Consider the following 99,425-nt stretch of genomic DNA (forward strand, 5'->3'; position numbering starts at 1 on the left):
ATTAATCCACGCTCATATGGTATTTCAATGCCTCCAATAATTAGCGGACGCCCTTCTGCAAATTCATGTACGTCAAAACCTTGTCCTACTCGAAACATATGCTATTGCTACTTCAACATGTCTATTGAAGCAGCATTCACCTTCTTTCACTATAAATATTTTTCTGAATCATTACTTTACATTTTAGCATATTTCCTAGGAAATGGAGTTGTTAGCATCTACGGTGAACTCTATACTGGAATACAGTATATTCCGTCTATACGTAGAGCGTCCCACAGCTCCATATTATATAACCTAAAAAAGGCAATTCACTCAATGTTGTCGAATGAATTGCCTTAATAAATGGAGTTTCTTAAAGTTTCGATTAACCGCGCTGTCGCAAGATCGCTTCACCAAACACTAAGTCTTCTTTAGTCGTCATTTTTACATTCTCGTAACTACTTTCCACGATATGTACCGCATGACCAAGACGTTCGACTAACATCGCCTCATCCGTGCCAAGGAATCCAACTTTTTCTGCAACATCTTCTGCTTCATAAATAAGTTTAAATCGGAAAGCTTGGGGTGTTTGGATCATCCATAAGCTTTCACGATCAACCGTTTCCTCAATAATCCCATCACGTACTTTTTTCATCGTATCCTTTGCGCGAACACCCGCAATCGCTGCACCATGATCATGCGCACTTTGCACAAGATTGGCAATAATATCATGCGTAATAAACGGACGCGCCGCATCATGCACAAGTACTATATCGACTTGCTCCATTTCCTTCATGCAGGAATGCACTGAATGTTGCCGTTCTTCGCCCCCTGCCGGCAACCCTTTTACTTTTGTAATACCGTACTGAGTAAGCATCTCTTCAATCAACGGGCGCTCCTCTGGTCTTACTGCAAGCCAAATGCCTGTGCAGTTCGTATCCTGCTCAAATACCTCAAGTGTGTGTATTAGAATCGGTTTCTCTAATAGCTTTAAGAATAATTTATTTTGCCCTGCGCCCATACGCTTACCGCTTCCCGCTGCAGGTAAAACTACTTCATATCGCAATTACTTACTCACTTCCTACTCCTCTTTTGGCTTCGCGAAAATCATGCGACCTGCTGACGTTTGCAAGACACTTGTTACCGTCACTGTAATCGCCTGACCAATATAACCACGACCACCTTCTACAACTATCATTGTGCCATCATCCAAATATGCAACGCCTTGATTATGCTCTTTTCCATCTTTAATGACAACAACTTGCATATCTTCACCTGGAATAACGACCGGTTTGACCGCATTTGCAAGATCATTAATGTTGAGCACTTGTACATGGTGTAAGTCACATACTTTATTTAAATTAAAATCATTCGTTAATATTTGTGCGTTGCGCTTTTTCGCTAAACGAACAAGCTTTAAATCTACTTCATGTATATCGTCAAAATCATCATCTACAATTAATACTTGTGATTTGCGCTCATCTTGTAATCTCTTTAGGATATCTAAGCCACGACGCCCCCGTGTACGTTTTAACGTATCCGACGAATCGGCAATATGCTGTAGCTCCGTTAATACGAATTGCGGAACGATGAGAGCTCCTTCGATAAAGCCTGTTTCTGAAATATCAGCTATACGCCCATCAATAATTACGCTCGTATCCAGTAATTTAGAAAATGCGGCATCATCCTGCACAGAAGCTTTCTTTTTTTGGGCACTACCTTTAGATGAAAACATTAATAGCAGTTCCTCACGCTTTTTAAAGCCTAAACGGAAGCCTAAATAACCAAGCACAATAGATAGTAAAATAGGGACTGCTTCCGTCACAATCGATAATTGAATGCTCTCCACTGCAAAGCCAATAAAGTATGCAATAATTAAACCTACTATAAGCCCTAGCGTACCGAATAATAAATCTCCGGCAGGTAGCTTAAATAAAACGTCTTCCATCCACATAATAAAACGGACACAATAATCAGATAATAAAAATGATAGGACAAATAACAAGCTTGCGCCTAAAGCTACTGAAACAAAAGGATTGTCGAGCCAAGGATTAGATGATAAATGCATAAGTTCGTATAATGGCGGTAAAAAAATAAGACCTAACGCTCCCCCAATAAATAAAAATGCAACTTGAATTATTCTTTTCAGCATACACTTCACCTCCTACTAGTAATTATACATAGTTCTTTCATTCATTGCGACGCACAACCCCTTGTACTAAAAACAAAATTTATTCTAAATTAAAACAAAATACTCTATTTTAAAAGTATTTTTACTAAAAACAATACAAACTACTTATTGAAAATACAGTCGTCAATATTACGACATGCTACTCAAAAAAAAGTTCGTTTACGCACGAATTAATATACAACTATTATTCTTTATTAAGTAGCCCTATATCACGCTAATATAGGGCTTTTTTTTACAATTCGTTAAAACATGCTCGTAAAGAGTCGCCAATTGTTTCCACACCGACAACTTGAATACCAGACGGGAAATCCCAACCCCCAATATTGGATGCCGGAATAAAGGCGCGCTGGAAGCCAAGTTTTGCCGCTTCTTGCACACGTTGTTCAATACGTGATACACGGCGTACTTCTCCGGTTAACCCAACCTCACCAATAAAACAATCAGTTGCTCTTACTGCTTGATCTTTAAAGCTCGATACTATAGATGTTAAAACCGCTAAATCAATCGCTGGTTCATCTAGCTTTACACCACCAGCTACTTTAATATACGCATCTTGCGCTTGCAACATCATCCCCATACGTTTTTCAAGAACCGCCATTAATAATTGCACTCGGTTTTGGTCCACTCCGTTTGCCATACGCTTCGGATAATTAAAGCTTGTCGGCGTTATTAGCGATTGGATTTCTACTAAAATCGGACGGGTTCCTTCCATTGACGCAACAATCGTCGAACCCGCGGCCCCTTGTGAACGCTCTTGTAAAAATAGCTCTGAAGGATTTAATACTTCTTTTAAGCCCGCCTGTAGCATTTCAAAAATAGCAATTTCATTTGTCGAGCCAAAACGGTTTTTTTGACTACGTAAAATACGGTGATTATGATGGCGCTCTCCTTCAAAATATAGCACTGTATCGACCATATGCTCAAGTAAGCGCGGCCCCGCAATTTGCCCTTCTTTCGTAACATGCCCAACTAAAAAGATCGCGATATTTTTTGTTTTAGCAATACGCATTAACTCCGCTGTACATTCACGCACTTGCGAGACGCTCCCCGGCGCGCTTGTCACTTCTGGATGATGTACCGTTTGAATAGAGTCAACAACAACAAACTTCGGCTGTACCTCTTCAATCGTTTGATGTAAAAATTCTAGATTGGTCTCCGAGTATATGTACAGCTCTTGAGATTTTACACCGAGGCGCTCTGCACGCAATTTCGTCTGACGAATTGATTCTTCACCAGAAATATAGAGCACACGCTGACCTCTATTAGAAAGGAGCGCGGAAACTTGTAATAATAGCGTCGATTTCCCGATACCTGGATCACCACCAATAAGCACGAGTGAGCCAGCCACTATCCCTCCACCGAGCACACGATTTAGTTCACTCATTTCTGTGACAATACGTGCTTCTTCTGCCGTTTCAACATTCATAATTGGCACGGCCTTTTGCGTAGTAGCATTCGAGTGCTGAAACGCCCCTCGAGGACCTTTCGCGATGACTTCTGTTTCTTCGACCATCGTATTCCACTCGCCACAGCCCGGACAGCGCCCCATCCATTTTGCAGATTCGTAGCCACATGAGTTACAAGTAAATTTCGTTTTTTTCTTTGCCATATGTCCTCCAACGTTTTTCTTACCATTATAGCAAACGGCATATATGTTTCACACAGACACAAAAATGCCTGAGCATACAGCCCAGGCATTTCTTTTATACGTTTGCTTCTTGTTGCTGTTTTCCTCGAACTACAAACTCACCATCAACATAATCAAAGACAACAACTTCACCTGTTAATACTGTGCCTTTTAATAACTCTTCTGACAGGCGGTCTTCCACATGTTTTTGTAATGCGCGGCGAATTGGACGTGCGCCGTACTGTGGATCGTAACCTTCATCCGCAATTTTTTCTAGTGCAGCATCCGTTAGCTCTAATTCGATATTCTGCTCTTTTAGACGTTTCGTTAAAGAATTCGCCATCAATGTTACGATTTCTTTTAAGTGATCCTTTTCAAGAGAGTGGAACACAATCATTTCATCGATACGGTTTAAGAACTCTGGACGGAATGCCTTTTTCAGCTCTTCTAGCATTGTACCTTTCATATCTTTATGCTTTGAAGCTGCATCTCCCATACTGAAGCCTAGGTTCTTTTGATATTTTAGTGCATCTGCACCAACGTTTGATGTCATAATGACAACCGTGTTACGGAAATCTACAACACGACCTTTTGAATCTGTTAAACGCCCGTCTTCAAGTACCTGTAGTAAGATGTTAAACACATCTGGGTGCGCTTTTTCTATTTCATCTAGTAAAACAACAGAGTAAGGCTTGCGACGTACTTTTTCTGTAAGCTGACCACCTTCATCAAAACCTACATAACCTGGAGGGGCACCAACAAGTCGAGAAGTTGAGTGTTTTTCCATGTACTCAGACATATCGACACGAATCATTGCGTCCTCATCGCCAAACATCACTTCTGCTAACGCTCTTGCAAGTTCTGTTTTACCAACACCTGTAGGACCAAGGAAAATGAATGAGCCAATTGGACGTTTCGGATCCTTTAGCCCCGCACGCGCACGTCGAATGGCACGTGAAATTGCTTCTACCGCCTCACTTTGACCAACAACACGGTTATGCAATTGTTCTTCAAGGTTTAACAGCTTTGCAGATTCCTCTTGGGCAATTTTCGATACTGGAATTCCAGTCCACATCGACACGACTTTCGCAATATCATCGACTGTTACTTTTGATTCTGCTTTGCCTTGTGCCTCTTTCCATGCCTTTTTCGTTTGCTCTAGCTCTTCTTTTAGCTTTTGCTCAGAATCGCGTAGTGCTGCTGCTTTTTCAAATTCTTGACCTGATACAGCTGCGTTTTTCTCGGAACGAACGCCTTCTAAACGTACTTCTAATTCCTTTAAATTTGGTGGTATTGTAAATGATCGCAAGCGTACTTTTGAGCCTGCTTCATCGATTAAATCAATCGCTTTATCTGGTAAGAAACGGTCTGAAATGTAGCGGTCTGATAATTTCGCCGCTGCTTCAACTGCCTCGTCAGTAATTTTCACGCGATGATGTGCTTCGTAACGATCACGTAAACCATAAATAATTTGGATTGTTTCATCAATTGTCGGCTCATCTACTTGAATTGGTTGGAAGCGGCGCTCTAACGCAGCATCTTTCTCGATATATTTACGGTACTCATCTAACGTTGTCGCACCGATACATTGTAATTCACCTCGAGCGAGTGATGGTTTTAAAATATTGGAAGCATCAATCGCACCTTCCGCTCCACCTGCACCGATTAATGTATGCAATTCATCAATGAATAAAATAATATTACCTGCTTGACGAATTTCATCCATTACTTTTTTCAGGCGGTCCTCGAACTCACCACGATATTTTGTACCGGCTACAACAGTCCCCATATCGAGTGTCATTACACGTTTATCTCGTAGCGTTTCCGGCACTTCGTTGTTGACGATTTGCTGTGCTAAGCCTTCTGCAATCGCTGTCTTACCAACACCAGGCTCACCGATTAATACTGGGTTGTTTTTCGTACGGCGCGATAATACTTCTACAACGCGTGTAATTTCCTTAGAACGGCCAATAACTGGATCAAGTGTACCTTCACGAGCAATTGCTGTTAAATCACGAGCTAGACCGTCCAATGTAGGTGTATTTGCCGCTTGACTTGCCGCGCTACCGTTTTGGTTCGCATCATTATTACCGAGTAGTAACAAAACTTGTTGGCGTGCTTTATTTAAACTTACACCTGTATTCGCTAATACACGAGCAGCTACTCCTTCACCTTCACGAATAAGCGCTAATAAAATATGCTCTGTTCCAATATAAGAATGCCCTAGTTTGCGGGACTCGTCGACAGATAGCTCAATCACCTTTTTAGCACGTGGTGTATAATGAACAATCGGGCCAACATTTTCTGTTCCTTTGCCGACTAATTCCTCTACACCCGATTCAATCATTTGCGGGCTAATGTCGATTGCTTCTAAAGCCTTTGCTGCAATACCGCCCCCTTCACGAACGAGACCGAGTAAAATATGCTCTGTTCCGATTGAATCATGCTTCCAACGAATTGCTTCTTCTTGTGCTAGTTGTAACACCTTTTGCGCGCGTTGAGTAAATCGATTAAACATCATACGGTTTCTCTCCTTTTTCCCTTATAGTTAAACCTGCATTATGCAGTTTCTCTTGTAAGTATTTTGCACGGAAAATATCACGTTCCGTCGCATCTAACGGAATACCTGCGTACTGTTGAATAAAACCAGGCTGAATAAATACCATGCATTCATTTAAACAGTTTTGCGAGATATTATTAATTAAACCTAAATCGACTCCTAAACGGACATTGGATAAACAAGTGGCAGCCTCCTCACTCGTCAAAATACGGGCGTAAAGAAGTGTCCCCAGTGCCCTGTTTACCCTGTCATCTAATGTAACTTGTGCACGCTCCAATAGTTTTTTTCGGGAAGCGCGTTCTTTTTCAATAATTTGCTCAACGACCTTTTGCAGTTCATCTAAAATTTCCCGTTCTGACTTACCGAGTGTCACTTGATTGGATATTTGATATATATTACCTAAATTTTCGCTACCTTCTCCGTATATCCCTCTCACAACCATGCCTAGTCGTGTCATCATCTGAATGAGAACATTCATTTGCTTAGACATCGTAAGGGCTGGTAAGTGCATCATAATGGAAGCACGTAAGCCTGTTCCGACATTCGTTGGACAGCTTGTTAAATATCCGAATAGTTCATCGTAGGCATAGCTTAATTTCCCACCTAATAAATCATCAATTTTGCATGCCCGGTTGTATGTTTCAGCTATTTGTAAGCCAGGTGCTAAACATTGAATACGTATATGGTCTTCTTCATTTACCATCACACTTACGGATTCATCAGCTGACAAAAACACAGCAGCCGTTTGTTCATTTTTCGCTAAATACGGGCTAATCAAATGCTTTTCAACAAGTACTTGGCGCTCAAGTAATGAGATATCCTTCATTGGAAAATAGGAAAAGTTTGTTTGCTCCTGAACAGCAAGCAGCGTGTTCATTAGCTTTTCTTGTATTTTATTCGCTTCCTCTTCTGAAAAGCTAAGCGGAAAACGCATTCCAGTTAAATTTCTCGCTAATCTAACACGCGTTGTCATTACAATATCCGACGCGTCACCATGTTGTTCCATCCACCTTGCCGTTGAATGCTGCAGGAAGTGCTCGATATTCATACATCAACACTCCCAACATTTAATTTTTGCTGTAGCGCTTTAATATCATCACGCATTTTTGCCGCCTCTTCAAAGCGTTCTTCAGCAATCACATGCTGCATTTGTTGTCTAATCGTTTCAATTTGTGCTTGTAACTGCTCGGTACTTACGGCAGCTGATTTCCCTTTATGCGTTGTCCCTGCTTGTAAGCGACTTAGTACAGGTGGCAGTTGATCACGGAATGTGTTGTAGCAATCTGCACAGCCAAACTTTCCTTGCTTTAAGAAATGACGGTACGTGAAGCCACATGTTGGGCAAGTGCTTTGCGTCGTCTTTTTTTCTCCTGTTTGTGCAGCTTTCCACATTGGAACACCGAACCAGTTGGAAATAAGCTGATGTAATGCAACGGGCTCCTCTTGTATATCGGTCTGGAATGGATGGTATTTTGATGCACAAACTTCACAATAGTGATTTGCTATTGTCTGCCCGTTTTGAACTTTTGTTACTGTGACAGATGCATGCCTCTGCTTACAATGCTCACAAATCATGCGAATCACCCCACCTTACTTTTTGTCATATTTCAGCGTTAGTAACATTGCTTTTATTATATATGCACGAACTTCATCACGTAGAGGCAAGGGTAGTGCAAGGGTCGATCTACTAAAAGCGGCTAACATAAGCTTCGCCTCGCGTTTTGTAATGACCTCTTCATCAATTAATCGATATACCATATGCTCGGCTGCCTGCTGCGTTACTTCATCTCCCACTAGTTCGATCATGTCGTCAATCAACGCCGTTTTCGAATGGGCAGACACACGTAATATACGAATATAACCACCACCGCCGCGCTTACTCTCCACTAAATAACCACGTTCTGCAGTAAATCGTGTATTTATGACATAATTTATTTGAGAAGGAACGCATTGAAATTTATCTGCAAGTTCGCTACGTTTTATTTCAATATGCCCTTGTCCACCTAATTCGATAACTTGTTTCAAATAACCTTCAATGATGTCAGATATATTCCTCACTTTTGTCCTTCACCCCAATCTAACCACTGACTTTGACTATCTTTGACTTAATTATATAAAATGGTAAAAAAGAAATGCAATTAAAAACCCTCATAAAAGAAATGCGCAAGCGCCCTGCTTAGCCCTGACAGCTGCTTGCTGACCTGAATCGAAAGCATTTTTCCGGCTTTCAACCGAGGGGCAGAAGCGACCTCAAGGCGCCGGGCGCTTGAGCTAGACACTGCTCAAACTCCAGAAATTTATAATACTCTTCAAAAAAAAGCAAAACTCTCCACGCGGAAAGTTTTGCCGTTATTTTACATTTTTAAACTACATCCAGCGACCAACGATTGGATAATTCCAAGATGTCCCGTTTAATGCTTTGACAATACCGATAATCGGAACTACTAACAACATAATCGAGAACACGATTAAGAATGGAATGCCGATTAAAAAAATTGAGAAGAATGTTGAAATAACAACTAATAACCACATTACAAACTGGAATAGCAATGCCTGAATGGATAATCGTTTTACTTCATCCTCAGAGCTCATTAAAAAAAATAAAATGGGCACAAGCATAGGCGCAAAAAATGCACTTGCATGGATTATTACTTTTGACCATTTTGTATCCATATATCAACCTCTCCCGTTTTGTTTTTTATCTATACCACATATACGAAGTGCTCTAAAAAAAGATTCACTTAAAGAAAAAAATGCACCGATTTACCGGTACATTAGAATATAACAAAATAAATTATCTATACGGTCCTACATCATCCGGGTTATCACCCTCTTGTGGAAATAGGAAATACGAAATAATCGCGGCTAAAGCAGATGCGCCTAAAATAATTAAAAATTTATGCAATGACGGTACATCTTGATGAAAGTTAAATAGCATATACCCAGCTGATACCCCTACAATAACAGAAAGTGGAATAACAAATTTTAAACGACCTTTATAAAATTTCATCTTAAACTTCCTTTTCATAGTTTAATTGCTCTATTAATTCTAACATGGTTTAAAAATAAAACACAGACATAAACCTGACATTTACAATGGAAACATAATTAAACAAATATATTTAGAAAATACATGTAAATAAGATGAAAAAATAGTAAAATAGCAGTTGGACATATATAAGATTAAATAAACGGATGTGCTAGATAAGCTACGACAGAATGGAGAAAATAATGGTAAATTGGTTCACGAAGAAAGAGACGCATCAATCTAGTTTTTTTGAGACATCAAAGTATATTAACGATGTTCAGCTCGACGTATCAGAATATCCAAATATTACAAAACAACTTCAATTACTACAGCTAACAACAGAAGATTTAGCAATTCTTAAGCAACTACAGCCACTGACAGAAGACTTGATACCTCATATGGTAGATCAATTTTACGCGGCGATTAGTTTAAGTGAAACATTAATGGACATTATTCAAAGTACATCCCGCATTGATAAGTTGAAAATTACACTACATAAGCATTTAAGCGATCTTTTCATCGGCCATATAAACAATGCTTATATTGAGGAACGCAAAATGATCGCCCATACGCATGTACGTATTGGATTACAATCAAAATGGTATTTAGCATCCTTCCAATCGCTGATGACAACATTTATTTCATTCGTCAACGAGCTGGATTTATCGAAAAAAGACGCTACCAAAGCAATTAATGCCTTCTCAAAAGTCATTAACTTTGAACAGCAACTAGTAATTGAGGCTTATGAAAAAGAAGAGGACCGTATCCGTTTTGAGTCAGAAAAGGTTAAATCAACATTAGTTAGTACGATTCAAAGTACAGCGCAAGAATTAACAGCAATTAGCGAAGAAACATCTGCTTCTCTACAAGCCATATCCTTACAAACAGATGACATCGCTTCCGCAACCGATCAAGGATTATCATTTGTTGCCGAAACAGAAAACAAATCAACTGTAGGGAAAGAACATTTAGAAACACAAACTCACTTAATGAATACCATTTTAAATAGCGTCAATGTGCTTGAAACATCCATGTCAGCACTACGCGTATCTTCACAAAAAATATCAGATATCGTTGGACTTGTAACAGGCATTGCCGATCAAACAAATCTACTTGCACTCAATGCTTCAATCGAGGCAGCGCGTGCTGGCGAACATGGTAAAGGCTTTGCTGTTGTAGCAGATGAAGTACGAAAACTAGCAGAAGAAACTAAATCGGCCGTACAAAATGTTTCATATTTAATAAAAGAAACAGAAAATAATATTATGAGCATGGCTACCTCTGTTACTAGCGTTGATTCTCAAGTACAAATGACGGTCGAAACACAACACAACCTAGAAGAATCGTTTAACTCTATCGCAGAAGCGGTATTAGGAATTAAAGGTCAGTATATGAGTACTGCTGAAGATATTCACATGATTTCCAATTTAATAACTGAATTAACAGAGGGTGCTACAGTCGTTGCCTCATCTTCTGATTCATTATTAAATGTTGTTATTGAATTAACAGATTAATAAGGTTTATACCCGACAGGATACTTTTCACCTCGGCAAGAAAGTAGTTATACACTTTCGCCTATTGAATCGATGTGTCTTCCGGGGACGGATAATGCTTTGACACTTTTCCAACTCAAAAGCTTATATTTTCATAGCATTTAAAAAAGCTGAAGTTCGCAAATGAACTTCAGCTTTTCTTAATGAGACAACGCTCTCTTTGCTTTACGGTGCTCGCGGCGTTTCGGTCCTGTTTCAAATAATCGTTTTTCTGTTTCCGTTTCCGGATAGACGCCCGGAACTTCTACTGGTTTGCCTTCATCATCAATAGCAACCATTGTGACAAAGGATTCCGTAGTTAAACGTTCTTCCCCTGTTTTTAAATTACGTGACACGACGCGTACATACACTTCCATCGATGTACGTCCTGTGCAAGTCACAATCCCTTCAAGTTCTAGTACATCACCTGCATAAGCAGGGGATACAAAATCTACAGAATCAATTGAAGCAGTGACAACTTCGCCCTTTGCATGCTTCATTGAAGTAATAGCAGCAACCTCATCAATATATGCTAATACCCGCCCACCAAAAATAGAGCTATGGTGATTTGTATCGGGTGGTAACACAAGTCGTGTTTGAATTGTACGCGACTGACTCATTGGCACGGAATGGCCCATAATTACATACACTCCTTAAAAACTATCTTCCATTCATGTTACATTTCGGGACATGTAATTTCAAATGTTTTGCTAAAATAGTAGTTGCATACGTTATAGTGAAGTTTTTATTGTGATTAATTTCAAATCCGTCATTTCTTCAATCGCGTATTTTATACCTTCACGTCCGTAACCACTCATTTTCACTCCGCCATACGGCATATTATCTGTACGGAAAGTCGGTATATCATTAATAATAACCGCTCCCGCCTCTAACTCATCTGCCGCTCGCATCGCATCTGTTAGTATATTTGTATAAATTCCTGCATTTAACCCAAGCTCTGATTCATTCACAAGAGCGATCGCTTCATCAAGTGATTTGTACGGAACAAGGGATACGATTGGAGCAAATGTTTCTTGGCATACGACTTTCATATGTGCTCCCACATTTGTCATAACAGTCGGTGTACAAGTACGTTCAGTAAACTCAGCCCCCGTTGCAACAACGGCTCCTTGTGCTTTAGCTTCATCAATCCATTGCTTAATTCGTTCCACTTCATTAGGATGAATCATTGCACTAACATCCGTTGTGTTTTTTAACGGATCTCCGACTATTAACTTTTTCGTTTCCGTTACAAAGCTTTCGGCAAATTGCTCATAAATGGATTCATGTATATATATACGTTGCAATGATATACATACTTGTCCTGCAAAGCCAAACGCACCACTTACTGTACGACTAATAATCTTGTCAATTGGCGCTGATGGTTCTACGATGACGGCTGCATTTGAACCTAGCTCTAGCGTAATTTTTCGAAGCCCAATCTTTTCTTTAATTTTCAGCCCGACTGCACCACTTCCTGTAAATGTAACTTTTTTCACAAGTGGATGCGTTGTTAATGTATCGCTCAATTCCCCGCCTGAGCCCGTTACAATTTGCAGTGCGCCATCTGGCAATCCTGCTTCTTTAAAAATTTCAGCCATCACTAGCGCACTTAGAGGTGTTTGTGTTGCCGGCTTTAGCACGACGGTATTACCAACAGCAAAAGCAGGTCCAAGTTTATGTGCCACTAGATTAAACGGGAAATTGAAAGGCGTAATTGCACATACTACACCGAGTGGTACCCGCTTAGTAAAGCCGATTCGGTCTGTCGTTCCTGGTGCCGCATCCATTGGCACTGTTTCGCCCATCGATTGCTTCGCTGCCTCTGCTGAAAATTGATATGTAGCAATCGTACGGTCTATTTCAGCTAGTCCAGCTACTAATGGCTTTCCTGCTTCAAGCGCTAAAATTTCCGCAAATTCCTGTTTGCGCTCGCGCATAATCGCTACAACTTTATATAAAATTTCCGCGCGGTCATACGCAGTCGTTTTCTTAAACGTTTGAAATGCCGCGTGAGCTCCTTCAATTGCACGCTCCACGTCATTTATACTTGCCTTTGCTATTTGTGCAATGATTTCACCTGTATAAGGAGATGCTAAATTATACGTCCTCTCTACACTCTCCCATTTACCGTTGATCCATAATTTCGCATGTTGCATAAAAATAGCCTCCTTTTATATTTGATAAACTTATTATACGCTTCCTTTTTATACAAGTTTTAATATATGCTATATTTTAAGAATCCTATTAACGTACTAACGATTGTAATCGCGCTAAGTTTTTTTGCGCTTCGAGTAATGCGAGGGTCTACACGAACCCCTCAATAATTCGTCACACTTGTAAAATCATCTTAAAGATTATGAACAAAATATGTAAACATTACACCACTTCTCTTCGTAATATAGAAAGCAAAAGTATCATTTTTCACATAAAAAAACCCGCCCGCAAATTGCAGGCAGATTCATTACTAACTATTTAATTCTTTCTGTTCATCATCCGTAAATATACGTGACCTCGTTAAAAACCGTTTTCCTTCGACTCCTTCTAGAGAAAACATACCACCGCGCCCATCTACTACATCAATAATAAGCTGTGTATGCTTCCAGTAATCGAACTGATTTTTATGCATATAAAACGGTGCGCCACCAATTTCACCGAGCAGCACGTCTTGATTGCCTATAATGAGATCCCCTTCTGGGTAACACATCGGCGAAGATCCATCACAGCACCCGCCAGATTGATGGAACATAACGGGACCGTGACGCGCAACAAGTACGGCAATTAACTCTAATGCTGACTCCGTTGCTGTAACACGTTCAGCCATCCCCTGCACCTCCTAATGATTAGAAGAAGCCTAATTTATTTGGATTATAGCTCACGAGTAAGTTTTTCGTTTGCTGATAATGACTTAACATCATTTTATGATTTTCGCGTCCGACACCAGACATTTTATAGCCGCCGAATGCTGCATGTGCAGGATACGCATGGTAGCAATTTGTCCAAACACGTCCAGCTTGAATGCCTCGGCCAAAGCGATACGCCGTATTCATATCGCGCGTCCAAATACCTGACCCTAATCCATATAATGTGTCGTTCGCGATTTCTAATGCTTCCTCTTTCGTTTTAAATGTTGTTACCGCTACAACCGGACCAAAAATTTCCTCTTGGAAGATGCGCATTTTATTATGGCCTTTGAAAACAGTTGGTTTAATATAATAACCTTCTGCAAAATCGCCTTCTAATGCATTACGCTCTCCTCCTATTAAACATTCTGCCCCTTCTTGCTTACCGATATCTAAATAAGATAGAATTTTTTCCATTTGTTCTGTCGAAGCCTGTGCACCCATCATCGTATTCGGATCAAGTGGGTTACCCGTCGTAATCGCTTCAATCCGCTGTAATACACGTTCCATAAACGGCTCATAAATGGACTCTTGGATTAACGCACGGGAAGGACATGTACATACTTCCCCTTGATTCAATGCGAATAATACAAAACCTTCAACTGCTTTATCTAAAAGTTCATCATCTGCATCCATAATATCTTCAAAGAAAATATTTGGTGATTTTCCGCCTAATTCCAGCGTTACTGGAATTAAATTTTGTGAAGCGTATTGCATAATTAAGCGCCCCGTCGTTGTTTCACCAGTGAAGGCGATTTTTCCGATGCGCGGATTTGATGCAAGGGGTTTACCTGCTTCTAGACCGAAACCGTTTACAATATTAAGCACACCTGGTGGTAATAAATCCGCGATCAGCTCGACAAGTACCATAATTGATACAGGAGTCTGCTCTGCTGGCTTTAATACAACGCAGTTGCCTGCTGCTAAAGCCGGTGCTAGCTTCCATACCGCCATTAGGATCGGGAAGTTCCACGGGATAATTTGCCCAACAACACCAATCGGCTCATGGAAATGATACGCTACTGTATCATCATCAATTTGGCTTAATGCCCCTTCTTGTGCTCTAAGCGCTCCTGCAAAATAACGGAAATGATCAATTGCTAAAGGAATATCTGCATTTAATGTTTCACGTACTGCCTTACCATTCTCCCACGTTTCAGCTACCGCTAACATTTCAAGGTTCGCTTCCATACGGTCTGCAATTTTCAATAAAATATTGCTGCGTTCTGTAGCAGATGTATGACCCCATGCATCTTTTGCTGCATGCGCGGCATCAAGTGCTAGTTCAATATCTTCTTCGGTAGAACGGGCTGCTTGCGTAAATACTTGTCCTGTTACCGGCGTTACATTGTCAAAATACTGACCTTTTACTGGCGGTGTCCATTTACCACCAATGTAGTTGTCATAACGCTCCTTAAACTCTACTACTGCCCCTGCTGTGTTTGGAAATGCATAAACCATTAATATTCTCCCCCTTGCATGAAATGTGTGTTGATCATACCCATACACAAAGCTGCCACTGCTACTAGAAGAAAGGTATTTCTATTATTATATTGTCAGAAAACAAGATTTATTTCAAATTATATAATTCAGTTTTCTAAATTTACTGAATTTATTTAATTTCCGCTTATTGCACGGAGTTTCGGGTAAAATTATGAAATGAGCGTTATTTAAGGAGGCTGTTGTTTTGAAGAGGATATTATTAACGGCTTTATGCGCGTTTTCTTTCTTTTTATTTGTAGGAAAAACCGCTGAGGCCAAGCAAACGACCATTGAGATTTCACAAGATACTGTAGCTCGCTTACATTTACAGCATGAACCAATAAAATATATTACGCTTTATAAAGGGCAGCATTTTGTAGCTACAAAAGGTGAGGATATATGGGAAATACAGATCGGTAATGGTATGGTATCAATTGCATCTCACTTTGCAGTTGCTTCAAATGCAGCGATTTCAAATGCACGAATACTTAATAAAGTAGAAATTAATACGGTGAATTTTGCGAATGTTTACCCGAAGCATGAAAAGAAAGGCAAGCCGATTGCGACAATCGCTAAAGATATGCGCATTAGCTCTAATGGGCGTAAAGGCGATTTTTATGAGGTGATTATCGGTGGTAGAAAAGGGTATATCCATTTCAAGGATGTTGAACTCGACAAAGGTGTGCCGGTATTAATTTATCACCATTTTGTTAAAGATCAAAAAAAGACAGCTTTTCATAATAATTTATCAGTGTATGATATCGATTTATTTGAACAGCAAATGCAGTATTTAAAACAAAATGGCTTCACGACAATTACTCTCCAAGATTTCGACTTATGGACACAGCGCAAGCAAAACTTACCTGCAAAAGCTGTCGTGCTAACATTTGATGATGGTAATTTATCTATACCGCATCTTGTGTATCCTATATTAAAACAATATAATATGCGCGGTGCTTCATTCATTATTGGCGATCGTGTAAAAGAAGACGCACCCGAATTTGAAATGCTAAAAGTTCAATTTGCTGGCTTAAAAGAATTAGCAATGATTTCAGATATTATCGATTTAGAGCATCACACATATGCATTGCACCGATTCAATTACGACACTGGTCGAGGCTATTTACAAGATACGAAGTTAAATGATTTGCGTCGAGATTTCCAACATACAACGGAAATTATTCAACGAGCAAATCCAGCAGCAAATCCAAAATATTTAGCTTATCCGTATGGAAAGTATTCTAAAAATCAAGAAATCGCGATAATCGATAGTGGTGTATCACTCGCCTTTTTAAATAAAGGCGGAAAAGCGAAAATTAATAGCCCGCGCCTTTACGTTCCGCGCGTGCCTATTCAAGCGACTACAACATTGGCCCAGTTTAAACAGCTCGTCAATAACTAAACAACTGTGTATGATCACACAATTGAATGATTCGAAATGAAGGTGAAAAATATGCGCATAAATAAATATTTAGCAGAAGCAGGCATCGTATCACGTCGCGGTGCTGATAAATGGATTGAAGAAGGAAAAATAACGATTAACGGCGAGCCGGCAACAATCGGCAGCCGCGTAGAAGAAGGCGACGTCGTTTGTGTAGACGGCAAGCCTGTCACAAAAGAAGAACAGCTCGTGTATATCGTACTGAACAAACCAGTCGGCATTACTAGCACAACAGAAAGACATATTAAAGGGAATGTTGTGGATTTCATCAATCATCCACTACGCATTTTTCACATTGGTCGTTTAGATAAAGACTCTGAAGGATTATTACTACTAACTAATGACGGTGATATCGTCAACGAAATATTACGTGCTGAGAACCATCACGAAAAAGAATATGTAGTACAAGTCGATAAACCGATTACAGATCAATTTTTGCGTGATATGAGTGCAGGTGTAGAAATTTTAGATACGAAAACACTCCCTTGCCGCGTCGAAAAAGTATCAAATACTGTCTTCAAAATTATTTTAGAGCAAGGGCTTAATCGCCAAATTCGCCGGATGTGTTCAGCATTAGGCTACTCAGTAAAACGCCTACAACGTATTCGCATTATGAATATCCATATAGGCAATTTAAAAGTAGGTCAATGGCGAGACTTAACAGATAAAGAACGCAACGACCTATTTAAGCTTTTAAACTACAAACAACACTAAATAGCATTTATTCTTCCCGCGCGACAACAGAAAAACGAACCGCAAAGAAAGATAGCGGTTCGTTTTTCATATGCTTATAGCCAGATTGTCGCCTTAATCTAATGTCTCGTACGCCATTTTGCGAATAACTGCCTCATGCTGCGGATAATCCTTCAGTAGCTCATCCTGCGTAAACAGCTCAAAATCAGCAAAATCAAAACCAGGTGCTACCATGCAGCCTACTAAACTAAACGTGTTAGCCTCATCAACAGAAGAACCGAAAATTGTATGCTTCGGTACTAATATTTGAGGCATTTCTCCATTATCTATATTAAGACCTAATTTTTTCGCTTCATATGTCCCATCCGGATAAATCATATGTACCGTTAAGGGACTGCCACCGTGATAATACCAAAGCTCATCTGATTGTAGACGGTGGAGATGCGAAATGTCTTCTGAACGTAGTAAGAAATAAATACTTGTATACAACGGTCTTAACACATTACGTGTTGTCATTTCCTCTGTTCCAGCAAACGTTGATTTATAGTACCCTCCTTCCGGATGTGCTTCCAAATTCATTTTTTCAATATAAAACTCAGCGGTATGCGCCATAGTAAATCACTCCTCACGTTCCACCTTATCGAAAAAAAAGCTACATCGCAAGGTCTACAAGTTAACTCATATACATTATAATCCACCAAGATATGCCGCTTTTACTTCATCACGTTCCTGTAATTCTTTCGCTGTGCCCGACAGAACGATTTTCCCCGTTTCGAGTACGTACGCACGATGCGCAACAGATAGTGCCATATTCGCATTTTGCTCAACTAACAGAACCGTTGCGCCCTCTTTGTTAACCATTTCGATAATATTGAATATATTTTTGACCATAAGTGGTGCAAGGCCCATTGACGGCTCATCCATTAATAGCAACTTCGGTTTCGCCATTAATGCACGCCCCATCGCTAACATCTGTTGCTCACCGCCAGATAGTGTACCTGATTGTTGCTTGCGGCGTTCAAACAGCCGTGGAAACAATTCATACACGTGCTCCATATCCTTTTTAATCCCGTCATGATCTTTGCGCAAATACGCCCCAAGCTGTAAATTTTCCTCAGCGCTCATATTAGCAAATACGCGCCGTCCTTCTGGCACATGCGAAATACCTGCTTTTACGATAGATTGAGCAGCCTTGCCATCAATATTAGAGCCTAAATATTCAATGGACCCTTTTTTCGGTTTAAGTAGACCCGATAACGTTTTAAGTAATGTACTTTTTCCTGCACCATTTGCTCCTATTAAAGTAACAATCTCACCTTCATTTACTTCTAAGGAGATCCCTTTTAAAACTTGAATATGCCCGTAGTATACGTCGATATCATTTACTTTTAGCATATTAATCCGCCACCTCCTCCCCTAAATACGCTTCAATTACTTTCGGGTTTGCCCGGATTTCTGCTGGCGTACCATCCGCAATTAGTTGCCCGTGGTCTAGCACATAAATACGTTCACAGATCCCCATAACTAGCTGCATATCATGCTCAATTAATAAAATGGTTAAGTTGAATTCCTTTCGAATAAATGCAATTAACCGCATTAATTCATGTGTTTCTTGAGGGTTCATTCCCGCTGCTGGTTCATCTAGTAACAGCAATTTTGGCCCCGCAGCAAGTGCACGCGCAATTTCTAGACGACGCTGCATGCCGTACGGTAAATTTTTCGCAAGCTCATCTTTATAAATGTCTAAGCCGAAAATTTTCAAGAACGCTAAAGATTGCTGTTCCATTTTCTCTTCACCGTTGAAATGCTTTCGTAAGCGAAGGATGGAAGTTAGAATATTATGATTCGCTAGTGAGTGGTTTGCTACTTTTACGTTATCTAAAACCGATAACTCTTTAAATAAACGTATATTTTGAAACGTGCGACTAATACCGCCGCGCGTTACTTTATATGGACTAAGGCCTTGTATTTGTTTCCCGTTGAACGTAATTGTCCCCTCAGTCGGCGCGTATACACCCGTTAACATATTAAACGCCGTCGTTTTCCCGGCACCATTTGGACCGATTAAGCCAATCAATTCTCCTCGATTCATATACATATTGACGTTTTGTACCGCTTTTAAGCCGCCAAATTGAATCCCTAAGTTTTCAACATTAAGAAGAGTACTCATGCTTTCGTAACTCCTTTTTTACTGAACTTGAATAAATCCGTCATTTCTTTCGTACCCATTAAACCGGTAGGACGGTAAAGCATTACTAAAATTAAAACAAGCGAATATATAATCATTCGTGTTTCAGGGAAGCCTTGTAAATACGTTGAAACGATTGTTAAGAAAATCGCCGCAATGACAGAACCTGAAAGACTTCCTAAGCCACCAAGTACAACGATTATTAAAATATCAAATGATTTTAGAAAACCGAAAGTTGTAGGTTGAATAAAATAAAAGTTATGCGCGTAAATTGCACCTGCAAGCCCAGCAAAGAACGAACCAATCGCAAACGCCACAACTTTATAGTAAGTTGTGTTAATCCCCATCGAATCAGCGGCAATTTCGTCTTCTCGAATCGAAATACACGCACGACCGTGGCGAGAATTCGTAAAGTTTGAGATGACTAAAATAGTGATCGCTACGCCAACGAACGCATATGTCCAGTTTGTTTGGTAATCCACTAGCATCCCAGCTGCACCGCCAACATAATCAATATTCAAGAAAATAATACGGATAATTTCAGCAAAACCAAGTGTCGCAATGGCTAAATAGTCTCCTTTTAGACGCAGCGTTGGAATCCCTACGAGTAAACCCGCAAGCATTGCTACAGCTGAACCTGCTAAAATGGCTATTGGAAACGGCATGCCTAGATTCATTGTAAATATTCCAGAAATGTACGCCCCTACTGCTAAGAAACCCGCGTGACCAATTGAGAACTGACCCGTAATTCCGATAACGATATGCAGGCTGACCGCAAGCATAATGTTAATACACATCGTAATTAGCATGTTTTGATAGTATAAATTAAGCGCACCGGTAGAAATCAAAACTTGCACAACTACATAGAGTACAAGCGCTATAACTGCATAGCCCCAAAAAACTTTAGACTTTTTCATACAGCCCACCTACACTTTCTCACGGGTGTTTTTACCAAAAATACCCGCTGGTCGTAAAATTAAAATGAAGATTAATATGACAAACGCTGCTGCGTCACGCCACAAAGAATAACCGAGCGCACTTACTACTGTTTCAACCACCCCAAGTACTAAACCACCGACCATCGCACCTGGAATAATACCAATCCCCCCAAGTACGGCTGCTACGAAAGCCTTTAAGCCTGGTAAAATCCCCATTAACGGGTCAATGCGCGTATAGTAAATACCAAATATGACACCAGCTGCCCCTGCTAATGCTGAACCGATTGCGAATGTTGCTGAAATTGTGTTATCTACGTTGATCCCCATTAGACGTGCGGCATCCGCATCATGTGATACGGCACGCATCGCCTTACCGATTTTCGTTTGGTGTACAATAAATTGTAATAAAACCATTAAAACGATTGAAACTGTTAAAATAAAAATCGATTGCGTACTAATTTGCACACCCAAAATATCGATTGTCTTATTTTTTAACACTTCCGGATATGCTTCCGGAGATGCACCGCGAACACGGAAGAAAATAACCGTATATTCAATTAATAATGAAACTCCAATTGCTGTAATTAAGGCCGCTATTCTTGTTGCATTTCGTAAACGCTTGTAAGCAACTCGCTCTATAATTACACCAATGACTGCACATAAAACCATTGCTAATAAAAGCGCTAAGATAAAATGCATATCCCATCTTACTATTGCGTAAAAACCAATAAATGCACCGAGCATAAACACATCACCGTGAGCGAAGTTGATAAGCTTGATGATTCCGTACACCATTGTGTACCCTAGAGCAATTAATGCATAAATACTTCCTAGTGAAATTCCGTTCACTAATTGTTGTATCCACTCCATGTTTATTCACCCCTTATCCAGTAAAGTTATGTTAACAACAAAACGGTAAAAAGGGAGGCATAGCTCGCCTCCCTTTTTAACTGCACTGAAGATTTAAGGATTAACTTTAGAATTGAACACTTGACTACCGTTTTTAAATTCAAGAACTGTCGCTGACTTAACTGGGTTATGCTTTTTATCTACTGTGAATGTACCTGTAATTAGGCTTAAATCTTTAGTTTCTGCTAAAGCATTTTTTATACCTACACTAGTAATAGTATCTCCCGAACGCTCAATAGCATCTTTTAAGAAATACACTGTATCATAACCTAATGCGTGGAATGCGTTTGGCGCTTCGTTATATTTCGCTTTGAAAGCTTTTACGAATTCTTGAATTGTTGCATCTGGATCTTCAGAGGAATAGTGGTTTGTAATATATGTGTTGTTTAGTGCATCCCCTCCAGCTAAGTCCACTAAAGTTGGAGAGTCCCAACCATCTGCACCCATTAGAGGTACAGTAATGCCTAATTCACGTGCTTGTTTGACGATTAGACCCACTTCCTCATAATAACCAGGTATGAAAACGAAATCGGGGTTTGCTGATTTGATTTTAGTTAATGTAGCTTTGAAGTCTACATCTTTCGCTACATATGCTTCCTCTGCTACTACTTTACCGCCGTTTGCTAAGATCGTTTCTTTAAATGATGCTGCTAAACCCTTTGCATAATCAGATGCATTGTCGGCATAGATAGCTACGTTTTTCGCTCCGAGCTCACCTGTTGCAAAATTTGCTGCTACTGTCCCTTGGAATGGGTCAATAAAGCATGTTCGGAATGCGTAATCATTAATTTTACCATCCTTATTTTCTGTTACGTTTGGAGCTGTACCTGAAGCCGTTACTACCGGTACTTTATATTTTTCCGCAATTGATACAGTAGCTACTGTATTACCAGATGTCGCCGGTCCAATCATTGCTACTACTTTTTCTTTCTCTGCTAAACGAATTGCAGCAGATGTCGCCTCTGAGTTTTCGGATTTATTATCTACTTTAATTAACTCAATTTTCTTACCGTTAATACCGCCTTTAGCGTTAATCTCCTCTACCGCTAAAGTAGCGCCATCTCCAATAGATGAACCGTACGATGCTACGTTTCCAGATAACTCAAGATTTGCACCAATTTTTATCGTATCACTATCATCGCTTACAGAATTACCTCCGCTCGTTGAAGTGCCACAACCCGCAAGCGCACCTACCAAAACTGAAGACGCTAAAAATATTGAAGCTAATTTCTTTAATTTACGTTGTTTCATCCGAACTTCCCCCTCAATGTTTTTTTAACATGTTTTGTACTTTCAAATAGTTATTGAGTATATATGCAGCTTACTTAACTTTTATATCAGAATGTTCAGAATTTTGAATACATACAAACATCACCAAAATCTTCAACTATTGAACTTTTATCTATTCATTTAATAACTTTTTATTAATTAGTTCATTAATATTTCTACCTCTAAACCACGTGCTACATGCCACATGACTTATATCAATAAAGATAAAGCTAATAGTACGTATACAAATAGGCGGTACCATAAGTTTTTCCTACTCATAGTACCGCCTAACTTTATACATTTAATTGTAGTTGAAAAGATTGCTGCCAATCGAGGAGCTCATCAGGATTCATTGGCTTCGCAAAATAATAACCTTGGATATGTGGTGCATCGCATTCGCGAATTAAAAAATCTACTTGTTCTTTCGTTTCCACACCTTCTACAACGACTTTCATTTTTAATGATTGCCCAAGCTGTATCATTGATTTGATAATTGAGGTATCTTTTGCTGACATTGGTACATCATCGATAAATGATTTATCAATTTTCAATGTTGTAATAGGGATTTTCTTTAAATAAGAAAAAGACGAAGCACCTGTACCAAAATCATCCAGCGCTACAGAAAAACCAGCTGTTCGAAATTCACGCACTACTTTTTCGGCGCTTGCGATTGTTTTCACAAAACTTGTTTCCGTAATTTCTAACTCAATCGCATCGGCATTTATATTATACAAATCGATTGTCGTTTTTAGAACTTTCATTAATCTGCTAGATGTCAAGTAATGCCCTGGAATATTTATCGCCACCTGCTTAGGCATACCACTCATATTTTCCCATATTTTTAATTGCTGGCATACTTTGTCGATAATCCAGTCTGTTAAATCTTCCATCCGATTATTTGCCTCAAAAATAGGTAAGAACACGGCCGGAGATAAAAAGCCATACTTAGTGTGCTGCCAACGTATGAGTGCTTCAACACTTTTTACAGTATTCGTTTTTGGATCGACTTTCGGTTGGTACACGAGAAATAAATGATTAAGACTTATTGCACAGTCTATATCCGCTACAATTTCCTCCGTGAAGTTACGCGTATGTAGCTTCGGATTGTACTGCACAATATTTAATTTATTGTCGGTACCAGGGTATTTGATAACCGACAAACTATTTGAATATAATTTTTTCAATGTATTTACGTGTTCATTTTCTGAAGGGACATATACACATACACCTTGTAATATTATTTCGTTCCCTTCAAAAATAATGCCTTCTTTTAGATGCTCCGATAAAACATGTAATTTTGCATATAATTCCTTTGCTGCCGCCTCATCATTTGCTACATAGGCAAATCGATTTCCTTGTGTACGATATAAATCTGTTAACGGTGGTAAATATAAAAGGAGCAATTTCGATAAATGGCTAATAAGTCGATCGACAAATAAATAGCCATGCTCTTGATTATACGACTCCAAATCTCGGAAATTCCAAACGGCAATTGCACTTACTTCCGACATTTTCTCTATCCTTTCCTGGAATATACGACGATTCGGTAATTTCGTTAATGGATCAAAATAATGAATTCGATTTTCTATATATCGATCGATAAAAGTTGTCGCTAATAATAGCACCAAAATTAAAACGATGCTAACCGTTACTCCACTTGTTAACACGACCATGTCTACCTCATTCATTCCCACGTGTGCCATCGTTTGTAATGGTGCGACGTAAAGCTTCATCGCATACATACCACAATAGTGTGTACTTGAAATTGCTAATGCTAGTCCTAGAGATGTGACAACACGAGAGGAAATGAAGAGTATATATGTATGAACGTTAGAAAAAAAATATAGTGCTATAAAAGAAACTATAATTGATATTATTATAGACAAACTCAATATCCATGGATTGTAGTAATGACTTACATTTTCTAATTTCATCGCATAGATGCCTAAATAATGCATGCTTGATATGCCTATGCCCATTAATGCACCAGCTAAAATATGTAAACGCAACCTTTTTCGAGGCTGATTAACAAAATAGAATGCAAGAAAAGTAGCGATCATGACGGGTAATAACGACAGTATCGTAATCCATAAATTATGAGATACCATCACCGGTAAATCGAGCGCGGCCATACCTATAAAGTGCATCGACCATACGCCTAAAGTCATCGAAATAGATGCAAATAACAGCCATATATTTTTACTTATTAAGCTATTTTGCCCGATTCGAATCGTACAAGATAGCGCAGTAAAAGAACCAATCCATGCTGTAGCTACTGATAAAATAACAATCCACGGTGAAAAATTCATTGCCATATGAACTATTGATGAATCATTTGGTATAGAAAACATCTCATCTCACCTCTTCTTTCCTTTATGCTACAACTTTTACGCTCCATGCTTTAAAAAAATTGAATTTATTATAAATTTACAAGTGGAAATTCCTTATATATGTAAATTGAAGCTATTACTTTATAGTATTTGAACCTAAATACCCATTAAAAAGGTCATATTTCCTTAAAAAGGAATATACACCTTTTTGTATATTTAAGCTAATTCTTTCACAATCGCCTCAGACAACGAAGCGACTAACGACTCCACTGTTTGCGGTACAAAGCTTTCTAGTACTGGATTAACCCCAAATCTTAAAAAGAACTGAAAATATTCACCCTTTTATATCAATAAATTCAGAGAGATGCGAGCATGTCCAAACTGTACTCCAAATAGATGTTTTAATACATGCCAATTGTAATAAGCAGAGACTTCAAAAACACGTGTTTTTTCTTAGATTTTGAATTCTTTTATATTTTTCGTAAATTATACTTTGACAATTGGCCGAAAATCAGTTAAATTACCAAATGGCGAATGTTTTTAAAAAATATACGGATAATATTCGTATTTAGGAGTGTTTATTAATGGATAATGTATTTGACTATGAAGATATTCAATTAATTCCGGCGAAGTGTATTGTAGAAAGCCGTTCAGAATGTGATACATCTGTTACTTTAGGTGGACACACGTTTAAACTACCTGTTGTTCCAGCAAATATGCAGACTATTATCGACGAGAATATTGCACTGAAGTTAGCTGAAAGCGGTTACTTTTACATTATGCACCGCTTTAATCCAGAAAAACGTGTAGAGTTCATTCAAAATATGCAAGGCCGTAGTTTAATTGCTTCAATAAGTGTTGGGGTTAAACAGGAAGAATATACTTTCATTGAAGAGTTAGCTGCAGCTAATCTAGTACCTGAATTCATAACAATCGATATTGCACACGGTCATTCAAATGCCGTTATTCGTATGATTCAGCATATTAAGAAGCACTTGCCTGCTAGCTTTGTTATTGCGGGTAATGTTGGTACACCTGAAGCTGTTCGTGAGCTTGAAAATGCTGGTGCCGATGCAACTAAAGTTGGTATTGGACCAGGAAAAGTTTGTATTACAAAAATTAAAACAGGTTTCGGTACTGGTGGATGGCAATTAGCTGCTCTACGTTGGTGTTCTAAAGCTGCAACGAAGCCAATTATTGCAGACGGTGGTATCCGTACAAACGGCGACATCGCTAAATCAGTACGCTTCGGTGCATCTATGGTAATGATTGGTTCATTATTTGCTGGTCACGAAGAGTCTCCAGGCGAAACAATAGAAATCGACGGCAAGCTAGTGAAAGAATACTTCGGCTCAGCATCTGAATTCCAAAAAGGCGAAAAGAAAAACGTCGAAGGTAAAAAAATGTACGTGGAGCATAAAGGTAGCTTAAAAGATACATTAACTGAAATGGAACAGGATCTTCAGTCATCTATTTCTTATGCTGGCGGCACGAAGCTAGATGCTATCCGTAACGTTGATTATGTTATCGTGAAAAACTCTATCTTTAATGGCGATAAAGTATATTAATATGACACAACGCAATAATGATTAAATTGCGTAACTAGCACATAAAATACGAAAGGTTCTTGCCCAGCACAATGGCGAGCAAGAACCTTTTTAACTGTTACTACTTAATGTACGTAACTCATTACTTAAATGATTTAATTGTTGTGATGACTCCGTAATCGACTGAATTAATTCATTTTCCGATCTTAACGTGCTCACAATTTGCTCTGTGGAAGCCGAGTTTTCTTCTGAAATTTGAGCGATTTGTTGAATTTGTATTTGCGCTTGTTGGAACTCATGTGTTGCGCCTTGAATTGTCGCTGTATTTAGGCGTAGTTGTTCATTCGTTTTAGCAAAGGATTGTGTTACTTCTTGTACAGCAATTGCAATCTCTTGTAATAAAGCCTGACCCTCGCTAATCGCCTGTTTCCCTTCATGTGAGTACTGTTGTGCGATACTTGATTTATTAAACAGGTTTTGTGTCACTGTAGTAATTTCAGAAACGGTACTCGCACTTTGCTCTGCCAATTTACGTACTTCATCAGCTACTACAGCAAAGCCTTTCCCGTGCTCTCCTGCTCTTGCCGCTTCAATCGCTGCATTTAAAGCAAGTAAGTTTGTTTGATCAGCGATATCCGTAATACCGTTTAATAAAGTATTAACCGTCTGCAAGCTAACTTGTAAATCATCGACTGTTTCCGTTGTTGTCGAAATTGTACGTTCCATCGTTTGCATTTGTATAGTCACTGCATTTACTTTATTCCAGCTATTTTGCATTTGTTTATTCATATGCTCTGATTGTTGTGCGACCTCTTCAGAAACAATCACGGTTTCATCCATTTTTATAGCAGACTGGTGCATGACTTCATTGACTTGTCCAACCATTTTTGCCTCATCATTAATCGCTGTAGCTATGTGCTGTACTGAATCGAGTACAGAAGCACTTGAAGTATACATTGTTTGCACATTCGTATCTACATCTTTTACATGCTCATTTAATTGCACCGCCCCAACTTCTACTGTTGAGAGTGTAGAAGCAAGTTGTTTTAAAAGCTCTTCTGTTTCTAGTTCTTTCTGTTTGGCATCCGCAATAAGCTTGCTACCCCAATCTGTCACAAAGTATAAACTCGTAATAACACCTACGTACACCGCATATACACTGAAAAACTGTGGCAATGATGAACCCACACCTAAAAAACTTGTACCATTATATACATAGACTACTATTACATAGGCCATTACGATTGCACCAAAAACGCCTAAAATTTTCTTATCAAAATAAAGAGCGGCCATAATAATTGTAAATAATAAAATATAATGCTTATTTAAGGCGTAACCGTCTAATATAAATAGTACGAAAATTACTGTCGCAGGGAGTAGCGCGAAGAAAATACCCTTTATTTTGTACGGTATAGGTAGAAAATAGTTAATAGTCGAAAGAATAAGTACGCTAACTCCGGCTGCAATATAAATAAGCGCCCCGCTTAGTCCATCTTTCAAAACTAATGGTGTCACAATTAAAAAAACAAGCACCGTTGTTAAAAATAAATTTAAATTATGTACACGTTGAACATTGTAAGCATTCTGTTCCATATAATTCCCCTTATAAGCATTTAGTTATATCCTTTTCGATTTTTCCGAATATATATTTTTCACTATATAATAGATGATATAACTATTTTATACAATACATTTTCTATATAATGGTATATATTTAACAACATATTTTTCCATATAAGAACATTTATTGAAGAAATAACTGATTGTAACGACAGAAAAAGGGCTTATAAATAGCCCCTTATCCCGCCTACTCTAAGAAGAATTAATTGTGGTTTTTTTCTTTAGAAATAAACGTTTTACAACATGTGTCTGATGAACGACTGGCTTCTTCAGACATAGTGTGGAGATTAAAATCAGAAGCAAACTCTGTATTATTTTTGTCTTTTGAGTGGTAATCCATATCTATCACAATTTTATCGGCCCCACAAATATTTCCTTTTGCATGGAAAACACAATTTGATACAGTACAGTTCACTTCTACATTTGGCATAGTTCTCCCCCTTTTTGATTTGTAATACCATGAAAAATATAGAACAAGAAACATCTTCTTATCCATACTCCTCAAAGTATATCTTGTCCATTTCAGCGTTTTTTATTTTTTCTTAAAGCGCATCATTTTTTATACATCATTTGCTTCGAGGAATTTCCACAATAGCTGTAGTTTCTATTTCATTAGTTGATTTTATTGAGATTTTCCCCTTATACTTACTCACTATTTCCTTCACAATAAATAAACCCTGTCCTCTTACCTTTCCCTGCTCGGCTTTTTTTGTCGTATAACCTTGTTTAAAAATAGATTCATTTTCTATTATTACAGGTCCTGTATTCGTAATTTTAAATACATATTTCTTGTCATCTGCATTACAACTAATCGAAATTTTTCGTTCTCCCTCAGGTAACTCTTTAGCTGCATCAATAGCATTATCAATTAAATTCGATAATATTTTGATTAAATCTGTTGTTTTTAAATTATCAAATGAATTACAAGAAATTGTAAAACCCATTTCGATTTGATGATTCTGTGCAGCAAGCTTCTTTGTTTGTAACAAAACAGAAAGACCAGGATGATCTATATTAAATTTGAGAGATTGAATTGCTTGTACTTCTTTAGACAGAGACGATAAATAATTCTTTGCAAGATCTACTTCTTCTAATTGTAGAAACCCATGTAAAACTTGAATATGATTCGTAAAATCATGCCTTAAAGACGAGACAGAGGTGATTAATGATTTAATTTCTGTTTGGTATGTATCCTCTGTATATCCTACTTCCTTCATTACTTCTCTTTGATACCATCTTTGTAAAAACCAGAAAGATATGATTACGACAAAAATAACTACGCCATTAAACACAAAGAGAAGAATATTATTTTCGAGAACTTTCGATTTGATATCATTAATTGTATTGGCGCCAATATCGATACCTATATAGCCGATTATTTTCCCTACTTCATCTTTTATTGGTACCCCAACCGAAACATAGGTGCCATAAATGGGATCCTCAATAACACCTGTTACATATGTATTACCTTCATAGGCTTTCTTAACCTGAGCTTCGGGTACTGTACAAACCTCTCCAATAGGAAAACTCTTTTTTATTTCCTCTGGCTCTCCTACTATCATTGCTCTGGATACTTTTGGATTATCAATTTCCAATGTATACACATTTAACGCGCTAAGTTTTTCTCGTACATCATTTAAGTAACTTCTTATTTCCCAATAATATTCATTTCTCACGGGATTTTTTAAAAATTGCTTATAGGCTTCTATATTTATCGATATAGCTATGGATTTTGCTGCTTCAAGAGTTTGATTAGTAATTGCCTCTTCAACGGTCTTTTTCATCTTCGCATAAGAGGTATAAACGTTTAAACTAGTAAACAACAATAATAAGACAGCCGATAACATTAAAATTAGTTTTATTTTACGATTTTTCATACAGACTGGTACTTCCTCATCTTTTTATTAAAAAGGTAGATAACTCATAAATCCCCTTAATTGCACGTACAAGCAAAAACTTTCTTTTCAACAATAGCATTATACTATAGTAATTTTAAAAATATTGGTTTGTAATATAATAAATTTCCGAAGACATGCTCTGCGCATCTCACATAGATAAAATGATGTTGCAATATTGCCTTTCAAATAAATATAAAAAGGAGAAAGACATTTTAATATTATGCCCTTCTCCTTATTCTAAATTAATTTTTTTGTTCTTATTACATGGCTAAACATATTGTTATTTCCTTATAAACTGACCCTACTACTTTATGCAAAATTGATACTTTCAAATAGGTCAATACTTTGCTAAATTTAATAGAACTTAATAAATAAGGAAGAAAAGGGTAATGACAATGGAGACTACAAAAAGCTATTCAAATATACAAATTTTCAATTTAATTCTAACCGCGATGTTAATTGCACTCGTTTTCATTGCAACTCTCTTTATTAATATTAAATTACCTATTACAGCAAAGGGTGGTTTAGTTCATCTTGGAACAGCAATGCTATTTATCGCATCCATCTTATTTGGCCCTAAAAAGGGGGCAATTGCAGGTGCCTTTGGTATGGGCTTATTCGATTTAATATCTGGTTGGACATTGTGGGCACCTTTTACTTTTTTAACTCGTGGTTTGCAAGGATACATAGTTGGAAAAATTGCCTGGTCGAGTGGTCACAAAGGAGGTAGTTTTACTTTCAATCTATTAGCTACCATTAGTTCTATTCCCTTTATGATAGCGGGTTATTACATTTGTGAACTAGTCCTATTTAATAGCTGGATTATACCCTCATTATCTATTCCTGGAAACCTCCTTCAAAATGTTGTAGGAATTTGTGTAGCCATTCCAGTTTGTGCTGTACTAAAAAAAGTTCCTCTATTTAAATAATATAAAAGCCGATTTTCTATTTATATAGAATATCGGCCTTTACTTTTATATAAAATTTTCAGAAAATGGTTTTACTTTAATTATGCTTACGAAACTTTATAATTACTTCGCTAATCACGATATAGCTAATCTAAAGTATTAAATGTAAATTAATTTTCACAGTTAAGATTAACATACTACTCTATGTTAATATAATCTCACAGAAAAATTATTTCCATAAACCTGCTTTTTCTAATTTCTTTTTACCTTTAAATGCTAACAATACTAAAACTGCATTTATAATAAACATACCAGCAAGTCCATACAGTACAAATGTATAGCTACCAGTAATATCTTTAATAAAGCCATATCCAGGTAACGCAACGATCCCTGCTAATGCTAAACCAATTGCAGCTGTTGAATAAATTTGACTGTAATCTTTAGTACCAAATAGGGCTGTTGTTAATAGTGGTCCTAATGTTCCTAATGATGAAATAACAAATCCAAAGATTCCAATAGCAACTGTAAATAACGTTGGGTTTTCAGGCACTGTTAGGAAAATACCAACTGGCACTAAACCTAATAACATTGCAAATACAGCAGTACTTTTCGCACCAATTTTATCGCTTAATACACCAAAAGATAAGGCTCCAATTAATACACCGATTTGCATTGCACCTAGAGCGCTACCAGCAAATTTAATATCATAACCAATACCCATTGCAAACGGAGCAATATGTTGGGCAAAACTTGCGATTGACGTAATGATAAAGAAGAACGCCAATAACGAGAAAAATGCGCTAGATTTTTTTGCTACTGAAGCCGCAATACCAGTTAATGTTTCTTGTTGAGCAGATGCATTTTGACTAGCACCAGCTTCTTCCATACCTAATGGTTGTAAACCTTTTTGTTGTGGAGCCATGCGAATAACTAATAATACAATTGGAATAATTATTGCTGTTACACCGATACCTAAAGCAATATACGTAAATCTCCAACCTTGAGTTGCAATTAAATTAGCTACTAATGGCTGAATAACTGCACCAAGTACACCACCAATCGCTACCATAATACCGATCGCTAAACCATTATGTTTTTTAAACCAGTTATTGATTAAAACAGGACCTGCCATTTGTGTAATGAAAATTGAACCGATTGCCATTGGAATACTGAATAAATACCAGCCCCACACCGAGCTCATGAAGCCAAACATTGCGAATGAACCAGCCATTAAAATAATAGAAACAATTAATATTAATCTAATATCATATTTAGCCATTAATTTACCTGCGATAGGTAAGAAAATCATAGTAACAATAGAAGCAATACTAAAGTATAATGTTAAGCTCCCCATACCAATTCCTAAGTCTTGAGTAACAGGTGTTAGGAATAAGCCACCTGCAGTTGAAATTCCGTTTTTACCTACACCGACCATAATAGATAAAGCTATTAATAATATCCACGCATAGTGGATTTTTTTCTTTTGTTGTTGATTCATGATGTAATCCTCATATTCTAATTTATTTTATTGCCATGTCGTAATAAAAACGTGGCCTCATTTATGTGATTTAAACGTAAAGCACTATACTAAAATTTAACGTAATTTAATAGATCCGCCGTCAACCATAATAGTTTGTCCAGTAATATAAGAAGAATCTTCACTTGCTAAAAATACTGCTACACGGCCGATGTCATCCTCAATTTCACCAAGTCTTCTTAGAGGAATTTTAGCTAGCATGCCTTGGTAATACTCTGGGTTTTCTTCAGCCCATTGAATCATACCAGGTGATTTAGCAATCGGTGCAATGATGTTAACATTGATGCCGAATGGACCAAACTCATTCGCTGCTACACGAGTTATAGCGCGGATCGCTTCTTTTGCAACAGCATAAGAACCTTGATTAACATCTCCGTTAATTCCCGCCCCAGATGCAAAGTTGATGATATTCCCTTTTGTTTCTTTTAAATATGGTAGTGCAGCTTGCATTAAGTAGAATGTTGGATAAAATCCTGTATTAAATGATAAATCGAAATCTGCTTGAGTCGTATCTGCAATCGAATTCATTCTTGATGCATGTGCATTGTTTACTAAAATATCTAGCTTGCCATATCTCTCAACAACTTGCGTCACAATATTTGCTAGTTTGTCATGTTCTGCAAGATTCGCTTGAATAAACATTGCTTCTGGTTGGTATTCTTGTAATTCCTTAATTGTTTGGTTTCCAATTTCCTCGTTTAAATCGACGATTACAACTTTTGCACCTTCTTTTACAAATGCAGTTGCCATGCCTCTACCGATGCCGCCTGCGCCACCAGTGATAATTGCAACTTTTCCATCAAGTTTTTTCATGATTATTTCTCCTTAATGACTACATTTCTGACAAGTACCTAACATTACTTGAAACTGTAGGGCGATTACTTCTCATAATCTAGCTTTTCCTTTAAACTGAATATCAATCTCTAAAATTCCCAAAACCATTTAGAGAATACAAACAAATAAAGTACGTTGATTTCAAATTTTGGCGCCAGTAATTTGAAATCTCAAGGCAACTAATAATAACCGAGTAACTTTATGTAACCCATAATAACTGTATTAATAGAATGTGTCAATAATATGAACAAATTTGTTTTCCATCTTCAAATTGTCATAATATAGTGATAAACTTAAAAAATAGTTACTTAGTTATTAATTACTACCTAAAAATGAAGTATTTGTATTTTAAGGAGATGTTAATATTGAATGAACAACAGCTAGATGACAGGGTTTACAACAAAATTGAAGTGGCTTACTCAATTATAGGTAAAAAGTGGATGTGTTTAATTATCAATTCTTTAATGGATGTTCCAAAAAGATTTAGTGAAATAAACTCTATAATTCCTGAATTAAGTAAGCGGATGCTTACCGAACGGTTGAAAGAACTCGAAGATTATGACATTATTTTGCGGAACGTCATTACAGATCGCCCCCTACGTTCTGAATATTCCTTAACTAATAAAGGGGAAGATTTAGGAGTTGCTCTTCAAACTGTCGAATCTTGGGCTAAAAAGTGGTTATAAATTGGATTATTATTTAAGAGTTTATATTTAAAAAAGTAATTTTAGCCCTATTTTGCATGGAAGAGCTGGATAGTGGATATTATTTACTCCCGTCTTATGGTGAATATTTGTGTACAATAATGTCTCAGTTCTCTTACTAATCATAAGGTGTTTAGTATTATTTTTTTGTCTTAATATTCACCTCATTAAGACGTGGAATTTTTTAAAGATACTGCTGGCTATACGTATTCTATAACGAGTGAAATAACCTTTTCATAATGAAAACAGAGACCATTTACGTATAATGGTCTCTGCTAGTACTGTTTTTTCATGCCAAATGGAATTATATATGAACGGAGTTAGATTATTAGGTAATATTTCGATTAACACAAACTTGATTTTTCCCGCTTTTCTTTGCTCTATAGAGGGCTATATCTGCAAAATGAAATAAATCTGCAAAAGACGTTACGATACTATTAGAGTTATCTGCTATCCCAATACTGACTTGTACGGAGACAGATTTTTCATCTTTAATAATCTTTAGCGTTCTTATCGTATCTTTTATTTTTCCGGCTTTTTTCTTACCTTCTTCAAGCGAAACATCTTTTAAGAAAACAATGAATTCATCCCCGCCATACCGGCCCATTAATTCACCTTCGTTGAGAATACTTGAGCAAGCCTTGCTTACTTGTCTTATTACTTCATCTCCGAATAAGTGCCCGAATTCATCATTGAAATATTTAAAATTATCGATATCAAATACTATACATACGATGCTCTCATTATTGACAGTAGCTTGTTCTAACCATTCATTTATCGTATTTTCTAAGTAATCTCGATTGTAAGTACCTGTCAAATAATCTATATTAGCTTTCTTTTCTATCGCTGATATTCTATGCTTCATTTCCAATTTAAGCGCTGCTAATGATAATTCACGGTCGCTAATTTCTTTAAGTACTGCTATATATTCTTTTTGAACATGATATCCTAAATGAATATCGTTCATTAACTCGCATAATTTACATCTTTCTTCGTGAATCGTCTTTAATAAACTTACATCATTATATTCTTCAACTAATTGTTTTGCATAAGTATACGATTCATATGCCTCTACATATAATTTTTTCTTAGAGTACCAGGCTCCTTGTAAATCGTAACATTGGGCTTTTTCTCTTGTAAATGATTCTAAAAAAGGCTCATTAATCATTTCATCTATTAATAATTTGGAAGAATATAGATCATTAAGACCAATATATGCTTTTGCAATATTTAATTTAACACGTAGCTCTAAAACTTCACTTTCAGGTTTATGTAGTTTAGCCATTTCAAGTCCTATTTTAGCGAGTTTTAAAGCTTTCCCAAAATCTTCTTCAAGTATATATACATGACTTAAATTGCTATATGCATTGCTAATAATATTATACTTTTTTATTTTATTCCCTAAATCAATAGTTTGTTTAAGTGTTTCTTTTGCTTTTTCAAAATCATTTTTATATTCATAAAGGATGAATCGGATATTGTATAAGTTTAACCAATCCGAATCGTCTCCATATTTATTACAAATTTCGAGGTAAGCATCAATACTGTTAAATGCTTCTTCTAAATCACCGATACAATAGAAAGAAGCAGCATTATTAATATGTGCAATTAAAATGGATTTATAGTCTTTTACTTCTAGTCCTCGTTCAAGAAGAGTATAGCTAGCTTCAATTGTTTCTTTGTATTTCCCTGCAGCTCTAAGGGAAGTTACCTTTTCTTGCAATAGTTTTAACCCTTCGTTAACCATACTTAACTCCCAATTCTCATATTAAAAGTAATATTTTTATAACAATATCATTATTATACTACTTTATGGAATGACATTTATACAGAAATAACAATATAAATTAATTTCTTCATCTCCTTGAATTTCCCATTTATTTTGCTGTGCCTATTTAATTTACTTAATCATAAAAAAAAGAACCTTCAATCCAAAAATGGATTAAAGGTCCTATGTTTTAATTTCATTAATACTCTATTAATCACTAATACTTCTTCATAAAAGAAAGGATATCCCATTAAAGAAAAAGGATTACTAAACTTTTAATTAATGATCCTACTATTTTTTGTTTAATTCTAGCGCCTGAGCTGTTGTAGTATGAATCTCGTTAATAAGCTCTGGATTTTCTACTAATTTCACGCCATAAGAAGGAATCATTTCCTTAATTTTCGGTTCCCATTCTTTCATTTGTTGTGGGAAGCATTTGTTAATAACTTCAAGCATTACAGATACCGCCGTTGAAGCACCTGGAGAGGCACCAAGTAATGCAGCAATTGAACCATCAGCAGCACTTACCACTTCCGTACCAAATTGAAGTGTTCCTTTGCCCGCTGCAGTATCTTTAATAACTTGTACACGTTGACCAGCTACGATAATATCCCAATCTTCACTCTTCGCTGTCGGGATAAAGTCACGTAGCTCTTCCATACGTTGTTCTTTTGATAACAACAGTTGTTGAATCAGATATTTTGTTAAAGCCATTTCTTTTACTCCAGCCGCCAATAATGTTGTAATATTATGCGGTTTGATTGAAGCAAATAAATCCATATATGATCCCGTTTTTAAGAACTTAGGTGAGAAGCCTGCAAACGGTCCGAATAATAATGATTTCTTGTTATCGATGTAACGTGTGTCAAGGTGCGGAACAGACATCGGAGGCGCGCCAACTGCGGCTTTTCCGTATACTTTACCATTATGTTGTTCTACAATTTCTTGATTATTACATACCATAAATAATCCACTAATTGGGAATCCACCGATGTGTTTCCCTTCAGGAATACCTGATTTTTGTAACAACTCAAGGCTTCCTCCGCCAGCTCCAAGGAAGACGAATTTTGCTTTATGGTATTCCATTTTACAGCCTTCTAAATCATGGACTTTAATCTCCCATGTACCATCTTTCATACGTTTAATGCTTTCAACACTATGTTTATAGTTAACATCGACTTCATTATTTTTTAAGTGGTCGACTAACATACGTGTTAAAGCACCAAAGTTAACATCCGTACCAGAATCGATTTTTGTTGCTGCAATCGGTTCTTTTGATTTACGGTCATTCATAATAAGAGGGATCCATTCCTTTAGTGTTTCTGTATTATCAGAAAACTCCATACCTTGGAATAGAGGATTGTTTGACATTGTTTCAAAACGTCTTTTTAGAAACTCTACATTTTTTTCCCCTTGAACCATACTCATATGAGGTAGTGGCATAATAAAGTTTTGTGGGTTGCTAATTAGGTTTCTATTTACTAGATATGACCAAAATTGCAATGAATCTTGGAACTGTTCATTAACTTTAATAGCTTTCGAAATATCGATAGATCCATCTGTTTTTTCACTTGTGTAGTTTAGTTCGCACAATGCAGCATGTCCTGTTCCTGCGTTGTTCAATTCTTGAGAGCTTTCCTCCCCTGCTTTTTCAAGCTTCTCAAAAACTGTAATCTTCCAATCTGGTGCTAATTCTTTAAGCATTGTCCCTAAAGTTGCACTCATGATTCCGGCACCAATTAAGATAACATCTGATTTAATATGTCTGTTACTCATTATTACCTTCCCTTTATATGTTAAGATTTGCAGAAAAAATGTAAGCGCTCCCGCTCAAAACGTCACAAAAAGACATAGCGTGACTAAGAAGCAACACTTTTTCTGTATCAATTATTGCCTTATTATAGTGTAACATAATAGTGAAACGAATAAAATATCAACTATTTTGTTACAGTTTTTTCAAAACAAAACACTAGCATTTACCAAGAGATTGATTGATTAATGTAGCATTTTTAGGGTTTATATAGAATTAACTGAATTCGCAAAAAAGTTAAACCAACTTACCATTTATAAGTGAAATTTAAGTTTTCTCTAATTTATTAAGGTTTAAGTATGTCACATTACAAAAATTATGAGGAATATTTAATAAGCCCTCTACCAACTATATTAGAGGCAGGATTAAATTCGTTCTTCCATTAAGCACTCGTGCTGCTACTCAAATTTACGACCACTTTTTCCACCTTGCATTTCCCACCCTTTCTACAATTATCCAATACATTTTGGAAATACTTTCATAATAAAGTGCTAGGAGGACCCTTTTTCCAACTCGCATTTTGAATGCTTGATAAATTATTGATATTTCATTGAAACACATTTAGATAACAGTAATTCATACGCAATAAAGCAGGCGTTGTCATTGTAGTTATTGGATATATTTTCATTTTTTACATATTTTTCAATGTTTCAGAAAATTAATATAGTTAAATAGTAATACGATTAAATGTATTTCTTAGAGATAAGTCCTTATATCGATTTACAGAATAAAATAATTTAGAAAATAATTGAATTTTTTATTATTAAAGTAATATTTACTAGGGAAAAGTCAGTCCATTATAAAATTAATAGGATCCTATACTACTATTGATATTAAATATCATTTAAATAATACTTGTAATTGGAATATTGATACAATAAATCATAACTTTTCTTGTAATTTACTATACGGAATTTTTATATTAATCAGTTATCGAGTGTTACTTACAAGAGAAAAGTAAGGAGTTCCTAAATTATTTATGAAAAAAGTAGCTGAAATTATTGCAGAAAATTTAAAAAACATGGGCGTCCGACACGTCTTTGGTGTACCTGGAAAAGCTGTAGTGCCTTTAATGCTCAACTTAGAAGATGCAGGCATTAAGTTTAATTTAGCTAGGCATGAAGGTGGGGCTGGCTATATAGCTTCAGGTTATTCATTAATGAACAATTCTATCGGAGTTGCGATAGGTACTTCTGGTCCAGGTGGTACAAACTTATTAACAGCTGCGGCCCAAGCTAAAGCGTGGCATTTACCTGTTGTTTTTATTACTGGACAGCCTTCCGTTAAAGGCATCGGCAATCCTTTTGGACAAGACTCTACACCTTTTGGTACAGACTTGGTCAAAATGTTTGAACCCGTAACAAAGTATAGTGCTCGCATTGATCGAGCAGAGTCTTTTAAGAATCACTTTACACACGCTATTAAAACAGCATTATTTGGTGTAAAAGGTCCTGTTCATCTTTCAATTCCTGCGGATGTACTTTTAGAAGAAACTGAATCATTTATTTTAGAAATTCCAAACGAATTACCACATGTAGTCGCAACGCCAAATATGTTACAAAAAGCTTTGGACTGTATTTTAAGTGCAAAACGACCTGTCATCATTTTAGGTAAAGGTGTACATTCTTCTAAAGCTTATGAAGAAGTAATTCGTTTTGCAGAAACTTTCCATATTCCAGTTATGACAACCCCTGGTGGTAAAGGAACGTTTCCAACTACACACCCTCTTTCATTAGATGGTTTTGGATTAGGTGGTTCAACTAAATCAACTGAATTTTTAAAAAAGCAATGTGACTTAATGATTGTCTTAGGTTCGAAGTTATCGGATATGTCTTTTGTTGGTATTGACCCTTCTTTATATCCAAATAAAGTAATTCACTTCGACTATGATCACACATTTATCGGCAAATCTATTCCTGTAGAAACTCACTATGTTCTTGGAGATTTGAAGAATAATCTTGATTGTTTACTTGCATCATTTAAGGGCAATTTGAAACACGATACTACGCTACTACATGAGCATGTTGAAATGGATGCGTTGAATACAAGTTCATCAGATCGATTATTAGCTAAAGAAGTAATCGGTGCTATAAGAAAGGCTCTTCCAGAAGATACTGTATTCTTCGGAGATGATGGTAGTCATTCCTTCTTTGCTATACAAAACCTACAATTACCAAAGCCAGCAACCTTTTATTTTGACGATGTTTTTGGCGCAATGGGACATGCTATTGGATTTAGTATCGGTGCTAAAATAGGCAACCCTGATAAAAATATTGTTTGTTTAACAGGCGATGGTTGTTTCTTTATGCATGGAAATGAAATCTCAACAGCAGCTGATAATCATGTTGCTACAAAATTCATCGTTTTAAATAATGGAAGACTTGATATGGTTGATAAAGGGATGTCCAAAAATGTCGGAAAAGCAGTTGGTACACTATTTAAAAACGAATTAAATGTTAAACAGTTCAGTGAAGCAATGGGTGCTTTAGCATTTAGATGTTGGACAATTGATGAACTTCAGACAGCTCTTCAAGAAGCTTTAAACCATTCAACAGGTCCTACTGTTATTGAGGTAATGGTTGATCAAGAAGAAATTCCTCCTACATTAATGCGAGGATAACTTACAGCAGAGGTGAATATAAGTGGCTCAAATAGAAGAAAAATATAAAAGTTTAGAAAAGCTTTCTGGTAAAGAAGGCGTTTCGATCATGAAAGATTTACAAAGTGTGTTTCCAGACTTGAGTGATTTATCTACCAAATTACACGAGGAAATATATGAGCGAGACATATTAGATTTAAAACAACAAGAGATCATAACATTATCTGTTTTACTTGCGCAAGGGAATATAGAGTCGGCTTTTAAATTTCATATTAATGCAGCTCTACACGCTGGTCTATCTAAAGAAGAAATTTTTGAAATTATTTACCATTGCGCACCATATGTAGGTTTTCCGCGCGCAATTAATGGTGCTTATGCAGCACATGACATTTTTGTTGAAAATGGGTTAACGTCAATTTAAATTACTTGGAGGAATATATTATGTCAATTACAACAAAATCTATTACAAAAGTACAAGATGGTGCTTATTATTATAGAGGAAATACTACTGACCTTTCTATTGAAGATGCAAAACAAATTTCTGAAACAGTAAAAAGAGAAGTAAGCAAACCTACAATTAAATACTTCATCGTAGACAACCGCGATTTAAATGGACCATATAAACAAGACGTTCAAGATATTTGGACAGATTTAATGAATTTTGTAGCTGGGCAAGTTGAAAAAAACGTTGTTATTTGCAAGGATTCTGTGACGTTAATGCAAATAAACCGTTTATCAAGAAACGCAGGTACTGCTAACACTGTTAAAGCGTTTATAGATGAAAAAGAAGCTTTAGCATTTATTAATTTAACATCATTTCCATTTTAATTCGTGAGATTCCAATATTAAATAAACCCATTTAGTGTACGCTTATTAAAAGTGTACCTAAATGGGTTTTTCTTATAGGATTGTCCAAGCTAATTGCGTGCCTGGCACTATTCAATTCATTGTTTTTATGAGCTCAAATAGTTTTAAAATACTCTTTGGAAATGTGCGATCTTTCATTGTGCTTAAGTATACATTACGATTTAAAAACTCACTGTGTACTGGGCGTGTTAGTAAGCATTCTGATAAATGTTGTGTGACATAGTGTTGAGGTAAAAGGGCAATTCCTAACCCTTCCTCTACTAATACTTTGATCATTTCAAATCGCTCTATTTTATATTGAATATGGGGTGTGACATTTTCCTGTTCAAATGCTTTTAATATTTGTGCACTCGTTTGAAACTCTGGCATGCCAATTATTAACGCTTCTTCAGTAAAGTCTACTAACGTTATAATTTCCTTCGTGGCAAATGGATGCCCTTTTTTTAATAACACGACGTACGGTTCGTTATACAATAATTCACTCTTTATTTCAGTATCAACAATATGCTGGTTAGTAATTACCCCGTGCACATGTAAACCTAACAACGCTTGGCGCACAGTTTGATTATACAATGTGTCAATTAGTGTTATTTGATTATGTGGGTATTGTTTTTGATAGGCAATCATTACTTTTGAAAACCAGTAATTTGCTGACTCAATCATACCTAATCGAATTTCTAAATGTTCCCCTTTAGCTAACTCTTTTAGCTCCGTATCCATCACTTCATATTGGGCAATTAAATTTTTCGATCGTTCATAAAATTGCTGCCCTAATTCCGTTAATTGAAATTGCTTCGTTGTTCTTTCTATTAGTGGTGCATTGATTTCTTGTTCTAGTGTTTTTATCGCATTGCTTAAGGAAGGCTGTGAAATATGCAACACTTTTGCAGCCCTTGAAAAGCTTCGATATTTTACTATCGCATCAAAATAATACATCTTCCGTAAATCCATTTAACTATCTCTCCTATAGTTTTAAACTATTATAAGATAAAAACTTAATACTTGTTATTATAAATGTTTGAAAATATAATAATAATATGAATTTTTATAGTTTTCAAGAAGGTGGATGCAATGTATAAAATAACAGATTCCGATGTTTGGCAAGGTCGTATCGATCACGATACGGATCACACTTACTTTCGTTATCATCAAATTATTCAATTAGCGACTACAGCTAAACAAGGTTCGATTGGGTTAATAGGCTTTGTTTGCGATGAAGGTGTACGTCGTAACAATGGTCGTGTTGGTGCAAAAAATGCCCCTTTTGCCTTGCGCAAGCAGTTAGCACCATTACCATGGCGTAATGATGTTCATGAAAATTCCCTAATTGATTTTGGGGATATCATTTGTGAAGGCCATGAATTAGAGCGTGCTCAACAGGAACTAGGAGATAAAGTTGCTGACATTTTAACGAACGGAAAGGCCATTGTACTAGGAGGCGGCCATGAAACATTATATGGACAATATTTAGGGGTACGAAAAGCAGCAGGCCCGGATGCTTCGATCGGTTTGCTTAATATTGATGCTCACTTTGATATGCGTTCGTATGACATTCAAACTTCATCAGGTACTATGTTTAAACAAATTTTAGACGAGGATCCGAATGCACACTATTTCGTATGTGGCATCCAGCAATATGGTAATACGACTGCATTATTCAATACAGCTGATCAATATAGTGTGCAATATTTTTTAGATGAACAGTTGGATTCGGCTTCATTCTCTACACAATTAAATGATTTTATGGATACACATGACGTTTTACTGGTTACACTCTGTATGGATGTCTTAAATGCCGCTGAAGCACCTGGTGTCAGCGCGCCATCACCATTTGGTTTATCTGCTTTAAAGGTTCGTGAAATTTTACGCCAAATGGTTTCACACAAAAAAACAGTCAGCTTTAGCATTTGTGAAGTCAACCCTTCACTTGACGTTAATAATCAAACTGCAAAATTAGGTGCTTATTTTATTAACGAAGTCATTATGAGCAGTTTTGAATAAATAAAGGGGGATTTATATGGCATTTAACCAAATTACAACACTTTGCCTAGCAGTAACATTATTTTTAATTGGTTCATTTTTAATTAAAAAGATTAGTTTTTTAAATCGATTTTGTATTCCCGCGCCTGTAGTTGGAGGCTTGTTATTTGCTATTTTAGCAACGGTTTTAAAAAGTTTCGACATCCTTGAAATTACATTAGACACTTCACTACAATCCATTTTCATGATTACATTCTTTACAACAATTGGACTAGGTGCAAGTTTCAAACTTGTTAAATTAGGCGGAAAACTACTCGTAATTTATTGGTTAGCTTGTGGATTCTTAGCTTTAATGCAAAATATCATTGGCGTTTCATTAGCGAAAGTAATGGATATTCACCCATTACTCGGTGTTATGGCTGGAGCTGTTTCAATGGAAGGTGGTCATGGTGGTGCTGCCGCTTATGGAGAAACAATTGAAGGCTTAGGCGTAGCTTCTGCTGTATCAATCGGGATGGCTGCTGCAACGTGTGGATTAGTAGCTGGTGGACTTGTAGGTGGTCCAGTTATTCAATACTTAATTCGCAAATTCGACTTAAAGCCATCTTCTGAAGAAACAGAAGAATACGTTGAAAAAGCACAACATCCTATTACAGAAAAATCTTTTATGGTACAAGTTTTCTTAATCACATTCAGTATGGCTGCTGGTACTTATGTTGGAGAATGGTTCTCTAGTATGACGGGATTCGTATTACCAGGTTATGTAGGTGCCATGTTCGTAGCTGTAATCGTTCGTAACATCGTGGATCGCATCAACCCTGATTTAATCAACATGAAGGAAATAAACTTAATCGGTGATATTTCTCTTGGTATTTTCTTATCCATGGCATTAATGAGCATTAAATTATGGGAAATCGCAGACTTAGCCTTACCATTATTTATTATCATTTTAGCTCAAGTAATCTTCATCGTATTATTCGCGGTGTTCGTTCTTTTCCGCTTACTTGGCAAAGACTACGATGCAGCGGTTATGGTATCTGGTTTCCTTGGACACGGTCTTGGTGCAACACCTAACGCAATGGCTAATATGTCAGCCATCGTTTCAAAATTTGGTCCATCACGAAAAGCATTCCTAATCGTGCCCATCGTAGGTGCCTTCTTAATCGACGTGTTTGGTATGCCGATTATTATTACTACAATCAATATGTTTAAATAAGAATATCTGGCATTCCATATTCCAAAAGCACAAACCCTTATAAAATCCAAGGTTTGTGTTTTTTTTGAATGCATGTCTGGCTAATAATTCACAACCTTAATACCTATATGTAATTTCAATATTGCCATACTAAGAAAAATAAAATACCCCCTTCGTTTTATGGAACCGACGGGGAGTATTGTCTAATGTTACTGCTATTTCAAGCTCTTTTTCACTTCGTGTAATTGCTGCTTAATCAGCTCTAACTGGTCTTTATTTTGTTGAACTATATCTAAATGCTCACCATATTGTTCTGCATTCAAGAGTGCATTTTCTGCATGCGTTATTTGATTGAAAACATGCTCAACTGCCATCTCTTCTGGATGTGACTTCGCTAACTTCAACAAACGCTCTGCCTTTTGAACAGAGTTGCTTGACAACGTGCTTGGATGATCCTGTTTCCAACTCATATGTGAATGCTTAGCCAATATTTCCTCTTCCCTTCTTGCCAAATAGTTAATTGATCTAGACATAGTATTGTAAAATGTCTAGAAAATATGCACAGATGGAATTAGGATTTACATTATGTTTACTTTTCTAATAACAGCATCTACTCTTTTTGGGTGTTTCCATGCCATAATTAATGATATTACAGTAATCCCTTTATATAGAATTGAAAAAAGAAGTATCAAGGACATTTAGTTGTTCTTGGATACTTCTCTAATAAAGTGACTATGTTCTTTCTATTAAGATATAGCTCGCATTACTTATACTAATTCTAAAGCTATTTCCACCATCTTTGTGAATGAAGTTTGTCTCTCTTCTTGTGTCGTTTGTTCATGTGTAATCATATGGTCACTTACTGTTAAAATTGTTAATGCTTTAGCTCCAGCACTAGCAGCATTTAAATATAAACTTGTCGTTTCCATTTCTTCCGCTAATATTCCCATCTTAGCCCACTTTTCTGTTGCAGTTACATCAGCATTATAGAAAACATCACTAGATAGTACATTCCCTACATGAGCCTTATAATTCTTTTCATCAGCTATTTTCTTAGCTTTCTCTAATAATTCATAAGATGCTGTAATTGGCAATTGACCTGGAAGATTAAATTGATGTGCAAAATTTGAATTTGTTGCTGCTCCCATAGCAAGAATAATATCATATAACTTAATATCATTTTGCATAGCCCCACATGAACCTATACGAATTAAATTTTTTACTCCAAAAATATTAATTAGTTCCCATGAATATATTGCCATGCTTGGTGCTCCCATACCGGTACCCATAACAGAAACTTTCTTTCCTTTATATTCGCCTGTGTACCCCAGCATGCCTCTAATTTCATTAAAAAGAACAGGTTTTTCTAAAAAGTTTTCAGCTATAAACTTTGCTCGAAGTGGATCTCCTGGTAAAAGTATAGTTTCTGCTATTTCTGCTCCATTTGGCTTAATATGTGGTGTTTCTTTTAACTCATTGTTTTTCATTTGATTGTCTCCTAAATATCTTAATTTTTTTGTTAAACTATATCTTTTGCAATTGAGGCATTTTTTATTATAAATGTGATCTCCCCAAAACATCCAATCCAATTTTAGAAAAAACCAAAATAACAGCGGACTTTTCATCCAAAAATAAAGAAACAAGCACCAATAGGAGTGCTTGTTTCTTTGTCTAAAAAGGTCTATTCTCTTTAAAAATCTTTCGAATTATCTTGCAGTAGCTCCACCGTCAATAACGAACTCTGTTCCCGTTGTGAAAGAAGATTCATCAGATGCAAGGAATACAACTGTATGTGCAACTTCTTCGGTATTACCCATTCTTCCAAGTGGATATGCGTTATTTAATTCTTCTGTTGTACGTCCAGTTGCTTCTGAAGCGTAATCTGTCATGGCAGTTTCAATGAATCCTGGGTGAATAGAGTTTACACGGATACCTTTTCCAGCGAATTCAATAGCAGCATCTTTTGTCATGATGCGTACAGCACCTTTACTTGCCCCATAAAGAGCATGTCCAGGAGCTCCAAATAAACCAGCAATTGATGAAGCATTAATAATAGAACCTTTATTTTGTTCTGCCATCACAGGTATTACGTGCTTCATACCAAGGAAGACTCCTGTTACATTAATAGACATTAAACGATTCCATTCATCTAATTCTATTTCAGTAAGAGGTTTGATGATATAGATTCCTGCATTATTAAATAATACATCGATTTTATCGAAATGGCTTTTTGTTTCACTAACAACCATTTTCCAATCGTCTTCGCTGCTTACGTTATGTTGTACGAAAATGGCTTCAGCACCCATTGCTTGAATCTCTTGAGCAGTGTTCATAGCTGCCTCTTTATTAATATCAGTTACGACTACCTTTGCGCCTTCTTTCGCAAATTTTAAGGCTGTTTCTTTACCGATTCCAGTTCCTCCACCAGTAATAATTGCAACTTTGTTTTGTAATCTCATAATAAACTCTTCCTCTCATAATTAGATGTTTTTATCAAAATATATTAAGCAATCTTTTTTACATCCGGTTTAACAAACAACAAGAACAATATTGAACATAATAGGATTGCACCTGACACCAATAAAACAGAATTATTATATCCTTGAATAATATTCTCTTTTGATAAACCAATAATAAATCCAGTAGCTACCGGGGCTATCATTCCGCCTACATTTTGGAATGACATTAAAATACTTGCCATAAGTCCGCTTCGCTCCGGTACTAACCTCATCATAATTTGTGGTCCAATCGCAAAGTTTGCACCCGTTAAACCATAAGCTAGACCGAATGCAATGACAGTCCAAATAGGATTTTGTATAAACACCACAGAAATAAGCAACAGACTGCCAATAGCGGCAGCAACGCCAGTCACTAATACACGGGATAAACGCCAATTTTGTGTTTTTGCTAGTACTTTGTCAGAAATCATCGACACTAGGAAAATTATTGCAGCAGAACTTATTCCAATTAATGAAACAGATATCCCCATTTGACTAGAAGTCAGACCTATTACTTTAGTTAAATAGTTCGGCATCCAGATTGCCGTCCATACGACAAATATAAATGAAGAGAAGGCTAGAAATAACGTGAAAAGTGAAGTTGGTGAAAAAATTGCCATTACTACTTCTTTACCACTTTTCTTTTGAATACTATTTTCGGCCGCTTTTTTTGTTGCTACATTTTGCTCTGTACTAGAAGGGCTTTCTTTTGTAGTAAATATAAATAGGAGAACCCAAATTACACTTATCCCTCCAAATACGGCAAAAGCAACTTTCCAGCCAAACGTTGTAAGCCCAATGATAATAGGCGCTAAAACTAACCCACCTGCTGTGGCTCCTAGAGTAAATAAAGAGCTTGCCACTCCGCGTTTTTCAGCAGGGAACCACTTATTGATGTGGCTCATTGCCACTGGACCAAATGGACCTTGGAAGATTCCTAATAGTACTCTATATAAAATCAGCGCACTAAATCCATTAATCGCTAGAGCTCCAAATTGTATGATGCCCCACGATAGTATGAGAATGGAAAGTACTTTTTTTGTTCCAAACCGATCCGAAAGTGCAGCACCGATAATTCCAGCTATTGGAAATAACCAATAGTAAGCACTTCCCACTAGACCCCATTGGCTAGCATTCAATCCAAGATCATTCATAATTAATTCCGCTGAAAGACCGATTATATTTTTTCCAGAGAAATTAATTAAATTTCCAAAGAACAAAAATGTAATAATGCCCCAAAGAACCCAGTTATATTTCCTGGTCGATTTCAATGTGTTGTCCATCTAGATGTTCATCTCCCCAAAAACATTATTCATGAATTTAACCCGATATCAGGAAAAAGTAACAAATCTTCCAATTATAGTTTGGATTCACTCCAATTTCTTCTATTAAGTCCGTTTGAAAAATTATTTCAATATTTTAATTGTAATTGATCCCCTATATTTCACATGTCAAAGCGTGTTGCGGTATAATAAAAGTAGGTCATCTATCCTACACACTAATGATTATGTGATATTTACCATACAATGAAGGGAATCTATAATTATTTTTTATGTTTATAAGCACTAATACCAACGTCTTTAATTGATGAAATTTTACTCAAGAGTGATTCCGTGAATTGAAAGTAGTCACAATTTGTTCACATTTATTATTTTACAATGTCACAGCAAGCTAGAACTATCCTATAAATTAAGGTTAATTGTTATTTCACCCCCTCAATATATAGGTAATTTTTTGTTAAAGGAGAGATAATAATAAATGCGCTCTGATTCATTTCCCTATAGTGATATATCATTTGAGGAGTTTAAAATCTTTCTAAAACAAAATAAAACCAAACTTCAAATGAATATTAATGTACAAATAAGATTAGAAACAAATATATCTAAAGAAGAACAATCTATTGTAGAATTTCTTGCAAGTTCATTTTTGGGGATTTTAACCGAAACAGACCAAATTAAAACCCAATCCGATTTAGATACCCTTTTAACTGCCTGGATACAAACGTATTCAATGACTTTGGATTATCATTATTTACACATACTACACCTTATTCTAGAAAAGTCTTTGGCAAATTTATTAAAAAATTCAACTGATGTAAAGGAATATTCGTATATATTTTACTTGCCTATTATTGCTTCAAAAATTTCTAACCTTTTTTCAAATTTGAAGAACACGATTATTACTTCCGATGATTTTCATTCCCATTCATCTCAGAGCTTGTTATCTTCATATTTGGAATTATTTCCGATTCAACAACTTTTCCTTGTTCAGCATCATAATAAAACTAGCCCTATCACATTTCGATGGGGAAGAACAGAACAAGAAACGATCCAAAAAATACCTTTTTATCCGTTTGCAGATATAAAAAGTGACCAATTAAATGAGATATATGAGCAATCGCTATTATTAAAAGTTGGTGAAACTAGCATTTATATCTATCCCAAAACAGCATTAGAAATGGAACAAGAAGAAACAATCAGAAATTATCTGTTACGTTTTAATGATTTTGCTAGTATTAATGCACAATTTGAAAAAACTTTACTAAAAAAACTTAAAGTTCTAGATCAACTTACTAAAGTTCTCATACGCTACTCGGGTAGAAATGACTTCATAAACATAATAAAGGGATGCGAGGAGCTCCTTAACTTTAAAAGATGTGTTTTCTATGCATATATTCCTTGGTCAAGTGAGTTTAAAGGCGTAATTGGTGCAGAATTATCGAAGGTTCAAAAAACACAAGGATACGTATATCCGAATCAGTTGTTTCATACCATGCTCATTACAAAAAAACCGGTATTTATCAAAAACCCTGTACACTCGGTAAAAAGTGAGACAATTGAGTTATTCAGCCTATCTTCACTAATTGTTGCTCCAATATGTTATAACGAAGAAGTTCTCGGTTGGATGACTTTAGATCAAGTAGGACAAGAGTTTGATTGTACGCAAGAGGATTTACAACTTATAGAGGAAGTTTGCAATAGAATAGGATTATTTTTAAAGAATTTCGATCATAATGTTTCACCAAGTAATAATTTCGAATTAACTGATCGCGAGTTAAGTGTTTTAACGCTTTTAGCAGATGGATACGATAATAAGAAAATGGGGGAGTTCCTCCATCTAAGCGAGCATACAATTAGAGATTACATAAGTAGTCTTATGTTAAAGTTAAAAGCTAAAAACCGTACCCAAGTTGTATCTGCTGGTTTCCGACTTGGATTATTGACCTAATTTCTAAGCCAATAGCTTTCTCATAATTAAGGGATTGGTTCTTCGAAGTCATTTATCGATTATTAAATTGAATAAGAAAAATATGGAGAACTAGTTCAATAAAAATACTTAATACAACAAATATTTATCTACACAAAACAGCACCTTCGACCAGTAGTGGAAAGGTGCTGCTTCTATTTATTAGGGAAAATGCACTTACTTATGGTACGGTTCTCTGCACTATCCTAAATGCGATTCCCCCTACTCTTCATTACCGTACCGATTTTGCTTACCCATCCATTCATTTGCCTCTCGCCATTTAACTTTTTTAGCAGAGATCCAGCTCACGCCACTTTCTATATTTTTTTCAGGGTGCCAATCAAATTCATTGGCCCAATAATAATTGTCTTCGTACTTTAATATATTTGCATCCTGTATTATTGAATCATAGTTTTCCGGACTTGGTATAATATGAATACCTGTCACACTTTCAAAAAAGATTTCAATGGCAGATGGATTTTTATACTGGCGTTGAAATAGCATTTTAACATTTGTATCTAATTCCCAGGGAACAGCCATTGCTAAACTTTCACCTACATAAGTACCTGTCCACATATGTAATTCCTTTAAGCAGCCATCATGAAAATAGCCAAAGTACTTTAATAAATAATCAATATCAGATTGCTTTTTTATTTCGAACCAATTCATATGCATCTTCCTCCAAAATGGATAATATCTCCAAAATAATTCGTTAAAACATGTAAAATACCTTTCAAAATCAACAAAAAACCACCTAAAACATCGTTGATACAATGTTCTAGATGGTTCTTTTCATATACTGCCTTTACTTATGGTACGGTTCTCCGTAATAGGCTTTAGTGCGATTTTTATACAACGCTTAAATATAAATCGAATGTGTCCTCAGTTTTATGTATCCTGTGTAATGTATACACAGAATACATACTTAATTATTATATCTCAGATTTCCATGCTATAATAATTAAGTAATAAACAACAATTGTTGACACTGAATAATGGTAATTACAAATTAATCAAATTAGCATTATTGGGTGCCAAACCCATTAGAGTTCTTCAGGAACAAAGAATTCTACCGCAGCATCTCCTTGTGAGATGTTGCCTTTTTTGTTTCCATGAATTTTTTGGGGCTACCAATTAAAATTATGAACAAAAGCGCTTTGCCATAAACGTAAACAATAGCATTTTCAATGTTGCCTTCTGCAAAAATTTATATTTTCATACTTATTAAATTAAAACCACCTAAGACGTTTCAAGTTCAACGTCCTAAATGGCCTTTTTTAAAACCGCACTTACTTATGGTACGGTTCACCTAATCCATTAATCCAAAAAGGTGTAGTCTTCTCCTAATGAGAAGACTACACCTTTTTAGTAAACTCTATAAATGAAAAAACATCTGCCTTAGGCTTCCATGTAAGAAGAAAAAAGCAGGCATTTTCCAAAACCTAATTGTAATACAGGTTTTCAGTCGGATATACTGGATCATTAGTGATGTCGATTCCAAGCTTCTTAAAGGTCTGTTCGTTTTCCCTATTCAATATAACCGTAGAATGAGCTTGTGTGTCTTTTAAATTCGGCAGTTGCTTATAAGCCAGCTCAGAAGTAGGGTTAGTGACCGCACTGATTGCCAGTGCAATCAGCACTTCATTGGCGCTTAGTGTCGGAACTCGGCTGTTCAAATCATCGGTTTTCAACCGTTGAATCGTCTGCAAAATCATCGGTGACAGTAAATCAATTTCATCGGCAATATTGGCCAATTTCTTCAACCCATTCAGAATCGCGGCTGCCGAAGCATCCATCAAAGTTGTCGTTCGACCGGTGATCATCTCGCCATTTGGCAGTTCTATCGCAATTACGGCTTGCAAATTCGTGCTGTCAATTCTCTCTTGGATTGCTTTCGCATAATTACGGGCCGGCAATACAGGTGCCCGATCCTCTTTCTTTAAGTCAGTCTCTTCCAAAATCACTTGCATATGGCGTACACTATCTTCATCGGCAAGCCCTTTTTTATAGTCGTTCTCTACGACAAAACTGCGCCGAATGATTTCCTGCCTGGCAGCTTCTTGCACGACCATATCGTCGGTGATACCCGATTTTAGACGATTAACACCCATATCGGTCGGTGAGCGGTAAACAGACTCTTTACCAGTAATCCTTTCAATAATCCGTTTGATGACAGGAAACGTCTCAATATCACGATTATAATTGATCGCTACTTTCCCGTATGCTTCATAGTGATAATTGTCAATCATATTCACGTCTTTCAAATCGACGGTAGCCGCTTCATAAGCGATGTTTACCGGGTGCTTTAACGGCAAGTTCCAAACCGGAAAAGTCTCAAACTTGGCATAGCCGACTTTATTCCCCAGTTTATTCTCATGGTAAATTTGGTTAAGGCAGGTTGCAAGCTTTCCGCTGGCCGGGCCAGGTGCCGTTACTACCACGATTGGCTTTGTCGTTTTAATATAGGGATTCATCGCAAATCCCCCCTCGCCAATGACCGCTTCCACATTTGTAGGATAACCTTTGATTTCACTGTGGGTGCAGACGCTAATTCCGCTTCTCTCAAGCTTGGTCATAAATACTTTGGCTGTTGGCTGTCCTTGATAACGAGTGAGCAAGACACTGTTGACAGAAATGCCATATGCCCGGTATTCATCAATTAAGCGCAAGACATCTTGGTCATAAGTGATACCGTAATCTTCACGGACTTTGTTCCGTTCGATGTCTCCAGCGTACACACAGATGATGATTTCCGCATTTTCTTTCAGCGTATTCAATAATTTGATCTTGGCATCTTCATCAAATCCAGGCAAGACACGCTTGGCATGTTTGTCGCCTATCAATTTTCCGCCAAATTCCAAGTAAAGTTTATCATACTGCTGCACCCGTTCTAGGATGTAGGCAGATTGTTCTTGCAAATATTTCTCCGAATCAAATCCAACTTTTTTCATTTAATTTCCGCCCGCCTTCTATATTTGAAGCTTTCTCTTAAATCGATAGATAAAAACGCCTTAAGAGAGAATACTAACTAAAATACATCTTTTATCATTATAAAGCTTTTAAAAAAATAGACAAAGGAAAACTGGCTCAATCATTTCAGTGATTGGGTCATTCTAATAGGTTCATTGACCTTATCATGAATGTATTCATCCAAAATAACTGAATTTGGGCATGAGGAGTTGCCCCGCTTAACCTATTTATAGTTTAGCATTCCGAAACTCAAACAGTTGATCAATTCTTTAACACTCCTAAATGGCAATCAGCCTTTGCGAATTGGTTACCATCTAAAAAAAGAAACCTTTTTGTCCTTACATAGTTATGAAATTTGAAACTGTGTATTATGAAGTTTGCTATATGTTCCTCCAACTTCAATCAGCTCATTATGTGTTCCTTGTTCTATCCTCAGATGGGCCAACAAGTACAATTGTTTCTCCCCCTCTTTACGTTAAAGTTAATATTACTGAGGACTGTTCCTTTTCCTTCATAACCGAATGTTACATATTTGTATTCAATGTCTCCATTTAAATGTTAACATCCATAGGATTTAGATTATCTTTCCCATCAGGTGCAGTGTTTAGCAAATCCAAATAACGACGAAAACCCGCTATTCCTTTTGGATAGGTTTCAATAACTGAATTAATTTGATTTATCGGCGTAAGGAAAACGTTATAATTTGGTTTAATAACTGTATTATCTTCAGCATTTGTACAAAACATGTATAAGTTAGAGTTTATTTAATATTATAAACCTCATTTACTTATGGTACGGTTCACCCTTAATAATCCTAAAGCTCCGATAAATTTGCTCGACTAAAACTAGCTTCATGAGCTGGTGAGGTAATGTCATTTTGCCAAAGCATAGCTTTTCATCAGCACGTCGCATTACATCGTCGTGTAGGCCGAGTGAGCCGCCGATGACGAAGGCGACTTTACTTTTGCCGTATGTCATGAGTGCGTCCAGATCCGCGGCCATTTCTTCGGATGTTTTCATTTTGCCATCAAGTGCAAGTGCAATGACGTGCGTGTTGTCGCTTAGCTTTGCTAAAATGCGCTCGCCTTCCTTCTTTTTCACGATTTCCATTTCCGCATCCGATAGTTGTTCGGGTGCTTTTTCGTCTGGGACTTCGACTAGCTCTACTTTTGCATAGCTACCGAGGCGCTTTACGTATTCATCAATTCCCATTTTTAAGTACTTTTCTTTTAGTTTTCCTACTGATATGATGGTAATATTCACAGCTTATCCACCTTTACATTTCATTTACAAACACGTTATCCACAAAAGTTATCCACATATCAACAAGAGAATTCAATATATTGTGTAAAGTTATTTACTTGATACTATATATGTAGCTTGCTCTTCACAGTAAGAACATTTTGTGGATAACTTTTCTTCTTCGGTTAATTTATCCATAATGGGGAACTCTTCCGTCTCTGCAACAAACATGTCTAACGCGTGATCTATATGTGTTTCACAACTAAATTTTTTCATTTTTTACGTCCTCCAATAATCTGAAATTTCCACAAACTTATACACATTTTCGCAAATGTTATCCACAACCTATTGTAACAAAGAAAAAACAAGTAGGAAAGAAAGTGCTTTCTTTCACTACTTGTTGTGTACAATTTAATATCTTCCGTTTTAGTTATCCACAAATTATAACGTTGTTTTATTTACTAAAACTAATTCTAACTCGACTAATTTACCTTGGCGATATACTTTCATTTTTAATTTATCGCCCACTTCTTTTTCATTATATAAATGTTTTCGTAGTTCGATGGAGTTTTCGATTTTTTTGCCATCCATTTCGACAATTACGTCATATTGTTTTGCGCCTGCTTTATCCGCTGCTGAACCTTTTACTACTTCCGTAATAACGACACCCGTTGTTACTTCTTCAGGTATGTTCAATGTTTGTTGCTGATAAAATGCTGGTACCTCTGTTAAGTCAAGTAATGAAATACCCATTGCTGGACGTTGTACTTCACCTTTTAACTCTAACTCCTCAATAATTGGAATAGCACTGTTAATTGGGATAGAGAAGCCTAAGCCTTCAACAGAAGACTCCGCAATTTTCATGGAGTTAATGCCGATTAATTCACCTGCGAGATTAATAAGTGCACCACCACTATTCCCTGGGTTGATTGCTGCGTCAGTTTGTAAAACTTCCATATTCCAATCTACATAACCATCTTCGTTTAAATCCATCGGAACTGAACGATCTTTACCTGATACGACACCTGCCGTTACGGAACCGTAAAATTCTAACCCTAATGGATTACCAATAGCGATAACTGCTTCTCCTTGCTTTAATACATCGGAGTCACCAAACTTGGCAACAGTCGTTACATTTTTACTGCTAATCGAAATGATTGCTAAATCTGTCCAAATATCACTACCGACTAATTCAGCATTTTCTTTAGAACCATCAGCAAGTGTTACTTCTACTTGTTGTGCATCACTAACTACGTGGTGGTTTGTAACAATATAAGCTTTGTCCCCAGCAATTTTATAAATAACCCCAGAGCCACTACCTGCTGCCTGTGTAGTAGATTGTTGATTCCAGAAGTTTGATACTTGCCTCATATTTGTAATACCAACTACTGCCTCTGATACTTCCTCAACAGCCTTAGTAATATCAGTTGTTACTGCAGTAGCTGTTTGTGTATTATGCTGGTTAGGCTGATTAATTGCTGTATTCGTACCTGGCAGTTGTCCAACGAGCGAAGGTAATAATAGCCACATTAATAAGGCACCGACTATTACTCCTGAAAGGCCGCTAACAAAATAGCCCGTTTTATTTCCCCCTTTATCCTTTTTTGCACGTTTTTTATTTAGCTCTTCTTCTTCTTCACGTTTTAGACGTTCTTGAAGAGGTGTTAATGGTTCCTGCTGTGTAGGTTGTTTTTCTTCATCATTATAATTCATCTAAATCTTCCTTTCGATTATTTCTTAGTATTAGCATACACATAAAACATTAAAATTAGATGAAAAATAATTAAAACTACATTAAAAAGAGTTTTATGCGATGTGCATAAAACTCTTTTTTATAAAATCAAACCGTTACGAGCTTTGTCGGTTGTTCTGCATCTGTATCATGAAGATGCACGAATTCCCCTGTAATAATACCGCAAGACTGCAATGTTTGCGATACACTCATACGTGCTAATTCTTTCATATTATTATCTTTACTTAAATGTGATAAATAAATTTGAGTTGGTTTTTCAAATACAACATCACTCATTGCAACTGCTGCATCCTCATTTGAAACATGCCCTACGTCACTTAAAATACGGCGCTTAATACTCCAAGGATATCGACCCATTTGAAGCATTCCGATATCATGATTACTTTCAAAAACAAAAGAATCCGCCCCGCGTATATGCCCTTTCATCCGGTCACTGACATAGCCTGTATCAGTAATAACCGCAAGCTTCCGGCCATTTTCATGAAATACATAAAACATTGGATCGACCGCGTCATGGGAAACAGCAAATGATTGAATGTCCATCGAACCAAATGTTTTCACTGTCTCCATATCAAACTGGAACCGCAAGTCTATTGGAATATTACCTATATGGGTTTCCATTGCATCCCACGTTTTTGCATTAGCAAATATCGGAACATTGTATTTACGCGCTACAACACCGAGCCCTTTTATATGGTCACTATGCTCATGCGTCACTAAAATACCTGAAAGCTTTTTCATATCACGATCAATTTTAGCGAAAAGCTGTTCCATTTTTTTACCACTCAGACCTACATCGACTAAAAATGCATGGTCATCATTTTCTACATATACTGCGTTTCCTGTACTACCACTAGCTAAAACACTAAATCGCATGTGTAAAACTCCCTATTCTTCTTCCTCTACATCTTTTACATCTAACTGCATATCGATTACTTTCCCTTCGACTGCATTAACAAAAAACTGTTCATTCATTCCATCCGCAGTTTCCACACGGACTTCCCATGTTGGTGCAAATACTTGTGTTTGCGTAAGCTGCACAAGTGTCGAGTAGCCTAATTCCATACTTGTTATATGTGAATCTGGCTTTAATAAGTTTTTCGCGTACAATGATTGAATGATTTGAATTGGTGTGAATATATTTTTTTTCCGATTTAATTCTTCTAAGTTTTCAAGCATCTTTTGCTCATACTTGTACACTTCGCCATCTTCATTGAAATACACTTTTACGAAACCGTTATATAGCGTGCTATCATTCATACGTTGGAAGCAAATCGCACTACCTTCATCTGCATCAATATTCCATACTTTATAGGAAGAACCTTCATAAACATACTGTTGTAAAAATTCTTGAAAACTTTCTACTTCATCTATGCTACGCAATTTAATTGGCTCTCTTAACGTTACAACTAGCGTATTATTATCGCTTTCTATATTATACGATTGTTTCGCACTTACCGGGAGCTCATCAATATTAAAGTTTTTTACCTTACCTGTAATATATGTTGCCGTTTCAATATTAGTTGGCAAAGCATCATAGGTTATATTATCTTCCTTTAAACGAACTTCAATATCTTTTTCCCCAGGTTCTTCAACTTTCTGTGCCTCATTATAGTTATTTAAATACTGCAAATACAAAAAGATATTTAATATTAAAAACACAAAGATGAATATAGATTTTGTTTTACTCCAATCCATATTCAATCCCCCCTAATCGTTCAGGCGTAATATGCGTCCAACCAGCATCTGTAATCATAAACCAGCTGGGCACTAACGTGAACCATTCTACGTTTTGATTTTGTACTAAATAATAGCCTACAACAATATCTTTTACATCCTGAAGCTGATAATCCGTATGATGTTTAATATACTCTAGTATTTCCGGACCAGAAGCTAGTTCTTTCACCGTTTTCTCTCCCGGAATATCCATAATAAGCGAATAGTAAGGACGACGATAACGGAAAATGCGATCATCACCCCAAGTTGTTGTAATTCGTGTTAGCGTGTCATTACTATAGACCGGGTAGCCTTGCAAGTACAATTGATATTCTGTCACATGCTTTTGTAAATTCATTGCTGAAAATCTATAATCTGCTGTAATCCCCCCGTGCTCGTTCAAAAAATCAAAGCTGTCTTCAAACAAACGGGAAGCTGGTATGAGTGATAGACTCTCCGCTGCAGGATATACATAGTTAATAATTTTGCTCTGCGTATCTACTGTCATGAGCGACATTCCATCATCATATTTTTCATATTGTACACTTTCAATATTTCTCTGCACGATATTTGGATCTGTAAATAAAATATTTTTAAATAAATTTGGTGAGATTTCATCAATATAATACGTGTATTGTGTCAATTCAATGCCATCACTTACTGTATAAAGTGATAATGCATCTGGTCGCTCAACCTCTACATATTCAGCAAAGTTTAATGCCGGCTTAATAAAACCACGTAAAAGTTTTGTTTCATCAAAGACTGTCACATATGAACGGTATGATGTTCGATTTTCAGTACTAATAAACAAAAACTGTAATTGACTGCTTGTAGCTAGGCGACTCCAGTCAACAATAATGCGGTTAAAAGTTGTTTCCGGCAAATCTTTATCACTGAATGGTAAAATTGTAGAAAATGCAGGCAACGGCACATCAGTTGGGAAAAATAACGTCATGCGGTCGTTTATACGTTGCATTTCGTTTATTTTTACATCTGATAGATTATTATTAATTAATGTAAAATCTTGTGCCTGCATTTTTGGTATCATGGACATAAAACTATCTATAACTGTACTTGATACACTACCTGTAAAAACGTCATCTTCTCTAAATAATATTCGGTAAGGTTTGATTACTTGCTCCGCTGTCTTTTTATTACCGATGTACACTTGTTCTACTTGCACATCTTCCATCGTTTTATAATTTGGCTGGTAGCTCCAAGCCATAAACGTCAGCAACAAGCTAAGAGACACAAGGAGAAATAGAACAACAGATTTTATATGTTCAATATATTTCATTCCCAATCCCCCGCTTCATCAAGTTCATAAGGCAATGTGAAGAAAATTGTTGTACCTGCACCTTCCTCACTTTCTGCCCAAATTTTACCGCCATGTGCTTCAATCATTTCACGCGCAATAGCAAGTCCTAAACCAGACCCTCCCATTGAACGTGCACGAGCTCGGTCTACACGGTAGAAACGGTCAAAAATACGGCCGACATTTTCTTTTGGAATACCCATCCCATCATCTGAGACCATTACTTTTAGCATCGTGTCATGCACCGTAAAGCCAAAGCGAATATTGCCGCCATCTGGTGAATATTTCAGTGCATTGGAAATTATATTATCAATAACTTGTGTTAATTTATCTGTATCAATATCCACAAAATAGCTAGTTTCTGGCAGCAAACGAATAAACTCTACATTTTGCGATTTTGACATTTCAAAACGGTCGATAATTCGATTGAAAAACTTATTAAATTCAACAAAGTCTTTATTTAGTTCGTAATCTTGACTATCCATTTTCGATAGTTGAAGTAAATCATTTACGAGGCGGATCATACGCTCGGTCTCTGTTTGTGTTACATTTAAAAACATCGGTGCAATTTTTTCGTCACGCCATGCGCCACCCTCTAGCGCTTCTAAATAGCTACGCATTGTCGTTAATGGTGTACGAAGCTCATGCGAAACATTAGCTACAAATTCACGTCGCTCCATATCGATTTTTTCTTGTTCCGTAATATCATGTAATACGGTAATTAAACCATTAACAAAGCCCGTTTCCTTTTGAATAACTGAGAAATTTGCACGTAATATATACGGCGCATCATACGTACTAAAATTTAAATTAACTGGATCCTTTAAATGAATTAAATCTTCAAAGCTATACTCCTGATCTAGTCCAAGAACTGAAGCAATCGGACGATTCATCATTGTTTCACGTGAAACATGTAATAAACTAAGTGCCGGCTCATTAATTAAAATTATTTTACCTTTACGATCCGTTGCAATAACTCCGTCTGTCATATTACTAAGAACTGATGCTAACTTTCGACGCTCCGCTTCAGCTGTTGATTGCGATTCTTGTAGACGATTTGTTAAATGATTAAAAGCAATAGCAAGTTGTCCAATTTCATCTGTCCCATAAACACGAACTTTTCGAGAGAAATTCCCTTTTGACATCGCCTGTGCTTGTTTACGCATATCCGATATTGGTCGTGTTATTGTACGCGCTACTAAAATCCCTAATATTATTGTAATAATAAGAGACATTGCCGTCCCCGCTGCAAAAATACGGTTAATTTCGCTCATTTGCTCAAATACTTTTTCAATATTCGATTCAATATATATGACTCCGATTACTTCACTGTTCGGACCAACTGTTTTAAAAATCGGCTTGGCTAATCCCCAAACACGCTTATTTGTATTTTTTTTATAAAATATTTTTTCTTTATAAATTTCCGCTTCCATAGACTTACGAACAAGTTCATCCGTTGAACGTTGCCCGACAATCGATTGGTTATTTCTGTCAGATGTAGCTAATATACGATAACGATTATCAATAACACGAATTTCATTTATATCGTCTGTAGTAAACTCCCGCAAAATGACACTTAAACTTTCTTCAAGCGATGGTGTCGTGTCATTTCGTTCTTTTAATATTTCCTCACGAATACTATATTGGACAAGATCAATACTTTGGGAAATAGATAATTGGAAATTTGTTTTTAAATTTTTCTCTAACTCTTTTGAGAAGTACATTCCAATTATTTGTAAAGCAATCATAATTAATAAAATATAAATTAACACAAGCTTTACATGAATTGACTTAAAAAAGCTAACTTTTTGCATTCATTTTACTCCTGCTCAGGATTTCGTAAATAATAGCCTACTCCTCGACGTGTCACAATCCATGTAGGATGACTAGGGTTGTCTTCAATTTTTTCACGTAAACGGCGAATCGTTACATCCACTGTACGAACATCACCAAAATAATCATAGCCCCATACCGTTTGTAGTAAGTGCTCGCGTGTCATTACTTGGCCAATATGTTTTGCCAAATAGTGTAACAATTCGAATTCACGATGTGTTAATTCTATTGCCTCATCCCGTTTTAATACTAAATACGCATCCGGTTGGATTGTTAATGAGCCAACGACGATATCATTCGTTTCTTCTACTACTTCCCCGACTTGTGTTGCGACATTAAGCCTGCGCATATTAGCTTTGACACGTGCAATTAGCTCACGCGTACTAAATGGTTTTGTTACATAATCATCTGCACCCATTTCCAGACCTAGCACTTTATCAATCTCAGACCCTTTAGCTGTAAGCATAATGATTGGGAAGTCATACTTTTTTCGAACTTCTCGACATACTTCCATACCATCACGCTTCGGCAGCATAATATCCAACAACATTAAATCCGGCTGCTCTTCCTCTATTTTTTCTAACGCCTCATCACCGTCATACGCACAAATTACACGATAACCTTCCTTTATTAAATTGAACTGCAAAATATCCGCGATTGGTTTCTCGTCATCTACAACTAAAATGGTTTTACTCATATCCATCTTCCTCTCACTAATTTATTTTTATATACATTTGTTTAATTTCAAATTCAGTCTACTTTAACTCTATCATGCTTTACAATTTGATGCATTAAACAGATATTTCATATAAGACTATTTCTCAGGAAATAATTATATAAAAAAAATGTATATGCTCCCCTCTCTACTTACAACGAACAAAATGGCATTTGAGGTTACTCGATGCAAAATGTTTACAGAATACTTTGGCCATACTTCAATGCAAAATGATTATACGTTATTATATTATGAAAAAAGACAGTCCATTTCTAGGACTGTCTTTGAATGCTTATGGTAAGTAAGATAAAGGATTCACTAATGCGCCGTTTTTATGGATTTCAAAATGTAAATGGGTACCTGTTGAATTACCAGTTGAACCCATCACTGCAATTGCTGATCCTTGTTCAACAACTTGTCCAACAGAAACATCAATTTGTGAAAGATGCGCATAAATTGTTTCGTAACCATTGTTATGATTTACAACAATTTTATTACCGTATGTGCCGTCCCAACCTGTAAATGTAACAACACCATTATCGGCTGATTTAATTGTGTAATTTGATGGTCGTGCGATATCAATACCGCGGTGGTAAGCTCCCCATCGTTCGCCTACATTACTTGAAATATAGCCCCCATTTGTTGGCCAAGAGAAACTGCCTGTACCACGAGAAGGAATCACTTTTGTTCCAACTTCCACAACTCGATTTTCAGGTTCTTGTGTTATTTCTTCATTTGTAACGACACGTTCTGTCCGTTCCCCATTTTCAAGAGTGATTAAATAAGACACTTCTTTTTTACCTTCAGCGCCCTCTGCTATAACTTTCTTCTCACCTTTTGGCATACGGGCATTTTCTTCTACAATATGTGCATAGTCAATTGTTTCAACTTTAGACTTTTCTTCTACAACTTTTACTGTTACTAATGGTTTATTTACTGTTACGTTTAACTCTTGTCCAATTTGTAAAACCGTTGTATCACTAATACTTGGGTTTAACTCAAGTAATTCAGATGTTTTCAGCTCATGCTCTTTTGCGATTGATCCAAGCACATCACCAGCTTGTACAGTATAAACTTCCTTCTCAAGCGTACCTGTTTGTAATAATTCTACAGCTTCTTCAGCATTTAAAATTTCTGTCGGTTTTGCCTTAGTCGCTTCGCCTTCAACTGGTTCTAATATAGAGACCTCTAAAATACGTGTTTCATTTTTCTTTAGTTCACGTAATTGAGTATTATCTTTGTTATTATTTAATGCATCTAATTCTTCTTGTGTAACATATTCAAGCTTTAGTAAATTAAGTGCTTTTTCATATTCAGCCTCGTCTTTTACGTATGCTACTGTTTCGCCGCTCACTTGTAGAGCATAAGCTTCCGCTTCAACAACGAGTGCCTGCTTTAATTTTGCTAATATGTCTGCATCATTTGTACTTGCTTGGAAAACCTGCTCCGGAACAACTTCGATATTTGAATGAGCATCAACAAATAACTCATCATATTTTTCACTTACTTGTTGCTCTTTTTCTGTAATTACCATTTCAACTGCTTCTAAATTTGATACTGCGCCAATATAAGCGTCATTGGCATAAATATGATAAATTTTGCTAAATGAATTTTTTCCTTCTACTTCTTTAGAAAAGCCTACATTTAACGTCAAACCAAGCAGTAAAAGTGCTGCAATTGAAGTCTTTTTTAATAGATTTGATTGCCGCTTCAATAAACTATGATATTGTATATTAGAGTCTTTCTTTATGTTCCATTTCGAACTCATGATAAAGCCCCTTCCAAAATCTGTCCAATAAATACGTATAGGATTTTTATGTGAAAAATCACACTCCTCTAATGTATCATATTACTTATTTCTATTGAACTATTTATAGTTTTTGTAATGAAACTGTATTATTATATAATAATTTGTCATAATTCAGGAATTACTTTAACTATTTATAACAACAATTGGTATGTTTTTCTATTAAATTTATATTCAACCAATAAGACTTTTATACATTTAAATACTATTTTGTCTTTTTCATAAATATAAAAACTCCTTAAAACAATACGTTTCAAGGAGTTTTTATATTAAAAGCTATTTGTCATTGTTCTATTATTCTTAAATAGTAGGGGCAATACTTTTCTATTCTCTCACTAAACTCACTGAGAAAAAACCTATTATTATTAATTCATTTAACATTACCTACCATATATTCTGATAGGTAAAAAAGTATTAGAATTAATATTCCGGTGGCGGCTGATGCTCCGACCAATCCACGTTAATAAACTTATTGAATTCTTTTTTGAAAGCAAGCGTTACTGTACCAGTTGGACCGTTACGTTGCTTTGCTATTATAATCTCAATCATATTTTTGCTCTCAGACTCTTTATCGTAATAGTCATCACGATATAAGAATGCAACGATATCAGCATCTTGCTCGATCGAACCAGATTCACGCAAGTCACTCATCATCGGGCGCTTATCTTGTCGCTGTTCAACACCACGAGAAAGCTGAGATAATGCAATTACAGGAACTTTTAATTCACGTGCAAGACCCTTTAATGAACGTGAGATTTCTGATACTTCTTGCTGACGGTTCTCACCAGGACGTCCACTACCTTGAATAAGCTGTAAATAGTCGATTAAAATCATGCCAAGACCGTGTTCCTGGGCTAAACGGCGGCATTTTGCACGAATTTCATTAATGCGAACACCTGGTGTATCATCAATAAAAATACCAGAATTCGATAAACTCCCCATCGCCATAGTTAGCTTTCCCCAGTCATCTGTAGTTAAGGCACCCGTACGTAATACTTGCGCATCAATATTTCCTTCCGCACAAAGCATACGCATAACAAGCTGTTCAGCACCCATCTCGAGTGAGAATATCGCTACGTTTTCGCGAGCCTGTACTGCTACACTTTGCGCTACATTAAGTGCAAATGCGGTTTTACCTACAGATGGACGAGCTGCAACAATAATTAAATCATTGCGCTGGAAACCAGCTGTAATACGATCTAAATCGCGGAATCCAGTTGGGATACCTGTGACATCACCTTGTCTTGATTGTAATTTTTCAATATTATCAAACGTTTCGACAAGTACATCTTTAACATGCTTGAAGTCGCCCGCATTTTTACGATTGGCGACTTCCATCATTTTCTTTTCTGCCTCAGATAGTAATGCTTCTACTTCATCCTCACGTGTATAACCATCTTGAACAATTTTTGTTGCAACATTGATTAAACGACGTAATAAAGCCTTCTCTTCTACAATTTTTGCGTAATGTGCAATATTAGCAGCTGTTGGTACTGCGTTCGCAAGCTCCGTAATATACGATAGCCCACCAACATCCTCGAGCTCTTTTTTTACTGAAAGTTCTTCTGTAACTGTGACAACATCTATCGCTTTTCCTTGATCACTTAGTGTAAGCATCGTTTGGAAAATTATTTGATGTGCACGACGATAAAAATCTTCCGGCATTAAAATTTCTGATGCTGTAATTAACGCTTGTGGCTCAAGAAATATAGCACCGATAACCGATTGCTCAGCTTCATGGTTATGCGGCGGAACGCGGTCCATCATGGATTCGTTCATAGTATGCTCTCCTTATTCAGCGATAACATGTACTTTTAATGTAGCTTTTACATCATGATGTAATTTTACCGGGATATTTGTATAGCCTAAAGAACGGATGCCTTCATTACAATCCATTTTACGTTTATCTATTTTAATATTATGTGTTTTTTGCAATTCATCTGCTACTTGCTTTGTTGAAACTGATCCGAATAGACGACCACCTTCACCAGATTTAGCTTTCACTACAACTTCTAACGCTTCAACTTTCTCTTTTAAATCTTTTGCCGCTTGTAACTCAGCTGCTGCATTTTTTTCTTCTAATTTCTTTTGACCTTCTAATTGGCTAATCGCTTGGTTATTTGCTTCAACTGCATAACCGTTTTTAATTAAAAAGTTTTGTGCGTAACCATCCGCTACATTTTTAATTTCACCTTTTTTACCTTTACCTTTTACGTCTTTTAAAAATACTACTTTCATTGTTCATTACTCCCTTCCATTACTTCTGCAATTGCATCTATTAAATATTTTTTCACTTCATCTATAGAGTTCGCTTCAATTTGTGTTGCGGCATTCGTTAAATGGCCCCCACCACCGAGTTTTTCCATTACGAGCTGTACGTTCGTTTCACCTAAAGAACGTGCACTAATGCCAATAAGTCCGTCGTTACGGTGCGCAATGACAAACGCAGCAGACACATCCTTCATCGTTAGTAAAATATCTGCTGTTTGGGCGATTAATACTGAATCATACACGCGTCCGTCATCCCCTGTGGCAACAGCAATACCTGGGAATACAAATTTTACAGTCTGTACGATTTTCGAGCGCTCAATATACGTATCAACATCTTCTTTTAATAACCGTTGCACTAATATTGTATCGGCCCCATGTGATCGCAAATAGGAAGCTGCTTCAAACGTTCGTGCACCTGTTCGCAATGTAAAGCTTTTCGTATCAACGATAATTCCTGATAATAATGCCGTTGCTTCAAGCATCGCTATTTTTTCATTTTTTGGCTGATATTCAAGTAGCTCTGTTACTAACTCCGCCGTTGATGATGCATATGGCTCCATATAAACAAGCGTTGGATTAAGGATAAATTCCTCACCACGACGATGATGGTCAATGACAACAACTTTATCTACTTTGTTAAATAATCGCTGGTCAATAACAAGACTTGGTTTATGTGTATCGACAATAACAAGTAGCGATTTAGCTGTTACTTTAGATAATGCTTCATCTGGTGAAATAAAGCGGTCGTAAAAATCCGATTTCTCTTCTATTTCTACCATCAGCCTATCTACACTACCGTTTATTTCATCGAAATTAACGACAATATAGCCTTCTACTTTATTCATTTGCGCCATTTTCCGGACCCCAATAGCTGCACCAATTGCATCCATATCCGGATTTTTGTGCCCCATCACAAACACTTGATCACTTTCTTGAATAAGATCACGCAGTGCATGGGAAATGACGCGCGCTCTTACACGTGTTCGCTTTTCTACCGGGTTTGTTTTCCCACCGTAAAAACGTAATTTTCCATTTGGCTGTTTAATCGCCACTTGGTCACCACCACGGCCCAGCACTAGATCGAGACTTGATTGTGCTAGCTCGCCAAGCTCAATTAATGATGGCGACCCAGCACCTACACCGATACTTAACGTTAACGACAAGTTTTTTTGCATCGTACGTTCACGAATTACATCTAAAATTGAAAACTTTTTCTTCTCTAACTCGGCTAAAATCGATTCATTTAACACGGCTAAAAAACGATCCGACGAAATACGCTTCACAAAAATTCCGTAATGAGCACCCCATTCATTTACAATAGAGGTGATCATCGTATTCGTCACACTGCGTGCCTGGTCATCCATCGCTTGGGTTAATTCATCATAGTTATCAATAAATAGTACAGCAAGAACTGTTCGATCTGCAAAATATTGCGTTTCAATCTCTACTTGCTCTGTTACATCAAAAAAGTATAATAATTTTTCCTTGTTTTTATAAAACACACGATACTTACGCTCACGAATTGTTATCGTTATTTCTCGCTTTTCCTCTGGCTTGATTAAGCTATACAAGCCTTCTGACAAGCTAAACATATCTTCTCCAATAAGTGATTCCACATCTAATGCTTGCAACATAAACGGGTTCGCCCACTCAATTTCATACTTATCATTAATGAGCACTATCCCAATTGGCATTTCTAAAAGGGCTTCTTCCCCCACTTTTTTCATACGAAAGGATATTGATTCGATATGCTTTTCTGTTTCTAAATAAGTAGTTCTTTCAATTCTCCAAGCATAAAAAAGCCCTACAGTAGCAAGTAATAAATATACAAGGCCGCCAATCCAAAAGCTCGAGAAAATAAGGAAGAATGCTGCCACTATCGCTAGAAAGGATAGAAATAAAAGCGGATATCGGATTAATCGTTTTCTAAAAATACCCATTTTTATTAACCCCTCATTTCTTCTGTTTCTTTCCTTTAACAAATTCACGTAAGTTAAATCCTAAATCAATAATACCTAGTAAAATTACGAATGATAGTAAAGGTATCGCAAGTAATGTTATTAAAACTTTTAAAAAGTTTGGTGCCATGTATTCATCAATAATAAAGTAAATAAACGATAAACCTTGTAACGTAAATAATACCCATAATAGAAACGAAAAGTTCAATGTAATAACATAAAGCATCGTCCCAATTTCAGGCTTTACGAATAGGTTAATAATTAACACAATTAAGTAATACCATAAAATAGCCCTCGGTAAGCGCATATTTTTAAACGCTGCAAACTTTGGCACTTCAATACCTAAACGCTTTAGTATTGGTAAATTGACGGAAATTAATATAAATGCTAAGGCGAAAACAGCAAGCGTAATCGATGCTGGTAGTGCCATCTCCATCATATCGAACAGCGCATTTAAATATTCTTGTGTAACAATTTGCTTGCCTGTTAGCTGTTCTGATAAAGTCAGTGCTTGCTCATAACTGTCACGCATAAGCTTCATTGAATCTTTAATAAAATCAAATTCAAATAAGCGTAATGAAATAATATACTGAATTACAAATGTAAATAATAAGGTTAAACTAGAAGACATGAGTAAAAATAGTTTACTTTTTTTTGTTCGAAGCGCATCACCAATCGCAACACCAATTGCAGCGAAGATGAGCGAAAACGGTATGATCATCACTCCACCGAAAAAGAAGGTAATAACAACTGCAATTGTTGCAACCATAATTGCTGTCGTACGATCATATTTTGCACTAAACCACGCAATCGGTAGTAATGCAAATACCGTTGCAATCACGTTAATAATAGGTATATAAAAGGCAATTGCGATTAGTACAGCAAATAAGGCTATCATCATAGCGCCTTGCGTTAACCTTCTCGTTTGATTATTTGGCATAAAGGACCTTCCTTTTTATAATTACAAAAACTTTTTCTCACTCTTTTTATTATACCATTTTTTTAGGTAGCAAACAAAAATGCAAAAACGAACAAATGATTGATTTCGTATATTTCCTCAAAAAAAAAATCCGATAAAATCAAAATGATTTCATCGAATTTATTGACTTCCCTACAATTTAGTCATTTTATTTACTTTTTTCTTCCTTATAAAAGCGCTCGCCAGATTCTGGGTTGAAGTAAACAACTAATCGCTTATTTGTGATTGGATCAATGGATATCTCATTAGTACGTACGAAGCCTTTAGGAACTTGTTGCCCATGTTTTGTTTTAAACCGGCGATCCCAGATGAACCATGATCCGATTATTAATATAATAAGAATTAACAATTGGATACTATAAAATCCTATAATCCATTCCATTTGTTATCTCTTTTCCACGATAACAGCTGTTCCATAAGATACAATTTCACTCATATTTTGACCGATTTCACCGGAGTCAAAACGCATCATAACAATAGCGTTTGCCCCCATTGCTGTAGCGTTTTTCACCATACGATCTATTGCTTGTTTTCTCGCATCTTCAAGCATTTCTGTATACTGATTTATTTCTCCGCCTACAAGCCCCTTTAGCGACGCAACGATATCTTTACCAATTCCTCTTGCTCTTACGGTTAAACCAAATACTGGACCTAACACTTCAGTAATTTGATGATTAGCAATATTCTCAGTTGTTACGATGATCATATAAATTCGCCCCTTAACAAAAATAATTCTTATTTATTCATTATACAATATCTCTTTAAACATTATGGATGATAAACAATTATATGCTAAAACTTCATTCGATATATCACGGGGAATCGTATCATTAGGAATCTTTAAAAGATGATGGTTGATATTCTTTTTGCATAGAAATGAGCCAAATAAAATCATCCTCAGCAATAATTTGAATGTCCAGACCAAGGCTAATTAACTGCTCAGCTTTTAATTGTTTCGTACTTTTACTACGTCGCTTCTTCCCAAGAATAACGAAATCCGTCTCCTTTGTAACAGCCCCTTGCATAATCCCTCCATAGGCTCGCACTTTTTTCGCAGCTTCTGAACGCGTCATAGTGGAAAGGGCGCCTGTAAAAACGATTTGTTTATTATAAAAAGGATGCATCAACTGTTCGGATGGGTCAGAAAGTAAGATAACCTCTGTGTTGTCCTTATTTTTGCTCATGTTGGTTCTCCTTGATTGAATAGACAGATTTTCACCTAATAGGCGAGATTGATTGATTCCAGGGGATTTAAGTAACAGGTGCCTTATATAAAGGAATTTCGCTCTGGACTTATGGACTCCAGCCTATAAAATAGCAACAACCATTCCTTTCCCCTGTATTGTATATAAAAAAGCACAACAAAGGGTAATTAGCGCCTTTGCTGTGCTTTATTTAGAGATTATTATTTTTCTTCTGCAACGAATGGAAGTAAAGCCATAATACGAGAAACTTTAATTGCAGATGTAAGTTTACGTTGGTATTTAGCTGAAGTTCCAGTTACGCGACGTGGTAAAATTTTACCGCGCTCAGAGATGAATTTCTTTAAAAGATCTACATCTTTGTAGTCGATGTGCGTAATGTTGTTTGAAGTGAAGTAGCAAACTTTACGGCGTTTGCGGCCTCCGCGACGTGGTGCCATTATCGGTATCCTCCTTTAATAGTTTTAATTGGATGCCAAAGTATCAAATTAGAACGGTAAATCGTCTTCAGATACTTCGATTGGTCCTTTGCTGTTTGCAAAAGGATCTTCATCCATACGTGTATAGTTTTGCTGATTCTGTGGTGGTTGATTTTGTTGATATGAACCATATGAATCTTGAGTAGGAGCACCGCCAAATTGTTCGTTTGGTTGGTTATTATAGCTTGGTTGCCCGCCACCATAATTTCCGCCACCGAACTGTTGGTTTGGCGCACTTTGAGATGCATTACCTCCGCTGCGAGGCTCTAAGAACTGTACAGCATCTGCAACAACATCCGTCGTGTATACGCGCTTCCCATCTTGTCCTTCAAAGCTACCTGTTTGAATACGACCTTCTACGCCAACTAAGCTCCCTTTACGCATAAAGTTTGCTAAGTTTTCCGCTTGTTTTCTCCAAGCAATACAGCCGATGAAGTCAGCTTCGCGATCACCTTGTTGGTTCGAGAATGTTCGGTTTACAGCAATTGTAAAACGAGCCATAGGAACTCCACTTGGTGTGTATCGAAGCTCAGGATCCTTCGTAAGTCTTCCAACTAATACGACACGGTTAATCATCAGTATACAACCTCCTTTACAGCATTTTAGTTAAAAATTATTTTGCATCTTCACGAACAGCGATGTGACGGATAATGTCTTCGCTGATATTAGCTAAACGAGTGTATTCGTTGATTGCTTCTGAACCAGCGTTTACTTTCACGATTTGGTAGAAACCTTCGCGGAAGTCGTTGATTTCGTAAGCTAAGCGGCGTTTGCCCCACTCTTTTGCCTCGATGATTTCAGCACCGTTTGAAGTTAAGATTTCGTTGAAACGCTCAACTAAAGCTTTTTTAGCTTCGTCTTCAATGTTCGGGCGGATAATGTACATTAATTCATACTTTCTCATCTTTGTTTTGCACCTCCTTATGGACTTGGGCTCTCCTAATTTTAGGGAGCAAGGAGTAAGTAAATTGTATTACTCACATCAATGAATTGTAACACAATAAAATAAGCATCGCAACTATATCATGACAATTAGATGTAATTTCACCTTATAGTATAATTATATTAAGGAGTAGATAAGGAGTGAATTTGATGATTCAAAATGAACCTCACATTATTGAATTGAACATGCAAAAAATAGCAAAGGCGAACATTTGGTTAACCATTATTTTAATGATCATCTTTTTTATATTAAATAGTTTAATACATCAACACTTTACTATTCGTTTTTCCTTTTTGGATACAATCATTTTTTCCCTTGCTTATATCGTGCTTATTGCATTACATGAAGCTTTCCATCTAATCGGCTTTATGATTTTTGGCAATGTGAAATATAAAGAACTAGATTACGGTGTGAATTTAAAACTTGGCATCGCCTATGCAACAACCTCAAAGCCACTGCGTAACAAGGCGATGAAACGGGCTTTACTATTACCTTTTTGGACAACTGGTGTCATTCCATCTATGATTGGTTTTTATATTGATAGTACGATGCTTGTATTACTCGGAGCAGTTCTAATTGCAGGAGCAGTTGGAGATTTTTATATGTACAAGGAGCTGAAGAAATTTACGGATGATGCACTTGTAAAGGATGATCCAAAGCTACCTAAATTATATGTTTATCAAACTTAACTATTCTATACCTTGCTATTAACTGAGCAAGGTATTTTATTTCACTAGTTTTTTTAGATTACTTCGTATATGTTATAACCTACTAAATAACCTCTTTCTATAAGTACTTTATAATCAATTATTCAAGTCTACTATTTTAGGACTATATTTAGACACTATTAACAGAATTTTTAGAATAAAATTGATTTAATACTATAAAAGGAGGCTTTCTATGTTAATTCGTTCAAAAAGAAGTATACGTAAAATTTTGCTTACTTTAGTAGTTGTATTTGCTTTTTCCTTCATGTACAGCAATACGACCCACGCTAACGAAGAAAACGTCATTGCACAGTTAAAAAATCGGGGATTTAAACAACCCGTAAACTTAGGCATTGGTGCATCAGAAGTTGTATTAATAAATGCTGTTTTCGGTCAAGAGGATGGTAGAAACGTTGTCTATGCAACAGCAAACGGCGGTATTTTCAATATTGTCGATGTCAAAACGAATGAACTATTGTTCTCTCAACAATTAGAAGGTGTTTCTCAAGTATGGAGTCACTCCATTGCCAAAGATGGCAATGTGTATATCGCTGCACTTGCTAACGCTAATATTGGTGAGGTGTGGCGTTATTCTCCACAAACGAAAAAAGTAACAAAGCTAGGTGTCCCAAGTCCAACTCATCAAGTATGGAGTAGTACAACAGATGATGCAGGCAATTTGTACGTTGGTACGTACGCAGAAAACGATGGGCGTATTTTTAAGTATGATGTACCTACTAATCAATTTATTGATTTAGGCAAGATCGATAGTGGGAATGGCAGTTATATTCGCTCATTAGAATACTATGACGGCTATTTATATGCTGGTTTAGGCGTATCTGGAAAAGTCTATCGCATCAATACGACTACGTTAGCAAAAGAAGACATTACAAAAAATGTACCGAACATTATCGGCAAGCCTTTAGCTGATATTAATTTCGCTTATGATATGAGTATCGCAGGGCATTATTTAGTAACACGTTTTGATGAAGGAAAAGAAGGGGCCATTTTATTTTATAATTTGCTCACTCAGCAATGGGTAGAAGATGTTAAACTAGCAAAATTACATGATGGCACAGCAAATGATTTTGGTAGTTTTGGATTTATTCAGATCCCTACTAAGGATGACAAAATTTATGTTATTCATAACAGAGAAATCGTCGAAGTAAATATGACAACATTCGAAATCCGCCGTACAGGTATTAGTTTCGCAGCAGGATTGCGTGGCGGTGCGGCAATGGAATTCGGTACACCTGACTTACCTGGTGCCTCCGTCGTTACTATGACAAGATTAGGTCAAATTTTCATTGCAAATTTAGAAACAGGAACAACAAAAACACTACCAGGCGCAATGGTTGCTTCCCCTTTAAAATTACACAATTTAGGTGAAGGTCCAGATGGCAATCTATATATGACGACATATCCTGGTGGTCCTAAAGGTTCTAAGTTCAACACAAAAACAAATCAATTCGTCACTTATAGCCAAGGACAAGCAGAAGGTATTGTAGCTGGAAAAAATAATGACCTATACTTCGGTATTTATCCAGGGGCAGTTATTCAAAAAATGAATACTGATACATTAGCTCTCCAAACATTATTTGAATTGAAGACTGATTACGATCAAGATCGCCCATATATTATGAAATTTGAAGATAGTAAGCTATTAATTGGAACAATCCCTAACTATCAAAAATTAGGTGGATCCTTAACTATTTTTGATACATTATCGAGTACCAAATTAACATACCCAAATGTCATCAAAGATCATAGCATTGTCGGCTTAGCCATGAAAAACGGAAAAATTTACGGCTCAACAACTATTCGTGGTGGTCTAGATATTAACCCTACTGCAACTAAAGCAAAGTTATTTGTATGGGATATCGCATCTGAGCGAGTAATTAAAGAAACTGAATTAGCTATTCCTGAATTAGATGCGCCTCCAATGATTAGCGGTCTAACATTTGGACCGGATGAGCTATTATGGGGCGCTGTGGATGGTATTATTTTCGCATTAAATCCTGAAACGCTTGACGTTGTAAAATATAAAAACTTATATCCACAAATTAAAAATCGCGGTATGTGGCGCCCTGTTCATATCGAATTTGGTCAAGACGGGCTATTATACACTGATGTTGCCGGGAAATTATCTGTCTTGGATCCAAAAACGCTCGACTCTGTATCACTCATTTCATCTGGACCAGAGATCGATTTCATGGTGTTAGCACAAGATGCAGCTGGTAATGAAAACATCTACTATATTGATGCAACAGCGACTCATTTATATATGATTCCTGTAATCGATGGTGGCGAAGTGGAAACGCCAGAAGTACCAGAAATGGAAACTGTAAATGTGACACTTGAGAATCCTAGCTTTGAAGAACGTGTCAAAAAAAATGTCATTCCAGGTTGGTCATCGCTATTTGGTGCTTTTTCAGCCAATGTAAAATTTGAAGTGAGTAATCTACGTTCAATAGATGGCGCAGCAAGCTTGAAAATAGTAGATACAGCTCAAAATGAAACAGTTTTTGCGCAATCTAATTTAATTCCGATTGAGGCAGGACAAACATATACTGCTTCAACAAAGCTATTTTTAGAGGATGGTAGTGTCAGCTTCTTCTTACGTTATTATAATGAAAACGGTGTGCAAGTAGGGACAGATAAAGACGGTGAAAATATCATTCACGTGCGTGGTGGACATAAAGAGTGGCAAACTGTACAAGCAATCGTACCTGCACTAGAAGGAGCAAAATATGCACGTATTTTCCTTGGAGCTTCCAATTACTTCACAACAAACGGGGCTTATTTTGATGATATTCAATTAACGTTTGAACGAGAAAAGGTTCCAGGTCCAACAAAACCAGGCAAAGGAAACCAGCCTGACAAACCAGGGAAGGGCAATCAACCTGATAAGCCTGGTAAAGGGAATCAGCCTGACAAACCAGGAAAGGGCAATCAACCTGATAAACCTGGTAAAGGCAATCAACCTAATGAGCTAGATTGATTTGTTTATAAATTACGAAAGGGGGTGTCCAGAAAGTTTTTACTTTCTGGACACCCCCTTTAATCATTAATAATTATCCATTTTCAAATATTGCTCCTGTGGTGGTCGCATCAAAATGCCACCATCCTCGTCGCAAAATGTTTTTTCAGACGGACCCTTATCTATTTACACATTAAATCGGAATAACATAATATCGCCGTCTTGAACGATATATTCTTTACCTTCTAAACGTACTTTACCTGCTTCTTTGGCAGCCGTCATTGAACCGTATTCTACTAAATCTTCGTATGCAACAGTTTCCGCACGGATGAATCCTCGTTCGAAGTCAGTATGGATAACGCCTGCGCATTGTGGTGCTTTCATACCTTTACGGAATGTCCATGCACGTACTTCTTGTACACCTGCAGTAAAGTAAGTTGCAAGACCTAGTAAATCATAAGAAGCGCGAATTAATTGGTCTAAACCAGATTCTTCGATACCTAACTCTTCTAGGAACATCGCTTTTTCTTCGTCATCTAACTCAGAAATTTCTTCTTCGATTTTTGCACAAATTGTAATGACTTGCGCTCCTTCAGCAGCTGCAAAATCACGTACCATTTTCACATACTCATTGTTAGCTGCATCTGCAACTTCATCTTCAGATACGTTTGCAACATAAAGCATAGGTTTAATAGTTAACAAGTGTAGACCTTTAATAATCTTCTTCTCGTCATCAGAAAGATCTGCCGCGCGCGCTGGTTTTTCAGCTTCTAACACTTCTTTAATTTTCAGTAAAATTGGCTCTTCAATCATAGCCTCTTTATCTTTTTGTTTGGCCATTTTTGAAACGCGTTGAATGCGCTTATCAACAGACTCCATGTCCGCTAAAATAAGCTCCAAGTTAATTACTTCGATATCATCGATCGGATTAACTGAACCGGATACGTGCGTAATATTTTCGTCCACAAAGCAGCGTACAACTTGGCAAATTGCGTCTACTTCTCGGATATGCGCTAAAAATTTATTCCCTAAACCTTCACCTTTAGAAGCACCTTTTACGATCCCTGCAATGTCCGTAAATTCAAATGCTGTTGGTACAGTTTTCTTTGGTTCTACTAATTCTGTTAATTTATCTAAACGTGCATCCGGTACTTCAACAATCCCTACGTTCGGATCGATTGTTGCGAATGGATAGTTAGCAGCGAGTGCACCTGCTTTTGTTATTGCGTTAAATAGTGTCGATTTACCAACGTTCGGTAAGCCTACGATACCAGCTGTTAATGCCATGCATGACACAACCTTTCTAAGTTTTGTTCATTTTTTACTAGTTGATAACCCTATCTATTATATTGATTCATGGAATAAAAGTCTAATGCTGCTGAAACATTGAACCTAGGTCAAAAAACTAAGATTCGTTCACCCTCGTAATTACTTTTTTCATTTTTTTTTCAAATTCCCGTCGAGGGATAAGTACGCTATGCCCGCATCCTTCACATTTAATACGAATATCCGCACCTAGACGAATAATTTTCCATGCATTCGTTCCACATGGATGTTGCTTTTTCATTTCTACAATATCATTTAGCTCAAATGACTTTTGGTTCAAGTTATTCTCCCCCTTCAACTTCTCGACCCATCACACGGTCATACAACATCATTTTCGGATACGGAATAGGAATACCGTTCTTCTCTAATAATTCCTTTACATCACGACGAATTGTACGTGTTACTCCGTATTGCTGTAACGGTAATGTCTCTGCCATAATACGAACCGTTACCTCTGTCCCTGTAATGCTCTGTACACCTAGAAATGTCGGTGCACTAACAAGCTCAGGATGCACTTTTGGTAACGTTTCTAAATAAGCCGTAATTACCTTTTCAGCTTTTTCAATATTTGCATCAACAGCGAGATGCATATCAATCATTACTTTTGAGTTATTAATAGAATAGTTCACAACATCCGTTATCAAACCGTTCGGAATTATAAATTGTTCACCAGTTGACCCTTTTATCTTTGTTGTACGCAAGCCAATCTCAACGACTGTACCTTCTGCCGTATTAATTTTAATGTAATCACCAACAGCAAACTGATCTTCGAAAATAATAAAAAATCCTGTAATTACGTCCTTAACTAAGCTTTGTGCACCAAAACCAATTGCTAAACCAGCAATCCCTGCCCCGGCAAGTAAACCAGCAACTTGAATATGAAGAGATGCTAAAATCCCCATAATTGCTGAAAAATAAACTAAATAAGACAGTACACTTTGGAGTAACTTTAATATTGTTTTTTGACGTCGTTCTGAATATTTGAGTGGCGTACGCATGCGTAATGTAAATATATTCGTAATAATTTTATTCCCAATTCGAATTGCTAAATACGATACTAAGACAATCGCGATTATTTTAATGGATGCTACTATAACAAAATCCCATAGTTCTTGGCTCGTCACAAAATCCAAAAACTTTTGGCTTATTCGGTTTAACCCTTTTAAATCACCTGTCGCCAAATTTAGTTCTTCTGTTCCCATTTTTTCCACCTCTTGTATAACGGATTAACAATTTGAATATACTGCATAAATATAACGTATTTTTAATTTGAAAACGAGTAATAAACTTTAAATAAGAAAGTGAGACTATGTTTATGCAAAATAACACAAATTTGTCTGTTCACTATGAAAAGTCTAGCGCAGTTTGGCAACTAAGTGAAATATTTTTACAAACAATTCCCTTCGGACATGATAGGCTAGTTTTTTGTTGCATCGGCACAGACCGTTCTACAGGCGATGCGCTCGGTCCATTAATCGGTAGCCAGTTAACAAGTAACTTCGCCTTCCCATTTGAAGTGATTGGAACACTAGAAAAACCACTTCATGCACTCAACTTGCTAGACACATATAATGATTTGCAAATAGGTATAGAAATACCTTTTGTCATAGCAATTGATGCATGCCTAGGTGAACAAAGTCGGATTGGTATGATTATCGTCGATGAAGGTCCGCTTTACCCTGGACGAGCTGTAAAAAAACAATTACCCCCAATCGGTGACTTGTCCATCAAAGGCGTTGTCAACGTTGGAGGCTTTATGGAAGCACAAGTATTGCAAAACACAAGACTTCACTTAACGTATACGATGAGTGAAAAAATTGCTCGTGCCCTACAGCTATCTTGGCAGCGGCACTTATTGAAAAATAAAAATACTAGCTACAATTATCCCAACTACAACAAAACTAGGCAACAAATTGGCTACTCGAATTTTCGTTAAACCAACGATATTCAAACCAATTGCTAATATCATAACACCACCTGTTGCTGTCATTTCCTGAATGAATAAATCAAGGGCTGCTTGCGGGATGTAGGAGCTTATAAAACCCGAAGCTATCGCAATAGTACCTTGATATAAAATTACTGGGATGGCTGATAATAACACACCAATTCCTAAAGTAGATGCTAAAATAATCGAGATAAAACCGTCAATAATACCTTTTGTAATGAGCACATTATGATCATTACGTAAACCGCTATCTAATGCACCAATAATCGCCATCGAACCTATTACAAAAATGAGTGACGCTGAGATAAAGCCCTCTGCAATTGAACTATTACTTTTCGTACCAAACAATGATTCAACCCAATTGCCGAAACGATTAAACCGTTTATCTAGATCTAGCCATTCGCCTAGTATCGCCCCTATAACTAAACTAATAATCATAACGACAAAATTTTTGCTCGCAAAACTCATTTGAATACCTAAAACGGCTACACTTAAGCCGATGATTGACATAACAGTTTCTTTCATTTTTTCAGGGATATTTCGAAACAGCCGCCCAATAACCCCCCCTAATAGAATGAACAATGCATTAATTAATGAACCTAATAAAACCATGACTTGCCCTCTCTTAATTGCGGCTCGTTATTACTCTCTTTCTACTTGTAAAATATCTAAAATACGCTCTAAATCTTCTGCTGAGTAGAATTCGATTTCGATTTTCCCTTTATCTTTTTGCTTCTTTATTTGGACATTCGTACCGAAATAATCACGTAATTGCGATTCTGTCGCTTGTACAAAAATATCGCGTGGTTGCGGTTTTGTTTCACGTGAAACATCATCGTTTAATGCCTGAACAAGGGCTTCCACTTGACGCACATTTAACTGTTGCGCTATTACTTTTTTAGCGACTTCAAAAATTTGCTTTTTATTTTTCAGACCAAGTAACGTCCGTCCATGCCCCATCGACAATGCGCCTTCATTGACCATCGCACGCACTTCGTCTGGTAGTTGCAGTAAACGGATATGGTTCGCAATATGAGGACGGCTTTTCCCTAGTCGGTTCGCTAAATCTTCTTGCGTGAAATGAAGCTTGTCAATTAAGTTACTATACGCTTCCGCTTCTTCAATCGGTGTTAAATCTTCACGTTGTAAGTTTTCTAAAATGGCAACTTCCATCATCTGCTGCTCAGTCATGTCTTTTACGATAACAGGTATTTCTGTTAGTCCAGCAATTTTTGCTGCACGGTAGCGACGTTCTCCTGCGACAATTTCAAACTTCTTCCCTTTTTTTCGTGCCACAATCGGCTGAATAATACCGTGCTCACGAATAGACTGTGCAAGTTCCTCTATCGACTCATCATTAAAGACTTTTCGTGGCTGGAATGGATTTGCTACTAACTTAGTTACGTCAATTTGCTGTACGCTCGCTTCATGTTGAATCGCTTCTTCTGGAAATAATGCGCCAATTCCTTTTCCTAATCCTTTAACCATGTTTAATCACTTCCCTTGCTAGCTCTATATACATTTCTGCACCTCGCGATTTTGCATCATAAATAATAATCGGCTCACCGTGACTCGGTGCTTCACTTAAACGGATATTGCGTGGAATAACTGTTTTATATACTTTATCTTGGAAATATTTCTTTACCTCTTCAATTACTTGAATACCTAAATTTGTACGTGCATCTAGCATCGTTAAAAGCACGCCATCAATCATTAAATTTTTATTTAAATGCTTTTGTACCAATCTCACAGTCGATAATAACTGACTTAATCCTTCTAATGCATAATATTCACATTGCACAGGGATAATAAGCGAATCCGCTGCCATTAACGCATTAATCGTTAGTAACCCCAGCGAAGGCGGACAATCAATAATTATATACTCATATTCCCCTTTTACATGCTGTAAAGCATTTTTTAGTCTAGCTTCACGTGAAATAGTGGAAACAAGCTCAATTTCCGCTCCCGCTAATGAAATCGTCGCAGGTACTACGAATAAATTTTCAACGTTTGATTGTATAACAGTTGCTCTTACATCTTCATCATCAATTAGTATGTCATATATGCATGACTGTACTTCCCCTTTATTAATACCAACACCACTCGTCGTATTACCTTGCGGGTCAATATCAATGAGCAACACCTTCTTACCTAAATACGCTAAACATGCACTTAAGTTGACGGATGTCGTCGTCTTTCCTACACCGCCTTTTTGATTGGCGATTGCGATCACTTTCCCCACACTATCCACCTGCTTCCATCACTCAATTCATCACATATGTAACTTCAATAAGACTTAAAAACAGTTTCTTATACAATTCATTCTATCAAAATACAAACATAGTTCATAAGATTATTGTTAATTTTTAAAATAAAAATCTCTCGCTAGAAATAAAGCGAGAGAGAATCATTGCGTAATATTATTTTTTCTTAGGGATTTTCACAGTAATTTGATAATATTCCTCTGTGTCTTCCTCTTCTGTTTTTACTTGTATACCACTTTTTGTAACCATTGATAGTGATTGTTTAATCGTATTTAGTGCAATACGGACATCTTTACTAATTGCTTTGCGCTTTGGCTTTTCTTTTTTTACAGTCTCTTCTTGTGGCTCTAAAATTTGCTGAATTTGATTTTCTAATTGACGTACATTCCAGTCGTATTCAATCACTGCTGCAATTAATTGCATTTGCAATTGTTCATCTTTTACAGCAATAAGCGCACGTGCATGTCGTTCTGTAATTTCCCGCTTTAAAATCGCCTCTTGGACAAATTGAGGTAATTTAAGTAAGCGCAATTTATTAGCTACTGTTGACTGACCTTTTCCTAAACGCTGAGCGAGGGCTTCTTGAGTGAGTGAATGAAGTTCAAGCAATTGTTGATAAGCAAGGGCTTCTTCGATTGCTGTTAACTCTTCACGCTGAAGATTTTCTATTAATGCAATCGACGCCGTTTCCTTATCACTCAAATTACGTACAATCGCCGGTACTTCAGTCCATTGTAATTTTTTCATTGCACGATAACGACGCTCACCTGCAATAATTTCATATACATCTTCACCATCTCGACGACGCACAACAATCGGCTGAATTACACCATGTGTATGGATTGTTCTTGATAATTCTTCAATTTTTTCATCATCAAATACTGTACGAGGTTGAAAACGATTCGGTACAATTTTACCAATGGAAATTTTCACTACTTCTTCCATTGCCATATTCTCTTCTACAGCTACAGCTTCTACTTCACTTTTCACTTCAGGCTCTTTTCCGCCTCCGAAAAAACGTGAAAAAGGACTTTTCATCCGAGTGGCACCACCTTTAAGAAACTATCTTACTCATTATGAATATTATTTATTATTCGGGCTGAAATGTACATAGAATAAAAGTTTATTTTAACAAAAGTATATTGGCGACCTCATCTTTTAAAAAAAGGCCAATATAATTATGTATGCATGAGATAGAGAAAATATCTATCACATGCCAAAAAATATATTATCTAAATTGGTGTTTTGTTCGGAACACCTGGTTTACGAGGATATTTCTTTGGCGTTTGTTTCACCTTATCGAAAATATAAAGTGTGCGCTCGCTTTCTTCAACGGGTAGTGTGAATGAAAATTCTTCATTCAACTCCGTGCCAAGAGTAGTAATCGCTTTTTTTGCATCCTTCAATTCTTCTTTTCCTGCAGCCGCTTTTAATGCAACAAAATAACCACCTTGTTTAGCAAGCGGTACACATAGCTCAGATAATACAGACAAGCGCGCTACAGCACGGGCCGTCACGACATCGAACTGCTCACGGTATTTTGCATTTTGTCCAAATTCCTCCGCGCGTGCGTGAACAAATGATACATTCTCCAACCCAAGTTCTTCACTTAAATGAGTTAAAAAGGTAATACGTTTATTGAGTGAATCGACAATTGTAATGTGTAAATGAGGGAAACAAATTTTTATCGGTAGGCTCGGGAAACCTGCACCTGCACCAACATCACAAACAGATTGTACTTTGGTAAAATCAAAATAGAAGCTTGTACTAATTGAATCATAGAAATGCTTTAAATAGACACCTTCTAAATCTGTAATCGCTGTTAAGTTCATTTTTTCATTCCACTCAACAAGTAGCTCAAAATATTTTTTAAACTGAGCGATTTGTATTTCTGTTAGCTCAATACCTTTTTCCTTTAACGCTTCAATAAATTGTTGTTCGTTCATAGGAATCTCCTTTACATAAAGAGCGCCTACATAGAAGCGCTCTTACCAAATTTAATCGTTTGCTACACGTGCGATTTTCCCTTGCTCAATATAAACAAGTAAAATTGAAATATCTGCCGGATTTACACCTGCAATACGAGATGCTTGTGCAATTGATAATGGACGCACTTCATTCAGCTTTTGACGAGCCTCTGTTGCTAAGCTCGAAATTGCATCATAATCAATGTTCTCTGGAATTTTTTTATCTTCCATTTTGCGTAGCCTTTCGACTTGCTGTAATGCTTTTTGAATATAGCCTTCGTATTTTAATTGAATTTCAATTTGTTCTTTAGCTTCTTCTGAAAGATCTACTCCAGATGGTGTTAATGATGCGACTAAATCATAGTGCATTTCCGTACGTTTTAATAAATCTGCGCCACGGATGCCATCTTTTAACTCTGTTCCACCAACCGAACGAATTGTTTCTTGAGTTTGTTCATTCGGCTTAATAATAACTTCACGTAAACGGGCAATTTCAGCTTGGACTTGCTCACGTTTTGCTGTGAACTGTGCATAGCGTTCTTCTGAAATCATGCCAATCTTATACCCGATATCCGTTAAACGTAAATCTGCATTGTCATGACGTAGCAATAAACGATATTCTGCACGTGATGTTAATAGACGGTAAGGTTCAGGCGTACCTTTAGTTATTAAATCGTCAATTAATACACCGATATACGCTTCTGCTCGGCTTAAAATGATTTCTTCTTTGCCAAGTACTTTCGCTGCTGCATTCATACCTGCCATTAAGCCTTGTGCAGCCGCTTCCTCGTAACCAGATGTACCGTTAATTTGACCTGCTGTATATAACCCTTTTATACGTTTTGTTTCTAACGTTGGCCATAATTGTGTTGGCACAATCGCATCGTATTCAATCGCATATCCTGCACGCATCATTTCAGCATTTTCTAGACCTGGAACAGATGCTACTAACCGTTTTTGTACATGCTCTGGTAAGCTTGTTGATAAGCCTTGCACATATACTTCACGCGTATTACGTCCTTCTGGCTCTAAGAAAATTTGATGACGTGGTTTATCATTAAATCTCACAACTTTATCTTCAATTGATGGGCAATAGCGAGGGCCCGTTCCTTTAATCATACCTGAATACATCGGTGAAAGATGTAGGTTTTCTTCAATAATTTCATGTGTTTGCGTACTAGTATATGTTAACCAGCATGGGAGCTGATCCATAATGAATTCAGTTGTTTCAAAGCTGAAAGCATGCGGCACATCATCACCTGGTTGGATTTCTGTTTTAGAATAGTCGATTGTACGGCTATTTACACGTGGTGGTGTACCTGTTTTAAAGCGCACTAAATCAAAGCCAATTTCTTTTAAATTATCAGCTAGCTTAATTGATGGTTGTTGGTTATTTGGACCACTTGAATATTTCAAGTCGCCAATAATTATTTCACCGCGCAAAAATGTACCAGTCGTAATAATAACTGCTTTTGCACGATAAATAGCACCGATTTGCGTAATAACACCGCGAATTTCACCATCTTCAATAATTAACTCTTCTACCATCGCTTGATTTATTTGTAAGTTCTCTTGCTCTTCTAGTAGACGCTTCATTTCTTGCTGATAAAGTACTTTATCTGCTTGCGCACGTAATGCACGTACCGCCGGACCTTTACCCGTATTTAACATACGCATTTGAATATGCGTTTTATCAATAACTTTCCCCATCGCGCCGCCAAGTGCATCAATTTCGCGTACGACGATCCCCTTTGCAGGACCACCGATAGATGGATTACATGGCATAAACGCAATCATATCTAAGTTAATTGTTAGCATTAATGTTTTAGCACCTATTTTCGCTGATGCGTAAGCTGCTTCAGCGCCTGCGTGACCTGCACCGACTACGATAACATCAAACGTGCCTGCCTCATATTTTGTTGACATGCTCGTATCTTCCTTTCTCTATATGAATGGCTATTTCCCTAAACAGAATTGTGAGAATAGCTGATTAATTAAGCTTTCCTGTACAGTATCACCGACAATTTCCCCGAGAATTTCCCATGTACGTGTTACATCGATTTGTACCATATCCACTGGTACACCTGCTTCAGCAGCGGCCAATGCATCTTCAACCGTACTTTGTGCTTTGTGTAATAATGCAATATGGCGTGCATTTGATACATACGTCAGATCTCCTGCTTCAACCTGTCCTTCAAAGAATAGGGCTGCAATTGCTTCTTCAAGCTCCATAATACCCTCTTCTTTTAATAGCGACGTCGTTACTACACGGTGATTGCCTGCTAACTCCTGTACACGTTGTAAATCTATTTGGCGTGGTAAATCTGTTTTATTCACTACCACGATGTAGTCCATGTTTTTGATTGTTTCAAATAAACGTTCATCTTCAAGTGATAAACTTTCTGCTGCATTCAGCACAAGTAAAATTAAATCTGCGCCTTTTAATGCTTCACGAGAACGTTCGACACCAATTCGTTCCACAATATCTTCTGTTTCACGAATACCGGCTGTATCAACTAGACGTAATGGTACGCCACGTACGTTGACGTATTCTTCTATAATATCACGCGTTGTCCCTGCAATTTCTGTGACAATCGCTTTATTTTCCTGTACCAAACTGTTTAATAGTGAAGATTTCCCTACGTTTGGGCGACCTAAAATAACAGTGGATAGCCCTTCGCGTAAAATTTTCCCTTGTGATGATGTTTGTAGTAATTTTACGATTTCATTACGGACCCAGCTACATTTCTCAAGTAATACAGGTACCGTCATTTCCTCTACATCATCATACTCTGGGTAATCGATATTTACTTCAACTTGCGCTAATGTTTCAAGTAAAGCTTGGCGCAAATCTCCAATTAAACGTGAAAGTTTCCCATCCATTTGCCCAAGAGCCATATTCATGGCACGATCAGTTTTCGCTCGAATTAAATCCATTACAGCCTCTGCTTGTGATAAATCAATTCGACCATTTAAAAATGCGCGCTTTGTAAACTCACCAGGCTCAGCAATTGTTGCACCGTTCCGAAGTACTAATTGTAATACACGATTAACAGATACGATCCCACCATGGCAGTTAATTTCGATTACATCTTCACGCGTGAACGTTTTTGGTCCGCGCATTAATGACAGCATAACTTCCTCGACTACTTCCCCTGTCTTCGGATCGATTAAATGCCCATAATGAATCGTATGTGTTGCTTGCTCAGCTAATTTTTTGCCGCTTGGTGATTTAAATATTTTATCTGCAATCGCTACTGCTTCATCCCCACTTAAACGAACTATGGCAATCGCGCCTTCTCCCATCGGTGTGGATATCGCAGCAATCGTATTAAACTCCATTGCTATACCTCCTATGCTAACTTTATCCACATGTGGATAACTCCATTCGAACCATACTTTCTAACAACTTAGACTACCATATTTTCAGTAAAATCTAAAGTAAAGCATATTGGCATAAATAGAAGTCCGTTTCCATACATCACTCTTTATTTAAATCATTCGGTGCTGGCAGCATACTAATCTTAGGCAAAAAGAAAACGATCTATTTTCACCGAAAATAGACCGCTCTCATATTGTCTGTATGTCCAAACTGGTTATTTTACAGGTTCAATTACTAAATAGCGGTTTGGCTCCGTTCCCTCTGAATATGTTTCAATATCCAGACGGTTTGCCAATGTATGATGGATAATTTTCCGTTCATATGATGGCATTGGTTCAAAGACAACTTGCTTACCTGTATGAATTGCTTTATCCGCCATGCGCTCAGCTAATTGCTCCAGAGCAACGCGGCGACGTTCGCGATAATCTTCTACATCGAGTTTAACTAGCATAAATGACTTCGCACTTTTGTTAAGTACAAGCTGTGTTAATTGCTGGATAGCATTTAACGTTTGTCCTCGCTTACCAATAAGTAACGCTGCCTTTTCACTTTCTAACTTGAAAGACGTATATTTGCCTTCAGTTTTATGCTCGATACGTAAATCTGTAATGCCCATATCCTTTGCTATGCTAATTATATATGCCTTAGCTTCTTGGACTGGGTCTACTTGTCGTTCTTCTTGAGGTAGTTCTTGTTGTTCTGCTGATTGAATCCGGTCTTCAATGACGTCAGTTTGAGCTTGCTCCCCGTTAACTGCTTCAAGTGGTTGATCCACTTGTGGTTCTTGAATTGGTGCTTCTTCTACAGCTAGATTTTCAACTAATTGAACTTCTTCTTTCACAGTGACACGTACCTCAAAGGGACGTGCACCAAAACCTAAAAATCCTTTTTTACCTTTTTGTAAAACTTCAACATCTACTTGTTCACGGGTTTTGCCAAGCTTTTGTAACGCCAATGAGATCGCTTCCTGTTCAGTTGCGCCTATTTGCGTAAGTTGTTTCACTTTTTTGCCCCTCCTGTAGTAGTAGCTTCTGTTTTGTTTTTATTCCAAGGCTTATAAATCACAAGGTTTTGAATTACTGATACGATATTTCCGACAACCCAATATAATGGTAATGCTGCTGGTAAAGCCATACCAAATCCGATAATCATTAATGGCATGATGTACATCATGATTTTCATTTGAGGATTGTCTACTGCTGGACCTGTCATTAATACGACAAATTGGATAGCACCTGCACAAATTGCTAAAACTGGACTTGGTTCTGCTAACGGGAAAATTAAAAACGTCCCTAAATCAAACGCTGGCGTAGCATTCATACGACTAATCGCATGATAAAAACCAATTAAAATCGGCATTTGAATTAATACCGGTAAACATCCAGCTAGTGGATTGACACCTGCATTTTGCATTAATGCCATCATTTCTTGCTGGTATTTTTGTTGAGTAGCCGCATCTTTAGAGCTGTATTTCGCTTGTAGCTCCTTCATCTTCGGTTGTACTTCTTGCATTTTTTTCGAACTTTTAATTTGCTTGATTGTTAATGGTAAAATCGCAAGACGGATTATAATTGTTACGACAATAATCCCTAATGCGTATGTCCCTAAAAGATCAGCAAAAAATTTAATAACAGAAACTAGTGGCCAAACGATAAACTCATTCCAAAAGCCTTTGCTTTCCGCTGAGATTGGTTGACCAAATTCTGAGCACCCAGATAACAATAGAGCCGCCGATACGAGTGTCAGAACCATCCAAAGTCTTTTCTTCAACCTTCTTCCTCCTAAAGCAACTATTCAGTTTTATTTATGACGCTATTTTACCATGTGTTGGCGCGTACACTCTACTAATTATTCCGTATATTTTATATGCGTCTATAAATTCACTAAATTGAAATAGAATATCTTATTTCTTTTTTAAAACTTTTGCAATTCTTAAAACATGTTCCACACTTTTCTTTGTTTCGTGGAAATTTAAAGTGGCCGCCTGGTGTCGGGCGATAATAACATAATCCATATCTTGTCTTACTTCATCTTTTAACTCCAAAAATGTTTGACGAAGGTAACGCTTTACTTGATTTCGCGTAACAGCTTTACCAATCTTCTTACTTACCGATAAGCCGATGCGAAACTCCGATTGTTGTTCTTTTTTTAAGCAATACACAACAAATTGGCGATTCGCAAAAGACTTACCTTTTTTAAACACCTTTTGAAACTCTTCATTTTTCTTTATTCGTTGGCGTTTATTCATTCCTTCACCTGCTCCATCTAATCATTGGTACCTCTTTTTTCCGCCCTAGTTATCGTTTATGAAAGAAAAAAAAGACCACTGATGTGGCTCAGTGGACTTATGCTGATAATACTTTTCTTCCTTTACGACGACGAGCAGCTAATACTTTACGGCCGTTTTTTGTACTCATACGTGCGCGGAAACCGTGTACTTTACTGTGCTTACGTTTTTTAGGTTGGTATGTGCGTTTCATGTATATATACACCTCCTACATTCTAAGAGTTCTAATATCTATCTCTACATACAGACCTGCATATTATATATAGAAACCAATTACTTTGTCAACGTCTTAATCAAAATCTCTCTCTTTCCATTTACCGCCTCTCTATTATTTATCCACAAGTCACTTACTACCTCGGGAAATACGTTGTGGATAGTTTTTTTACCACAAAAATTATCCACATACGTTATCGACAACTTTTTCACAAACCCATACCCTGTGGACAACTCTTGTGTGCGTAATTATTGTTTTTGTGGATAAGTTTCTTAAAGTATTGAAATCACTCGTTTTTTTTGATACGATAATTGTGTTTTCCTTTGTGGAGTATTTTCTTGGGAAATATTTTATCCACAGTTGTTGATAATCTGTGGATAGTTTTTTACACTAACTTAGGATATAATTTATCCACAACCTGTTAATATGTGTATGTTAAAATATTTCCTATTAAAAATAAATGTATTTTAGTTTCGTTTTTCTATTAAACGAAGATGAAAGGACGAGCAAGCTTGGAACATTTAGAAGAATTATGGAATAATGTCCTGGCTCAAGTTGAACAAAAAATTTCAAAACCAAGCTTCGAAACGTGGCTGAAATCGACAAAGCTTTTGTCATGTAAAGGGACAAATGTAACGATTGCAGCACCGAACTCATTTGCGCGTGATTGGCTTGAAAACCATTATATTCACTTAATTACGGGCATTTTAACTGAGTTAACAGGCGAAGATTTGCTTATTAAATTTGTCGTTCAAAAAGATCAGGACTCGGATGATTTCGAACTACCAGCACCCAAAATCCAAGCGAGAGATCACGATTATCATGAAACTTCGCCGGGGATGTTGAACCCTAAATATACATTCGATACGTTTGTTATTGGTTCTGGTAATCGATTTGCCCATGCAGCTTCTCTTGCAGTAGCAGAAGCACCTGCAAAGGCTTATAACCCGTTCTTTATATACGGGGGAGTAGGGTTAGGCAAAACCCACTTGATGCACGCAATTGGCCACTATGTATTAGAACATAACCCAAATGCAAAAGTTGTATACTTATCCTCTGAAAAATTTACAAACGAGTTTATTAACTCTATTCGTGATAATAAAGCAATCGATTTCCGTAATAAATATCGTAATGTCGATGTACTTTTAATTGACGATATTCAATTTTTAGCAGGAAAAGAGTCTACACAAGAGGAATTTTTCCACACATTTAATACGTTACATGAAGAATCAAAGCAAATTGTAATCTCAAGTGACCGACCACCTAAGGAAATTCCGACGCTAGAGGATCGCCTGCGTTCACGCTTTGAATGGGGTTTAATTACAGATATCGCACCACCTGATTTAGAAACACGTATTGCAATTTTACGAAAAAAAGCAAAAGCTGACGGTTTAAACATTCCAAATGAAGTAATGCTGTATATAGCAAATCAAGTAGATACGAATATTCGTGAACTAGAAGGGGCATTAATTCGCGTAGTTGCTTACTCATCACTAGTTAATGAGGATGTCACACCAGAGCTTGCTGCTGCTGCTTTAAAGGATATTATTCCAAACTCAAAACCACGAATGATTTCAATTTTAGATATTCAAAACGCAGTTGGAGAACATTTCAGCATACGTTTAGAAGACTTTAAAGCTAAAAAACGAACAAAATCGATCGCCTTTCCGCGACAAGTCGCTATGTACTTATCTCGTGAACTTACAGACTTCTCGCTACCTAAAATTGGGGAGGAATTCGGCGGCCGTGACCATACAACCGTTATACATGCACATGAAAAAATCTCAACATTACTGAAACAAGATCAACAATTACAGCAAGATATTAAACAAATTCGCAGTATGCTAGGCAAATAATATTGTTGATAACTTTAGCTTTTTCGCACAAACTTATACACAGTCTATCTACATGTGGATAGACTGATTTTATTGGTAAAAAGGCACTTATCCACAAATCCACAGCGCCTATTACTATATCTATTTATCTTTTATTATAAAAAATTATTATATAAGTGGGGTTAGACTATGAAATTCGATATTATGCGTGACCGTTTACTTGCAGGTTTAAATGACGTCATGAAAGCTGTTAGTTCAAAAACGACAATTCCGATTTTAACGGGGATTAAAATTGATGTAACTAACGAAGGTGTCCATTTAACAGGGAGTGATGCAGATATTACGATCCAAACATTTATTCCTGTTGAAGAAAATGGAGAACAGCTAATTAATGTAATGCAAACAGGCTCTATTGTGTTACAAGCTCGTATGTTTAATGAAATCGTACGCAAATTACCAACAAATGATGTTGAAATTGAAGTATCAACAGGCTTCGCTACACTTATCCGTTCAGGTAAATCTGATTTCCACTTAATCGGATCAGATGCATCGGAATATCCGTTATTACCAGAAGTATCTGCTGATCGTCAATTTGCTATTCCTGCAGACTTATTAAAATCAATTATTCGCGAAACAGTATTCGCTGTCGCAACATCAGAAACTCGCCCGGTATTGACAGGTGTAAACTGGGAAATTTCTGGAGATGAATTAATATGCATTGCAACGGATAGTCACCGTTTGGCGCGCCGCAAAACAAAGTTAGAGCAATTACCAGAAGATGTAAGTAGTGTTGTCATTCCAGGTAAAAGCTTAAACGAATTAAATAAAATTTTAGAAGATACGACAAATCCGGTGCAAATTGCAATGACAAACCAACAAGTGTTGTTTAAAACGGAGGATGTTTTATTTTTCTCTCGTTTACTAGAAGGCAATTACCCAGACACATCTCGTTTAATACCAGAAGACTATAAAACGAATGTTACAATTAATGGGAAGTCATTATTGCAAGCTATTGACCGTGCATCACTTCTTGCTAGAGAAGATCGTAATAATGTTGTTCGTTTTGAAACATTAGAAGATAATACGGTGGAAATTTCGTCGAACTCACCTGAAATAGGGAAAGTAGAAGAGCAAATTCCAGTTGAGGCGTTAGAAGGGGAAAGTTTAAAAATTTCCTTTAGTGCGAAATACATGATGGAAGCATTAAAGGCAATTGATGGACAAGATGTTCTAATCCAATTTACTGGTGCAATGCGTCCGTTTATTTTACGTTCGATTCACGACGATGCAATTCTTCAACTGATTTTACCAGTGCGTACTTACTAATTAAAAAATGACAAGTAAATGTCCGGAAGGTTCAAATTTGAACCTTTTGGACATTTTACTTTCAAAGACTATAAGAAATAAACCTTTTGGGTTGCAATAGTATACAAGCACTTACGCTAATGCCATTGCGACAACCAATTAGAAGAGCAGTTTGACGAGTGTAAACAGACGTTAATGCTCTTTTCTTACTTCTTATATAATTTTTTGGTATGATAGAAGGATAGATTTTAAATAGCGGAGGATGGAAAATAGTGCAAGACATAATGATTGATACAGAATTTGTGACGTTAGGCCAAGTTTTAAAAATGACAGATGCTATTAGTTCAGGGGGCATGGCGAAATGGTTTTTAAGTGAACACGATGTATATGTGAACGGAGAAGTTGATGATCGCCGCGGACGTAAATTACGTAATGGGGATATCGTTAACATTCCAGGTATCGGTCGCTTCCGTATTTTAGACAACGGGTCAAATTAATGAATATCGAGCGTTTACATCTTACGAATTATCGTAATTACGAATCGCTAATGCTGGATTTTTCACCAAAAATCAACGTATTTATCGGGGAAAATGCGCAAGGTAAAACGAATGTGATGGAATCAATTTATGTTTTAGCGATGGCAAAGTCTCACCGCACTTCGAACGATAAAGAATTAATACGCTGGGGTTCAGACTATGGTAAAATAGAAGGTGTTGTACAAAAACGTTATGGTAGCCTCCCAATAGAATTAACGGTATCAAAAAAAGGGAAAAAGGGTAAAATAAATCATTTAGAGCAATCACGCCTTAGTAATTATATCGGGCAAATGAATGTCGTAATGTTTGCACCAGAAGACTTAAATGTTGTCAAAGGGAGTCCGCAACTGAGACGCCGATTTATCGATATGGAAATCGGTCAAATTTCGCCTGTATATTTACATGATTTATTAACATTTCAAAAGATTTTAAAACAACGCAACTCTATTTTAAAAAGCAATCAAGGACGTTCTTCACTAAATGATGTAATGTTTGATGTTTATACAGAGCAGTATATACGTGCTGCAGTACAAATTATTCGCAAAAGATTTCAATTTATGGAGCTTTTGCAGGCTTGGGCAGAACCAATTCACGCAGGGATTTCACGAGGTTTAGAAAAGCTTGTTATTCAATATCGTCCTATAGCAGGTTTAGATTCGAGTCAAACAGCTGAAGAGATGGAAGCCCATTTAGAAAAAAAGTTAGCCGAAGTAAAAAAAAGAGAGCTTGAGCGCGGTGTGACATTAATTGGTCCGCATCGTGATGATTTGCAATTTTTTGTTAATGATTACGATGTTCAAATATACGGTTCACAAGGTCAACAGCGAACAACAGCTTTGTCACTGAAACTAGCTGAAATTGAACTCATTAAACAAGAAACGAAAGAAACACCGATATTATTACTAGATGATGTGTTATCGGAGCTCGATGACTACAGACAATCTCATTTGTTAAATACCATTCAAGGGGAAGTACAAACGTTTGTTACTACTACGAGTGTGGAAGGTATTCATCATGAAACAATGACGCATGCAAAATTGTTTCACGTGAAACAAGGGGAAATCGAAATATAGTGTAGTAATTGTGCCATTTATTAATTTTGCAACGACAGAGTTTGAGAAAGAGTAGGTGAACAAGGTGGCATTAGAAGAGAAAGAAGTTCAGCAACAAGCTTATGATGCTGATCAAATACAAGTATTAGAAGGCTTAGAAGCAGTTCGAAAACGCCCAGGGATGTACATCGGTTCAACAAGTTCAAAAGGGTTACACCATTTAGTGTGGGAAATTGTTGATAATAGTATCGATGAAGCACTCGCTGGCTTTTGTTCGGAAATAACAGTAGCAATTGAAAAGGACAACTGGATTCGAGTAGAAGACAATGGACGTGGGATTCCTGTAAGTACTCAAGAAAAAATGGGCCTGCCTGCTGTTGAAGTTATTATGACAGTGCTACATGCTGGTGGTAAATTTGGCGGTGGCGGTTATAAAGTATCGGGTGGTCTACACGGCGTAGGAGCTTCAGTTGTGAATGCTCTATCTGTTTCCACTGAAGTAGTTGTAAAACGTGATGGGCATGTACACTTAATAAAATTTTCACGTGGTAAAACAGTACAGCCTATAACTATTATTGGTGATTCCGACGAGACAGGAACAATAACACGCTTTAAAGCAGATGAAGAAATTTTTAAGGAAACGACAGTTTATGAATACGATATTTTAGCAACTCGTGTACGTGAGTTAGCATATTTAAATCGTGGTATTCGTATTACAATTGCTGACGAGCGTGAAGAAGAAGTTCGCTCAACAACATATCATTATGAAGGCGGTATTCGCTCTTACGTGGAACATTTAAATGCGAATAAAGAGCCAATTCATGATCCGATTGATGTATATGGTGAAAAAGACGGTATTTCAGTTGAGGTTGCAATGCAGTATAATGCGGGCTTCTCTTCAACAATTATGTCGTTCGCTAATAACATCAACACATACGAAGGTGGTACGCATGAATCAGGTTTTAAAACAGCATTAACGCGTATCATTAATGACTATGCCCGTAAAAATGGTCTCTTAAAAGAAGCAGATACAAACCTTACAGGGGAAGATGTTCGAGAAGGTTTAACCGCAATTGTTTCAGTAAAACACCCAGATCCACAATTTGAAGGGCAAACAAAAACTAAACTTGGCAACTCAGAAGTAAGCCAAATTACTAATGCTTTATTCTCTGAAGGCTTTGAACGTTTCATGTTAGAAAACCCTACTGTTGCTCGCCAAATTGTTGAAAAAGGAACAATGGCAGCACGTGCCCGTGTCGCAGCAAAAAAAGCACGTGAATTTACACGCCGTAAATCAGCATTAGAAGTATCAAGTCTTCCAGGTAAATTAGCGGATTGCTCATCAACTAGTCCATCAGAATGTGAAATTTACATCGTCGAAGGTGACTCTGCGGGTGGTTCAGCAAAAAATGGTCGTGATCGTCACTTCCAAGCTATTTTGCCATTGCGCGGGAAAATCTTAAACGTTGAAAAAGCACGTTTAGATAAAATTTTATCTAATGCTGAAATTCGTGCGATGATTACAGCATTTGGTACAGGTATTGGTGAAGAATTCAACTTAGAAAAAGCACGTTATCATAAAATCGTTATCATGACTGATGCCGATGTAGATGGTGCACATATTCGTGTATTACTACTTACATTCTTCTTCCGTTTCATGCGACCATTAATCGAAGCGGGCTATGTCTATGCAGCGAAGCCACCGCTATATCAAGTGAAGCAAGGTAAGCATGTAGAGTATTGTTATTCTGATCAAGAGTTAGAAGAGATTTTAGCACGTTTACCTAAAGTACCTAGACCAAATGTTCAGCGTTATAAAGGTCTTGGTGAAATGAATGCAGAACAACTTTGGGATACAACGATGGATCCGGAGCACCGTACATTAATTCGAGTAGAGCTTGATGATGCAATCGAAGCCGATAGAATTTTCGATCATTTAATGGGTGATGAAGTTGCACCACGTCGTGATTTTATTGAGGAAAATGCAGTATACGTGCAAGACTTGGATATTTAGTGCAATTGGAAGGAGGTCCTTATTTTGTCTGACATTCAACATGGAAACATTGAGTCAAGAAATATTACAACTGAAATAAAATCATCATTTTTAAGCTATGCGATGAGTGTTATTGTATCCCGTGCATTACCAGATGTACGTGACGGACTGAAACCTGTACATCGTCGTATTTTATACGGCATGCAGGAATTAGGAAACACAGCGGATAAGCCATATAAAAAGAGTGCGCGTATTGTTGGGGATGTAATGGGTAAATTCCACCCCCATGGTGACTCATCTATTTATGATGCGATGGTACGTATGGCACAAGATTTCAGCTATCGTTATATGTTAGTCGATGGACACGGTAACTTTGGTTCTGTCGATGGTGACGGTGCAGCGGCGATGCGTTATACGGAATCTCGTATGTCTAAAATTGCGATGGAAATGCTTCGTGATATTAATAAAGATACGATTGATTACGAACCAAACTACGATGGCAGTGAACATGAACCGAAAGTATTACCGGCACGTTATCCAAACTTACTTGTAAACGGTGCAGCCGGCATTGCTGTCGGTATGGCGACAAATATTCCACCACACCAACTAGGGGAAACAATCGATGCTGTACTAGCATTATCTGAAAACCCTGCAATTACGACAGATGAGTTAATGGAATTTATGCCGGGTCCTGATTTCCCGACTGGTGGTTTAATATTAGGACGCTCTGGTATTCGTCGTGCGTATGAAACCGGTCGTGGTTCGATCATTATTCGGGCGAAAGTAGAAATTGAACTAAAAGCAAATGGTAGAGAAACAATTTTAATTCATGAGCTTCCTTACCAAGTAAATAAAGCAAAGTTAATTGAAAAAATTGCTGAACTTGTACGCGATAAAAAAATCGATGGCATTACAAATTTACGTGACGAATCTGATCGTCGTGGTATGCGTGTTGTAATTGAAGTGCGTCGAGATGCCAATGCTAACGTCGTATTAAATAACTTATATAAACAAACAGCGATGCAATCTAGTTTTGGTATCAATATGCTAGCACTTGTTGATGGTCAACCAAAAGTATTGAGTTTAAAAGAAGCTTTACACCATTACTTAGAGCACCAAAAAGTTGTAATTACTCGCCGAACTGCATTCGAGCTTCGAAAAGCAGAAGAGCGTGCGCATATTTTAGAAGGTTTACGTATTGCACTTGACCATATCGATGAGATTATTGCTATTATTCGTGGATCTCGTAGTGGGGATGAGGCAAAGCCGCTATTAATGGAGCGCTTCAGCTTATCAGAACGCCAAGCACAAGCTATTTTAGATATGCGTTTAGTCCGTTTAAGTGGATTAGAACGCGAAAAGATTGAAGCAGAATACCAAGAACTACAAAAGCTAATTAGTGAGTTAAAAGCTATTTTAGCAGATGAAAGTAAAGTACTTGAAATTATTCGTCGTGAAATGCTAGAGATTAAAGATCGCTATAATGATACTCGCCGTACCGAAATTACATCTGGTGGTATGGAATTGATTGAGGACGAGGATTTAATTCCACGTGAAAACTCTGTCGTGACATTGACACATAACGGATATATTAAACGTTTAGCTGCTAACACGTATCGTTCTCAAAAACGCGGGGGTCGCGGTGTACAAGGTATGGGTACGAACGAGGATGACTTCGTAGAACACTTACTATTCACATCAACGCATGATACGATTCTATTCTTCACATCTAAAGGGAAAGTATTCCGTGCAAAAGGTTACGAAATTCCTGAATACGGTCGTACAGCAAAAGGCTTACCACTTGTAAACTTATTAAACGTAGAAAAAGATGAAAAAGTAACAGCGATGATTCGCGTCGATTCTTTCGATGAAGATGCATACTTTATCTTTACGACAAAAACAGGGATTACAAAACGTACACCGGTAGCACAATTTGCAAATATCCGTACAAATGGTTTAATTGCAATTGGCTTACGTGAAGATGATGAGTTGATATCTGTACGTTTAACAGACGGCATGAAACAAATTATTATCGGTACACGCGATGGAATGCTTGTCCGTTTCCAAGAAGACGATATCCGTTCGATGGGTCGTACTGCTGCAGGTGTGCGCGGAATTAAATTGCGCGAGGGCGATTGTGTAATAGGTATGGAAATCGTGGAGCCTGGTCAGGAAATATTAGTTGTAACTGAAAAAGGTTACGGTAAACGTACCCCTGAAGAAGAGTACCGTCTACAAAGTCGTGGCGGTGTCGGTCTTAAAACGATGCAAATTACAGAAAAGAACGGTAAAATGGTCGCTGTGAAAACAGTAGACGGCACAGAAGATTTAATGTTGATTACGATTAACGGAATGTTAATTCGTATGGACATCAATGATATTTCTGTTATTGGACGTAGCACACAAGGTGTTCGTTTAATTCGATTAGCCGACGAAGAGCTTGTAGCTACAGTTGCTAAAGTGAAAAAAGATGATTCAGACGATTTAGTTGAAGAAGAAATCGAACAAGAAGATTAATAATGGGGCCGTCTGAACAGCATGTTGAGACGGCCTCTTTGTAACTTTATATAGATCCCTTTTAAATACTAATCCCTGTGTCAACTTTCAAACTCATATTATTTTTACGACGAGTAGTTAATGGTAGGTCGCAGAAACCGGAACGTATTTTACTTCTGAATAGTTAATGCTGGAGTAATTAGTTGGGGATAAACGGAATCCGATGTGTTTTTCTAAGAAAATAGATATTCCCTCTTAATTTCTCAAATTAGTTAAGATACAATGGAAAGAAAAGTAAATGTTTAAAGGTGGGGTTTCTGTTGGAAGCTACTTATATGAATGTTTCTGAATTGCGTTTAGGTAAAGTAATTGCAGAAGATATTTTTGCCAATACTCAATATCCAATTATTTATAAAGATACAAAAGTTACATATGAACATCTGCATGTATTTAAGGCCTTTCGCGTTGCTAAAGTACTTGTTTATAATGATAATATTCCTGAAGCGAAGGATAATGATGCGGCGACACCTGTTATTGTTCAGCCGATAGTGACTGTTAATACATTTGAAAAGTACTATGCAGATGCAATTCAACAATTGAAGAAAGAATTTTTAAACTGGCAATCAGGTGCGAAAATAGATATTACAAAAGTACGAGGGATGATGATTCCTTTAATTGAACGTGTACTAGATAATCGCTCGTACATTTTTGATTTAGATAGCTATTCGAATCCAAAAGATTATTTATATCATCATTGCATCGCAACAGGTTTAATATCTGCTATTATGACGCAAAAATTAGGTCACGAGCGTGGTATTTGTATTCAAATGGCTATTGCAGGTATGTTAGCAGACAGTGGTATGGCAAAAGTACCTGCCAAAATCCGTGAGAAAAAGACGAAATTAACGGAAAAAGAATTTGCTGAAATCCGTCAACATCCTATTAATAGTTATTTAATGGTGAAAAATTTACCTGCTTTAAAAGATACAATGAAAGTCGCAATCTTCCAGCATCATGAACGCTTAAATGGAAGTGGCTATCCTAAAGGTGAGAAAAACGGGAATATTTCCGTCTTCTCGCAAATTATTGCTGTAGCTGATGTATACCATGCGATGACAAGTGAACGTTTGTATAGCCAAAAAAGAGCGACATTCCAAGTAATTGAGATGATTAAAGAGTCTGAGTTCGGTAAGTTTGATATTAAAGTTGTACAAGCATTAATTGATATCGTTGCTGATTTACCAATCGGTACAAAAGTAGAGCTCTCAAATAAGGAGCATGCAGAAGTAATGTTTATTAATAAGTACGCGCCAACAAGACCTTTAGTGAAAATCGTGAGTTCGGGGGAAATTATTGATTTAGCTGCTGTTCGTGCATTTCATATTTCACGTGTAATTACGAAGGATAAATATTAATTCTTTACTATACAATTAAAATACCGAATGCTTCTCTTTAACAGAAGTATTCGGTATTTTTAAATTGTATAAGCGATAAGGTTTAAGCAATAATGATTGTTCTAACTATGAATATATGTTGAATGGACATATCAATAATATACGAAAATGATAAAATGATATTTTTTTAAAAATAGTATTGACGTATAGAAAAATCCTTGTTATTATAAGTAAGTCGCTAAGATATGAAGCGAAAAACAACTAAATTAATTATTTTAAAAAAGTTGTTGACACAAACTTCGGTAAGTGTTATGATATAAAAGTTGTCACCGACAAACGGCTGACACGATGAACTTTGAAAACTGAACAAGCAAAACGTTAATCAATAAAGTTTCATTTAATTATGAAACAAAAATTTTGGACATCAAAATTGATGCCAGCAAATGTTTTTATGTATCGAAAGCGGAAGCGACAGATA

The 99,425-nt window shown here is 36.8% G+C and carries 90 protein-coding genes and 2 pseudogenes (1 of these 92 running past the window's edge); 23 read left to right on the forward strand and 69 right to left on the reverse strand.

Annotated features, from left to right (window positions below):
- The 10 genes from ispF to AAFN87_RS17950 form a co-directional block, all read right to left on the reverse strand.
- Positions 1-98: the 5' portion of a 2-C-methyl-D-erythritol 2,4-cyclodiphosphate synthase gene (ispF, locus tag AAFN87_RS17905; RefSeq protein WP_347792421.1), read on the reverse strand. The gene continues 379 nt to the left of window position 1, outside the view; 98 of the gene's 477 nt are visible here — the first part of the coding sequence; it begins with the start codon at positions 96-98; its stop codon lies off the left edge, out of view.
- Positions 99-364: 266 nt separating this feature from the next.
- On the reverse strand, positions 365-1,045 hold the full coding sequence (gene ispD, locus AAFN87_RS17910; RefSeq protein ID WP_347792422.1) for a 2-C-methyl-D-erythritol 4-phosphate cytidylyltransferase: 681 nt from the start codon (positions 1,043-1,045) through the stop codon (positions 365-367).
- A gap of 15 nt (positions 1,046-1,060) precedes the next feature.
- Positions 1,061-2,131 (reverse strand): PIN/TRAM domain-containing protein, encoded by a 1,071-nt coding sequence (locus AAFN87_RS17915; RefSeq protein ID WP_347792423.1) that lies wholly within the window; start codon positions 2,129-2,131, stop codon positions 1,061-1,063.
- 271 nt (positions 2,132-2,402) lie between these two features.
- Positions 2,403-3,779, reverse strand: coding sequence for a DNA repair protein RadA (radA, locus tag AAFN87_RS17920; protein ID WP_347792424.1), 1,377 nt, complete (start codon positions 3,777-3,779; stop codon positions 2,403-2,405).
- A 94-nt stretch (positions 3,780-3,873) separates the two neighbouring features.
- Entirely contained in the window at positions 3,874-6,318 is a 2,445-nt protein-coding gene (locus AAFN87_RS17925; RefSeq protein WP_347792425.1) for an ATP-dependent Clp protease ATP-binding subunit, read from the reverse strand.
- Complete coding sequence (mcsB, locus tag AAFN87_RS17930) at positions 6,308-7,405, reverse strand: protein-arginine kinase McsB (RefSeq protein WP_347792426.1); 1,098 nt, start codon at positions 7,403-7,405, stop codon at positions 6,308-6,310. Before mcsB ends, AAFN87_RS17925 begins: the two co-directional genes overlap by 11 nt.
- A complete protein-coding gene (locus tag AAFN87_RS17935; RefSeq protein ID WP_347792427.1) occupies positions 7,402-7,932 on the reverse strand; it encodes a UvrB/UvrC motif-containing protein in 531 nt (176 codons plus the stop codon). The genes mcsB and AAFN87_RS17935 overlap by 4 nt, the downstream gene beginning before the upstream one ends.
- 15 nt (positions 7,933-7,947) lie before the next feature.
- Entirely contained in the window at positions 7,948-8,415 is a 468-nt protein-coding gene (locus AAFN87_RS17940; RefSeq protein WP_347792428.1) for a CtsR family transcriptional regulator, read from the reverse strand.
- Positions 8,416-8,724: 309 nt separating this feature from the next.
- Positions 8,725-9,030: a magnetosome magnetite crystal formation protein family gene (locus AAFN87_RS17945; protein WP_347792429.1), complete on the reverse strand. Its 306-nt coding sequence runs from the start codon at positions 9,028-9,030 to the stop codon at positions 8,725-8,727.
- Positions 9,031-9,151: 121 nt separating this feature from the next.
- Entirely contained in the window at positions 9,152-9,367 is a 216-nt protein-coding gene (locus AAFN87_RS17950; RefSeq protein ID WP_347792430.1) for an acyltransferase, read from the reverse strand.
- Between the two features lie 221 nt (positions 9,368-9,588).
- Here AAFN87_RS17950 and AAFN87_RS20095 point away from each other — a divergent pair.
- Both AAFN87_RS20095 and AAFN87_RS20100 read left to right on the forward strand, forming a co-directional pair.
- Positions 9,589-10,134, forward strand: a pseudogene (locus AAFN87_RS20095) (protoglobin family protein); the annotation flags it as partial.
- 240 nt (positions 10,135-10,374) lie between these two features.
- A complete protein-coding gene (locus tag AAFN87_RS20100) occupies positions 10,375-10,899 on the forward strand; it encodes a methyl-accepting chemotaxis protein (RefSeq protein WP_481886496.1) in 525 nt (174 codons plus the stop codon).
- Positions 10,900-11,078: 179 nt separating this feature from the next.
- Here AAFN87_RS20100 and AAFN87_RS17960 read toward each other — a convergent pair whose 3' ends face one another.
- The 4 genes from AAFN87_RS17960 to adh form a co-directional block, all read right to left on the reverse strand.
- Positions 11,079-11,555, reverse strand: coding sequence for an acyl-CoA thioesterase (locus tag AAFN87_RS17960; RefSeq protein ID WP_347792432.1), 477 nt, complete (start codon positions 11,553-11,555; stop codon positions 11,079-11,081).
- 93 nt (positions 11,556-11,648) lie between these two features.
- Entirely contained in the window at positions 11,649-13,076 is a 1,428-nt protein-coding gene (locus tag AAFN87_RS17965; RefSeq protein WP_347792433.1) for an aldehyde dehydrogenase family protein, read from the reverse strand.
- A 308-nt stretch (positions 13,077-13,384) separates the two neighbouring features.
- Positions 13,385-13,741 carry a DUF779 domain-containing protein gene (locus tag AAFN87_RS17970; RefSeq protein WP_347792434.1) on the reverse strand — a complete coding sequence of 119 codons (357 nt, stop codon included), beginning with the start codon at positions 13,739-13,741 and terminating at the stop codon, positions 13,385-13,387.
- 19 nt (positions 13,742-13,760) lie between these two features.
- Positions 13,761-15,281 (reverse strand): aldehyde dehydrogenase, encoded by a 1,521-nt coding sequence (gene adh / locus AAFN87_RS17975; RefSeq protein ID WP_347792435.1) that lies wholly within the window; start codon positions 15,279-15,281, stop codon positions 13,761-13,763.
- A gap of 226 nt (positions 15,282-15,507) precedes the next feature.
- Between adh and AAFN87_RS17980 the strand changes: the two genes are divergently transcribed.
- Both AAFN87_RS17980 and rluF read left to right on the forward strand, forming a co-directional pair.
- The gene (locus AAFN87_RS17980; protein ID WP_347792436.1) at positions 15,508-16,704 is read left to right on the forward strand and encodes a polysaccharide deacetylase family protein; all 1,197 of its coding nucleotides are present in this window, start codon (positions 15,508-15,510) and stop codon (positions 16,702-16,704) included.
- 51 nt (positions 16,705-16,755) lie between these two features.
- Complete coding sequence (gene rluF / locus AAFN87_RS17985) at positions 16,756-17,457, forward strand: 23S rRNA pseudouridine(2604) synthase RluF (protein WP_347792437.1); 702 nt, start codon at positions 16,756-16,758, stop codon at positions 17,455-17,457.
- 93 nt (positions 17,458-17,550) lie between these two features.
- On the opposite strand, the gene AAFN87_RS17990 is transcribed toward rluF, so the two are convergent.
- The 7 genes from AAFN87_RS17990 to AAFN87_RS18020 all read right to left on the reverse strand — a co-directional run bounded on the left by AAFN87_RS17990 (position 17,551) and on the right by AAFN87_RS18020 (position 25,091).
- Entirely contained in the window at positions 17,551-18,048 is a 498-nt protein-coding gene (locus AAFN87_RS17990; protein ID WP_347792438.1) for a cupin domain-containing protein, read from the reverse strand.
- A gap of 75 nt (positions 18,049-18,123) precedes the next feature.
- Positions 18,124-18,831: an ABC transporter ATP-binding protein gene (locus AAFN87_RS17995; RefSeq protein ID WP_347792439.1), complete on the reverse strand. Its 708-nt coding sequence runs from the start codon at positions 18,829-18,831 to the stop codon at positions 18,124-18,126.
- Position 18,832: 1 nt separating this feature from the next.
- A complete protein-coding gene (locus AAFN87_RS18000) occupies positions 18,833-19,606 on the reverse strand; it encodes an ABC transporter ATP-binding protein (protein WP_347792440.1) in 774 nt (257 codons plus the stop codon).
- Positions 19,603-20,541 (reverse strand): branched-chain amino acid ABC transporter permease, encoded by a 939-nt coding sequence (locus AAFN87_RS18005; RefSeq protein WP_347792441.1) that lies wholly within the window; start codon positions 20,539-20,541, stop codon positions 19,603-19,605. The genes AAFN87_RS18000 and AAFN87_RS18005 overlap by 4 nt, the downstream gene beginning before the upstream one ends.
- 9 nt (positions 20,542-20,550) lie before the next feature.
- Positions 20,551-21,432, reverse strand: coding sequence for a branched-chain amino acid ABC transporter permease (locus AAFN87_RS18010; protein ID WP_347792442.1), 882 nt, complete (start codon positions 21,430-21,432; stop codon positions 20,551-20,553).
- Positions 21,433-21,525: 93 nt separating this feature from the next.
- Positions 21,526-22,722 (reverse strand): ABC transporter substrate-binding protein, encoded by a 1,197-nt coding sequence (locus AAFN87_RS18015; RefSeq protein ID WP_347792443.1) that lies wholly within the window; start codon positions 22,720-22,722, stop codon positions 21,526-21,528.
- Positions 22,723-23,033: 311 nt separating this feature from the next.
- Positions 23,034-25,091: a bifunctional diguanylate cyclase/phosphodiesterase gene (locus tag AAFN87_RS18020; protein WP_347792444.1), complete on the reverse strand. Its 2,058-nt coding sequence runs from the start codon at positions 25,089-25,091 to the stop codon at positions 23,034-23,036.
- Between the two features lie 563 nt (positions 25,092-25,654).
- On the opposite strand from AAFN87_RS18020, the gene guaC reads away from it, so the two are divergent.
- Positions 25,655-26,638 (forward strand): GMP reductase, encoded by a 984-nt coding sequence (gene guaC, locus AAFN87_RS18025; protein WP_347792445.1) that lies wholly within the window; start codon positions 25,655-25,657, stop codon positions 26,636-26,638.
- Positions 26,639-26,728: 90 nt separating this feature from the next.
- Here guaC and AAFN87_RS18030 read toward each other — a convergent pair whose 3' ends face one another.
- From AAFN87_RS18030 to AAFN87_RS18040, 3 genes are all read right to left on the reverse strand, one after another.
- The gene (locus tag AAFN87_RS18030) at positions 26,729-28,210 is read right to left on the reverse strand and encodes a methyl-accepting chemotaxis protein (protein WP_347792446.1); all 1,482 of its coding nucleotides are present in this window, start codon (positions 28,208-28,210) and stop codon (positions 26,729-26,731) included.
- Between the two features lie 229 nt (positions 28,211-28,439).
- Positions 28,440-28,667, reverse strand: coding sequence for a DUF1540 domain-containing protein (locus AAFN87_RS18035; RefSeq protein ID WP_347792448.1), 228 nt, complete (start codon positions 28,665-28,667; stop codon positions 28,440-28,442).
- 136 nt (positions 28,668-28,803) lie between these two features.
- Complete coding sequence (locus AAFN87_RS18040) at positions 28,804-30,114, reverse strand: sensor histidine kinase (RefSeq protein ID WP_347792449.1); 1,311 nt, start codon at positions 30,112-30,114, stop codon at positions 28,804-28,806.
- Between the two features lie 416 nt (positions 30,115-30,530).
- Here AAFN87_RS18040 and AAFN87_RS18045 point away from each other — a divergent pair, with 416 nt between their 5' ends.
- A complete protein-coding gene (locus AAFN87_RS18045; protein ID WP_347792450.1) occupies positions 30,531-31,064 on the forward strand; it encodes an ECF transporter S component in 534 nt (177 codons plus the stop codon).
- Positions 31,065-31,272: 208 nt separating this feature from the next.
- Here AAFN87_RS18045 and AAFN87_RS18050 read toward each other — a convergent pair whose 3' ends face one another.
- Both AAFN87_RS18050 and AAFN87_RS18055 read right to left on the reverse strand, forming a co-directional pair.
- On the reverse strand, positions 31,273-32,541 hold the full coding sequence (locus tag AAFN87_RS18050; RefSeq protein ID WP_347792451.1) for an MFS transporter: 1,269 nt from the start codon (positions 32,539-32,541) through the stop codon (positions 31,273-31,275).
- A gap of 96 nt (positions 32,542-32,637) precedes the next feature.
- A complete protein-coding gene (locus tag AAFN87_RS18055) occupies positions 32,638-33,393 on the reverse strand; it encodes an SDR family NAD(P)-dependent oxidoreductase (protein WP_347792452.1) in 756 nt (251 codons plus the stop codon).
- A 377-nt stretch (positions 33,394-33,770) separates the two neighbouring features.
- Between AAFN87_RS18055 and AAFN87_RS18060 the strand changes: the two genes are divergently transcribed.
- Complete coding sequence (locus tag AAFN87_RS18060) at positions 33,771-34,100, forward strand: winged helix-turn-helix transcriptional regulator (protein WP_347792453.1); 330 nt, start codon at positions 33,771-33,773, stop codon at positions 34,098-34,100.
- Between the two features lie 346 nt (positions 34,101-34,446).
- Here the strand turns inward: AAFN87_RS18060 and AAFN87_RS18065 are convergent, their stop codons facing one another.
- Together AAFN87_RS18065 and AAFN87_RS18070 are read right to left on the reverse strand one after the other, a co-directional pair.
- Positions 34,447-35,865 (reverse strand): tetratricopeptide repeat-containing diguanylate cyclase, encoded by a 1,419-nt coding sequence (locus AAFN87_RS18065; RefSeq protein WP_347792454.1) that lies wholly within the window; start codon positions 35,863-35,865, stop codon positions 34,447-34,449.
- A 312-nt stretch (positions 35,866-36,177) separates the two neighbouring features.
- Positions 36,178-37,689, reverse strand: a complete 1,512-nt coding sequence (locus AAFN87_RS18070) for a malate:quinone oxidoreductase (protein WP_347792510.1) — start codon at positions 37,687-37,689, stop codon at positions 36,178-36,180.
- 986 nt (positions 37,690-38,675) lie between these two features.
- Here AAFN87_RS18070 and AAFN87_RS18075 point away from each other — a divergent pair.
- From AAFN87_RS18075 to AAFN87_RS18085, 3 genes are read left to right on the forward strand one after another with little or no spacing between them, the layout of a single operon-like run.
- On the forward strand, positions 38,676-40,316 hold the full coding sequence (locus AAFN87_RS18075) for a thiamine pyrophosphate-binding protein (RefSeq protein WP_347792455.1): 1,641 nt from the start codon (positions 38,676-38,678) through the stop codon (positions 40,314-40,316).
- Between the two features lie 22 nt (positions 40,317-40,338).
- Complete coding sequence (locus AAFN87_RS18080) at positions 40,339-40,716, forward strand: carboxymuconolactone decarboxylase family protein (RefSeq protein WP_347792456.1); 378 nt, start codon at positions 40,339-40,341, stop codon at positions 40,714-40,716.
- A 20-nt stretch (positions 40,717-40,736) separates the two neighbouring features.
- Positions 40,737-41,123 carry a hypothetical protein gene (locus AAFN87_RS18085; RefSeq protein ID WP_347792457.1) on the forward strand — a complete coding sequence of 129 codons (387 nt, stop codon included), beginning with the start codon at positions 40,737-40,739 and terminating at the stop codon, positions 41,121-41,123.
- Positions 41,124-41,234: 111 nt separating this feature from the next.
- Here the strand turns inward: AAFN87_RS18085 and AAFN87_RS18090 are convergent, their stop codons facing one another.
- Entirely contained in the window at positions 41,235-42,113 is an 879-nt protein-coding gene (locus AAFN87_RS18090; RefSeq protein WP_347792458.1) for a LysR family transcriptional regulator, read from the reverse strand.
- Positions 42,114-42,233: 120 nt separating this feature from the next.
- Here AAFN87_RS18090 and hutG point away from each other — a divergent pair, with 120 nt between their 5' ends.
- Entirely contained in the window at positions 42,234-43,163 is a 930-nt protein-coding gene (gene hutG, locus AAFN87_RS18095; protein ID WP_347792459.1) for a formimidoylglutamase, read from the forward strand.
- A 10-nt stretch (positions 43,164-43,173) separates the two neighbouring features.
- Positions 43,174-44,358: a sodium/glutamate symporter gene (gene gltS, locus AAFN87_RS18100; protein ID WP_347792511.1), complete on the forward strand. Its 1,185-nt coding sequence runs from the start codon at positions 43,174-43,176 to the stop codon at positions 44,356-44,358.
- Between the two features lie 194 nt (positions 44,359-44,552).
- Here the strand turns inward: gltS and AAFN87_RS18105 are convergent, their stop codons facing one another.
- The 4 genes from AAFN87_RS18105 to AAFN87_RS18120 all read right to left on the reverse strand — a co-directional run bounded on the left by AAFN87_RS18105 (position 44,553) and on the right by AAFN87_RS18120 (position 48,118).
- Positions 44,553-44,825, reverse strand: coding sequence for a hypothetical protein (locus AAFN87_RS18105; RefSeq protein WP_347792460.1), 273 nt, complete (start codon positions 44,823-44,825; stop codon positions 44,553-44,555).
- Positions 44,826-45,104: 279 nt separating this feature from the next.
- A complete protein-coding gene (gene deoD, locus AAFN87_RS18110) occupies positions 45,105-45,824 on the reverse strand; it encodes a purine-nucleoside phosphorylase (protein WP_347792461.1) in 720 nt (239 codons plus the stop codon).
- A 219-nt stretch (positions 45,825-46,043) separates the two neighbouring features.
- Entirely contained in the window at positions 46,044-46,796 is a 753-nt protein-coding gene (locus AAFN87_RS18115) for an SDR family NAD(P)-dependent oxidoreductase (protein WP_347792462.1), read from the reverse strand.
- Positions 46,797-46,840: 44 nt separating this feature from the next.
- Entirely contained in the window at positions 46,841-48,118 is a 1,278-nt protein-coding gene (locus tag AAFN87_RS18120; RefSeq protein ID WP_347792463.1) for an MFS transporter, read from the reverse strand.
- 475 nt (positions 48,119-48,593) lie between these two features.
- Here AAFN87_RS18120 and AAFN87_RS18125 point away from each other — a divergent pair, with 475 nt between their 5' ends.
- Positions 48,594-50,063: a LuxR C-terminal-related transcriptional regulator gene (locus AAFN87_RS18125; RefSeq protein WP_347792464.1), complete on the forward strand. Its 1,470-nt coding sequence runs from the start codon at positions 48,594-48,596 to the stop codon at positions 50,061-50,063.
- 240 nt (positions 50,064-50,303) lie between these two features.
- On the opposite strand, the gene AAFN87_RS18130 is transcribed toward AAFN87_RS18125, so the two are convergent.
- The 22 genes and pseudogenes from AAFN87_RS18130 to rpsF all read right to left on the reverse strand — a co-directional run bounded on the left by AAFN87_RS18130 (position 50,304) and on the right by rpsF (position 71,225).
- Positions 50,304-50,750, reverse strand: a complete 447-nt coding sequence (locus AAFN87_RS18130; protein ID WP_347792465.1) for a hypothetical protein — start codon at positions 50,748-50,750, stop codon at positions 50,304-50,306.
- Between the two features lie 773 nt (positions 50,751-51,523).
- A complete protein-coding gene (locus AAFN87_RS18135; protein WP_347792466.1) occupies positions 51,524-53,032 on the reverse strand; it encodes a DUF1846 domain-containing protein in 1,509 nt (502 codons plus the stop codon).
- A 453-nt stretch (positions 53,033-53,485) separates the two neighbouring features.
- Positions 53,486-53,749 (reverse strand): annotated as a pseudogene (locus tag AAFN87_RS20105) (multidrug ABC transporter ATP-binding protein); the annotation flags it as partial.
- An 85-nt stretch (positions 53,750-53,834) separates the two neighbouring features.
- Complete coding sequence (rlmH, locus tag AAFN87_RS18140) at positions 53,835-54,314, reverse strand: 23S rRNA (pseudouridine(1915)-N(3))-methyltransferase RlmH (RefSeq protein ID WP_347792467.1); 480 nt, start codon at positions 54,312-54,314, stop codon at positions 53,835-53,837.
- Between the two features lie 90 nt (positions 54,315-54,404).
- Positions 54,405-54,569 carry a CxxH/CxxC protein gene (locus AAFN87_RS18145; protein WP_347792468.1) on the reverse strand — a complete coding sequence of 55 codons (165 nt, stop codon included), beginning with the start codon at positions 54,567-54,569 and terminating at the stop codon, positions 54,405-54,407.
- A 165-nt stretch (positions 54,570-54,734) separates the two neighbouring features.
- Complete coding sequence (locus AAFN87_RS18150; RefSeq protein ID WP_347792469.1) at positions 54,735-56,006, reverse strand: S1C family serine protease; 1,272 nt, start codon at positions 56,004-56,006, stop codon at positions 54,735-54,737.
- A gap of 127 nt (positions 56,007-56,133) precedes the next feature.
- Positions 56,134-56,922, reverse strand: a complete 789-nt coding sequence (locus AAFN87_RS18155) for an MBL fold metallo-hydrolase (protein WP_347792470.1) — start codon at positions 56,920-56,922, stop codon at positions 56,134-56,136.
- A gap of 12 nt (positions 56,923-56,934) precedes the next feature.
- Positions 56,935-57,744, reverse strand: coding sequence for a two-component system regulatory protein YycI (locus AAFN87_RS18160; RefSeq protein WP_347792471.1), 810 nt, complete (start codon positions 57,742-57,744; stop codon positions 56,935-56,937).
- Positions 57,731-59,059, reverse strand: coding sequence for a YycH family regulatory protein (locus tag AAFN87_RS18165; protein WP_347792472.1), 1,329 nt, complete (start codon positions 59,057-59,059; stop codon positions 57,731-57,733). Before AAFN87_RS18165 ends, AAFN87_RS18160 begins: the two co-directional genes overlap by 14 nt.
- A complete protein-coding gene (gene walK / locus AAFN87_RS18170) occupies positions 59,056-60,891 on the reverse strand; it encodes a cell wall metabolism sensor histidine kinase WalK (protein ID WP_347792473.1) in 1,836 nt (611 codons plus the stop codon). Before walK ends, AAFN87_RS18165 begins: the two co-directional genes overlap by 4 nt.
- Positions 60,892-60,896: 5 nt before the next feature.
- Positions 60,897-61,607: a response regulator YycF gene (yycF, locus tag AAFN87_RS18175; protein WP_347792474.1), complete on the reverse strand. Its 711-nt coding sequence runs from the start codon at positions 61,605-61,607 to the stop codon at positions 60,897-60,899.
- Between the two features lie 310 nt (positions 61,608-61,917).
- Positions 61,918-63,393, reverse strand: a complete 1,476-nt coding sequence (locus AAFN87_RS18180; RefSeq protein ID WP_347792475.1) for a peptidoglycan DD-metalloendopeptidase family protein — start codon at positions 63,391-63,393, stop codon at positions 61,918-61,920.
- 459 nt (positions 63,394-63,852) lie between these two features.
- Positions 63,853-65,211 (reverse strand): replicative DNA helicase, encoded by a 1,359-nt coding sequence (gene dnaB, locus AAFN87_RS18185; protein WP_347792476.1) that lies wholly within the window; start codon positions 65,209-65,211, stop codon positions 63,853-63,855.
- A gap of 12 nt (positions 65,212-65,223) precedes the next feature.
- Positions 65,224-65,670, reverse strand: a complete 447-nt coding sequence (gene rplI / locus AAFN87_RS18190) for a 50S ribosomal protein L9 (RefSeq protein ID WP_347792477.1) — start codon at positions 65,668-65,670, stop codon at positions 65,224-65,226.
- Entirely contained in the window at positions 65,667-67,643 is a 1,977-nt protein-coding gene (locus AAFN87_RS18195; protein WP_347792478.1) for a DHH family phosphoesterase, read from the reverse strand. Before AAFN87_RS18195 ends, rplI begins: the two co-directional genes overlap by 4 nt.
- 13 nt (positions 67,644-67,656) lie before the next feature.
- Positions 67,657-68,601 carry a YybS family protein gene (locus tag AAFN87_RS18200; protein WP_347792479.1) on the reverse strand — a complete coding sequence of 315 codons (945 nt, stop codon included), beginning with the start codon at positions 68,599-68,601 and terminating at the stop codon, positions 67,657-67,659.
- A gap of 187 nt (positions 68,602-68,788) precedes the next feature.
- On the reverse strand, positions 68,789-69,022 hold the full coding sequence (locus AAFN87_RS18205) for a hypothetical protein (RefSeq protein ID WP_347792480.1): 234 nt from the start codon (positions 69,020-69,022) through the stop codon (positions 68,789-68,791).
- Positions 69,023-69,025: 3 nt separating this feature from the next.
- Positions 69,026-69,346 (reverse strand): YbjQ family protein, encoded by a 321-nt coding sequence (locus AAFN87_RS18210; protein ID WP_347792481.1) that lies wholly within the window; start codon positions 69,344-69,346, stop codon positions 69,026-69,028.
- Between the two features lie 124 nt (positions 69,347-69,470).
- Complete coding sequence (locus tag AAFN87_RS18215) at positions 69,471-69,824, reverse strand: BRCT domain-containing protein (RefSeq protein ID WP_347792482.1); 354 nt, start codon at positions 69,822-69,824, stop codon at positions 69,471-69,473.
- A 221-nt stretch (positions 69,825-70,045) separates the two neighbouring features.
- Complete coding sequence (rpsR, locus tag AAFN87_RS18220; protein WP_172954456.1) at positions 70,046-70,285, reverse strand: 30S ribosomal protein S18; 240 nt, start codon at positions 70,283-70,285, stop codon at positions 70,046-70,048.
- A gap of 45 nt (positions 70,286-70,330) precedes the next feature.
- Positions 70,331-70,897, reverse strand: coding sequence for a single-stranded DNA-binding protein (gene ssb, locus AAFN87_RS18225; RefSeq protein ID WP_347792483.1), 567 nt, complete (start codon positions 70,895-70,897; stop codon positions 70,331-70,333).
- A 37-nt stretch (positions 70,898-70,934) separates the two neighbouring features.
- A complete protein-coding gene (gene rpsF, locus AAFN87_RS18230) occupies positions 70,935-71,225 on the reverse strand; it encodes a 30S ribosomal protein S6 (RefSeq protein ID WP_347792484.1) in 291 nt (96 codons plus the stop codon).
- 188 nt (positions 71,226-71,413) lie between these two features.
- On the opposite strand from rpsF, the gene AAFN87_RS18235 reads away from it, so the two are divergent.
- Complete coding sequence (locus tag AAFN87_RS18235; RefSeq protein ID WP_347792485.1) at positions 71,414-71,953, forward strand: DUF3267 domain-containing protein; 540 nt, start codon at positions 71,414-71,416, stop codon at positions 71,951-71,953.
- A gap of 211 nt (positions 71,954-72,164) precedes the next feature.
- Entirely contained in the window at positions 72,165-74,972 is a 2,808-nt protein-coding gene (locus AAFN87_RS18240) for an NHL repeat-containing protein (RefSeq protein WP_347792486.1), read from the forward strand.
- 165 nt (positions 74,973-75,137) lie between these two features.
- On the opposite strand, the gene ychF is transcribed toward AAFN87_RS18240, so the two are convergent.
- The 3 genes from ychF to AAFN87_RS18255 form a co-directional block, all read right to left on the reverse strand.
- Positions 75,138-76,238, reverse strand: coding sequence for a redox-regulated ATPase YchF (gene ychF, locus AAFN87_RS18245; RefSeq protein ID WP_347792487.1), 1,101 nt, complete (start codon positions 76,236-76,238; stop codon positions 75,138-75,140).
- A gap of 118 nt (positions 76,239-76,356) precedes the next feature.
- Positions 76,357-76,557, reverse strand: coding sequence for a DUF951 domain-containing protein (locus tag AAFN87_RS18250; RefSeq protein ID WP_347792488.1), 201 nt, complete (start codon positions 76,555-76,557; stop codon positions 76,357-76,359).
- A gap of 1 nt (position 76,558) precedes the next feature.
- Positions 76,559-77,479: a mechanosensitive ion channel family protein gene (locus tag AAFN87_RS18255; protein WP_347792489.1), complete on the reverse strand. Its 921-nt coding sequence runs from the start codon at positions 77,477-77,479 to the stop codon at positions 76,559-76,561.
- Positions 77,480-77,592: 113 nt separating this feature from the next.
- Between AAFN87_RS18255 and yyaC the strand changes: the two genes are divergently transcribed.
- A complete protein-coding gene (gene yyaC / locus AAFN87_RS18260) occupies positions 77,593-78,213 on the forward strand; it encodes a spore protease YyaC (protein ID WP_347792490.1) in 621 nt (206 codons plus the stop codon).
- On the opposite strand, the gene AAFN87_RS18265 is transcribed toward yyaC, so the two are convergent.
- From AAFN87_RS18265 to rpmH, 11 genes are all read right to left on the reverse strand, one after another.
- The gene (locus AAFN87_RS18265) at positions 78,130-78,834 is read right to left on the reverse strand and encodes a DUF554 domain-containing protein (RefSeq protein ID WP_347792491.1); all 705 of its coding nucleotides are present in this window, start codon (positions 78,832-78,834) and stop codon (positions 78,130-78,132) included. The genes yyaC and AAFN87_RS18265 overlap by 84 nt on opposite strands.
- Before the next feature lie 30 nt (positions 78,835-78,864).
- Positions 78,865-79,710: a ParB/RepB/Spo0J family partition protein gene (locus AAFN87_RS18270; RefSeq protein WP_347792492.1), complete on the reverse strand. Its 846-nt coding sequence runs from the start codon at positions 79,708-79,710 to the stop codon at positions 78,865-78,867.
- Positions 79,703-80,464, reverse strand: coding sequence for a ParA family protein (locus tag AAFN87_RS18275; protein ID WP_347792493.1), 762 nt, complete (start codon positions 80,462-80,464; stop codon positions 79,703-79,705). The genes AAFN87_RS18270 and AAFN87_RS18275 overlap by 8 nt, the downstream gene beginning before the upstream one ends.
- Positions 80,465-80,642: 178 nt before the next feature.
- Entirely contained in the window at positions 80,643-81,524 is an 882-nt protein-coding gene (gene noc / locus AAFN87_RS18280; RefSeq protein ID WP_347792494.1) for a nucleoid occlusion protein, read from the reverse strand.
- A gap of 194 nt (positions 81,525-81,718) precedes the next feature.
- Positions 81,719-82,432, reverse strand: a complete 714-nt coding sequence (gene rsmG, locus AAFN87_RS18285; RefSeq protein WP_347792495.1) for a 16S rRNA (guanine(527)-N(7))-methyltransferase RsmG — start codon at positions 82,430-82,432, stop codon at positions 81,719-81,721.
- Positions 82,433-82,483: 51 nt separating this feature from the next.
- Positions 82,484-84,379, reverse strand: coding sequence for a tRNA uridine-5-carboxymethylaminomethyl(34) synthesis enzyme MnmG (gene mnmG / locus AAFN87_RS18290; RefSeq protein WP_347792496.1), 1,896 nt, complete (start codon positions 84,377-84,379; stop codon positions 82,484-82,486).
- Positions 84,380-84,409: 30 nt separating this feature from the next.
- Positions 84,410-85,795, reverse strand: a complete 1,386-nt coding sequence (gene mnmE / locus AAFN87_RS18295) for a tRNA uridine-5-carboxymethylaminomethyl(34) synthesis GTPase MnmE (RefSeq protein WP_347792497.1) — start codon at positions 85,793-85,795, stop codon at positions 84,410-84,412.
- 254 nt (positions 85,796-86,049) lie between these two features.
- Positions 86,050-86,838, reverse strand: a complete 789-nt coding sequence (jag, locus tag AAFN87_RS18300) for an RNA-binding cell elongation regulator Jag/EloR (RefSeq protein ID WP_347792498.1) — start codon at positions 86,836-86,838, stop codon at positions 86,050-86,052.
- Positions 86,835-87,605, reverse strand: a complete 771-nt coding sequence (gene yidC, locus AAFN87_RS18305; RefSeq protein WP_347792499.1) for a membrane protein insertase YidC — start codon at positions 87,603-87,605, stop codon at positions 86,835-86,837. The genes jag and yidC overlap by 4 nt, the downstream gene beginning before the upstream one ends.
- 133 nt (positions 87,606-87,738) lie before the next feature.
- The gene (gene rnpA, locus AAFN87_RS18310) at positions 87,739-88,083 is read right to left on the reverse strand and encodes a ribonuclease P protein component (protein ID WP_347792500.1); all 345 of its coding nucleotides are present in this window, start codon (positions 88,081-88,083) and stop codon (positions 87,739-87,741) included.
- Positions 88,084-88,180: 97 nt separating this feature from the next.
- Positions 88,181-88,315, reverse strand: coding sequence for a 50S ribosomal protein L34 (rpmH, locus tag AAFN87_RS18315; RefSeq protein WP_004233310.1), 135 nt, complete (start codon positions 88,313-88,315; stop codon positions 88,181-88,183).
- Positions 88,316-88,830: 515 nt separating this feature from the next.
- Here rpmH and dnaA point away from each other — a divergent pair.
- The 7 genes from dnaA (at position 88,831) to AAFN87_RS18350 (ending at position 98,968) form a co-directional block, all read left to right on the forward strand.
- The gene (dnaA, locus tag AAFN87_RS18320) at positions 88,831-90,192 is read left to right on the forward strand and encodes a chromosomal replication initiator protein DnaA (protein WP_481886493.1); all 1,362 of its coding nucleotides are present in this window, start codon (positions 88,831-88,833) and stop codon (positions 90,190-90,192) included.
- A gap of 168 nt (positions 90,193-90,360) precedes the next feature.
- Positions 90,361-91,497 carry a DNA polymerase III subunit beta gene (gene dnaN, locus AAFN87_RS18325; protein ID WP_347792502.1) on the forward strand — a complete coding sequence of 379 codons (1,137 nt, stop codon included), beginning with the start codon at positions 90,361-90,363 and terminating at the stop codon, positions 91,495-91,497.
- A gap of 251 nt (positions 91,498-91,748) precedes the next feature.
- Positions 91,749-91,973, forward strand: coding sequence for a S4 domain-containing protein YaaA (yaaA, locus tag AAFN87_RS18330; RefSeq protein ID WP_347792503.1), 225 nt, complete (start codon positions 91,749-91,751; stop codon positions 91,971-91,973).
- On the forward strand, positions 91,973-93,085 hold the full coding sequence (gene recF, locus AAFN87_RS18335) for a DNA replication/repair protein RecF (RefSeq protein WP_347792504.1): 1,113 nt from the start codon (positions 91,973-91,975) through the stop codon (positions 93,083-93,085). Before yaaA ends, recF begins: the two co-directional genes overlap by 1 nt.
- A gap of 55 nt (positions 93,086-93,140) precedes the next feature.
- A complete protein-coding gene (gene gyrB, locus AAFN87_RS18340) occupies positions 93,141-95,078 on the forward strand; it encodes a DNA topoisomerase (ATP-hydrolyzing) subunit B (protein WP_481886494.1) in 1,938 nt (645 codons plus the stop codon).
- 24 nt (positions 95,079-95,102) lie between these two features.
- Positions 95,103-97,574 carry a DNA gyrase subunit A gene (gene gyrA, locus AAFN87_RS18345; protein ID WP_347792506.1) on the forward strand — a complete coding sequence of 824 codons (2,472 nt, stop codon included), beginning with the start codon at positions 95,103-95,105 and terminating at the stop codon, positions 97,572-97,574.
- 299 nt (positions 97,575-97,873) lie between these two features.
- A complete protein-coding gene (locus AAFN87_RS18350; RefSeq protein ID WP_347792507.1) occupies positions 97,874-98,968 on the forward strand; it encodes an HD-GYP domain-containing protein in 1,095 nt (364 codons plus the stop codon).
- Positions 98,969-99,425: the final 457 nt, after the last annotated feature.

Source organism: Solibacillus sp. CAU 1738, from assembly GCF_039888725.1.
GTDB lineage: Bacteria > Bacillota > Bacilli > Bacillales_A > Planococcaceae > Metasolibacillus.

Excerpts from the sequence above, each read along its gene's own strand:
- AAFN87_RS18010 (WP_347792442.1), bottom strand. The coding sequence starts at position 21,432 with ATGGAGTGGATACAACAATTAGTGAACGGAATTTCACTAGGAAGTATT.
- AAFN87_RS18160 (WP_347792471.1), bottom strand. The coding sequence starts at position 57,744 with ATGGATTGGAGTAAAACAAAATCTATATTCATCTTTGTGTTTTTAATA.
- mnmG (WP_347792496.1), bottom strand. The coding sequence starts at position 84,379 with ATGTCAACAAAATATGAGGCAGGCACGTTTGATGTTATCGTAGTCGGT.
- rpsF (WP_347792484.1), bottom strand. The coding sequence starts at position 71,225 with ATGAGAAAGTATGAATTAATGTACATTATCCGCCCGAACATTGAAGAC.
- AAFN87_RS18030 (WP_347792446.1), bottom strand. The coding sequence starts at position 28,210 with ATGGAACAGAATGCTTACAATGTTCAACGTGTACATAATTTAAATTTA.
- AAFN87_RS18195 (WP_347792478.1), bottom strand. The coding sequence starts at position 67,643 with ATGGGTATTTTTAGAAAACGATTAATCCGATATCCGCTTTTATTTCTA.
- AAFN87_RS17915 (WP_347792423.1), bottom strand. The coding sequence starts at position 2,131 with ATGCTGAAAAGAATAATTCAAGTTGCATTTTTATTTATTGGGGGAGCG.
- deoD (WP_347792461.1), bottom strand. The coding sequence starts at position 45,824 with ATGAAAAACAATGAGTTAAAAGAAACACCACATATTAAGCCAAATGGA.
- mnmE (WP_347792497.1), bottom strand. The coding sequence starts at position 85,795 with ATGGAGTTTAATACGATTGCTGCGATATCCACACCGATGGGAGAAGGC.
- AAFN87_RS18060 (WP_347792453.1), top strand. The coding sequence starts at position 33,771 with ATGTTAATATTGAATGAACAACAGCTAGATGACAGGGTTTACAACAAA.
- AAFN87_RS18015 (WP_347792443.1), bottom strand. The coding sequence starts at position 22,722 with ATGAAACAACGTAAATTAAAGAAATTAGCTTCAATATTTTTAGCGTCT.
- AAFN87_RS18145 (WP_347792468.1), bottom strand. The coding sequence starts at position 54,569 with ATGAAAAAATTTAGTTGTGAAACACATATAGATCACGCGTTAGACATG.
- noc (WP_347792494.1), bottom strand. The coding sequence starts at position 81,524 with ATGAAAAGTCCTTTTTCACGTTTTTTCGGAGGCGGAAAAGAGCCTGAA.
- AAFN87_RS18000 (WP_347792440.1), bottom strand. The coding sequence starts at position 19,606 with ATGAGTACTCTTCTTAATGTTGAAAACTTAGGGATTCAATTTGGCGGC.
- AAFN87_RS18085 (WP_347792457.1), top strand. The coding sequence starts at position 40,737 with ATGTCAATTACAACAAAATCTATTACAAAAGTACAAGATGGTGCTTAT.
- AAFN87_RS18090 (WP_347792458.1), bottom strand. The coding sequence starts at position 42,113 with ATGGATTTACGGAAGATGTATTATTTTGATGCGATAGTAAAATATCGA.
- AAFN87_RS18045 (WP_347792450.1), top strand. The coding sequence starts at position 30,531 with ATGGAGACTACAAAAAGCTATTCAAATATACAAATTTTCAATTTAATT.
- AAFN87_RS18155 (WP_347792470.1), bottom strand. The coding sequence starts at position 56,922 with ATGCGATTTAGTGTTTTAGCTAGTGGTAGTACAGGAAACGCAGTATAT.
- AAFN87_RS18130 (WP_347792465.1), bottom strand. The coding sequence starts at position 50,750 with ATGAATTGGTTCGAAATAAAAAAGCAATCTGATATTGATTATTTATTA.
- dnaB (WP_347792476.1), bottom strand. The coding sequence starts at position 65,211 with ATGAACGAATCCATGATGGACCGCGTTCCGCCGCATAACCATGAAGCT.
- AAFN87_RS18055 (WP_347792452.1), bottom strand. The coding sequence starts at position 33,393 with ATGAAAAAACTTGATGGAAAAGTTGCAATTATCACTGGTGGCGCAGGC.
- AAFN87_RS18120 (WP_347792463.1), bottom strand. The coding sequence starts at position 48,118 with ATGGACAACACATTGAAATCGACCAGGAAATATAACTGGGTTCTTTGG.
- rluF (WP_347792437.1), top strand. The coding sequence starts at position 16,756 with ATGCGCATAAATAAATATTTAGCAGAAGCAGGCATCGTATCACGTCGC.
- AAFN87_RS18255 (WP_347792489.1), bottom strand. The coding sequence starts at position 77,479 with ATGGGAACAGAAGAACTAAATTTGGCGACAGGTGATTTAAAAGGGTTA.
- AAFN87_RS18115 (WP_347792462.1), bottom strand. The coding sequence starts at position 46,796 with ATGAGATTACAAAACAAAGTTGCAATTATTACTGGTGGAGGAACTGGA.
- AAFN87_RS18270 (WP_347792492.1), bottom strand. The coding sequence starts at position 79,710 with ATGGTTAAAGGATTAGGAAAAGGAATTGGCGCATTATTTCCAGAAGAA.
- AAFN87_RS17925 (WP_347792425.1), bottom strand. The coding sequence starts at position 6,318 with ATGATGTTTAATCGATTTACTCAACGCGCGCAAAAGGTGTTACAACTA.
- AAFN87_RS18065 (WP_347792454.1), bottom strand. The coding sequence starts at position 35,865 with ATGGTTAACGAAGGGTTAAAACTATTGCAAGAAAAGGTAACTTCCCTT.
- AAFN87_RS18240 (WP_347792486.1), top strand. The coding sequence starts at position 72,165 with ATGTTAATTCGTTCAAAAAGAAGTATACGTAAAATTTTGCTTACTTTA.
- AAFN87_RS18040 (WP_347792449.1), bottom strand. The coding sequence starts at position 30,114 with ATGAAAAATCGTAAAATAAAACTAATTTTAATGTTATCGGCTGTCTTA.
- AAFN87_RS18135 (WP_347792466.1), bottom strand. The coding sequence starts at position 53,032 with ATGAAAAAAGTTGGATTTGATTCGGAGAAATATTTGCAAGAACAATCT.
- dnaA (WP_481886493.1), top strand. The coding sequence starts at position 88,831 with ATGAAAGGACGAGCAAGCTTGGAACATTTAGAAGAATTATGGAATAAT.
- yycF (WP_347792474.1), bottom strand. The coding sequence starts at position 61,607 with ATGAGTAAAACCATTTTAGTTGTAGATGACGAGAAACCAATCGCGGAT.
- AAFN87_RS17935 (WP_347792427.1), bottom strand. The coding sequence starts at position 7,932 with ATGATTTGTGAGCATTGTAAGCAGAGGCATGCATCTGTCACAGTAACA.
- AAFN87_RS18035 (WP_347792448.1), bottom strand. The coding sequence starts at position 28,667 with ATGCCAAATGTAGAAGTGAACTGTACTGTATCAAATTGTGTTTTCCAT.
- AAFN87_RS18215 (WP_347792482.1), bottom strand. The coding sequence starts at position 69,824 with ATGAGCAAAAATAAGGACAACACAGAGGTTATCTTACTTTCTGACCCA.
- mcsB (WP_347792426.1), bottom strand. The coding sequence starts at position 7,405 with ATGAATATCGAGCACTTCCTGCAGCATTCAACGGCAAGGTGGATGGAA.
- guaC (WP_347792445.1), top strand. The coding sequence starts at position 25,655 with ATGGATAATGTATTTGACTATGAAGATATTCAATTAATTCCGGCGAAG.
- ssb (WP_347792483.1), bottom strand. The coding sequence starts at position 70,897 with ATGATTAACCGTGTCGTATTAGTTGGAAGACTTACGAAGGATCCTGAG.
- rplI (WP_347792477.1), bottom strand. The coding sequence starts at position 65,670 with ATGAAAGTAGTATTTTTAAAAGACGTAAAAGGTAAAGGTAAAAAAGGT.
- AAFN87_RS18150 (WP_347792469.1), bottom strand. The coding sequence starts at position 56,006 with ATGAATTATAATGATGAAGAAAAACAACCTACACAGCAGGAACCATTA.
- AAFN87_RS17990 (WP_347792438.1), bottom strand. The coding sequence starts at position 18,048 with ATGGCGCATACCGCTGAGTTTTATATTGAAAAAATGAATTTGGAAGCA.
- AAFN87_RS18075 (WP_347792455.1), top strand. The coding sequence starts at position 38,676 with ATGAAAAAAGTAGCTGAAATTATTGCAGAAAATTTAAAAAACATGGGC.
- adh (WP_347792435.1), bottom strand. The coding sequence starts at position 15,281 with ATGGTTTATGCATTTCCAAACACAGCAGGGGCAGTAGTAGAGTTTAAG.
- rpmH (WP_004233310.1), bottom strand. The coding sequence starts at position 88,315 with ATGAAACGCACATACCAACCTAAAAAACGTAAGCACAGTAAAGTACAC.
- AAFN87_RS18200 (WP_347792479.1), bottom strand. The coding sequence starts at position 68,601 with ATGCCAAATAATCAAACGAGAAGGTTAACGCAAGGCGCTATGATGATA.
- AAFN87_RS18005 (WP_347792441.1), bottom strand. The coding sequence starts at position 20,541 with ATGAAAAAGTCTAAAGTTTTTTGGGGCTATGCAGTTATAGCGCTTGTA.
- AAFN87_RS18165 (WP_347792472.1), bottom strand. The coding sequence starts at position 59,059 with ATGAAATATATTGAACATATAAAATCTGTTGTTCTATTTCTCCTTGTG.
- AAFN87_RS18210 (WP_347792481.1), bottom strand. The coding sequence starts at position 69,346 with ATGATCATCGTAACAACTGAGAATATTGCTAATCATCAAATTACTGAA.
- AAFN87_RS18125 (WP_347792464.1), top strand. The coding sequence starts at position 48,594 with ATGCGCTCTGATTCATTTCCCTATAGTGATATATCATTTGAGGAGTTT.
- dnaN (WP_347792502.1), top strand. The coding sequence starts at position 90,361 with ATGAAATTCGATATTATGCGTGACCGTTTACTTGCAGGTTTAAATGAC.
- AAFN87_RS17995 (WP_347792439.1), bottom strand. The coding sequence starts at position 18,831 with ATGCTAAAAGTAAATGATATCGACGTATACTACGGGCATATTCAAGTT.
- AAFN87_RS18265 (WP_347792491.1), bottom strand. The coding sequence starts at position 78,834 with ATGGTTTTATTAGGTTCATTAATTAATGCATTGTTCATTCTATTAGGG.
- hutG (WP_347792459.1), top strand. The coding sequence starts at position 42,234 with ATGTATAAAATAACAGATTCCGATGTTTGGCAAGGTCGTATCGATCAC.
- AAFN87_RS17960 (WP_347792432.1), bottom strand. The coding sequence starts at position 11,555 with ATGGGCCATTCCGTGCCAATGAGTCAGTCGCGTACAATTCAAACACGA.
- walK (WP_347792473.1), bottom strand. The coding sequence starts at position 60,891 with ATGCAAAAAGTTAGCTTTTTTAAGTCAATTCATGTAAAGCTTGTGTTA.
- AAFN87_RS18050 (WP_347792451.1), bottom strand. The coding sequence starts at position 32,541 with ATGAATCAACAACAAAAGAAAAAAATCCACTATGCGTGGATATTATTA.
- AAFN87_RS18235 (WP_347792485.1), top strand. The coding sequence starts at position 71,414 with ATGATTCAAAATGAACCTCACATTATTGAATTGAACATGCAAAAAATA.
- ychF (WP_347792487.1), bottom strand. The coding sequence starts at position 76,238 with ATGGCATTAACAGCTGGTATCGTAGGCTTACCGAACGTTGGTAAATCG.
- recF (WP_347792504.1), top strand. The coding sequence starts at position 91,973 with ATGAATATCGAGCGTTTACATCTTACGAATTATCGTAATTACGAATCG.
- AAFN87_RS18205 (WP_347792480.1), bottom strand. The coding sequence starts at position 69,022 with ATGGAATGGATTATAGGATTTTATAGTATCCAATTGTTAATTCTTATT.
- rnpA (WP_347792500.1), bottom strand. The coding sequence starts at position 88,083 with ATGAATAAACGCCAACGAATAAAGAAAAATGAAGAGTTTCAAAAGGTG.
- yyaC (WP_347792490.1), top strand. The coding sequence starts at position 77,593 with ATGCAAAATAACACAAATTTGTCTGTTCACTATGAAAAGTCTAGCGCA.
- AAFN87_RS17970 (WP_347792434.1), bottom strand. The coding sequence starts at position 13,741 with ATGGCTGAACGTGTTACAGCAACGGAGTCAGCATTAGAGTTAATTGCC.
- AAFN87_RS17950 (WP_347792430.1), bottom strand. The coding sequence starts at position 9,367 with ATGAAATTTTATAAAGGTCGTTTAAAATTTGTTATTCCACTTTCTGTT.
- AAFN87_RS18020 (WP_347792444.1), bottom strand. The coding sequence starts at position 25,091 with ATGTTTTCTATACCAAATGATTCATCAATAGTTCATATGGCAATGAAT.
- AAFN87_RS18180 (WP_347792475.1), bottom strand. The coding sequence starts at position 63,393 with ATGAGTTCGAAATGGAACATAAAGAAAGACTCTAATATACAATATCAT.
- AAFN87_RS20100 (WP_481886496.1), top strand. The coding sequence starts at position 10,375 with ATGAATACCATTTTAAATAGCGTCAATGTGCTTGAAACATCCATGTCA.
- rsmG (WP_347792495.1), bottom strand. The coding sequence starts at position 82,432 with ATGAACGAACAACAATTTATTGAAGCGTTAAAGGAAAAAGGTATTGAG.
- AAFN87_RS17965 (WP_347792433.1), bottom strand. The coding sequence starts at position 13,076 with ATGCAACATGCGAAATTATGGATCAACGGTAAATGGGAGAGTGTAGAG.
- radA (WP_347792424.1), bottom strand. The coding sequence starts at position 3,779 with ATGGCAAAGAAAAAAACGAAATTTACTTGTAACTCATGTGGCTACGAA.
- AAFN87_RS17945 (WP_347792429.1), bottom strand. The coding sequence starts at position 9,030 with ATGGATACAAAATGGTCAAAAGTAATAATCCATGCAAGTGCATTTTTT.